The 91589-nt window shown below is 72.4% G+C and carries 81 protein-coding genes and 1 riboswitch (1 of these 82 cut by a window edge); of the genes, 65 read left to right on the top strand and 16 right to left on the bottom strand.

What is annotated here, in order from left to right; translation table 11 throughout:
* Positions 1–153 precede the first annotated feature (153 nt).
* From ruvC to ACFXGN_RS15995, 8 genes are all read left to right on the top strand, one after another.
* A complete protein-coding gene (gene ruvC, locus ACFXGN_RS16030) occupies positions 154–717 on the top strand; it encodes a crossover junction endodeoxyribonuclease RuvC (RefSeq protein WP_384858887.1) in 564 nt (187 codons plus the stop codon).
* The gene (gene ruvA / locus ACFXGN_RS16025; protein ID WP_384858884.1) at positions 714–1343 is read left to right on the top strand and encodes a Holliday junction branch migration protein RuvA; all 630 of its coding nucleotides are present in this window, start codon (positions 714–716) and stop codon (positions 1341–1343) included. Before ruvC ends, ruvA begins: the two co-directional genes overlap by 4 nt.
* A gap of 44 nt (positions 1344–1387) precedes the next feature.
* Positions 1388–2476 carry a Holliday junction branch migration DNA helicase RuvB gene (gene ruvB, locus ACFXGN_RS16020; RefSeq protein ID WP_384858882.1) on the top strand — a complete coding sequence of 363 codons (1089 nt, stop codon included), beginning with the start codon at positions 1388–1390 and terminating at the stop codon, positions 2474–2476.
* A gap of 164 nt (positions 2477–2640) precedes the next feature.
* On the top strand, positions 2641–3117 hold the full coding sequence (yajC, locus tag ACFXGN_RS16015) for a preprotein translocase subunit YajC (RefSeq protein ID WP_384858880.1): 477 nt from the start codon (positions 2641–2643) through the stop codon (positions 3115–3117).
* A gap of 147 nt (positions 3118–3264) precedes the next feature.
* Positions 3265–5019, top strand: a complete 1755-nt coding sequence (gene secD, locus ACFXGN_RS16010; RefSeq protein WP_384858877.1) for a protein translocase subunit SecD — start codon at positions 3265–3267, stop codon at positions 5017–5019.
* A 1-nt stretch (position 5020) separates the two neighbouring features.
* Entirely contained in the window at positions 5021–6091 is a 1071-nt protein-coding gene (secF, locus tag ACFXGN_RS16005; RefSeq protein WP_384858875.1) for a protein translocase subunit SecF, read from the top strand.
* Positions 6088–6639, top strand: coding sequence for an adenine phosphoribosyltransferase (locus ACFXGN_RS16000; RefSeq protein ID WP_366442470.1), 552 nt, complete (start codon positions 6088–6090; stop codon positions 6637–6639). Before secF ends, ACFXGN_RS16000 begins: the two co-directional genes overlap by 4 nt.
* Positions 6640–6852: 213 nt before the next feature.
* Positions 6853–9330, top strand: a complete 2478-nt coding sequence (locus tag ACFXGN_RS15995) for a bifunctional (p)ppGpp synthetase/guanosine-3',5'-bis(diphosphate) 3'-pyrophosphohydrolase (RefSeq protein ID WP_366442471.1) — start codon at positions 6853–6855, stop codon at positions 9328–9330.
* 172 nt (positions 9331–9502) lie between these two features.
* On the opposite strand, the gene ACFXGN_RS15990 is transcribed toward ACFXGN_RS15995, so the two are convergent.
* A complete protein-coding gene (locus ACFXGN_RS15990) occupies positions 9503–10732 on the bottom strand; it encodes a DUF349 domain-containing protein (RefSeq protein ID WP_384858872.1) in 1230 nt (409 codons plus the stop codon).
* Positions 10733–10932: 200 nt separating this feature from the next.
* Positions 10933–11733, bottom strand: coding sequence for a peptidylprolyl isomerase (locus ACFXGN_RS15985; RefSeq protein ID WP_384858869.1), 801 nt, complete (start codon positions 11731–11733; stop codon positions 10933–10935).
* Positions 11734–11895: 162 nt separating this feature from the next.
* Between ACFXGN_RS15985 and ACFXGN_RS15980 the strand changes: the two genes are divergently transcribed.
* From ACFXGN_RS15980 to rpsD, 5 genes are all read left to right on the top strand, one after another.
* Positions 11896–12612, top strand: a complete 717-nt coding sequence (locus ACFXGN_RS15980) for an MBL fold metallo-hydrolase (RefSeq protein ID WP_384858867.1) — start codon at positions 11896–11898, stop codon at positions 12610–12612.
* 8 nt (positions 12613–12620) lie between these two features.
* Complete coding sequence (hisS, locus tag ACFXGN_RS15975; RefSeq protein WP_384858865.1) at positions 12621–13883, top strand: histidine--tRNA ligase; 1263 nt, start codon at positions 12621–12623, stop codon at positions 13881–13883.
* A gap of 166 nt (positions 13884–14049) precedes the next feature.
* Entirely contained in the window at positions 14050–14676 is a 627-nt protein-coding gene (locus ACFXGN_RS15970; RefSeq protein WP_384858864.1) for a vitamin K epoxide reductase family protein, read from the top strand.
* A gap of 42 nt (positions 14677–14718) precedes the next feature.
* Positions 14719–16074: a replication-associated recombination protein A gene (locus ACFXGN_RS15965; RefSeq protein ID WP_384859180.1), complete on the top strand. Its 1356-nt coding sequence runs from the start codon at positions 14719–14721 to the stop codon at positions 16072–16074.
* Between the two features lie 413 nt (positions 16075–16487).
* Positions 16488–17102, top strand: a complete 615-nt coding sequence (gene rpsD, locus ACFXGN_RS15960) for a 30S ribosomal protein S4 (RefSeq protein ID WP_024758279.1) — start codon at positions 16488–16490, stop codon at positions 17100–17102.
* Positions 17103–17135: 33 nt separating this feature from the next.
* Here the strand turns inward: rpsD and ACFXGN_RS15955 are convergent, their stop codons facing one another.
* Entirely contained in the window at positions 17136–19334 is a 2199-nt protein-coding gene (locus ACFXGN_RS15955; protein ID WP_384858861.1) for an ATP-binding protein, read from the bottom strand.
* A 159-nt stretch (positions 19335–19493) separates the two neighbouring features.
* Here ACFXGN_RS15955 and ACFXGN_RS15950 point away from each other — a divergent pair, with 159 nt between their 5' ends.
* The 14 genes from ACFXGN_RS15950 (at position 19494) to nusB (ending at position 34450) form a co-directional block, all read left to right on the top strand.
* Positions 19494–19934 (top strand): DUF948 domain-containing protein, encoded by a 441-nt coding sequence (locus tag ACFXGN_RS15950; protein ID WP_366442478.1) that lies wholly within the window; start codon positions 19494–19496, stop codon positions 19932–19934.
* Between the two features lie 5 nt (positions 19935–19939).
* On the top strand, positions 19940–20284 hold the full coding sequence (locus tag ACFXGN_RS15945) for a DUF6167 family protein (RefSeq protein WP_384858858.1): 345 nt from the start codon (positions 19940–19942) through the stop codon (positions 20282–20284).
* The gene (gene alaS / locus ACFXGN_RS15940) at positions 20284–22953 is read left to right on the top strand and encodes an alanine--tRNA ligase (protein WP_384858855.1); all 2670 of its coding nucleotides are present in this window, start codon (positions 20284–20286) and stop codon (positions 22951–22953) included. Before ACFXGN_RS15945 ends, alaS begins: the two co-directional genes overlap by 1 nt.
* A gap of 2 nt (positions 22954–22955) precedes the next feature.
* Positions 22956–23420 (top strand): Holliday junction resolvase RuvX, encoded by a 465-nt coding sequence (ruvX, locus tag ACFXGN_RS15935; protein ID WP_384859178.1) that lies wholly within the window; start codon positions 22956–22958, stop codon positions 23418–23420.
* A gap of 103 nt (positions 23421–23523) precedes the next feature.
* Positions 23524–25401 (top strand): endolytic transglycosylase MltG, encoded by a 1878-nt coding sequence (gene mltG / locus ACFXGN_RS15930; RefSeq protein ID WP_384858852.1) that lies wholly within the window; start codon positions 23524–23526, stop codon positions 25399–25401.
* Positions 25401–26228, top strand: a complete 828-nt coding sequence (locus ACFXGN_RS15925) for a shikimate dehydrogenase (RefSeq protein WP_384858849.1) — start codon at positions 25401–25403, stop codon at positions 26226–26228. Before mltG ends, ACFXGN_RS15925 begins: the two co-directional genes overlap by 1 nt.
* 285 nt (positions 26229–26513) lie before the next feature.
* Positions 26514–27698 (top strand): chorismate synthase, encoded by a 1185-nt coding sequence (gene aroC / locus ACFXGN_RS15920; protein WP_384858846.1) that lies wholly within the window; start codon positions 26514–26516, stop codon positions 27696–27698.
* Positions 27695–28216 (top strand): shikimate kinase, encoded by a 522-nt coding sequence (locus tag ACFXGN_RS15915; protein WP_384858843.1) that lies wholly within the window; start codon positions 27695–27697, stop codon positions 28214–28216. Before aroC ends, ACFXGN_RS15915 begins: the two co-directional genes overlap by 4 nt.
* Positions 28213–29310, top strand: a complete 1098-nt coding sequence (aroB, locus tag ACFXGN_RS15910; protein WP_384858840.1) for a 3-dehydroquinate synthase — start codon at positions 28213–28215, stop codon at positions 29308–29310. Before ACFXGN_RS15915 ends, aroB begins: the two co-directional genes overlap by 4 nt.
* On the top strand, positions 29307–29753 hold the full coding sequence (gene aroQ / locus ACFXGN_RS15905) for a type II 3-dehydroquinate dehydratase (RefSeq protein ID WP_366442487.1): 447 nt from the start codon (positions 29307–29309) through the stop codon (positions 29751–29753). Before aroB ends, aroQ begins: the two co-directional genes overlap by 4 nt.
* Positions 29754–31149: 1396 nt before the next feature.
* Positions 31150–32214, top strand: coding sequence for an AAA family ATPase (locus ACFXGN_RS15900; protein WP_384858837.1), 1065 nt, complete (start codon positions 31150–31152; stop codon positions 32212–32214).
* Positions 32215–32281: 67 nt separating this feature from the next.
* Positions 32282–33394 carry an aminopeptidase P family protein gene (locus ACFXGN_RS15895; RefSeq protein ID WP_384858834.1) on the top strand — a complete coding sequence of 371 codons (1113 nt, stop codon included), beginning with the start codon at positions 32282–32284 and terminating at the stop codon, positions 33392–33394.
* A 49-nt stretch (positions 33395–33443) separates the two neighbouring features.
* On the top strand, positions 33444–34010 hold the full coding sequence (gene efp / locus ACFXGN_RS15890; protein WP_351787561.1) for an elongation factor P: 567 nt from the start codon (positions 33444–33446) through the stop codon (positions 34008–34010).
* A 2-nt stretch (positions 34011–34012) separates the two neighbouring features.
* Positions 34013–34450: a transcription antitermination factor NusB gene (gene nusB / locus ACFXGN_RS15885; RefSeq protein WP_384858831.1), complete on the top strand. Its 438-nt coding sequence runs from the start codon at positions 34013–34015 to the stop codon at positions 34448–34450.
* A 166-nt stretch (positions 34451–34616) separates the two neighbouring features.
* On the opposite strand, the gene bldD is transcribed toward nusB, so the two are convergent.
* Positions 34617–35117, bottom strand: a complete 501-nt coding sequence (bldD, locus tag ACFXGN_RS15880; protein ID WP_030214967.1) for a transcriptional regulator BldD — start codon at positions 35115–35117, stop codon at positions 34617–34619.
* A gap of 245 nt (positions 35118–35362) precedes the next feature.
* On the opposite strand from bldD, the gene pyrR reads away from it, so the two are divergent.
* The 14 genes from pyrR (at position 35363) to ACFXGN_RS15810 (ending at position 52022) form a co-directional block, all read left to right on the top strand.
* A complete protein-coding gene (gene pyrR / locus ACFXGN_RS15875; protein ID WP_384858828.1) occupies positions 35363–35926 on the top strand; it encodes a bifunctional pyr operon transcriptional regulator/uracil phosphoribosyltransferase PyrR in 564 nt (187 codons plus the stop codon).
* 86 nt (positions 35927–36012) lie between these two features.
* Complete coding sequence (locus ACFXGN_RS15870; protein WP_384858826.1) at positions 36013–36996, top strand: aspartate carbamoyltransferase catalytic subunit; 984 nt, start codon at positions 36013–36015, stop codon at positions 36994–36996.
* Between the two features lie 2 nt (positions 36997–36998).
* Positions 36999–38285, top strand: coding sequence for a dihydroorotase (locus tag ACFXGN_RS15865; RefSeq protein WP_384858823.1), 1287 nt, complete (start codon positions 36999–37001; stop codon positions 38283–38285).
* Positions 38282–38854: a hypothetical protein gene (locus ACFXGN_RS15860; protein WP_384858820.1), complete on the top strand. Its 573-nt coding sequence runs from the start codon at positions 38282–38284 to the stop codon at positions 38852–38854. The genes ACFXGN_RS15865 and ACFXGN_RS15860 overlap by 4 nt, the downstream gene beginning before the upstream one ends.
* Positions 38851–40020: a glutamine-hydrolyzing carbamoyl-phosphate synthase small subunit gene (carA, locus tag ACFXGN_RS15855; protein WP_384858817.1), complete on the top strand. Its 1170-nt coding sequence runs from the start codon at positions 38851–38853 to the stop codon at positions 40018–40020. The genes ACFXGN_RS15860 and carA overlap by 4 nt, the downstream gene beginning before the upstream one ends.
* Positions 40013–43321, top strand: a complete 3309-nt coding sequence (gene carB / locus ACFXGN_RS15850; RefSeq protein ID WP_384858814.1) for a carbamoyl-phosphate synthase large subunit — start codon at positions 40013–40015, stop codon at positions 43319–43321. The genes carA and carB overlap by 8 nt, the downstream gene beginning before the upstream one ends.
* A 74-nt stretch (positions 43322–43395) precedes the next feature.
* Entirely contained in the window at positions 43396–44505 is a 1110-nt protein-coding gene (locus ACFXGN_RS15845) for a quinone-dependent dihydroorotate dehydrogenase (protein WP_384859176.1), read from the top strand.
* Entirely contained in the window at positions 44502–45377 is an 876-nt protein-coding gene (gene pyrF, locus ACFXGN_RS15840; RefSeq protein ID WP_384858811.1) for an orotidine-5'-phosphate decarboxylase, read from the top strand. Before ACFXGN_RS15845 ends, pyrF begins: the two co-directional genes overlap by 4 nt.
* 299 nt (positions 45378–45676) lie before the next feature.
* Complete coding sequence (locus ACFXGN_RS15835) at positions 45677–46000, top strand: integration host factor (protein ID WP_030008746.1); 324 nt, start codon at positions 45677–45679, stop codon at positions 45998–46000.
* A 73-nt stretch (positions 46001–46073) separates the two neighbouring features.
* Positions 46074–46646 (top strand): guanylate kinase, encoded by a 573-nt coding sequence (gene gmk / locus ACFXGN_RS15830; protein ID WP_366442497.1) that lies wholly within the window; start codon positions 46074–46076, stop codon positions 46644–46646.
* Positions 46647–46732: 86 nt separating this feature from the next.
* Positions 46733–47005, top strand: coding sequence for a DNA-directed RNA polymerase subunit omega (rpoZ, locus tag ACFXGN_RS15825; RefSeq protein ID WP_005319902.1), 273 nt, complete (start codon positions 46733–46735; stop codon positions 47003–47005).
* Between the two features lie 118 nt (positions 47006–47123).
* Positions 47124–48335, top strand: a complete 1212-nt coding sequence (gene coaBC / locus ACFXGN_RS15820; RefSeq protein ID WP_384858808.1) for a bifunctional phosphopantothenoylcysteine decarboxylase/phosphopantothenate--cysteine ligase CoaBC — start codon at positions 47124–47126, stop codon at positions 48333–48335.
* 246 nt (positions 48336–48581) lie between these two features.
* Positions 48582–49790 (top strand): methionine adenosyltransferase, encoded by a 1209-nt coding sequence (gene metK, locus ACFXGN_RS15815; RefSeq protein ID WP_384858805.1) that lies wholly within the window; start codon positions 48582–48584, stop codon positions 49788–49790.
* A gap of 93 nt (positions 49791–49883) precedes the next feature.
* Positions 49884–52022, top strand: a complete 2139-nt coding sequence (locus ACFXGN_RS15810; RefSeq protein ID WP_384858802.1) for a primosomal protein N' — start codon at positions 49884–49886, stop codon at positions 52020–52022.
* Positions 52023–52163: 141 nt separating this feature from the next.
* Here the strand turns inward: ACFXGN_RS15810 and ACFXGN_RS15805 are convergent, their stop codons facing one another.
* Positions 52164–52682 carry a hypothetical protein gene (locus ACFXGN_RS15805; RefSeq protein ID WP_384858799.1) on the bottom strand — a complete coding sequence of 173 codons (519 nt, stop codon included), beginning with the start codon at positions 52680–52682 and terminating at the stop codon, positions 52164–52166.
* A 581-nt stretch (positions 52683–53263) separates the two neighbouring features.
* Between ACFXGN_RS15805 and fmt the strand changes: the two genes are divergently transcribed.
* From fmt to ACFXGN_RS15765, 8 genes are all read left to right on the top strand, one after another.
* The gene (gene fmt / locus ACFXGN_RS15800) at positions 53264–54196 is read left to right on the top strand and encodes a methionyl-tRNA formyltransferase (protein WP_384858796.1); all 933 of its coding nucleotides are present in this window, start codon (positions 53264–53266) and stop codon (positions 54194–54196) included.
* 348 nt (positions 54197–54544) lie between these two features.
* Positions 54545–55957 carry an RsmB/NOP family class I SAM-dependent RNA methyltransferase gene (locus ACFXGN_RS15795; protein WP_384858793.1) on the top strand — a complete coding sequence of 471 codons (1413 nt, stop codon included), beginning with the start codon at positions 54545–54547 and terminating at the stop codon, positions 55955–55957.
* Positions 55958–56181: 224 nt separating this feature from the next.
* Positions 56182–56865 carry a ribulose-phosphate 3-epimerase gene (rpe, locus tag ACFXGN_RS15790; protein WP_384858790.1) on the top strand — a complete coding sequence of 228 codons (684 nt, stop codon included), beginning with the start codon at positions 56182–56184 and terminating at the stop codon, positions 56863–56865.
* Positions 56866–56998: 133 nt separating this feature from the next.
* Complete coding sequence (locus ACFXGN_RS15785) at positions 56999–58048, top strand: sugar-binding domain-containing protein (RefSeq protein WP_351787610.1); 1050 nt, start codon at positions 56999–57001, stop codon at positions 58046–58048.
* Positions 58049–58245: 197 nt separating this feature from the next.
* The gene (locus ACFXGN_RS15780) at positions 58246–58686 is read left to right on the top strand and encodes a ribonuclease domain-containing protein (protein ID WP_384858787.1); all 441 of its coding nucleotides are present in this window, start codon (positions 58246–58248) and stop codon (positions 58684–58686) included.
* Positions 58676–59011: a barstar family protein gene (locus ACFXGN_RS15775; protein WP_384858784.1), complete on the top strand. Its 336-nt coding sequence runs from the start codon at positions 58676–58678 to the stop codon at positions 59009–59011. Before ACFXGN_RS15780 ends, ACFXGN_RS15775 begins: the two co-directional genes overlap by 11 nt.
* Positions 59012–59112: 101 nt before the next feature.
* Positions 59113–60555, top strand: coding sequence for a GuaB1 family IMP dehydrogenase-related protein (locus ACFXGN_RS15770; protein ID WP_384858781.1), 1443 nt, complete (start codon positions 59113–59115; stop codon positions 60553–60555).
* A gap of 95 nt (positions 60556–60650) precedes the next feature.
* Positions 60651–61175, top strand: a complete 525-nt coding sequence (locus tag ACFXGN_RS15765; RefSeq protein WP_384858778.1) for a GNAT family N-acetyltransferase — start codon at positions 60651–60653, stop codon at positions 61173–61175.
* 102 nt (positions 61176–61277) lie between these two features.
* Here ACFXGN_RS15765 and ACFXGN_RS15760 read toward each other — a convergent pair whose 3' ends face one another.
* Positions 61278–62315 carry a GDSL-type esterase/lipase family protein gene (locus ACFXGN_RS15760; RefSeq protein ID WP_384858776.1) on the bottom strand — a complete coding sequence of 346 codons (1038 nt, stop codon included), beginning with the start codon at positions 62313–62315 and terminating at the stop codon, positions 61278–61280.
* 250 nt (positions 62316–62565) lie between these two features.
* On the opposite strand from ACFXGN_RS15760, the gene ACFXGN_RS15755 reads away from it, so the two are divergent.
* The 3 genes from ACFXGN_RS15755 (at position 62566) to ACFXGN_RS15745 (ending at position 65976) form a co-directional block, all read left to right on the top strand.
* Positions 62566–63021 (top strand): Lrp/AsnC family transcriptional regulator, encoded by a 456-nt coding sequence (locus ACFXGN_RS15755; protein ID WP_351787626.1) that lies wholly within the window; start codon positions 62566–62568, stop codon positions 63019–63021.
* 391 nt (positions 63022–63412) lie between these two features.
* Entirely contained in the window at positions 63413–64219 is an 807-nt protein-coding gene (locus ACFXGN_RS15750) for a carbon-nitrogen hydrolase family protein (protein WP_384858772.1), read from the top strand.
* Between the two features lie 59 nt (positions 64220–64278).
* Positions 64279–65976, top strand: coding sequence for a flavin monoamine oxidase family protein (locus ACFXGN_RS15745; RefSeq protein WP_384858769.1), 1698 nt, complete (start codon positions 64279–64281; stop codon positions 65974–65976).
* Between the two features lie 88 nt (positions 65977–66064).
* On the opposite strand, the gene ACFXGN_RS15740 is transcribed toward ACFXGN_RS15745, so the two are convergent.
* The 3 genes from ACFXGN_RS15740 to ACFXGN_RS15730 form a co-directional block, all read right to left on the bottom strand.
* Complete coding sequence (locus tag ACFXGN_RS15740) at positions 66065–66853, bottom strand: DUF5995 family protein (RefSeq protein WP_384858766.1); 789 nt, start codon at positions 66851–66853, stop codon at positions 66065–66067.
* 72 nt (positions 66854–66925) lie between these two features.
* Positions 66926–68332 carry a uracil-xanthine permease family protein gene (locus ACFXGN_RS15735; RefSeq protein ID WP_384858764.1) on the bottom strand — a complete coding sequence of 469 codons (1407 nt, stop codon included), beginning with the start codon at positions 68330–68332 and terminating at the stop codon, positions 66926–66928.
* 113 nt (positions 68333–68445) lie between these two features.
* A complete protein-coding gene (locus ACFXGN_RS15730) occupies positions 68446–69660 on the bottom strand; it encodes an MFS transporter (protein ID WP_384858762.1) in 1215 nt (404 codons plus the stop codon).
* A 106-nt stretch (positions 69661–69766) separates the two neighbouring features.
* On the opposite strand from ACFXGN_RS15730, the gene ACFXGN_RS15725 reads away from it, so the two are divergent.
* The gene (locus tag ACFXGN_RS15725) at positions 69767–70891 is read left to right on the top strand and encodes an ROK family transcriptional regulator (RefSeq protein WP_384858759.1); all 1125 of its coding nucleotides are present in this window, start codon (positions 69767–69769) and stop codon (positions 70889–70891) included.
* A gap of 205 nt (positions 70892–71096) precedes the next feature.
* Here ACFXGN_RS15725 and ACFXGN_RS15720 read toward each other — a convergent pair whose 3' ends face one another.
* Positions 71097–73475, bottom strand: coding sequence for a chitinase C-terminal domain-containing protein (locus ACFXGN_RS15720; protein ID WP_384858756.1), 2379 nt, complete (start codon positions 73473–73475; stop codon positions 71097–71099).
* A gap of 274 nt (positions 73476–73749) precedes the next feature.
* Positions 73750–73880, top strand: a riboswitch (FMN riboswitch).
* Between the two features lie 203 nt (positions 73881–74083).
* Between ACFXGN_RS15720 and ribD the strand changes: the two genes are divergently transcribed.
* From ribD to ACFXGN_RS15670, 10 genes are all read left to right on the top strand, one after another.
* Positions 74084–75148: a bifunctional diaminohydroxyphosphoribosylaminopyrimidine deaminase/5-amino-6-(5-phosphoribosylamino)uracil reductase RibD gene (gene ribD / locus ACFXGN_RS15715; protein WP_384859174.1), complete on the top strand. Its 1065-nt coding sequence runs from the start codon at positions 74084–74086 to the stop codon at positions 75146–75148.
* 2 nt (positions 75149–75150) lie between these two features.
* Positions 75151–75759: a riboflavin synthase gene (locus tag ACFXGN_RS15710; RefSeq protein ID WP_384858754.1), complete on the top strand. Its 609-nt coding sequence runs from the start codon at positions 75151–75153 to the stop codon at positions 75757–75759.
* A 56-nt stretch (positions 75760–75815) separates the two neighbouring features.
* Positions 75816–76391: a nicotinamide riboside transporter PnuC gene (locus ACFXGN_RS15705; protein WP_384859172.1), complete on the top strand. Its 576-nt coding sequence runs from the start codon at positions 75816–75818 to the stop codon at positions 76389–76391.
* Positions 76388–77704 (top strand): bifunctional 3,4-dihydroxy-2-butanone-4-phosphate synthase/GTP cyclohydrolase II, encoded by a 1317-nt coding sequence (locus ACFXGN_RS15700; protein ID WP_384858751.1) that lies wholly within the window; start codon positions 76388–76390, stop codon positions 77702–77704. Before ACFXGN_RS15705 ends, ACFXGN_RS15700 begins: the two co-directional genes overlap by 4 nt.
* Positions 77705–77739: 35 nt before the next feature.
* Complete coding sequence (gene ribH / locus ACFXGN_RS15695) at positions 77740–78225, top strand: 6,7-dimethyl-8-ribityllumazine synthase (RefSeq protein WP_351787657.1); 486 nt, start codon at positions 77740–77742, stop codon at positions 78223–78225.
* Between the two features lie 33 nt (positions 78226–78258).
* Positions 78259–78531: a phosphoribosyl-ATP diphosphatase gene (locus tag ACFXGN_RS15690; protein WP_030551960.1), complete on the top strand. Its 273-nt coding sequence runs from the start codon at positions 78259–78261 to the stop codon at positions 78529–78531.
* A 54-nt stretch (positions 78532–78585) separates the two neighbouring features.
* Positions 78586–79434: an ATP phosphoribosyltransferase gene (gene hisG / locus ACFXGN_RS15685; protein WP_366442520.1), complete on the top strand. Its 849-nt coding sequence runs from the start codon at positions 78586–78588 to the stop codon at positions 79432–79434.
* Positions 79435–79473: 39 nt separating this feature from the next.
* Positions 79474–79926, top strand: a complete 453-nt coding sequence (locus ACFXGN_RS15680; RefSeq protein WP_384858748.1) for a PH domain-containing protein — start codon at positions 79474–79476, stop codon at positions 79924–79926.
* Between the two features lie 273 nt (positions 79927–80199).
* Entirely contained in the window at positions 80200–81588 is a 1389-nt protein-coding gene (locus ACFXGN_RS15675) for a hemolysin family protein (protein ID WP_384858745.1), read from the top strand.
* Entirely contained in the window at positions 81585–82634 is a 1050-nt protein-coding gene (locus ACFXGN_RS15670; protein ID WP_384858743.1) for a hemolysin family protein, read from the top strand. The genes ACFXGN_RS15675 and ACFXGN_RS15670 overlap by 4 nt, the downstream gene beginning before the upstream one ends.
* Before the next feature lie 64 nt (positions 82635–82698).
* On the opposite strand, the gene ACFXGN_RS15665 is transcribed toward ACFXGN_RS15670, so the two are convergent.
* The gene (locus ACFXGN_RS15665) at positions 82699–84618 is read right to left on the bottom strand and encodes an AAA family ATPase (RefSeq protein ID WP_384858740.1); all 1920 of its coding nucleotides are present in this window, start codon (positions 84616–84618) and stop codon (positions 82699–82701) included.
* Positions 84619–84926: 308 nt separating this feature from the next.
* On the bottom strand, positions 84927–85556 hold the full coding sequence (locus tag ACFXGN_RS15660) for a uridine kinase (protein WP_384858737.1): 630 nt from the start codon (positions 85554–85556) through the stop codon (positions 84927–84929).
* A 299-nt stretch (positions 85557–85855) separates the two neighbouring features.
* Between ACFXGN_RS15660 and ACFXGN_RS15655 the strand changes: the two genes are divergently transcribed.
* Entirely contained in the window at positions 85856–87271 is a 1416-nt protein-coding gene (locus ACFXGN_RS15655) for a peptidase C39 family protein (protein WP_384858734.1), read from the top strand.
* Positions 87272–87764: 493 nt separating this feature from the next.
* Here the strand turns inward: ACFXGN_RS15655 and ACFXGN_RS15650 are convergent, their stop codons facing one another.
* On the bottom strand, positions 87765–88040 hold the full coding sequence (locus tag ACFXGN_RS15650; RefSeq protein ID WP_384858731.1) for a hypothetical protein: 276 nt from the start codon (positions 88038–88040) through the stop codon (positions 87765–87767).
* Entirely contained in the window at positions 88037–88357 is a 321-nt protein-coding gene (locus ACFXGN_RS15645; RefSeq protein ID WP_384858729.1) for a hypothetical protein, read from the bottom strand. Before ACFXGN_RS15645 ends, ACFXGN_RS15650 begins: the two co-directional genes overlap by 4 nt.
* Positions 88358–88829: 472 nt before the next feature.
* On the opposite strand from ACFXGN_RS15645, the gene gltX reads away from it, so the two are divergent.
* On the top strand, positions 88830–90203 hold the full coding sequence (gltX, locus tag ACFXGN_RS15640; RefSeq protein ID WP_384859170.1) for a glutamate--tRNA ligase: 1374 nt from the start codon (positions 88830–88832) through the stop codon (positions 90201–90203).
* Positions 90204–90210: 7 nt separating this feature from the next.
* Here the strand turns inward: gltX and ACFXGN_RS15635 are convergent, their stop codons facing one another.
* Both ACFXGN_RS15635 and ACFXGN_RS15630 read right to left on the bottom strand, forming a co-directional pair.
* Complete coding sequence (locus ACFXGN_RS15635) at positions 90211–91197, bottom strand: glycosyltransferase (protein WP_384858726.1); 987 nt, start codon at positions 91195–91197, stop codon at positions 90211–90213.
* Positions 91194–91589 carry the 3' portion of an HD domain-containing protein gene (locus ACFXGN_RS15630; protein ID WP_384858723.1) on the bottom strand. 219 nt of this gene lie beyond the right edge of the window, so the window shows 396 of its 615 coding nt (coding positions 220–615); its start codon lies beyond the right edge, outside the window; its stop codon occupies positions 91194–91196. The genes ACFXGN_RS15635 and ACFXGN_RS15630 overlap by 4 nt, the downstream gene beginning before the upstream one ends.

Below are 91589 nucleotides of genomic sequence, written 5' to 3'. Positions count from 1 at the left end.
TTCCGCCTCCGGCGCGTTTCTCGCCCCGTCTCATATCTCCATCCCGGGGGGGCCCCCCGGGGGGGGGGGGGCCCCCCCCCCCCCCCCCCCCGCTGCGTTGTCGGTGGCAGCCGATAGCCTGCACAAACAGATGAGCGAAGAAAGGGGGACGACGTGCGCGTCCTCGGGGTGGACCCCGGGCTGACCCGGTGCGGCGTCGGCGTCGTCGAGGGCGTCGCCGGACGTCCCCTGACCATGCTCGGCGTGGGAGTGGTCCGCACGCCCCCCGGCGACGACATCGGCCCCCGGCTCGTCGCCGTCGAGCGCGGCATAGAGGAGTGGCTCGACCGCTTCTCGCCCGAACTCGTCGCCATGGAGCGGGTGTTCAGCCAGCACAACGTGCGTACGGTGATGGGCACGGCCCAGGCGAGCGCCGTCGCCATGCTCTGCGCCTCGCGCCGGGGCATCCCCGTCGCGCTGCACACCCCCAGCGAGGTCAAGGCCGCCGTCACCGGCAGCGGACGCGCCGACAAGGACCAGGTCGGAGCCATGGTGACCCGGCTGCTCCGGCTCTCCGCGCCCCCGAAGCCCGCCGACGCCGCCGACGCCCTCGCCCTCGCCATCTGCCACATCTGGCGCGCCCCCGCCCAGAACCGCCTCCAGCAGGCCGTCGCCCGCAGCCGCCTCCAGCAGACGGCCGCACCACAGCCCTCCGCCGTGAAAGGCCGAACCCGATGATCGCCTTCGTCAGCGGCCAGGTCGCCGCCCTCGCCCCCACCACCGCCGTGATCCAGGTCGGCGGTGTGGGGATGGCCGTGCAGTGCACCCCGGCCACCCTCGCCCGGCTGCGGATCGGCGAGGACGCCCGGCTCGCCACCTCCCTCGTCGTCCGTGAGGACTCCCTCACCCTGTACGGCTTCGCCGACGACGACGAGCGGCAGGTCTTCGAACTGCTCCAGACCGCCAGCGGCGTCGGCCCCCGCCTCGCCCAGGCCATGCTCGGGACGCACAGCCCCGACACCCTGCGCCTCGCCGTCTCCACCGGCGACGAGAAGACCCTCACCGCCGTCCCCGGCATCGGCAAGAGGGGCGCCCAGAAACTCCTCCTCGAACTGAAGGACAAGCTCGGCGCCCCCCTCGGCGGCAGCCTGGTCGGCGCCCAGCGCGCCGCCGCCACCAGACCCGCGCCCTGGACCGAGCAGCTCTCCGCCGCCCTCATCGGCCTGGGCTACGCCGGCCGCGAGGCCGACGAGGCCGTGAGCGCCGTCACGCCGCAGGCCGAGGCCGCCCTCGCCGAGACCGGCACCGCGCCCGTGCCGCAGCTGCTGCGCGCCGCCCTGCAGACCCTCAACCGGACCCGCTGAGCCACCCCGGCCCACCGGGCCGTACGAACGAGAAGGCATCCACCGTGAACTGGGACGACGACACCGCAGCCGAGGCCCCCGAGGACGGGGCACGGCTCGTCGGAGCCGCCGCCGAGGGCGACGACCAGGCCGTCGAGGCGGCCCTGCGCCCCAAGGACCTCAGCGAGTTCGTCGGCCAGGAGAAGGTCCGCCAGCAGCTCGACCTGGTCCTCAGGGCCGCCCGCCAGCGCGGTGCCACCGCCGACCACGTCCTGCTCTCCGGCGCCCCGGGCCTCGGCAAGACCACCCTCTCGATGATCATCGCCGCCGAGATGGGCGCCCCGATCCGCATCACCTCCGGCCCCGCCATCCAGCACGCCGGGGACCTCGCCGCGATCCTCTCCTCCCTCCAGGAGGGCGAGATCCTCTTCCTCGACGAGATCCACCGCATGTCCCGGCCCGCCGAGGAGATGCTCTACATGGCGATGGAGGACTTCCGGGTCGACGTCATCGTCGGCAAGGGCCCCGGCGCCACCGCCATCCCGCTGGAACTGCCGCCGTTCACCCTGGTCGGCGCCACCACCCGGGCCGGACTCCTGCCGCCCCCGCTGCGCGACCGCTTCGGCTTCACCGGCCACATGGAGTTCTACGACCCCCGGGAGCTCCGGCGGGTCGTCCACCGCTCCGCGGGCCTCCTCGACGTCGAGATCGACCCCGCGGGCGCCGCCGAGATCGCCGGCCGCTCCCGGGGCACCCCCCGCATCGCCAACCGCCTCCTGCGCCGGGTCCGCGACTACGCCCAGGTCAAGGCGGACGGCGTCATCACCCGGGAGATCTCCGAGGCCGCCCTCCGCGTCTACGAGGTCGACGCACGCGGCCTCGACCGGCTCGACCGGGCCGTCCTGGAGGCACTGCTCAAGCTCTTCGGCGGCGGCCCCGTCGGCCTCTCGACCCTCGCCGTCGCCGTGGGGGAGGAGCGCGAGACCGTCGAGGAGGTCGCCGAACCCTTCCTCGTACGGGAGGGTCTGCTGGCCCGTACGCCCCGTGGCCGGGTCGCCACTCCGGCGGCCTGGGCCCACCTCGGACTCGTTCCGCCGCAGGCAGCGGGCCCGGCGGTGCCAGGAAGCGGACAACAGGGGCTCTTCGGGGCGTGACGGTGCGGACACTCGCCCGCGCAGGAACCGGGGTGCGATGCTGGACGTTGTTCCATCGATGCGGACTCGCCTAGACTCCGCCGATGCCGCCCTTTCCGGTCGGCGCGCCCACCCCCGAAGATCAGGCCGCGGTTCTCCGCGACCATGCGAAGGAAACCCGTCCCGTGAACATCGTGACCCTCCTCCCCTTCATCGTCCTCATCGGGGCCATGTTCCTGATGACCCGCTCCGCCAAGAAGAAGCAGCAGGCGGCGGCGAAGATGCGTGACGACATGCAGCCCGGTACCGGCGTGCGGACGATCGGGGGGATGTACGCCACGGTCAAGGAGATCGGCGACGAGACCGTCCTCCTGGAGGTCGCCCCCGGCGTGCACGCGGTCTACGCCAAGAACTCCATCGGCGCGGTCCTCGACGACTCCGAGTACAACCGGATCGTCCACGGCGACGAGGAAGAGGACGAGGCGTCGGACACCGACACGGTCGTCCCGGACGACGCCTCCTCGCTGACCGAGGCCGCCGACGCCACGGAGACCGAGGACGCGGCGCCGAAGGCCGACCTGACGAAGAAGGCGGACGCGGCCGAGGCCGCGACCGAGGGGCAGAAGGACGGCAAGACCGACGGCGAGACCGACGCGAAGTAGTCGCGGCCGGGGACACCGCACCCGCCCACCGGGCGCGCGCGGTGTCCCCGGAACGGTTCCACGTCTGCGGGGGATGGTCCCCACACACACTTCGTGGCCGTCCCGCGCACACCCGGCGCGGGACGGTTGGACAGGGAGATACGACAGGTGGCAGCACCGAAGAAGGGCCGAAGGCCGGCGGGGGGACAGAGCCGGCCGGGCCGCGCCCTGGCACTCATCCTGATCGCCATGGTCGCGCTCACCGGCGGGATGTTCTGGTCGGGGCACACCACCCCGCGCCTGGGCATCGACCTCGCCGGTGGCACGTCGATCACGCTCAAGGCCAAGGCCGAGCCGGGCCAGGAGTCGGCGGTCAACGAGACCAACATGAACACCGCGGTCGACATCATCGAGCGCCGTGTCAACGGTCTGGGTGTCTCCGAGGCAGAGGTCCAGACCCAGGGCCGCGAGAACATCATCGTCAACATCCCTCGCGGGACGAACGAGAAGCAGGCCCGTGAGCAGGTCGGCACCACCGCCCAGCTCTACTTCCGGCCCGTTCTCGCGGTGACGAACGGCGCGCCCGTGCCCGCGCCGACCGCCGACTCCACCGGCTCCCCCTCGGCCAAGCCGACGCCGACCGCCTCCGGCGCGACCGTCGGCGGGAAGACGCCGTCGCCCGGCGCCACCCAGGGCCGCGCGCTCACCGAGGCCCTCAAGGCCCCGAGCCCCACCGCCACGGCCACGGCCACCGCCTCCGCGACGCCGAAGGCCACGGGCACCCCCACGGAGGCCCCGAAGCCCGACGCGGCCACCGCGGCGCTCCAGAAGAAGTTCACCGAGCTGAACTGCCTCGACCCCAAGCAGCGGACCTCCGCGGGCCAGGGCGTCAAGCCCGCCGAGCCCACCGTCGCCTGCGGTGAGGACGGCCCCGGCGTCTGGTCGAAGTACATCCTCGGCCCGGCCGAGGTCGAGGGCCGTGACGTCGACGACGCCAAGGGCGTCTTCGACCAGCAGCGCGGCATGTGGATCGTCACCATGGACTTCACGGGCTCCGGCTCGAAGAAGTTCCAGTCGATCACCGGCAAGCTGTCGACCCAGACCGACCCGCAGAACCGCTTCGCGATCGTCCTCGACGGCGAGGTCGTCTCGGCCCCCTCGGTGCGCCAGACCCTCAGCGCCAGCGCCGAGATCTCCGGCAGCTTCAACCAGCAGTCCGCCCAGGACCTCGGCAACATCCTGTCCTACGGCGCCCTGCCGCTGTCCTTCCAGACCCAGAGCGTCGACACCGTCACCGCCGCGCTCGGCGGCGACCAGCTGGAGGCCGGTCTGATCGCCGGCGCCATCGGCCTCGGTCTCGTGATCATCTACCTGGTGGCCTACTACCGCGGCCTGTCGATGATCGCCATCCTCAGCCTCGGCGTCTCCGCGCTGCTCACCTACGTGATCATGGCCCTGCTCGGCCCGGCCATCGGCTTCGCGCTGAACCTGCCGGCCGTCTGCGGCGCCATCGTCGCCATCGGCATCACCGCGGACTCGTTCATCGTGTACTTCGAACGCATCCGCGACGAACTCCGCGAGGGCCGTACGCTCCGCCCGGCCGTCGAGCGCGCCTGGCCGCGCGCCCGCCGCACCATCCTGGTCTCCGACTTCGTGTCGTTCCTGGCCGCGGCCGTGCTCTTCGTCGTCACCGTCGGCAAGGTCCAGGGCTTCGCGTTCACGCTCGGCCTGACCACCCTGCTCGACGTCGTCGTGGTGTTCTTCTTCACCAAGCCGGTCATGACGCTCCTCGCGCGGACCAAGTTCTTCGGCAACGGCCACGCCTGGTCCGGCCTGGACCCGAAGCGCCTGGGCGCCCAGCCGCCGCTGCGCCGTACCCGCCGTGCCACCGCCTCTGGCCCTGTCGACCCGAAGGAGGCGTGAGATGTCGAAGCTCGGAGATCTCGGTGCCCGGCTCCACCGCGGTGAAATCGGATACGACTTCATCGGCAACCGCAAGATCTGGTATGGCCTGTCCATCCTGATCACGATCACCGCCATCGCCGCCCTGGCCGTCCGCGGCGTCAACATGGGCATCGAGTTCCAGGGCGGCGCCGTCTTCACCACCCCGAAGTCGAACGTCAGCGTCACCCAGGCCCAGGAGTACGCGGAAGAGGCCTCCGGCCACGACGCGATCGTCCAGCAGCTCGGCAACGGCTCCCTGCGCATCCAGGTCGGCGGCCTCGACACCGCGCAGTCCGACCAGGTCCGCACGGAGCTGGCCAAGGACCTCGCCGTCCCCGAGGACAAGATCGCCGCCGAGCTGGTCGGTCCCAGCTGGGGAGAGCAGATCGCCAACAAGGCCTGGACCGGCCTGGCGGTCTTCATGATCCTCGTGGTGATCTACCTGGCCATCGCCTTCGAGTGGAGAATGGCGGTCGCGGCGCTCATCGCCCTGATCCACGACCTCACCATCACGGTCGGCATCTACTCGCTGGTCGGCTTCGAGGTCACCGTCGGTACGGTCATCGGTCTGCTGACGATCCTCGGATATTCGCTGTACGACACCGTGGTCGTCTTCGACTCCCTCAAGGAGTCGACGAAGGACGTCACCAAGCAGACCCGCTTCACCTACAGCGAGCTGGCCAACCGCTCGATCAACGGCACCCTGGTCCGTTCGATCAACACCACCGTCGTCGCGCTGCTGCCGGTCGCGGGCCTGCTCTTCATCGGTGGCGGTGTCCTCGGCGCGGGAATGCTCAACGACATCTCGCTGTCGCTGTTCGTCGGCCTCGCCGCCGGCGCGTACTCGTCGATCTTCATCGCCACCCCGCTCGTCGCGGACCTCAAGGAACGCGACCCGGCGATCAAGGCGATGAAGAAGCGCGTCCTCGCCAAGCGGGCCGCAGCCGCCGCCAAGGGCGAGTCCCTCGACGACGGCGACGAGCTGTCCGAGGCCGCCGTGGTCGGCTCGCAGGCCGGCCGCCGGGGCCGCGCCCAGGAGCACCGAGGATGACCGCCGAGGCCCCGGACGTCACCGGGCTCCTGCTCAGCCGCATCCGTGACGTCCCCGACTACCCGAAGCCGGGCGTGCTGTTCAAGGACATCACCCCGCTGCTCGCGGACCCGGAGGCGTTCACCGCCCTCACCGACGCCCTCGCCGCCCTGTGCTCCGCGCACGGCGCGACGAAGATCGTCGGCCTGGAGGCGCGCGGCTTCATCCTGGCCGCCCCGGTGGCCGTCCGCGCGGGCCTGGGCTTCATCCCGGTCCGCAAGGCCGGAAAGCTCCCCGGGGCGACGCTCCGCCAGGCGTACGAGCTGGAGTACGGCACCGCCGAGATCGAGGTGCACGCCGAGGACCTGGCCGCGGGCGACCGCGTGATGGTCATCGACGACGTCCTCGCCACCGGAGGGACGGCCGAGGCCTCGCTGGAGCTCATCCGGCGCGCGGGCGCCGAGGTCGCGGGCGTCGCGGTCCTCATGGAGCTCGGCTTCCTGCCGGGCCGCGCCCGGCTGGAGCCCGCCCTGAAGGGGGCGCCGCTCACCGCGCTGATCACCGTCTGACGCCGGGCCCAGGCCCGTGACGGGGGCGCTCCGGGGAATTCCCGGGGCGCCCCCCTCGTTTTCCGGAGTGCGCCGGTCCGGTACTCCGGGAGCGGAAGCGACGCGCGAGCGGGCACGTCCGCGCCCCGGGCGCGTGAGCAGCGCGCCCCCCGGCTCGATACCATGGGATCTCCGGGCCTGACCGGGGGACCCGGAACCGCACGAGGAGCGCTCTTGCCAGACGAGGCCCAGTCACTCTCCGCCGCGCAGCCCGACCCGAAGGCCGACCAGGCAGCGCAGGGGACGGGCACGCCCCAGAACAAGCCGGCGGAGACCGGGCCCACGCCTGCCGCACCGGCCCCCGGGACCCCGGCGCCCGCGCCCGTACGGCCCGCTCCGGCCGCGCCCGGCCGCTCCGGCGGCTCGTCCAACCGCGTCCGCGCCCGTCTCGCCCGGCTGGGCGTCCAGCGCTCCTCCCCGTACAACCCGGTCCTCGAACCGCTGCTGCGGATCGTCCGGTCCAACGACCCGAAGATCGAGACGGCCACGCTCCGCCAGGTCGAGCGGGCCTACCAGGTCGCCGAGCGCTGGCACCGGGGCCAGAAGCGCAAGAGCGGCGACCCGTACATCACGCACCCGCTCGCCGTCACCACCATCCTCGCCGAGCTGGGGATGGACCCGGCGACCCTGATGGCGGGACTCCTGCACGACACCGTCGAGGACACCGAGTACGGCCTCGACACCCTCCGCCGCGACTTCGGCGACCAGGTCGCCCTGCTCGTGGACGGTGTCACCAAGCTCGACAAGGTCAAGTTCGGCGAGGCGGCGCAGGCCGAGACCGTCCGCAAGATGGTCGTCGCCATGGCCAAGGACCCGCGCGTCCTGGTCATCAAGCTCGCCGACCGCCTGCACAACATGCGCACCATGCGCTACCTCAAGCGGGAGAAGCAGGAGAAGAAGGCCCGCGAGACCCTGGAGATCTACGCCCCGCTGGCGCACCGGCTGGGCATGAACACCATCAAGTGGGAGCTGGAGGACCTCGCCTTCGCGATCCTCTACCCCAAGATGTACGACGAGATCGTCCGGCTCGTCGCCGAGCGCGCCCCCAAGCGGGACGAGTACCTCGCCATAGTGACCGACGAGGTCCAGGCCGACCTCCGCGCCGCCCGCATCAAGGCCACCGTCACCGGCCGCCCCAAGCACTACTACAGCGTCTACCAGAAGATGATCGTCCGCGGCCGTGACTTCGCGGAGATCTACGACCTGGTCGGCATCCGCGTCCTCGTGGACACCGTCCGCGACTGCTACGCGGCGCTCGGCACCGTCCACGCGCGATGGAACCCGGTCCCCGGCCGGTTCAAGGACTACATCGCGATGCCGAAGTTCAACATGTACCAGTCGCTGCACACGACGGTCATCGGACCCAACGGCAAGCCCGTCGAGCTCCAGATCCGCACCTTCGACATGCACCGGCGCGCCGAGTACGGCATCGCCGCGCACTGGAAGTACAAGCAGGAGGCCGTCGCGGGCGCCTCCAAGGTCCGCGCCGACGTGCCGAAGAAGACCGGCAAGGACGACCACCTCAACGACATGGCGTGGCTGCGGCAGCTCCTCGACTGGCAGAAGGAGACCGAGGACCCCAGCGAGTTCCTGGAGTCGCTGCGCTTCGACCTCTCGCGCAACGAGGTCTTCGTCTTCACCCCCAAGGGCGATGTCATCGCCCTGCCCGCCGGAGCCACCCCCGTCGACTTCTCGTACGCGGTCCACACCGAGGTCGGCCACCGCACCATAGGGGCGCGGGTCAACGGACGCCTGGTGCCGCTGGAATCGACCCTCGACAACGGCGACCTGGTCGAGGTCTTCACCTCCAAGGCGGCGGGCGCCGGTCCCTCCCGCGACTGGCTGGGCTTCGTCAAGTCCCCGCGCGCCCGCAACAAGATCCGTGGCTGGTTCTCCAAGGAGCGCCGCGACGAGGCCATCGAGCAGGGCAAGGACGCCATCGCGCGGGCCATGCGCAAGCAGAACCTGCCGATCCAGCGGATCCTGACCGGCGACTCCCTCGTCACCCTCGCGCACGAGCTGCGCTACAGCGACATCTCCTCGCTGTACGCGGCGATCGGCGAGGGTCATGTCACCGCCCAGTCCATCGTGCAGAAGCTCGTCCAGGCCCTCGGCGGCGAGGAGGCCGCCACCGAGGACATCGACGAGACCGCGCCGCCCGTCCGGGGCCGCTCCAAGCGCCGCGCCAACTCCGACCCCGGCGTCGTCGTCAAGGGCGTCGAGGACGTCTGGGTCAAGCTGGCCCGCTGCTGCACCCCCGTGCCCGGCGACCCGATCATCGGATTCGTCACCCGGGGCAGCGGCGTGTCGGTCCACCGCAGCGACTGCGTCAACGTGGAGTCGCTCTCGCGGGAGCCCGAGCGGATCCTGGAGGTCGAGTGGGCCCCCACCCAGTCGTCCGTCTTCCTGGTCGCCATCCAGGTCGAGGCGCTGGACCGGTCCAGGCTCCTGTCGGACGTCACCCGGGTCCTCTCGGACCAGCACGTCAACATCCTCTCGGCGGCCGTCCAGACCTCCCGCGACCGGGTGGCCACCTCGCGCTTCACCTTCGAGATGGGCGACCCGAAGCACCTGGGGCACGTCCTGAAGGCCGTCCGGGGCGTCGAGGGCGTCTACGACGTGTACCGCGTCACCTCGGCCCGCAGGCCGTAGGCCCGGGCGTCTCGGACCGCTCCGCGAGCCCGGGGTCCGGCAGACCGGCACGGGGACCCGCCCGGAGACCTGTCCGGAGACCCGCCCGGCGGCCCCGCCGCCCACGGCACACCACGAGGAAGGCCCCCCGGCAGCACGCCGGGGGGCCTTCCTCGCACGGATCGCCGGGGCCTCAGCCGCCGAACTCCACCAGGCCCTTCAGCGCCTGGTCGAGCAGGGCCTGGCGGCCCTCCAGCTCACGGGAGAGCTTGTCGGCCTTCGCGTCGTTGCCCGCGGCACGGGCCGCGTCGATCTGCTTGCGCAGCTTCTCCACCGCGTCCTGGAGCTGACCGGTCAGACCCGCGGCACGCGCGCGCGCCTCCGGGTTCGTCCGGCGCCACTCGCCCTCCTCGGCCTCCTGGATCGCCCGCTCCACCGTGTGCATCCGGCCCTCGACCTTGGGACGTGCGTCCCGGGGCACGTGCCCGATGGCCTCCCAGCGCTCGTTGAGGGAGCGGAAGGCCGCACGGGCCGCCTTCAGGTCCGTCACCGGCACCAGCTTCTCGGCTTCGGCGGCGAGGTCCTCCTTCAGCTTCAGGTTCTCCGTCTGCTCCGAGTCCCGCTCGGCGAAGACCTCGCCGCGCGCCGCGAAGAACACGTCCTGGGCACCGCGGAAACGGTTCCACAGATCGTCCTCGTGCTCGCGCTGCGCCCGGCCCGCCGCCTTCCAGTCCGTCATCAGCTCGCGGTAGCGCGCCGCCGTGCCGCCCCAGTCGGTCGAACGGGACAGCGACTCCGCCTCGGTGACCAGACGCTCCTTGACCTTGCGAGCGTCCTCGCGCTGGGAGTCCAGCGCGGCGAAGTGGGCCTTGCGCCGCTTCGAGAACGCCGAGCGGGCGTGCGAGAAGCGGTGCCACAGCTCGTCGTCGGACTTCCGGTCGAGCCGGGGAAGGCCCTTCCAGGTGTCCACCAGGGCCCGCAGGTGCTCGCCCGCCGAGCGCCACTGCTCGCTCTGGGCCAGCTCCTCGGCCTCGACGACCAGCTTCTCCTTGGCGATGCGCGCCTCGTCGGTCTGCTTGGCCTTCTGGACCTTGCGCTCCTCGCGGCGCGAGTCGACCGTCCCGACGAGCTTGTCCAGCCGGGTGGCGAGCGCGGCCAGGTCACCGACGGCGTGGTGCTCGTCGACCTGCTGCCGGATGTGCTCGATCGCCGTCGTGGCGTCCTTCGCCGAGAGGTCGGTGGTCCTCACCCGCTTCTCGAGGAGGCCGATCTCGACCACCAGGCCCTCGTACTTGCGCTCGAAGTAGGCCAGGGCCTCCTCAGGGGTGCCGGCCTGCCACGATCCGACGACCTTCTCGCCCTCGGCCGTCCGCACGTACACGGTGCCCGTCTCGTCGACGCGGCCCCACGGGTCGCTGCTCACAGCGCCTCCTCACCATGATGCCGTCGTGGGGTGGTACCCCCCGGGCATCGTCCACAGTTTCCCGGCGGGCCTCGCCCGCCTTCCGCAGCGCGGCCTACGGCCCAACGCTGCACAACGCCAATCTAGGCGAACCGCGCCCCGGCTGTCCGCACTCAGCGCGACCGAGATTCGCCGGTCCCGCGCGGGTGCGGACCCCGGGCTCACTTCTTCGTCACGGACGCCTTCGCGACGGTGACGGCCTTCTTCGGGGCGCCGTCCGCGGCACCGCCCTCGACACCGGCCGCCGCCACCTTCTGCACGACCTTCAGCCCGGCGGCGTCGATCTTGCCGAACGGGGTGTACGTCGGCGGCAGCTTCGTGTCCTTGTAGACCAGGAAGAACTGCGAGCCGCCGGTGCCCGGCTGCCCGGTGTTGGCCATGGCCACCGTACCGGCGGGGAAGGTCACCGAGCCGTCCGCGCCCGCCTTGCCCAGCGCGGTCAGGTTCTCGTCCGGGATGTTGTAGCCGGGGCCGCCGGTGCCGTCGCCCTTGGGGTCGCCGCACTGGAGCACGAAGATGCCCTGCGTGGTGAGCCGGTGGCACTTGGTCCCGTCGAAGTACTTCTTGTCGGCGAGGTACTTGAACGAGTTCACCGTGCGCGGGGTCTTCGCCGCGTCCATGGTGAAGGTCACGGCACCCTCGTTCGTGTCGAGCGCCATGGCGTACGTGGCCTTGGCGTCGACCGCCATCTGCGGCTCCGGGGCCGCGGGCTCGCTCGCCGAGGGTCCCGGGGCCGAGGGCGTGCCCTCCGGCGCCGCCCCGGCGTCCGAACCCTTCTTGTCGTCGTCCGTCAGCGCCACGGACGCGTACACCGCGCCGCCTGCCGCGAGGACCACCGCGAGGGCCGCCGCGACGACGGCGTTGCGACGCTTCGCCTTGCGCTGGTGTTCCTCGCGCCGCTGCTGCTGCCGCGCGTACTTCTCCCTGGCAAGCTGCCGCCGCCGCTGATCGCTCGTGACCACCGGATCCGCTCCCTCGCTCGTCTGTTCCTGTCCTGGCCGGATGTGCCCGTACCGTATACGGGTTGGCTGTGGAACCGGCACCGCCGGTAGGCTCTGATCTGCTGGATCCCGCGTTCCACGGGATTTTTCGAGCCCACCGCCGGACGACAACTAAGGACGAACGTGCTGATTGCCGGGTTCCCGGCCGGGGCCTGGGGGACCAACTGCTACCTGGTCGCCCCCGCCGCGGGCGAGGAGTGCGTCATCATCGACCCGGGCCACCAGGCAGCCCAGGGAGTCGAGGAGACGCTGAAGAAGCATCGCCTCAAGCCCGTCGCCGTCGTCCTCACCCACGGACACATCGACCACGTCGCCTCCGTCGTCCCCGTCTGCGGCGCGCACGACGTCCCCGCGTGGATCCACCCGTCCGACCGCTACATGATGAGCGACCCGGAGAAGGCCCTCGGCCGCTCCATCGGGATGCCCCTCATGGGCGAGCTGACCGTGGGAGAGCCCGACGACGTGCGGGAGCTCACCGACGGCGCCGCGCTGCACCTCGCCGGTCTGGAGTTCTCCGTCGCCCACGCGCCCGGCCATACCAAGGGGTCGGTGGCCTTCAGGATGCCGGAGACCACGGAGATCCCCTCCGTGTTCTTCTCCGGGGACCTGCTGTTCGCCGGCTCCGTCGGACGCACCGACCTGCCCGGCGGTGACATGGACGAGATGCTCGCTTCGCTGGCCCGCGTGTGCCTGCCGCTCGACGACTCGACCGTGGTGCTGTCGGGACACGGTCCCCAGACGACCATCGGCCAGGAGCGCGCCACCAACCCCTATCTGCGGGACGTGGCCGCGAGCCGCCAAGGGAGCAACGGCACGAAGGCTCCCCGACGAGGAATGTGACGACCTACGTGAGCACCTTCAAGGCCCCCAAGGGCACGTACGACCTGATCCCGCCGCACTCGGCGACGTACCTCGCGGTCCGCGAGGCCATCTCCGCGCCGCTGCGCAGGTCCGGCTACGGCTACGTCGAGACCCCCGGCTTCGAGGACGTGAACCTCTTCGCCCGCGGTGTCGGCGAGTCCACGGACATCGTGAGCAAGGAGATGTACGCCTTCGAGACCAAGGGCGGCGACCGGCTCGCCCTGCGCCCCGAGGGCACCGCGTCCGTGCTCCGCGCCGCCCTGGAGGCCAACCTCCACAAGCAGGGCAACCTGCCCGTCAAGCTCTGGTACTCCGGCTCGTACTACCGCTACGAGCGCCCGCAGAAGGGCCGCTACCGTCACTTCTCGCAGGTCGGCGCCGAGGCGATCGGCGCCGAGGACCCGGCGCTCGACGCCGAGCTGATCATCCTGGCCGACGAGGCCTACCGCTCCCTCGGCCTGCGCGACTTCCGCATCCTGCTGAACTCGCTCGGCGACAAGGAGTGCCGCCCCGTCTACCGGGAGGTCCTCCAGACCTTCCTGCGCGGCCTCGACCTCGACGAGGAGACCCTGCGCCGCGCCGAGATCAACCCGCTGCGCGTCCTCGACGACAAGCGCGAGGCCGTACGGAAGCAGCTCGTCGACGCCCCGCTCCTCCGCGACCACCTGTGCGAGGCCTGCGCCGCCTACCACGAGGAGGTGCGCGCCCTGATCACCGCGGCGGGCGTGGTCTTCGAGGACGACCCCAGGCTGGTGCGCGGCCTGGACTACTACACCCGGACCACCTTCGAGTTCGTCCACGACGGCCTCGGCTCGCAGTCCGCGGTCGGCGGCGGCGGTCGCTACGACGGCCTCTCCGAGATGATCGGCGGCCCCGCGCTGCCGTCCGTGGGCTGGGCGCTCGGCGTCGACCGCACGGTCCTCGCCCTGGAGGCCGAGGGCGTCGAGCTCGACCTGCCGTCCGCCACCAGCGTCTTCGCCGTGGCCATCGGCGAGGAGGCGCGCCGGATCCTCTTCGGCAAGGTCACCGAGCTGCGCAGGGAGGGCGTCGCCGCGGACTTCTCCTTCGGCGGCAAGGGCCTCAAGGGTGCCATGAAGGACGCCAACCGCTCGGGCGCCCGCCTCGCCGTCGTCGCCGGTGAGCGCGACCTCGCCGAGGGCGTCGTCCAGCTCAAGGACATGGAGTCCGGCGAGCAGCGGGCCGTCGCCGTGGCGGACCTCCTCGACGCGGTCCGGGACCGGCTCGCCTGACACACCGCGAACGGCCGGAAGGGGCCGGGCCACGCGCACGCGTGGCCCGGCCCCTTCCGTTCGCCCTTACGCCCCCCTCACTTATCCCCCGCGAACGGTGCGGGCCGGGCCCCGTACGGCACAATGACCCCTGCCCAGCAGCCCGAGACCGAGGGAACAAGACGACATGACGAAGGCAGCGGTGGACGAGGCCGCGTCCGGCCGGAACGGCGGGGACACGATCGGGGCGGGCAAGGCCCTCGCGTGGCTCCTCGTGATCACCGGAGCGGCCGGCGTGCTCGCCGCCTGGGTCATCACCATCGACAAGTTCAAGCTCCTGGAGGACCCCTCCTTCACCCCGGGGTGCAGCCTGAACCCGATCGTCTCCTGCGGCAACATCATGAAGAGCGAGCAGGCCTCGGTCTTCGGCTTCCCCAACCCGCTGCTCGGCCTCGTGACGTACGCCATGGTCGTGGCCATCGGGGTGGGCCTCCTCGCCGGGGCCCGCTACCGCCGCTGGTACTGGCTCGGCCTCAACGCGGGCACGCTCTTCGGCGTCGGCTTCTGCACCTGGCTGATGTACCAGTCGCTGTACGAGATTAACTCGCTCTGCCTCTGGTGCTGCCTGGCCTGGGTCGCCACCATCGTCATGTTCTGGTACGTGACCTCGCACAACGTGCGCCGGGGCGCGATCCCCGCCCCCGCCGGCCTGCGGACCTTCTTCGACGAGTTCACCTGGGTGCTGCCCGTCCTGCACATCGGGATCATCGGGATGCTGATCCTGACCCGCTGGTGGGACTTCTGGACCAGCTGACGGCCGCCGGGCTGTCGGTGCCGTGACCTAGGCTTCATGACTGTGGAGCCCGACCTCTTTACCGCAGCGGCGGAAGACCGCCAGGAGAAGGACCCCGCCGGCAGCCCGCTGGCCGTCCGGATGCGCCCGCGCACCCTCGACGAGGTGGTGGGCCAGCAGCATCTGCTCAGGCCCGGCTCACCGCTGCGGCGGCTCGTCGGGGACGGCGCCGGAGGCCCCGCGGGAGCCTCCTCCGTGATCCTCTGGGGCCCGCCCGGCACCGGCAAGACCACCTTGGCGTACGTGGTGTCGAAGGCCACCGAGAAGCGGTTCGTGGAGCTGTCCGCGATCACCGCGGGCGTCAAGGAGGTCCGCGCCGTCATCGACGGGGCCCGCCGCGCGGTCGGGGGGTACGGCAAGGAGACCGTCCTCTTCCTCGACGAGATCCACCGCTTCTCCAAGGCCCAGCAGGACTCGCTCCTGCCCGCCGTGGAGAACCGCTGGGTGACGCTCATCGCCGCCACCACGGAGAACCCGTACTTCTCGGTGATCTCCCCGCTCCTCTCCCGGTCGCTGCTCCTCACCCTGGAGCCGCTGACCGACGACGACCTGCGCGCCCTGCTGGCCCGGGCGCTCACCGACGAGCGCGGGCTCGGCGGGGCGGTGACCCTCCCGCAGGACGCCGAGGCCCATCTGCTGCGGGTCGCGGGCGGCGACGCCCGGCGCGCCCTGACGGCCCTGGAGGCGGCGGCGGGCGCCGCCCTCGCCAAGGGGGAGCCGGAGATCACCCTCGGGACGGTCGAGGAGACCGTCGACCGGGCGGCGGTGAAGTACGACCGGGACGGCGACCAGCACTACGACGTGGCCAGCGCCCTCATCAAGTCGATCCGGGGCTCGGACGTGGACGCGGCCCTGCACTACCTGGCGCGGATGATCGAGGCGGGGGAGGACCCGAGGTTCATCGCCCGGCGCCTGATGATCTCCGCGAGCGAGGACATCGGTCTCGCGGACCCCGGCGCCCTGCCGATCGCCGTGGCGGCGGCCCAGGCCGTTGCCATGATCGGTTTCCCCGAGGCGGCGCTCACCCTGAGCCACGCGACCATCGCCCTGGCCCTGGCCCCGAAGTCGAACGCGGCGACGACCGCGATCGGAGCCGCCCTCGCCGATGTGCGGGGCGGTCTGGCGGGTTCCGTCCCGCCGCATCTGCGCGACGGGCACTACAAGGGCGCGGCCAAGCTGGGCCACGCCCAGGGGTACGTGTACCCGCACGACGTGCCGGGCGGCATCGCGGCCCAGCAGTACGCGCCGGACACCGTCCACGGCAAGCGGTACTACGAGCCCACCCGGTACGGGGCGGAGGCGCGGTACGCGGACGTGGTGGAGCGGGTGCGGGAGCGGCTGAGGGGCGAGAGCGGCTGACGGACGGGTGACGGGGGCCGGGCCCCGAGGGGGGCCGCCCACCCGCGCGGCCCGGCACCCGGCCCTCCGTGCGAGGGCGCCTTCCGGAACCGGTACACTGGTCCGGATCGCTGCGTCCCGTGTCCGGCTCCGGTCGGCACCACCAGAACGGGACAGTCAGCAGGAGACCCGGCCCCTCCGGGCGGGGTTTCCAGGAGCGTCGCGCACCTTCGAAGGTGTCGCGTGCCACCCATCACCCCCCGGACGCCCGGGAGTGGCGATGGGTCGTTCGCGTGCTGCACGTATGTGCCCAGACCTGGGGGCGGCTGCCCGGCAGGCCCGTCCCGTACGGACCCGCGGGTTTCCCCGGCTGCGGATGCGACCTCCCTGAACCCTGGTGAAGCCGTTTTCGTATCCATGAGAGAGGTTGGTTCATGCCGAACCAGTCCCGTCCCAAGGTCAAGAAGTCGCGTGCCCTCGGCATCGCGCTGACCCCCAAGGCCGTCAAGTACTTCGAGGCCCGCCCCTACCCGCCGGGCGAGCACGGCCGTGGCCGCAAGCAGAACTCGGACTACAAGGTCCGTCTGCTCGAGAAGCAGCGTCTGCGCGCCCAGTACGACATCAGCGAGCGCCAGATGGCCCGCGCCTACGACCGCGCCAAGAAGGCCGAAGGCAAGACGGGCGAGGCGCTGGTCGTCGAGCTCGAGCGTCGCCTCGACGCCCTGGTCCTGCGTTCGGGCATCGCCCGCACCATCTACCAGGCCCGCCAGATGGTCGTCCACGGCCACATCCAGGTCAACGGTGGCAAGGTCGACAAGCCGTCGTTCCGCGTCCGTCCCGACGACGTCGTGATGGTCCGCGAGCGCAGCCGCACCAAGCCGCTGTTCGAGGTCGCCCGTGAGGGTGGCTTCGCCGCCGACGGTGAGACCCCGCGCTACCTGCAGGTCAACCTGAAGGCCCTGGCCTTCCGCCTCGACCGCGACCCGAACCGCAAGGAAATCCCGGTCATCTGCGACGAGCAGCTGGTCGTCGAGTACTACGCCCGCTGATCCCAGCACGGCGTCGTACCACCCCCGCGGTGTTCAGCCCGCCGCTTCCCCGCCCTTGAAGGTGGGGGAGCCGGCGGGCTTCCGCGTTCCCGGGACCGCCCCCGGCCCCGCCGTACGGAAGGGACGCGGAGCCGACGCCGGAGCGCCGCCGCCCGGACCCCGGCCCGCCGCGAGCGCCCGCTCCACCGCCTCCGCCGCCGAGAGCCCCCGGCCCTCACCGCACGCCGCCTCGAAGGCCACCGGCCCCAGCGCCTCCGCCGCCCGCCGCTCGCACAGCGCCCGCGGCCCGTCGAACGCCGCCGAACCGAAGAACCGCACGCCCACCGCGTCCCACATCGCCGCCGCCGCCCCCTGAAGGACGGCCGCCTCCACCGGATCGCCCCCGCTCACCGTCACCAGCGCCAGCAGTTCCACCGCGAGGACGAGCCCCACCAGGTCCCGGAACGTGTGGTTGATCAGCACGCACTCGGTCAGCAGCTCCCGCGCCTCCGCCAGCGCGCCCCGCGTCCACGCCGCGTACCCCAGGACGTAGAGCGCGTACGCCCGGGTCCACAGCTCACCGCTCTCCCGGCAGATCTCCCGCACCTCGCGGCAGAGCGCGACCGCCCCCTCCAGATCGCCCCGGAAGGCCCGCGCCATGCCCAGTTCCACCTGCCCCATGAGCACATTGCTGTTCAGCTCGCCCAGCTCCCGGTAGGCGTCGAGGGCCCGGCCGATCAGCTCCTCGGCCTGGGGCAGGTCGTCCGTGAGCAGCGCCAGACAGCCCATCCGGTGCGTCGCGTACGCCTCCGCGAGCGCGTGCCCCGAGGCCCTGGCCCCCTCCCGGCACTCGTGGAGCGCCGCCACCGCCGCCGCCCGGTCGCCCTGCAGCACCGTCACGTACCCCAGCACCCACAGCGCCTTCAGCCGCGCCGCCCCGTGCTCCGACTCCGACTCCGGCGCCAGCGCCCGCTCCAGCCAGTGCCGCCCCTCCGACAGGCGCCCGCAGCCCGCCCACGCGAACCAGAGGGTGCCCGCCAGGTGCTGGGCCAGATGCGCGTCCTCCGGGAGTTCCAGACACAGGTCGAGCGCCGCCCGCAGATGGGGGAGCGCCGTCTCGACGCGGACCGCCACCTCCGGCTGGCGCGGGCTGAACCACTCCAGTTCGCACCAGGTGGCGAGGCCCACGTACCAGTCCCGGTGCCGCCGCCGCATCCGCTCGGTGTCGCCCAGTGCCGCCAGCCACTCCGCCCCGTACGCGGCGACCGTGTCGAGCATCCGGTACACCGGGCCCACGGGACTGTCCTCCCGGACCAGGAGCGACTGCGCGAGCAGCCCCCCGAGCACGTCGAACACCCGCTCGGGCGCCAGCTCCGGGCCCCCGCACACGTACTCCACCGCCTCCAGGTCGAAGGGCCCGGGGAAGACCGAGAGCCGCGCCCACAGCAGCCGCTCCTCCGGGGTGCACAGCTCGTGGCTCCAGCCGATCGCCGTGCGCAGCGTCCGGTGCCGGGGCAGGGCACCGGGAGCACCGTCCGAGAGGAGCCGGAACCGGTCGTCGAGGCGGTGCAGCACCTGCTCGACGGAGAGCAGCGGCAGCCGTCCCGCCGCCAGTTCCAGGGCCAGCGGAAGACCGTCGAGGCGTCGGCACAGCTCGGCCACCGCCGCCGCGCCCCCGGCCGGGCCCGGCCACCCGGCGGCCGGGGCGTCTCCCGGCAGCGCCGGGGCCCCCGCCTCCCGCGCCCGCTCGGCGAGCAGCGCCGCCGCGTCCGCCGCGTCCAGCGGAGCCAGCGGCAGGACCGCCTCGCCCGGCACCCGCAGCGCCCGGCGCCCGGCGGCGAGCACGGTGAGCCCGGGGGCGTGTTCGAGCAGCTCCCGCAGGAGCGCCGCGCAGGGCTCCGCCAGGTGCTCGAAGCCGTCCACCACCAGGAGCGTCTCGCCCTCCGCGAGCCGGTGGAGGAGCACCTCGCGGGCGGTGCGGGGGGTGTGGTCGGTGAGACCCAGCGCCTCGACCAGGGCGTGCGCGAGGAGAGCGGGGTCGCGCAGCGGTGCGAGCGCGGCGAGCCGGACCCCGGCGCCGTAGCGTTTCTGCATCTCGGTGGCGACGCGCAGGACGAGCCGGGTCTTGCCGACGCCCCCCACTCCCACGACCGTGACCAGCCGGGACGTGTCGAGGAGCGCCGTCAGCGCGGCCCGCTCGGCGGCCCGTCCGACGAACCGATTCAGCTCCGCCGGGAGATTGCTCCGTCGCATGGGACACGGAGCGTACCCACCCGCGCGCACTCCGTACAATCGGCTCGGTCGCTCCCCTCTTCCGCGTCCGGTAATGCGGTGCGGCGGGACAGTCGGGGCGCGATAGGCTCGGGAGACGTATTTTCGCAAGGGCCCGACGACAACAGGGAGCGGTGCAGAGTGACCGGTGGAGAGGTTGCCGGGATTCTGGTGGCCGTCTTCTGGGCGATCCTGGTCTCCTTCCTCGCCGTGGTGCTGGTGAGGCTGGCGCAGACGCTCAGGGCGACCACCAGGCTGGTGGCGGACGTGACCGAGCAGGCCGTTCCCCTGCTGGCCGACGCCTCCGCGACCGTGCGCTCGGCGCAGACCCAGCTCGACCGGGTCGACGCCATCGCCACCGACGTCCAGGAAGTCACCTCCAACGCCTCCGCGCTCTCCTCCACCGTCGCTTCCACCTTCGGCGGCCCGCTCGTCAAGGTCGCCGCCTTCGGCTACGGCGTGCGCAAGGCGCTCGGCCGGGACCGGGGCGCCGACGGGGGCGCGCCCGAGCCGCGCGGGCGGCGCACGGTGATCGTAGGCCGTACCGTGCCGTCCTCACGACGCCGGAAGCAGAAGGGCTGAACCCGATGTTCCGCCGTACGTTCTGGTTCACGGCCGGCGCAGCCGCCGGCGTGTGGGCCACCACCAAGGTCAACCGGAAGCTCAAGCAGCTGACCCCCGAGAGCCTCGCGGCCCAGGCGGCGAACAAGGCGGTCGAGACCGGCCACCGTCTCAAGGACTTCGCCCTCGACGTCAGGGCGGGCATGGTCCAGCGAGAGGCGGAGCTGGAGGAGGCACTCGGTCTGGACACGCCCGCCGAGCCGGGCCGGGAGCTTCCCGAGCCGCGCCGCAGGACCGCCCTCGGGCCCACCGCGCACCCCACCCCGCACGTAATTCCCACGATCTCGTACAACCGGAATGAGGACCACTGATGGAGTCGGCTGAAATCCGCCGCCGCTGGCTGAGCTTCTTCGAGGAGCGCGGGCACACCGTCGTCCCTTCGGCGTCGCTCATCGCGGACGACCCGACTCTGCTGCTCGTCCCCGCGGGCATGGTGCCCTTCAAGCCCTACTTCCTGGGTGAGGTCAAGCCGCCCTTCTCGCGCGCCTCCAGCGTGCAGAAGTGCGTGCGCACGCCCGACATCGAAGAGGTCGGCAAGACCACCCGCCACGGCACGTTCTTCCAGATGTGCGGCAACTTCTCCTTCGGCGACTACTTCAAGGAAGGCGCCATCAAGCTCGCCTGGGAGCTGCTGACCTCCCCGGTGGAGCACGGCGGCTACGGGCTGGAGCCGGAGAAGCTCTGGATCACGGTCTACCAGGAGGACGACGAGGCCGAGCAGATCTGGCGTGACGTCGTCGGCGTCCCCGCCGAGCGCATCCAGCGCCTCGGCAAGGCGGACAACTACTGGTCGATGGGCGTCCCCGGACCCTGCGGCCCGTGCTCCGAGATCAACTACGACCGCGGCCCCGAGTTCGGCGTCGAGGGCGGCCCGGCCGTCAACGACGAGCGGTACGTGGAGATCTGGAACCTGGTCTTCATGCAGTACGAGCGCGGCGAGGGCTCCGGCAAGGACGACTTCCCGATCCTCGGCGAGCTGCCCTCGAAGAACATCGACACGGGCCTCGGCCTGGAGCGCCTGGCGATGATCCTCCAGGGCGTCCAGAACATGTACGAGACGGACACCCTCCAGGTCGTCATCGACAAGGCCACCGAGCTGACCGGTGTCGCCTACGGCAAGGCCCACGACAGCGACGTCTCGCTGCGCGTGGTCGCCGACCACATGCGCACCTCCGTGATGCTCATCGGTGACGGCGTCACCCCGGGCAACGAGGGCCGCGGCTACGTGCTGCGCCGCATCATGCGCCGCGCCGTCCGCAACATGCGCCTGCTCGGCGCCACCGGGCCGGTCGTCCAGGAGCTCGTCGACACCGTGATCGACACGATGGGCGAGCAGTACCCGGAGCTGATCACCGACCGCAAGCGCATCGAGACCGTGGCGCTCGCCGAGGAGGTCGCCTTCCTCAAGGCCCTCAAGGGCGGCACCAACATCCTCGACACCGCCGTCACCGAGACCAAGGCCACCGGTGGCTCGGTCCTCTCCGGCGACAAGGCGTTCCTGCTCCACGACACCTGGGGCTTCCCGATCGACCTCACGCTGGAGATGGCCGCCGAGCAGGGCCTCTCCGTGGACGAGGACGGCTTCCGCCGCCTGATGAAGGAGCAGCGGGACCGGGCCAAGGCCGACGCCAGGGCCAAGAAGACCGGCCACGCCGACGTCACCGCCTACCGGGAGATCGCCGACACCAGCGGCGCCACCCAGTTCACCGGCTACACCAACACCGAGGGCGAGACCACGGTCGTCGGTCTCCTCGTCAACGGCGTCCCCTCGCCCGCCGCCTCCGAGGGCGACGAGGTCGAGGTCGTCCTCGACCGCACCCCCTTCTACGCCGAGGGCGGCGGCCAGATCGCCGACCAGGGCCGCATCAGGCTGCACTCGGGCGCGGTCATCGAGATCCGTGACGTCCAGCAGCCGGTCCCGGGCGTCTCCGTGCACAAGGGTTCCGTGCAGGTCGGCGAGGTGACGGTGGGCGCCACCGCCTACGCCGCCATCGACGTGCGCCGCCGCCGGGCCATCGCCCGCGCCCACTCGGCCACCCACCTCACCCACCAGGCGCTGCGCGACGCCCTCGGCCCGACGGCCGCCCAGGCCGGTTCCGAGAACCAGCCCGGCCGCTTCCGCTTCGACTTCGGTTCGCCGAACGCCGTCCCCGGCGCCGTCCTCACCGACGTCGAGCAGAAGATCAACGAGGTCCTCTCGCGCGAGCTGGAGGTCCACGCCGAGGTCATGCCGATCGACGAGGCCAAGCGCCAGGGCGCCATCGCCGAGTTCGGCGAGAAGTACGGCGAGCAGGTCCGGGTCGTCACCATCGGCGACTTCTCCAAGGAGCTGTGCGGTGGCACCCATGTGCACAACACCGCCCAGCTGGGTCTGGTGAAGCTGCTCGGCGAGTCCTCCATCGGTTCCGGCGTGCGCCGCATCGAGGCCCTCGTCGGCGTCGACGCGTACCACTTCCTCGCCCGGGAGCACACGGTCGTCGCCCAGCTCCAGGAGCTGGTCAAGGGACGTCCGGAGGAGCTGCCCGACAAGATCTCCGCGATGCTCGGCAAGCTGAAGGACGCCGAGAAGGAGATCGAGAAGTTCCGTGCGGAGAAGGTCCTCCAGGCCGCCGCCGGTCTGGTCGACTCCGCCCGGGACGTGCGCGGGGTGGCCCTCGTGACCGGTCAGGTCCCGGACGGCACCGGCGCCGACGACCTGCGCAAGCTGGTCCTCGACGTGCGCGGGCGCATCTCCGGCGGCCGTCCGGCCGTCGTCGCCCTCTTCACCACCGTGGGCGGCAAGCCGCTGACGGTCATCGCCACCAACGAGGCCGCCCGCGAGCGCGGTCTCAAGGCCGGTGAGCTGGTGCGCACCGCCGCCAAGACCCTCGGTGGCGGTGGCGGCGGCAAGCCGGACGTCGCCCAGGGCGGCGGTCAGGACCCGGCGGCCGTCGGCGACGCCATCGCCGCCGTCGAGCGCCTCGTGGGGGAGACGGCGTGACGATGCGCCGCGGCCGCCGTATCGCGGTGGACGTAGGGGACGCCCGGATCGGGGTCGCCTCGTGCGACCCCGACGGGGTCCTCGCCACGCCGGTGGAGACCGTGCCGGGGCGTGACGTCCCGGCCGCCCACCGGCGGCTCCGCCAGATCGTCGCGGAGTACGAGCCGATCGAGGTCGTCGTGGGCCTGCCCCGCTCGCTCAGCGGGCGGGAGGGCCCGGCCGCGGTCAAGGTCCGTGCCTTCGCGGGGGAGATGGCCAAGGGCATCGCCCCGGTGCCGGTCCGGCTGGTCGACGAGCGGATGACCACGGTCACCGCGACGCAGGGACTGCGGGCCTCCGGGGTGAAGGCGAAGAAGGGACGGTCCGTCATCGACCAGGCAGCCGCCGTGATCATCCTTCAGAACGCTCTTGAGTCCGAACGGGTATCAGGTAATCCTCCTGGCGAGGGCGTCGAAGTGGTCATCTGATCGCGATACGGTAACGTTCCGCGCGATGCGGCGGTTTTCGAACAGGTGCCGCACTACGTAGAGGCGGATCGTCCGGAAGCCTCGCGGCTGTGTTTGGGGATCGATGACTGAGTATGGCCGGAGCTCGGGCTCCGAACCGTGGAACCCAGGGGACCCGCTCTACGGGGACCAGGGGTGGGAGGGCCAGCAGCAGTACCCGCAGCCGCAGCAGGCGAACCAGTACGGGCAGACCGGTCAGGTCGATCAGACCGGTCACGGCTACGACCCCGCGTACGGCCAGGGCGGTCACCCCGGCCAGGGCGGTCATCCCGGTCATCCCGGTCAGGGCTACGAGGCCGATCCGTACCAGCAGCAGGGGCAGCAGTACCAGCAGCAGGGTTACGCCGATCCGCAGTACCAGCAGCAGGTCCCGCAGCATCAACAGGCCCAGCCGCAGCAGCTTCATGACCAGTCCCAGCAGCCGCAGCAGCTCCATGACCAGCAGCAGTACCAGCAGGCGTACGAGCAGCAGCAGGCGCAGCAGTACGCGACCGGATACCCGGGCGGTTACGACACGCCCGGGAACCCCGGACAGCAGTACGACGGCAACTGGGAGAGCGGCCAGGCGGCGATGGCCTACGGCACCCCCCCGGCCGACCCCTACGGGGGCCAGAACCCCGACCTCTACGGCACGCCCGAGGCCTATCCGCCGCCCCAGCCGCCCGGCCGCAGACAGAACCCGCCGGAGCCGGTGATCGACTGGGCGCCGGAGGAAGAGGAGCGCCCGGAGGCGGGGGAGGAGAAGGAGGAGCACCCCTTCTTCACCGGTGAGGACGGAGCGTCGGAGGACGAGCACGAGGAGGAGCCCGGGCGCGGCCGGGGCTCCCGCGGCGGTGATCGCGAGCGCCGGAGCAAGACGAAGAAGCGCAAGGGCAAGAACGGCGTGGCCTGTCTGGTCGTCGCCGTCGTCCTCGCGGGCGGTGCCGGTGGCGTCGCCTACTTCGGCTACCAGTTCTGGCAGGGCGAGTTCGGCGCGGTGCCCGACTACGTCGGCAACGGCACGGGAGAGGTCCAGGTCGAGATCCCGAAGGGGGCGCTCGGCTCCGCGATCGGCAACATCCTCAAGAGGGAGGGCGTCGTCAAGAGCGTCGACGCCTTCGTCGCCGCGCAGACGAAGCACCCCAAGGGGCTCTCCATCCAGGACGGCGTCTACACCCTCAAGAAGGGCATGTCGGCGGAGGCGGCGGTCGCGCTCATGCTGACCCCGGCGAGCCAGACCAACTTCATCATCCCCGAGGGCCGCCGGAACATCTGGGTCTACGGCGAGATCGACAAGAGGCTCGGCCTCGAAGCGGGCACCACCATGGACGTCGCCAAGAACAAGGCCGGCGATCTCGGACTGCCGGCGTGGGCGAAGAACCACAAGAACCTCAAGGACCCCCTGGAGGGCTTCCTCTTCCCGGCCAGCTACCCGGTGGCCAAGGGCACCAAGCCCGAGGACGTGCTCCGCAAGATGGTCAACCGGGCGAACGCCGAGTACCTCAAGCTCGGCCTGGAGTCCAAGGCCGACTCCCTCGGTGTCGAGGGGCCCTGGCAGCTGCTCACCATGGCCAGCCTCGTCCAGGCGGAGGGCACCTCGCACGAGGACTACCGGAAGATGGCCGAGGTCATCTACAACCGCCTCAAGCGGAACAACCCGCAGACCTACGGCGCGCTGGAGTTCGACTCCACGTACAACTACCTGAAGAACCAGAGCAAGATCGACCTCACCATCCCCGAGCTGCGAAGGCTCGACCACCCGTACAACACCTATTACGTCAAGGGCCTGCCCCCCGGCCCGATCGACAACCCCGGCCTGGAGGCGCTGGAAGGCGTGCTCAACCCGACGAAGGACGGCTGGTACTACTTCATCTCGCTCGACGGCAAGACCTCCGAGTTCACCAAGACGCTCGCGGAGCACGACAAGCTCGTCGAGAAGTTCAACGAGTCGAGGAAGAACTGATGGCGGCGGCACACCGGGCGGCGGTCCTGGGGTCGCCCATCGCCCACTCCCTCTCCCCGGTCCTGCACCGGGCCGCGTACGCCGAACTGGGCCTCGACGACTGGTCGTACGAGCGGTTCGAGGTGGACGAGGCGGCGCTGCCCGGCTTCTTCGGCGCGCTCGGCGAGGGCTGGGCCGGGCTGTCGCTGACCATGCCGCTCAAGCGGGCCGTCATCCCGCTGCTCGACGAGGTCAGCGACACGGCCGCCGCCGTGGAGGCGGTCAACACCGTCGTCCTCCACGAGGACGGCCGCAGGACGGGCGACAACACCGACATCCCCGGCATGATCGCGGCCCTGCGCGAGCGGGGCGTCGAGAAGGTGGAGGCCGCGGCGGTCCTCGGTGCCGGAGCCACCGCCTCCTCCGCGCTCGCCGCGCTCGCCCGGATCTGCGCCGGACCGGTGACCGCGTACGTGCGCAGCGAGGCGCGCGCCGAGGAGATGCGCGGCTGGGGCGAACGGCTCGGCGTGGACGTGCGGACCGCCGCCTGGGACGACGCGGCGCGGGCGTTCGACGCGCCGCTGGTGATCGCGACCACCCCCGCCGGTACCACCAACGCCCTCGCGACCGCCGTGCCGGACCGGGTCGGCACCCTGTTCGACGTGCTGTACGACCCCTGGCCGACCGCCCTCGCGGCCACCTGGTCCGAGCACGGCGGCAAGGTCGTCGGGGGCCTCGACCTCCTCGTCCACCAGGCGGTGCTCCAGGTGGAACAGATGACGGGCGTGCCCCGCGCGCCACTGGCGGCGATGCGCGCCGCGGGCGAACGGGCCCTGGCGGCCCGCTAGACCGTGCCCGGCGGGTCCCGCCCTTGGTGGGGACCCGCCGGGATCTCCTGTGCCGGGATCTCCTGTGCCGGGATCTCCTGTGCCGGGATCTCCTGTGTCAGGGGTGCCACCTCCTCCGTGTCCTCCCCGGCCTTTCCGGCCCGGGGGCGGAGAAGGGGCGAAGTCCGACAAGTGGACCGGATGACCGTTTCACCCTCAGGACATGGGAGGATCGGGGGCGGCGGGCCAGGGCCACGCACCCGGTCGCGCCGTCTCAGCACCCCGTCGCGAGCATGAGGAGCATCGTTGAGCAGGTTGCGTTGGCTGACCGCCGGGGAATCTCACGGACCCGCGCTGGTCGCGACACTCGAGGGCCTTCCCGCCGGTGTCCCGGTCACCACCGAACTGGTGGCGGACCACCTGGCGCGGCGACGCCTCGGTTACGGGCGCGGTGCCCGGATGAAGTTCGAGCAGGACGAGATCACCTTCCTCGGCGGCGTCCGCCACGGTCTCTCCCTCGGTTCCCCGATCGCCGTCATGATCGGCAACACCGAGTGGCCCAAGTGGGAGAAGGTCATGTCGGCCGACCCGGTCGACCCCGCGGAGCTCAAGGAGACGGGCCGCAACGCCCCCCTGACCCGCCCCCGCCCCGGCCACGCCGACCTCGCGGGGATGCAGAAGTACGGCTTCGACGAGGCCCGGCCGATCCTGGAACGCGCCAGCGCCCGTGAGACCGCCGCCCGGGTCGCCCTCGGCGCCGTCGCCCGCTCCTTCATCAAGGAGGCCGCGGGCATCGAGATCGTCTCCCACGTCGTCGAACTGGCCGCCGCCAAGGCGCCGTACGGCGTCTACCCGGCCCCCGCCGACGTCGAGAAGCTCGACGCCGACCCGGTCCGCTGCCTCGACGCCGACGCGTCGAAGAAGATGGTCGCCGAGATCGACCAGGCCCACAAGGACGGCGACACCCTCGGCGGAGTCGTCGAGGTCCTCGCGTACGGCGTGCCCGTCGGCCTCGGTTCGCACGTCCACTGGGACCGGCGTCTCGACGCCCGCCTCGCCGCCGCCCTCATGGGCATCCAGGCCATCAAGGGCGTCGAGGTCGGCGACGGCTTCGAGCTGGCCCGCGTGCCCGGCTCCCAGGCCCACGACGAGATCGTCCGCACCGAGGACGGCCTCCGGCGCGCCTCCGGCCGCTCCGGCGGCACCGAGGGCGGTCTGACCACCGGCGAGCTGCTCCGCGTCCGCGCCGCGATGAAGCCCATCGCGACCGTGCCGCGCGCCCTCGCCACCGTGGACGTCGTCACCGGCGAGGTCGCCCAGGCCCACCACCAGCGCTCCGACGTCTGCGCGGTCCCCGCCGCGGGCATCGTCGCCGAGGCCATGGTCGCCCTGGTCCTCGCGGACGCCGTCGTCGAGAAGTTCGGCGGCGACAGCGTCCCCGAGACGCGCCGCAACGTGCGGTCGTACCTCGACAACCTGCACATCCGGTGACGGCCGGACCCCTGGTCGTCCTCGTCGGGCCGATGGGCTCCGGCAAGTCCACGGTGGGCGCGCTCCTGGCCGAACGGCTCGGCGCGCCCTACCGGGACACCGACGCCGACATCGTCGCCGCCGAGGGACGAGAGATCTCCGACATCTTCGTCGAGGACGGCGAGGAGCACTTCCGCGCCCTGGAGCGGGACGCGGTCGCCTCGGCCGTCGCCGGGCACGAGGGCGTCCTCGCCCTCGGCGGCGGCGCGGTCCTCGACGCGGGGACCCGCGCCCTGCTCGCCGGGCGCCCCGTCGCGTACCTCTCGATGGACGTCGACGAGGCGGTCCGGCGGGTCGGGCTCAACACCGCGCGACCGCTGCTCGCCGTCAACCCGCGCCGCCAGTGGCGCGAGCTGATGGAGGCGCGCCGCCATCTGTACACCGAAGTCGCCCGGGTCGTCGTCAGCACCGACGACCGCACCCCCGAAGAGGTCGCGGACGCGGTCCTCGCGGCACTGGATCTGAAGAAGGACGCATGACGACGGAGCAGGAAGTGACCCGCATCCAGGTCGAGGGCAGCGCGGGCACCGATCCGTACGAGGTGCTCGTCGGCCGTCAGCTGCTGGGCGAACTGCCCGCGCTCATCGGCACCCAGGCCAAGCGGGTCGCCGTGATCCACCCGGAGGCGCTCGCCGGAACCGGCGAGGCGCTCCGCGCCGACCTCGCCGAGCAGGGCTACGAGGCGGTCGCCATCCAGGTGCCGAACGCCGAGGAGGCGAAGACCGCCGAGGTCGCCGCCTACTGCTGGAAGGCGCTGGGCCAGACCGGCTTCACCCGCAGCGACGTCATCGTCGGGGTCGGCGGCGGCGCCACCACCGACCTGGCCGGTTTCGTCGCCGCGACCTGGCTGCGGGGCGTGCGCTGGATCGCCGTGCCCACCACGGTCCTCGCCATGGTCGACGCGGCCGTGGGCGGCAAGACCGGCATCAACACCGCCGAGGGCAAGAACCTCGTCGGAGCCTTCCACCCGCCCGCCGGGGTCCTCTGCGACCTCGCCGCCCTCGACTCGCTGCCGGTGCACGACTACGTCAGCGGGCTCGCGGAGATCATCAAGGCCGGTTTCATCGTCGACCCGGTGATCCTCGACCTCGTCGAGGCCGACCCGGAGGGCGCCCGCACCCCGGCCGGTCCGCACACCGCCGAGCTGCTCGTCCGCTCGATCCGGGTGAAGGCGGAGGTCGTCTCCGGCGACCTCAAGGAGTCCGGCCGCCGGGAGATCCTCAACTACGGCCACACCCTCGCCCACGCCATCGAGAAGAACGAGCGGTACAAGTGGCGGCACGGCGCCGCCGTCTCCGTCGGCATGGTCTTCGCCGCCGAGCTGGGCCGTCTCGCCGGACGCCTCGACGACGCCACCGCCGACCGGCACCGCGCGATCCTGGAGTCCGTCGGGCTGCCGCTCACCTATCGGGGCGACCAGTGGCCCAAGCTCCTGGAGACCATGCGGGTGGACAAGAAGTCCCGGGGCGACCTGCTGCGCTTCATCGTGCTGGACGGGATCGGCAGGCCCACCGTCCTGGAGGGCCCCGACCCGGCGGTGCTGGTCGCGGCCTACGGCGAGGTGTCCGCGTGAGCGGGCCGCGCCCGGTCCTGGTGCTCAACGGCCCCAACCTCGGGCGGCTGGGCTCCCGCGAGCCCGACATCTACGGCGCCACCTCCTACCGGGGGCTCGTGGAGACCTGCCGGACGCTCGGCGCGGAGCTCGGCTTCGACGTCGACGTGCGGGAGACGAACGACGAGGGCGAGATGATCCGCTGGCTCCACGAGGCGGCGGACGCCTCGATCCCGGTGGTGATCAACCCCGGGGCGTTCACGCACTACTCGTACGGGATGAGGGACGCTGCCGCGCAGCGGACCGCCCCCCTCATCGAGGTGCACATCTCCAACCCGTACTCCCGGGAGGAGTTCCGGCACACCTCGGTCGTCGCGGCCGTGGCGTCCGGGACGGTCGCCGGGTTCGGGATCGGCTCCTACCGGCTGGCGCTGCGGGCGCTCGCCGAGGAACTGACCGGCTGAGAGCGTTCCGGGGTGCCCCGTGGGACGGGGCACCCCGGAACGCTTCCGGACGTTCTCCCGGTGGGGGACCGGGGGCGGTGACGTTCCGGCGCATCGGACACATCAGGCGTACGAGACGGAGTGGGACCGGATGCAGCACGCAGTGGGGGGTCCGCTGCCACCGCCCGAGCGATCGGGCCCGCCGACCGCCCCCGTGACGGGAGACGCCCGGAGCGCCCCCGACGAAGGCGGTGCGCCGGGCACCCCCGCCGGGCACGCGCCCCCGCCCCCGCCGGGCGCGCCCCACCAGGACCCGGCCTTCGTGCCGCCGCCTTCGCCGGGCGCGCTCCACCAGGACCTGGCCTTCGCGCCGCCGCCGTCCTCGCTCCACCAGGACCCGGCCTTCGTGCCGCTGCCGCCCTCGCCGGGCGCGCTCCACCAGGGCCCGGCCCCCTCGCCGGGCCCTGCCGTGCCCACCACACACTCCGTCGCGCCCACCGCACCCCCCGGTGCGCCCGTGCCGCCGTACGGGGCCCCGCCCGCCTGGGGTGCGCCCGGAGCCGCACCACAGCCCCCGACGGTCCCTCCGCACCCGGGCATCCCACGGACTTCCACGCCCGCCCAGCGTCCGGCCGCGCCGACGCACGTCGGAGAGGACCAGCGCCTGTCCGCCGGACCAGGCTCCGACGGTGCCCGGCCTCCGGCCGCTCCGGCGTTCTCCGGTGGTCCCCACTCCGGCGCCGCTCAGCCTCCGGCCATGCCTGGGCCCTCGGGCGGTCCGCGCGCCGGTCATCCCCACCCTCCGGCCACTCCGCCGTCTCCGGGCGGCGCCCACTCCGGCCTCGCGCAGCCCCCGGCCGGGCCGCCCGGCTCGGGCGGCCCCCAGTACCCGGCCGCCGCTCCGGGGCCCGGCGCTGCCCAGCCTCAGGCCGCTCCGGCGTCTTCCGGTGGGCCCAACTCGGCCCCGGCTCAGCCTCCGGCCATGCCGTCCCACTCCGGTGGCTCTTACCCCGGCCCTGCTCAGTCTCCGGCTGCCCCGCAGCACTCTGGGGGCTCCCCGCTTTCGGCCGTCGCGCAGGGTCCGGGTCCTGCCCAGCCCCCGGCTGCCCTGCCTCACTCCGGTGGCCCCCACTCGGCCCCGGCTCAGCCTCCGGCTGCGCCGTCCCACTCCGGTGGCTCTCACCCCGGCCTCGCCCAGCCTTCGGCTGCCCCGCAGCACTCCGGGGGCTCCCCGCTCCCGGCCGTCGCGCAGGGTCCTGGTCCCGCTCAGCCCTCGGCCGCTCCGGCGTCTTCCGGTGGCCCCCACTCGGGCCCGGCTCAGCCTCCGGCCGTCCCATCCCACTCTGGTGGCTCTCACCCCGGCCTCGCTCAGTCTCCGGCTGCCCTGCAGCACTCTGGGGGCTCTCCGCTTTCGGCCGTGGCGCAAGGTCCTGGTCCCGCTCAGCCTCCGGCTGCGCCGTCCCACTCCGGTGGCTCTCACCCCGGCCTCGCTCAGTCTCCGGCTGCCCCGCCCCACTCCCTCGGCCCCCGCTCCGGCGGGCCCCAGGCCCCGGCAGGGCCGCCGCCCGGGGCCGCCCCGTACCCGGCCGGGCCCCCGCACCCGGCCGCCGCGTCGCACCCGGGCCCCGTTCCGTACCCCGGCGGCCCCCCGTACCCGGGCGCGCTCCCGTACCCCTCCGCCCCCTCGCACCTCGGCGGCCCCCAGCCCACCGGCGGGCCCTCAGGCCCCGGACGCCCCCGACAGCCGGGCGGCCCGGCGCACTCCACGGGGACCCCGCACTCCACAGGGACCCCGCACCTCGCGGGGGTGGCGCACTCCCCGTCCGCAGGGGTTCCGCAGGGGGGTGAGTTCACCGGGCAGGTGCCGCTGCCGCCCGTGGGCGTTCCGCTCCCCGGTGCCGGGGGGCAGGTCCCGGGCACCGGCGCCGCCACCCTCGCCGTGCTGCTCATCGGCCCCGCCGGGGCGGGCAAGACGACCGTCGCCCGGCACTGGGCGCGCAGCCGCCGGGTGCCCACCGCGCACATCAGCCTCGACGACGTCCGCGAGTGGGTCTGCTCCGGCTTCGCCGACCCCCAGTCCGGCTGGAACGAGCACTCCGAGGCGCAGTACCGCCTGGCCCGCCGCACCTGCGGCTTCGCCGCGCGCAACTTCCTCGCCAACGGCATCTCCTGCATCGTGGACGACGCCGTCTTCCCCGACCGTCCCGTCGTCGGTCTCGGCGGCTGGAAGCGGCACGTCGGCCCCGGTCTGCTGCCCGTGGTGCTGCTGCCGGGCCTTGAGATCGTCCTGGAGCGCAACGCCGAGCGCAGCGGCAACCGGCGCCTCTCCGACGAGGAGGTCGCCGCCATCCACGGCCGGATGGCCGGCTGGTACGGCTCCGGCCTGCCGATCATCGACAACTCCGCGTACGACGTCGAGACCACCGCCCGGGTCCTCGACGACGTCCTCGCCCGAGCGATCGCCAGCCCGCCCGCCTGGTGACCGCGCGGGCGGCCCGGTCGGCGGTCCCCAACAGGCCGCCGTCGCGCCCGGCTCGTACGCTCGGAGCATGTCCGAGGTGTATGCGGACCGCCGGGTGAGGCTGCGCGACCGCTGTGCGGCCGCCGGCAGCCCGGCGGCCCTGGTCTCCCGCCCCGCCAACGTCCGGTACCTCGCGGGCGGCTCGCCCCCGGGCGCCGTCCTCCTCGTCGGGGCGGAACCGGACGGGGACGTCCTGCTCTGCCCCGTCGCCCCCGGTGCGGAACCGGCCGACGGGCGGCTGGACGAACTGCTCCGCAGACAGGTCCTGCCCGTCGGCGGCGGAGACCCGGCGGTCGCCGCCGCCGACCTGGCCCGCCGGGCCGGGGCCGACGCCCTCGCCGTGGAGGAGCACCACCTGACCGTGGCCCGGCACCGGGCCATGGGCTCCGTCGCGCCCGGACTGCGCCTCGCGGACCTCACCTGCGCCGTCGAGCAGCTGAGGATCGTCAAGGACGAGGACGAGATCGGCTGTCTCCGGATCGCCGCGGAGATCGCCGACCAGGCACTCGGCGAACTCCTGGAGTCGATCCTCGTGGGGCGGACCGAGCGCCACCTCGCACTGGAACTGGAACGGCGGCTCGTGGACCACGGCGCCGACGGAGCGGCCTTCCCCACCTCGGTGGCGACCGGCCCGCACTCCGGCCGCCGGGGCCACCGGCCCACCGACCGCCGGGTCGAGGAGGGCGATTTCCTCACCGTCGGCCTGGGCGCCGACTACCGGGGCTACCGGTGCGAGATCGGTCGCACCTTCGTCATCGGCACCGCCCCCGCCGACTGGCAGATCGAGCTGTACGAGCTCGTCTTCGCCGCTCAGCGGGCCGGACGGGAGTCCCTTCTGCCGGGCGCCGCCTACCGGGACGTGGACCGGGCGGCCCGTCAGATCCTGGACGCCGCGGGGTACGCGGAGGCCGCCGTACCCCTCACCGGGCACGGGGTGGGGCTCGAAATCGACGAGGACCCGCAGTTGTCACCCTCGGCCATGGGTAAACTGGACGCTTGTGTGCCGGTCACCGTCGAACCGGGGGTCCACCTCCCGGGCCGGGGCGGAGTCCGGATCGATGACACGCTCGTCGTGCGCCAGGAGGCGGACGGCGGACCCGAGCTACTCACCATCACGACCAAGGAGCTGCTCGCGCTGTAGGGCGCGCAGGTATCCACGGTCCCACGTCAGTGCAGGAGATTTCGCAACCGTGGCTTCCACGAACGACCTCAAGAACGGCATGGTGCTCAAGCTCGACGGGGGCCAGCTCTGGTCCGTCGTCGAGTTCCAGCACGTCAAGCCCGGCAAGGGCCCGGCCTTCGTGCGCACCAAGCTCAAGAGCGTGCTGTCCGGCAAGGTCGTCGACAAGACGTTCAACGCCGGTACCAAGGTCGAGACGGCCACCATCGACCGCCGCGACATGCAGTTCTCGTACATGGACGGCGACTACTTCGTCTTCATGGACATGCAGACGTACGACCAGCTGATGGTCGACCGCAAGTCGGTCGGCGACGCGGCCAACTTCCTGATCGAGGGCTTCACCGCCTCGGTGGCCCAGCACGAGGGCGAGGTGCTCTACGTCGAGCTCCCGGCCGCCGTCGAGCTGGTCATCCAGCACACCGACCCGGGCGTCCAGGGCGACCGCTCCACCGGCGGCACCAAGCCGGCCACCCTGGAGACGGGCCACGAGATCCAGGTCCCGCTCTTCGTCTCCACCGGCGAGAAGGTCAAGGTCGACACCCGCACCAGCGACTACCTCGGCCGGGTGAACAGCTAACCGTGGCCGCCCGGAGCAAGGCCCGCAAGCGCGCCTTCCAGATCCTCTTCGAGGCCGACCAGCGGGGCACCTCCGTCCAGGAGGTCCTCGCGGACCAGGTCAGGCTCTCGCGGGGCGACGTCCACCAGCCGCCGGTGAGCGACTTCACCATGCAGCTGGTCGAGGGGTACGCCTCGTACGTGGTGCGGATCGACGAGCTCATCGCCACCTACGCGGTGGACTGGGACCTCGACCGGATGCCCGTCGCCGACCGGAACATCGTGCGCCTCGGCGCGTACGAACTGATCTGGGAGGACGGGACGCCGGACGCCGTCGCGATCGACGAGGCGGTGCAGCTCGCCAAGGAGTTCTCCACGGACGAGTCCCCGGCCTTCGTCAACGGTCTGCTGGCGCGCTTCAAGGACCTGAAGCCGCGTCTGCGCCGGGACGCGGACGCCTGACAGGCGGACGACACCGGCAGTCGAAGGGGCCCGCCGCACTCAGGTGCGGCGGGCCCCTTCGGCGTCCCGGGAAGCTTCCGTCGGAGCCCGGAAAAACACCGGGCCCGTGGACGTCGGATGACGTCCACGGGCCCGGTGTTACGTTTCTGCTGTGCCCCGGCAGGGGTCAGCTGTCCTCGTGGGCGACCGCGCGGCGCGCGTCCGCGTCGAGCACGCCCCAGCTGATCAGCTGCTCGGTGAGGACCGAGGGGGACTGGTCGTAGATGACGGCCAGGGTGCGCAGGTCGTCCTGACGGATCGACAGCACCTTGCCGTTGTAGTCGCCGCGCTGCGACTGGATCGTCGCCGCGTAGCGCTGGAGCGGGCCCGCCTTCTCCTGCGGGACGTGCGCCAGGCGCTCCAGGTCGAGGACCAGCTTCGGCGGCGGCTCGGCGGCCCCGCCCGGGGTCGTGCCCGGCAGCAGTTCCTGCACCGGCACCCCGTAGAAGTCGGCCAGCTCGGCGAGGCGCTGCACGGTCACCGCGCGGTCGCCACGCTCGTACGACCCGACGACCACGGCCTTCCAGCGGCCCTGCGACTTCTCCTCCACTCCGTGGAGGGAGAGCCCCTGCTGGGTGCGGATGGCGCGGAGTTTGGCCCCGAGCTGCTTTGCGTATTCGCTGGACATAACGCTCCCGGACGCTGTGACGACATGCGGCTGCGCCGCGCGGCTGGTAACTCACTGTGAGGTTACGCAGAGTTACTCTTTCCCGTCAAGCCGAAAGGTCCGTACCGGTTCCCCGCCGGGGGCGGCGCCCGGTGCGCCGCCCGGGGGCGAGGGGAGACCGCGCCCGCCCCCTGGTATCGTTGACGGCGCATATCCGACGTCCTTTAAGAGCCGTCCCGTGAGGCGGAGAAGGAGGTCCGTTTCACATGGACACTCAGCAGCACGGCGACGACCCCAGGCCCGTCCTCGAGGCCCCGGACATCGCGCGGGTCCTGACCCGCATCGCCCACGAGATCGTCGAGCGCGCCAAGGGCGCAGACGACGTGGTTCTCCTCGGCATCCCCACCCGTGGCGTCTTCCTCGCCCGCAGGCTCGCCGAGAAGCTCGCCTCCATCACCGGCACCAAGATTCCGGTCGGATCCCTCGACATCACCATGTACCGGGACGACCTCCGGATGAAGCCGGCCCGCGCCATCGGCCGCACCGAGATCCCCGGTGACGGCATCGACGGCCGCCTCGTCGTCCTCGTCGACGACGTCCTCTTCTCCGGCCGCACCATCCGGGCCGCCCTCGACGCCCTCGGCGACATCGGCCGCCCCCGCGCGGTCCAGCTCGCCGTCCTCGTCGACCGCGGCCACCGCGAGCTGCCGATCCGCGCCGACTACGTCGGGAAGAACCTCCCCACGTCATTGCGGGAGACGGTCAAGGTCCAGCTCGCCGAGGAGGACGGCCGCGACACCGTCCTGCTCGGCACCAGGCCCACCGCCTAGCCCGACCGGCCTTCCCCCTGCGGGGCCGGGGCACCCCCCTGCGCCCCCGCACGCCCTCACACCTCCCACCACGGAGCGACACACCGATGATGCGTCACCTCATCTCGGCCGCCGACCTCACCCGCGACGACGCCGTCCTGATCCTCGACACCGCCGAGGAGATGGCCCGGGTGGCCGACCGGCCCATCAAGAAGCTGCCCACCCTGCGCGGCCGGACCATCTGCAACCTCTTCTTCGAGGACTCCACCCGCACCCGGATCTCCTTCGAAGCCGCCGAGAAGCGCCTCTCCGCCGACGTCATCAACTTCGCGGCCAAGGGCTCCAGCGTCTCCAAGGGCGAGTCCCTCAAGGACACCGCGCAGACCCTGGAGGCCATGGGCGTCGACGCCGTCGTCATCCGGCACGGCGCCTCCGGAGCCCCCTACCGCCTCGCCACCTCCGGCTGGATCGACGCCCCCGTCGTGAACGCGGGCGACGGCACCCACCAGCACCCCACCCAGGCCCTGCTGGACGCCTTCACCATGCGCCGCCGCCTGGTCGGCCGCGACACCGGACTCGGCCAGGACCTCGCGGGCAAGCGGATCACCCTCGTCGGCGACGTCCTGCACAGCCGGGTCGCCCGCTCCAACGTCGACCTGCTGCACACCCTCGGCGCCGAGGTCACCCTGGTGGCCCCGCCCACCCTGCTCCCCGTCGGCGTCGAGACCTGGCCCTGCGAGGTCTCCTACGGCCTCGACCGGGTGCTGCCGAAGTCCGACGCGGTCATGATGCTGCGTGTGCAGCGCGAACGGATGAACGACGCCTTCTTCCCCACCGAGCGGGAGTACTCGCGCCGGTACGGGCTCGACGGCCACCGGATGGGCAAGATGCCCGAGCACGCCATCGTCATGCACCCCGGCCCCATGGTCCGCGGCATGGAGATCACCGCCGAGGTCGCCGACTCCGACCGCTGCACGGTCGTCGAGCAGGTCGCCAACGGCGTCTCCGTCCGGATGGCGGTCCTCTACCTGCTCCTGGGCGGCAACGACTCCGCCACCCCCAGCACCCCCCGTACCGAGGAGAACAAGTAACCATGAGCAAGATCCTTATTCGCGGTGCGCGGGTGCTGGGCGGCGAGGTCCAGGACGTCCTGATCGACGGCGAGACCATCGCGGAGACCGGCACCGGCCTGTCCGCCGAGGGCGCCACCGTCGTCGAGGCCGACGGCCAGATCCTGCTGCCCGGCCTGGTCGACCTCCACACCCATCTGCGCGAGCCCGGCCGCGAGGACTCCGAGACCGTCCTCACCGGCACCCGCGCCGCCGCCTCCGGCGGCTACACCGCCGTTTTCGCCATGGCCAACACCCACCCGGTCGCCGACACCGCCGGTGTCGTCGAGCAGGTCTACCGGCTCGGCAAGGAGCACGGCTACTGCGACGTGCAGCCCATCGGCGCCGTCACCGTCGGCCTGGAGGGCAAGAAGCTCGCCGAGCTCGGCGCCATGCACGACTCCGCCGCCGGCGTCACGGTCTTCTCCGACGACGGCAAGTGCGTCGACGACGCCGTCATCATGCGCCGCGCCCTGGAGTACGTGAAGGCCTTCGGCGGCGTCGTCGCCCAGCACGCCCAGGAGCCCCGCCTCACCGAGGGCGCCCAGATGAACGAGGGCGTCGTCTCCGCCGAACTGGGCCTCGGCGGCTGGCCCGCCGTCGCCGAGGAGTCGATCATCGCCCGCGACGTCCTCCTCGCCGAGCACGTCGGCTCCCGCGTCCACATCTGCCACCTCTCCACCGCGGGCTCCGTCGAGATCGTCCGCTGGGCCAAGTCCCGCGGCATCGACGTCACCGCCGAGGTCACCCCCCACCACCTCCTCCTCACGGACGAGCTGGTCCGCTCGTACGACCCGGTCTACAAGGTCAACCCGCCGCTGCGCACCGAGAAGGACGTCCTCGCGCTCCGCGAGGCGCTGGCCGACGGCACGATCGACATCGTCGCCACCGACCACGCCCCGCACCCGCACGAGGACAAGGACTGCGAGTGGGCCGCCGCCGCCATGGGCATGGTCGGCCTGGAGACCGCGCTCTCCGTGGTCCAGCAGACGATGGTCGAGACCGGCCTCCTCGACTGGGCCGGAGTCGCCGACCGGATGTCCCTCGCGCCCGCCCGCATCGGACGGGCCACCGGCCACGGCCGCCCCGTCTCGGCGGGCGAGCCCGCCAACCTGACCCTCGTCGATCCGGATTACCGTGGTGTGGTGGACCCCGCGGACTTCGCCTCCCGCAGCCGCAACACCCCGTACGAGGGCCGTGAGCTGCCGGGACGCGTCACCCACACCTTCCTGCGGGGCCGGGCAACGGTCGTGGACGGGAAGCTGGCGTGACACCACTCATCGCAATCGCAGCAGAGGCAGTCGAGCAGAAGTCGGCGGAGGTGACCGACTGGGCCGGACGGATCGGCTGGGTCGCCGGACTGCTGATCTTCATCGCCCTCGTGTACTGGCTGATGCGCCAGGGCTGGAAGTGGCGCGGCAGCCTCCAGTCGGACCTCCCCGAGCTGCCCACCGCACCGGCCGGGACCGGCCCGGCGACCCTGACCCTCAGCGGGCGCTACCACGGGTCCACCACCGCCGGACAGTGGCTCGACCGGATCGTCGCCCACGGGCTCGGCACCCGCAGCCGCGCCGAGCTGACGCTCACCGAGGCCGGGATCACGGTCGGGCGCCCCGGCGCGAACGACTTCTTCCTCCCCGTCGGAGCCCTGCGCGAGGCCCGCCTCGACAAGGGCATCGCGGGCAAGGTCCTCGCCGAGGGCGGCCTGCTGGTCGTCACCTGGGCGCACGGCGACAAGCTGCTCGACTCCGGCTTCCGCTCCGACCGGGCGGCCGAGCACACCGCCTGGGTCGAAGCCATCAACTCCATGATCAACACGACGGAAGGCATCGCACGATGACGACCTCCACCAGGGGAGCTGCCAAGACTCCCGCCGTACTCGTCCTGGAGGACGGCCGCACCTTCCGCGGCCGTGCCTACGGGGCCGTGGGGGAGACCTTCGGCGAGGCCGTGTTCTCCACCGGCATGACCGGCTACCAGGAGACCCTCACCGACCCGTCGTACCACCGCCAGGTCGTCGTCATGACCGCCCCGCACGTCGGCAACACCGGCGTCAACGACGAGGACCCCGAGTCCGGCCGCATCTGGGTCTCCGGCTACGTGGTCCGCGACCCCGCACGCGTCTCCTCCAACTGGCGCTCCCGGCGCTCCCTGGACGAGGAGCTGGAGCGCCAGGGCGTCGTCGGCATCGCCGGCATCGACACCCGGGCCCTCACCCGCCACCTGCGCGAGCGCGGCGCCATGCGCGTCGGCATCTTCTCCGGCGACGCCGTCGCCGACGAGACCGCCCTGCTCGCCAAGGTCACGGCACAGCCCGAGATGACCGGTGCGAACCTCTCCGCCGAGGTCGCCACCAAGGAGAGCTACGTCGTCCCCGCGATCGGCCCCGACGGCGAAGCCCTCCCGCTCGGCACCGCCAGGTTCACCGTCGCCGCCGTCGACCTCGGCATCAAGGGCATGACCCCGCGCCGGATGGCCGAGCGCGGCATCGAGGTCCACGTGCTGCCCGCCACCGCCACCGCCGAGGACGTCTACGCGGTCGCCCCCGACGGCGTGTTCTTCTCCAACGGCCCCGGCGACCCGGCCACCGCGGACGGCCCCGTCGCCGTCATGCGCGAAGTCCTGAGCCGCAGGACGCCCCTCTTCGGCATCTGCTTCGGCAACCAGATCCTCGGCCGCGCCCTCGGCTTCGGCACCTACAAGCTGAAGTACGGCCACCGGGGCATCAACCAGCCCGTCCAGGACCGCACCACCGGCAAGGTCGAGGTCACCGCGCACAACCACGGCTTCGCCGTCGACGCCCCCCTCGACAAGGTCTCCGACACGCCCTACGGGCGCGCCGAGGTCTCCCACGTCTGTCTGAACGACCAGGTCGTCGAAGGCCTCCAGCTGCTCGACCAGCCGGCCTTCTCCGTCCAGTACCACCCCGAGGCGGCCGCGGGCCCGCACGACGCCGCGTACCTCTTCGACCGCTTCGTATCCCTGATGGAGGCCGAGCGTGCCTAAGCGCACCGATATCCAGTCCGTCCTGGTCATCGGCTCCGGCCCGATCGTCATCGGCCAGGCCGCCGAGTTCGACTACTCCGGAACCCAGGCCTGCCGCGTCCTCAAGGCCGAGGGCCTGCGGGTCATCCTGGTCAACTCCAACCCGGCCACGATCATGACCGACCCGGAGATCGCCGACGCCACCTACGTCGAGCCGATCACCCCCGAGTTCGTCGAGAAGATCATCGCCAAGGAGCGCCCCGACGCCCTCCTGCCCACCCTCGGCGGCCAGACCGCGCTCAACACCGCGATCTCCATGCACGAGCAGGGCGTCCTGGAGAAGTACGGCGTCGAGCTCATCGGCGCCAACGTCGAGGCCATCAACAAGGGCGAGGACCGCGACCTCTTCAAGGGCGTCGTCGAGGCCGTCAAGGCCAAGATCGGATACGGCGAGTCCGCCCGCTCGGTGATCTGCCACACCATGGACGACGTCATCAAGGGCGTCGACACCCTCGGCGGCTACCCCGTCGTCGTCCGCCCCTCCTTCACCATGGGCGGCGCCGGTTCCGGCTTCGCCCACGACGAGGACGAGCTGCGCCGCATCGCCGGTCAGGGCCTCACGCTCTCGCCCACCACCGAGGTGCTCCTGGAGGAGTCCATCCTCGGCTGGAAGGAGTACGAGCTGGAGCTGATGCGCGACAGGAACGACAACGTCGTGGTCGTCTGCTCCATCGAGAACTTCGACCCGATGGGCGTCCACACCGGCGACTCGATCACCGTCGCCCCGGCGATGACGCTGACCGACCGCGAGTACCAGCGCCTCCGCGACATCGGCATCGCGATCATCCGCGAGGTCGGCGTCGACACCGGCGGCTGCAACATCCAGTTCGCGATCGACCCGGTCGACGGCCGCGTCATCGTCATCGAGATGAACCCGCGCGTCTCCCGCTCCTCGGCGCTCGCCTCCAAGGCGACCGGCTTCCCGATCGCCAAGATCGCGGCCCGTCTCGCCGTCGGCTACACGCTCGACGAGATCCCGAACGACATCACGGAGAAGACCCCGGCGTCCTTCGAGCCCACGCTCGACTACGTCGTCGTCAAGGCCCCCCGCTTCGCCTTCGAGAAGTTCCCCTCCGCCGACTCCACGCTGACCACGACCATGAAGTCGGTCGGCGAGGCCATGGCGATCGGCCGCAACTTCACCGAGGCGCTCCAGAAGGCCCTGCGCTCCCTGGAGAAGAAGGGCTCCCAGTTCGCCTTCACCGGCGAGCCCGGCGACAAGGACGAGCTGCTGCGCGAGGCGGTCCGCCCGACCGACGGCCGCATCAACACCGTCATGCGGGCGATCCGCGCCGGAGCCACCCCCGAGGAGGTCTTCGACGCCACGAAGATCGACCCGTGGTTCGTCGACCAGCTCTTCCTGATCAAGGAGATCGCCGACGAGCTGGCCGAGGCCGAGCGCCTGGAGCCCGAGCTGCTCTCCGAGGCCAAGCGCCACGGCTTCTCCGACGCCCAGATCGCCGAGATCCGGGGCCTGCGCGAGGACGTCGTCCGCGAGGTCCGGCACGCCCTCGGCGTCCGCCCGGTCTACAAGACGGTCGACACCTGCGCCGCCGAGTTCGCCGCGAAGACCCCGTACTTCTACTCCTCCTACGACGAGGAGAGCGAGGTCGCCCCGCGCGAGAAGCCCGCGGTGATCATCCTGGGCTCCGGCCCGAACCGCATCGGCCAGGGCATCGAGTTCGACTACTCCTGCGTCCACGCCTCCTTCGCGCTGAGCGACGCCGGGTACGAGACCGTGATGGTCAACTGCAACCCGGAGACCGTCTCCACCGACTACGACACCTCCGACCGGCTCTACTTCGAGCCGCTCACCCTGGAGGACGTCCTGGAGATCGTCCACGCCGAGACCCTCGCGGGCCCCGTCGCGGGCGTCGTCGTCCAGCTCGGCGGCCAGACCCCGCTGGGCCTGGCACAGGCCCTCAAGGACAACGGCGTGCCCGTCGTCGGCACCTCCCCCGAGGCCATCCACGCCGCCGAGGACCGCGGCGCCTTCGGCCAGGTCCTCGCCGAGGCCGGACTGCCCGCCCCCAAGCACGGCACCGCGACCACCTTCGCCGGAGCCAAGGCCATCGCCGACGAGATCGGCTACCCCGTCCTCGTACGCCCCTCGTACGTGCTCGGCGGCCGGGGCATGGAGATCGTGTACGACGAGACCCGCCTGGAGTCGTACATCGCCGAGTCCACCGAGATCAGCCCCACCCGGCCGGTCCTGGTCGACCGCTTCCTCGACGACGCCATCGAGATCGACGTCGACGCCCTCTACGACGGCCAGGAGCTCTACCTCGGCGGCGTCATGGAGCACATCGAGGAAGCGGGGATCCACTCCGGCGACTCGGCCTGCGCCCTGCCCCCGATCACCCTCGGCGGCTACGACATCAAGCGCCTGCGCGCCTCCACCGAGGCCATCGCCAAGGGCGTCGGCGTGCGCGGTCTGATCAACATCCAGTTCGCGATGGCCGGTGACATCCTCTACGTCCTGGAGGCCAACCCGCGCGCCTCCCGGACCGTCCCCTTCACCTCGAAGGCGACCGCCGTCCCGCTCGCCAAGGCCGCCGCGCGCATCTCGCTCGGCGCCACCGTCGCCGAGCTGCGCGCCGAGGGCCTGCTGCCGAAGACCGGCGACGGCGGCACCCTGCCGCTCGACGCGCCGATCTCCGTCAAGGAGGCCGTGATGCCGTGGTCGCGCTTCCGCGACGTGCACGGCCGTGGCGTGGACACCGTCCTGGGCCCGGAGATGCGCTCCACCGGCGAGGTCATGGGCATCGACGCGGTCTTCGGCACGGCGTACGCCAAGTCGCAGGCCGGGGCGTACGGCCCGCTGCCCACCGGGGGCCGCGCGTTCATCTCGGTCGCCAACCGCGACAAGCGCTCGATGATCTTCCCGGCCCGCGAGCTCGTCGCCCACGGCTTCGAGCTGCTCGCCACCTCCGGCACCGCCGAGGTCCTCAAGCGCAACGGCATCAACGCCACCATCGTGCGCAAGCTGAGCGAGGGCGAGGGCCCGAACGGCGAGAAGACGATCGTGCAGCTCATCCACGACGGCCAGGTCGACCTGATCGTCAACACCCCGTACGGCACCGGTGGCCGCCTCGACGGCTACGAGATCCGTACGGCCGCGGTCGCCCGTGGCGTCCCCTGCCTCACCACGGTCCAGGCGCTCGCCGCGGCCGTCCAGGGCATCGACGCGCTCAACGGCGGCGACGTCGGCGTCCGCTCGCTCCAGGAGCACGCGGAGATCCTGACCGCGGCCCGCGACTAGCAGCCCGTACGAACGAGGGGGGACACCGGCGACACCGCGGTGTCCCCCTCGTCATGAGCACACCTGGACCCCGCATGTACAAGTTCTTCTTCCGGCTCGTCTTCACGCGCATGGACCCCGAGCAGGCCCACCACCTGGCCTTCCGCTGGATCCGGCTGGCCGCCCGCGTCCCCGTCCTGCGGACCTTCGTCGCCGCCGTCCTCGCGCCCCGCCACCCGGCCCTGCGCACCGAGGCCCTCGGCCTGCGGATGCACGGCCCCTTCGGGCTCGCCGCTGGCTTCGACAAGAACGCCGTCGCCATCGACGGCATGTCGATGCTCGGCTTCGACCACATCGAGATCGGCACGGTCACCGGCGAGGCCCAGCCCGGCAACCCCAAGAAGCGCCTCTTCCGGCTGATCCCGGACCGCGCCCTGATCAACCGCATGGGCTTCAACAACGAGGGCTCCGCCGCCGTCGCCGCCCGCCTCGCCGCCCGCGAGCCCGTCTTCCGCACGGTCGTCGGCGTCAACATCGGCAAGACCAAGCTCGTCCCCGAGGCCGAGGCCGCCGACGACTACGTGAAGTCCACCGAGCGCCTCGCCGCGCACGCCGACTACCTCGTCGTCAACGTCTCCTCGCCGAACACCCCCGGCCTGCGGAACCTCCAGGCCACCGAGTCGCTCCGGCCGCTCCTGACCGCCGTCCGGGAGGCCGCCGACCGCACGGTCACCGACCGCCGGGTCCCGCTGCTCGTCAAGATCGCGCCCGACCTGGCCGACGAGGACGTCGACGCGGTCGCCGACCTCGCCCTCGAACTGGGTCTCGACGGCATCATCGCCACCAACACCACCATCGCCCGCGAGGGCCTCGGCCTGAAGTCGGACCCGGCGCTCGTCGAGGAGACCGGCGGCCTCTCCGGCGCCCCCGTCAAGGAACGCTCCCTCGCCGTCCTCAGGCGCCTCCACGCGCGCGTGGGCGACCGCCTGGTCCTGGTGGGCGTCGGCGGCATCGAGAACGCCGAGGACGCCTGGCAGCGCGTCCTCGCGGGCGCCACCCTGATCCAGGGCTACAGCGCCTTCATCTACGAGGGCCCGTTCTACGCCCGCGCGATCCACCGGGGCCTCGCCGCGCGCCTCGCCGCCTCCCCGTACGCCACCCTCGCCGAGGCCGTCGGCGCCGACAACCGAAAGGCCGCCCAGTGACCTCCCCGACGCCCGCCCCGCACCCCGCCCCGACGCCCTTCGGCGCCCGGCTGCGCACCGCCATGGACGAGCGCGGTCCGCTCTGCGTCGGCATCGACCCGCACGCCGCCCTGCTCGACTCCTGGGGCCTGACCGACGACATCGCGGGCCTGGAGCGGTTCACGTTCACGGTCGTCGAGGCCCTCGCCGGAACGGTCGCCGTCTTCAAGCCGCAGTCGGCCTTCTTCGAGCGCTTCGGCTCGCGCGGCGTCGCCGTCCTGGAGCGGGCCGTCGCCGAGCTGCGCGCGGCGGGCGGCCTGGTCGTCATGGACGCCAAGCGCGGCGACATCGGCTCCACGATGGCCGCCTACGCGGAGACCTACCTGCGGGTGGACTCCCCGCTGTTCTCCGACGCGCTCACGGTCTCCCCGTACCTCGGCTACGGCTCCCTGCGGCCCGCCGTCGACCTGGCCCGCGAGTCCGGCGCCGGGCTCTTCGTGCTCGCCCTGACCTCCAACCCGGAGGGGGCCGAGGTGCAGCGCGCGGTGCGCGCCGACGACCCGGCCGGGCGGACCGTCGGCGCGCTCATGCTGGGCCACCTCGCCGAGGAGAACGCGGGGGAGAGCCCGATGGGCTCCTTCGGGGCCGTGGTGGGCGCCACGCTCGGCGACCTGTCCTCGTTCGACCTGGACATCAACGGGCCGCTCCTGGCCCCCGGCATCGGCGCGCAGGGCGCGACCCCGGCCGACCTCCCGGCCGTCTTCGGCGCGGCGGTGCGCAACGTCGTGCCGAACGTGAGCCGGGGCGTCCTGCGGCACGGTCCGGACGCGACCGCTCTGAGGGGCGCGGCCGACCGGTACGCGGACGAGATCCGCGCGGCCGTCGGGGGGTAGCGGGACGCGCGGCCAATCCGCAGGTGGGACGGTGCTGACGGGCCGTCTCACCGGGTCGCCCCGCTCCTTGACGAAAACTTGGCTCAAAACCGAGTCGTTTTGTCGGGAAAGTCCTGGTCGGTCGATGCTGACCAGGACTTTTCCGCTGTTCTCGCTGACTGGAGCGGGATCGGCCGCTAGTCTCCGGGGCAGAGCAGGCGTTCAACGGCCACAGCGTTGATCGTTGCTCCACTGGTGTGGGGCGACTAGGTTCCTCACCGGTCCGTATCCGACAGATCGACATCCGAGGTGACGTAGGCGTGGCTCTTCCGCCCCTTACCCCTGAACAGCGCGCAGCCGCGCTCGAGAAGGCCGCCGCGGCTCGCCGGGAGCGGGCCGAGGTCAAGAATCGACTCAAGCACTCCGGCGCCTCCCTCCAGGAGGTCATCAAGACCGGCCAGGAGAACGACGTCATCGGCAAGATGAAGGTCTCCGCGCTGCTCGAATCGCTCCCCGGCGTCGGCAAGGTCCGCGCCAAGCAGATCATGGAGCGTCTCGGCATCTCCGAGAGCCGCCGGGTGCGCGGTCTGGGCTCCAACCAGATCGCCTCCCTGGAGCGCGAGTTCGGCAGCACCGGCGCCTGAACGGGTGACCGGTCCGGCGCCCGGTCCGGGACTCGCGTCCCGGGCACCCCGGTGATGCTGGAATAATCGCTGCATGGCAGCAGAGGTACGTCCGCGGCTGACCGTGCTCTCCGGCCCCTCAGGGGTCGGCAAGAGCACGGTCGTCGCGCATATGCGCAAGGTCCACCCCGAGGTCTGGCTCTCGGTGTCCGCGACGACACGGAAGCCCCGCCCCGGCGAGAAGCACGGCGTCCACTACTTCTTCGTGACGGACGACGAGTTCGACAAGCTGATCGCCAACGGCGAGCTCCTCGAATGGGCCGAGTTCGCGGGCAACCGCTACGGCACCCCGCGCGGCGCGGTCCTCGCCCGGCTCGACTCCGGGGAGCCCGTGCTCCTGGAGATCGACCTCCAGGGCGCCCGCCAGGTCAAGGACTCGATGCCCGAGTCCCAGCTGGTCTTCCTGGCCCCGCCGAGCTGGGACGAACTGGTCCGCCGGCTCACCGGCCGGGGCACCGAGTCGCCCGAGGTCATCGAGCGCCGCCTCGCCGCGGCCAAGGTCGAACTCGCCGCCGAGTCGGAGTTCGACAGCACGCTCGTCAACACCTCCGTCGAAGACGTCGCACGCGAGCTGCTAACGTTGACGCTGGTGTCTTCTGGGGAGTGACTCCCGGATCGCCGCAGTACACAGCAGCACAGAGCACTGCAGAAGCAGTGCAGAACAAATCTTTTTCCATCTTCGGAAGGTAGAGCGTGTCCTCTTCCATCACCGCGCCCGAGGGCATCATCAACCCGCCGATCGACGAGCTGCTCGAGGCCACGGACTCGAAGTACAGCCTCGTGATCTACGCGGCCAAGCGGGCGCGTCAGATCAACGCGTACTACTCCCAGCTCGGCGAGGGCCTGCTGGAGTACGTGGGTCCGCTGGTCGACACCCACGTCCACGAGAAGCCGCTCTCGATCGCGCTGCGCGAGATCAACGCGGGTCTGCTGACCTCCGAGGCCATCGAGGGCCCGGCCCAGTAACCACGCGTCGCGTGTAACGCTTGTCACCACAGGCCCGGCGGACTTCCGCCGGGCCTGTGGTGTTCTCATGGAGTCCTAACGCGTCCGAGTGCGCGTCCGAGCGCGGGGAGTGACAGTCGTGGCCGAGCCGAAGGTCGTTCTGGGGGTCAGCGGCGGCATCGCCGCCTACAAGGCGTGCGAGCTGCTGCGCCGGTTCACCGAGTCGGGCCACGACGTCCGGGTCGTCCCGACCGGGTCCGCCCTCCACTTCGTCGGCGCCGCCACCTGGTCAGCCCTCTCCGGCCACCCCGTCTCCACCGAGGTCTGGGACTCCGTCCACGAGGTGCCCCACGTGCGGATCGGACAGGGCGCCGACCTCGTCGTCGTCGCCCCCGCCACCGCCGACCTGCTCGCCAAGGCGGCCCACGGCCTCGCCGACGACCTGCTCACCAACACGCTGCTCACCGCGCGCTGCCCCGTCGTCTTCGCCCCCGCCATGCACACCGAGATGTGGGAGCACCCGGCCACCCAGGAGAACGTGGCCACCCTGCGCCGCCGGGGCGCCGTCGTCCTCGAACCGGCCGTCGGGCGTCTCACCGGCGCCGACACGGGCAAGGGACGACTGCCCGACCCGACGGAGATCTTCGAGGCCTGCCGACGGGTCCTCAGCCGCGGCGCCACCGCCCCCGACCTCGCCGGACGCCATGTCGTGGTCAGCGCGGGCGGCACCCGCGAGCCCCTCGACCCCGTCCGCTACCTCGGCAACCGCTCCTCCGGCAAGCAGGGCTACGCCCTCGCCAGGGCCGCCGCCGCCCGGGGCGCCCGGGTCACCCTCGTCGAGGCCAACACCGGCATCCCCGACCCGGCGGGCGTCGACGTCGTCCACGTCGGCACCGCGCTGCAGCTCCGCGAGGCCGTGCTCAAGGCCGTCGCCGACGCCGACGCGGTCGTCATGGCCGCCGCCGTCGCCGACTTCCGCCCCGCCGCCTACGCGACCGGGAAGATCAAGAAGAAGGACGACGGCGGGGCGCCCACCGTCGAGCTGGTCCGCAATCCGGACATCCTCGCGGAGCTGTCCACCGGCCGCGCGCTGCCCGGACAGGTCGTCGTCGGCTTCGCCGCCGAGACCGACGACGTCCTCGCCAACGGACGCGAGAAGCTCCGCCGCAAGGGCTGCGACCTCCTCGTGGTGAACGAGGTCGGAGAGCGCAAGACCTTCGGTTCCGAGGAGAACGAAGCCGTGGTCATCGCCTCGGACGGCACCGAGACCCCGGTCCCGTACGGCCCGAAGGAAGCGCTCGCCGAGACCGTCTGGGACCTCGTCCTGCCCCGGCTGCGCCCGGCGCCCTGATCCGTCGCGCCCCTCGCCGTCCGCGCCCGCGCGGACGGCGGCGGAAGACCCGGCCCGGACCTCCGGGCGGTGTCCTGAACCGCTTCGTACGGCCGGATTCACCCTCTCGGGGTATTCACTGTTCGAGACACCTGGACCATTGCGCGACCACGACCGATAGACTGTCCGTGGAACGTCTTGGGGCGCAGCCCCCTGCCGGTCCGCTTCAAAGAAGAGCCAGCAGCCGCTGCAACCCCAGGGAGCGTTGTGTCCCGTCGTCTGTTCACCTCGGAGTCCGTCACCGAGGGACACCCCGACAAGATCGCTGACCAGATCAGCGACACCATCCTCGACGCACTGCTCCGGGAGGACCCCACCTCCCGCGTCGCCGTCGAGACGCTGATCACCACCGGCCTGGTGCACGTCGCCGGTGAGGTGACCACCAAGGCGTGGGCGGACATCCCGACCCTCGTCCGGAACAAGATCCTCGAGATCGGCTACGACTCCTCCAAGAAGGGCTTCGACGGCGCCTCCTGCGGCGTGTCGGTGTCCATCGGGTCGCAGTCCCCGGACATCGCCCAGGGCGTGGACACCGCGTACGAGAAGCGGGTCGAGGGTGACGAGGACGAGCTCGACAAGCAGGGCGCCGGTGACCAGGGCCTGATGTTCGGCTATGCCTCGGACGAGACGCCCGAGCTGATGCCGCTGCCGATCCACATCGCGCACCGCCTCTCCCGCCGCCTCACCGAGGTCCGCAAGAACGGGACCATCCCGTACCTGCGCCCCGACGGCAAGACCCAGGTCACCATCGAGTACGACGGCGACAAGGCCGTCCGCCTCGACACGGTCGTCGTCTCCTCGCAGCACGCCTCCGACATCGACCTGGAGTCGCTGCTCGCGCCCGACATCCGCGAGTTCGTCGTCGAGCACGTGCTCAAGCAGCTCGTCGAGGACGGCATCAAGCTCGACACCGACGGCTACCGCCTCCTGGTGAACCCGACCGGCCGCTTCGAGATCGGCGGCCCGATGGGCGACGCCGGACTCACCGGCCGCAAGATCATCATCGACACGTACGGCGGCATGGCCCGGCACGGCGGCGGCGCCTTCTCCGGCAAGGACCCGTCGAAGGTCGACCGCTCGGCCGCCTACGCCATGCGCTGGGTCGCCAAGAACGTCGTCGCCGCGGGCCTCGCCTCGCGCTGCGAGGTCCAGGTCGCCTACGCGATCGGCAAGGCCGAGCCCGTCGGTCTCTTCGTCGAGACCTTCGGCACCCACACGATCGAGACCGAGAAGATCGAGAACGCCATCGGCGAGGTCTTCGACCTGCGCCCGGCCGCGATCATCCGCGACCTCGACCTGCTCCGCCCGATCTACTCCCAGACCGCCGCCTACGGCCACTTCGGCCGTGAGCTGCCCGACTTCACCTGGGAGCGCACGGACCGCGTGGAGGCCCTGCGCCGGGCCGCCGGTCTGTAGTCCCACCCGCGCCCGCCCGGAGCCCGGCCCCCCTTAGGGGGCGCCGGGCTCCGGCATGTCCGGCTGTCGGTGCCGTCTGGTAGGTATGGGGCTGTGAGCAGCGAGAAGGAGCGGTCAGGGGAGACGGCGGAGCCCGAGCAGCTCGCGCTCATCCGGGAGACCGTGCGGAAGGCGAAGGTGCCCAAGGCCAAGCCCCGGACCTGGCGGGGCGCGGCCCTGGCCAAGGAGCTGCCCGTGGCCAGGGTCGTCGTGAACAAGGGCGTCCTCCACCTCGACCAGTTCTTCGACTACGCGGTCCCCGAGGAACTCGACGCGATCGCCCGGCCCGGCGTACGGGTACGGGTGCGGTTCGGCGCCGGATCCGGCCAGGTCCGGGGCGGGCGGCGGGAGGGCGGCCGGCTCATCGACGGCTTCCTCGTCGAGCGCCGGGCCACTTCCGACTACTCCGGGCCGCTCGCCGCCCTCGCCGGTGTCGTCTCGCCCGAACCCGTCCTCGGACCCGAACTCCTCGGCCTCGCCCGCGCCGTCGCCGACCGGTACGCGGGCAGCCTCGCCGATGTGCTCCAGCTCGCCGTGCCCCCGCGCAGCGCCCGCGCCGAGGGCCGCCCCTCGCCGGAGCCGTCGCCGCCGCCGACCGCCCCCGAACCGGGCAGCTGGACGCGGTACGAGCGCGGGCCCGCGTTCCTGGACTCCCTCGCGCGCGGCGGCACGCCCCGCGCGGTGTGGAACGCGCTGCCAGGACCGCACTGGGCCGAGGAGATCGCCCGAGCCGTCCGGGCGACCCTGGCCTCCGGCCGGGGAGCCCTCGTCGTCGTCCCCGACGGGCGGGCGGCGGACCGCGTCGACACCGCCCTCACCACCGTGCTCGGCGAGGGCCGGCACACCCTGCTCACCGCCGAGGCGGGTCCCGAGCAGCGGTACGCGCGCTGGCTCGCGGTCCGGCGCGGCGCCGTCCGGGCCGTCGTCGGCACCCGGGCGGCCATGTTCGCGCCCGTCCGCGACCTCGGCCTCGTCGTCGTCTGGGACGACGGCGACGGCAGCCACAGCGAGCCGCACGCCCCGCAGCCCCACACCCGCGAGGTCCTGCTGCTGCGCGCCGCCCACGACCGCTGCGCCTTCCTCCTCGGGAGCACCAGCTGCACCGTCGAGGCCGCCCAGCTCATGGAGTCCGGCTGGGCCGGGGCGCTGGTCGCGGGCCGTGAGCAGGTCCGCGCCGCCGCGCCCCTGATCCGGACCGTCGGCGACGGCGAACTCGCCCGTGACGAGGCCGCGCGGGCCGCCCGGCTGCCCTCGCTGGCCTGGCGGACCGTACGGGAGGGGCTCAGGAACGGACCGGTGCTCGTCCAGGTCCCGCGCCGGGGATACGTGCCCCGGCTGGCCTGCGAGCGCTGCCGGACACCCGCCCGCTGCCGCCACTGCGCGGGGCCCCTGGAGGCCCCCGAGCAGCGGGAGCTGTGCTGCGGCTGGTGCGGGCGCGGCGCCCCCGACTGGCACTGCCTGGAGTGCGGCTCCACCCGGCTGCGGGCCCAGGTGGTCGGTGCCCGGCGGACCGCCGAGGAACTGGGCCGGGCGTTCCCCGCGGTGCCGGTCCGCACCTCGGGCCGGGACCACGTCCTGGACCGGGTGCCGGACCGCCCCGCCCTCGTCGTCTCCACCCCCGGCGCGGAACCCGTCGCCGACGGCGGCTACGCGGCGGCCCTCCTCCTCGACGGCTGGGCCATGCTCGGCAGGCCCGATCTGCGGGCGGGGGAGGAGGCGCTGCGCCGCTGGATCGACGCCGCCTCCCTGGTACGGGGCCAGGCCGAGGGGGGCACGGTCGTCGTGGTCGCCGAGCCGACGCTGCGGCCGGTGCAGGCCCTCGTCCGCTGGGACCCGGTCGGGCACGCCCAGCGGGAGCTGGCCGAGCGGGCCGAGCTGGGTTTCCCGCCGGTCTCCCGGATGGCGGCCGTCTCCGGTCCCCCGGAGGCCGTCGAGGGCTTCCTGGCCGCCGCCGGGCTCCCCGGTGACGCCGAGATCCTGGGCCCGGTGCCGCTGCCGGTCGTCCGGCCGGGCGGGCCGCGCCGCCCCGGCGACCCACCGCCGGGCGAGCGGTGGGACCGGGCCCTGGTCCGGGTCCCGCCGGGCAGCGGCGCGGCCCTGGCGGCGGCGCTGAAGCAGGCCAGGGCGGGCCGGCTGGCCCGGGGCGGCGGGGACCCGGTGCGCATCCGCGTGGACCCGCCGGACATCGGCTGAACCCGCGCGGGGCCGCCGGGCGCTCGGCGGGACCTCCGGGCGAGGGGTCCGCCGGGCCCGTACGGCCGGGGGCATCCGGCCCGGACGCGCGAAGGCCGTCCGCCCCCGGAGGGACGGACGGCCTCGGGAGGCGGGGAGGGGTCAGCCGCCGCGCGGGCCCGGGAAGGCCGTCGGGCGGGGCTCCTCGCGGAGGGTGGCACTGCCCGAGGTCGGCTGCGGGGGCATCGAACGGGCGGCGGGCACCGCGGGGAGCGTGCGGGTGGCCCCCGGCTCCATGATCGGTTCCTGCTCGACGGGGACGCCCGGCTGGGGCGCGCGCCGGGAACCGTAACGGCGGTGGACGGCCTGCTTGGTGACGCCGAGCGCGGAGCCCACGGCGTCCCAGGAGAAGCCGAGCGAACGGTCGAAGTCGACCGCGGCGGTCACCAGGGTCTCGACGCTGTCCCGCAGCTCCTGGGCCAGACGGACGGTCGGGGCGGGGGCCCGCCCGTAGACGACGAAGCCCGTCGAGGGGCCGGAGCGGCGAGGACGGTAGACATTGCCCAGCTGGGCCGTGAGCGTGCGCAGTGCGTCCACCTGCCGCCGGACCCGCTCGATGTCCCGCACCAGCAGGTGCAGACTCGCCCGAGCCTGGGCGTCGTGGGTTGCGTGGTCGGCCATGTGAAAGCCTCTCGAACCGGCGTATGAAGGGAAGGGCCGCCGGGGGGAGGCGGCGACCCGAATCGGTCAATCTCTCTTGACCAACGCGTCATCGGGAGTTGGGTCACGCTGCGGGGGCGTACACGTAGACGCGCGGGGGCGCTCGTCCTTCCGTACGCCCCCTCCCGGCCCCGGCGTCCGGCGTGTCCCCGCCGGTCGGGGCGGGGAGGGCCGACGGAGCGCGTCCGGGCCTTCCCTTCCGGTTCCCGCCCGGCCCGGGGCGGCTCGCGGTGCCGTCGGAGCGGCCGGGCGCGTCCCTTAGGACCTGTCGTCACATTCCCGTCTGCCCCGCGACGCCTGGCACGCGCTCTCGCCGCACCGGGCGAAAGCCTGAGTACGTCCAGTACGAGGGCTTCCACCCGGCACACCGAGAGCACGCACCAGACGCCGCGGGGCCGCCCTTCGGGCGACGACGGGAGTGTGACGACAGGCCCTAGGGCCACCGCGTCGGACGCCGTGGGCTCGACCGGCGCGCCCGGGAGGGGACGACCTAGACTGATGGGCCGCCCGCAAAGCCCCCGGACAGACAGGCACCGCCACCCATGAAGCTCGTCTTCGCAGGCACCCCCGAGGTCGCCGTACCCGCCCTGGACGCCCTGCTCGCCTCCGGGCGGCACGAGGTGGCCGCCGTGGTCACCCGGCCGGACGCCCCGGCGGGGCGGGGCCGACGGCTCGTCGCGAGCCCGGTGGCGCAGCGCGCGGAGGAGGCCGGGATCGAGATCCTGCGGCCGGTGAAGCCCCGTGACGAGGACTTCCTCGCCCGGCTGCGGGAGATCGCGCCGGACTGCTGCCCGGTCGTCGCCTACGGCGCGCTGCTGCCGAAGGCGGCCCTCGCCGTCCCGGCCCACGGCTGGGTCAACCTGCACTTCTCGCTGCTGCCCGCCTGGCGCGGCGCCGCACCCGTGCAGCACGCGCTGATGGCGGGCGACCAGGTGACGGGCGCGTCCACCTTCCAGATCGAGGAGGGGCTCGACTCGGGTCCGGTCTACGGCGTGGTCACCGAGGACGTCCGGCCCACGGACACCAGCGGCGACCTGCTCACCCGGCTCGCCTTCGCGGGCGCCGGACTGCTCGCGGCGACGATGGACGGCATCGAGGACGGCACCCTCAAGGCCGTGCCGCAGCCCGCCGAGGGCATCACCCTCGCCCCGAAGATCCAGGTCGAGGACGCCCATGTCGACTTCGCCGCCCCCGCCCTGCGGGTGGACCGGGTCGTCCGGGGCTGCACCCCGGCGCCCGGCGCCTGGACGCTCTTCCGGGGCGAGCGCCTGAAGCTGATCCAGGTCACCCCGCTGCCGGACCGGGTGGACCTGGCCCCGGGCGAGCTGGCGGTGGGCAAGAACAACGTGTACGCGGGCACCGGTTCGTACGCCGTGGAGCTGGTCTGGGTCCAGCCCCAGGGCAAGAAGCCGATGAAGGCCGCCGACTGGGCGCGGGGCGTGCGGATCGCGGCGGGGGAGCGGCTGGGGGCGTAGGCCCTCTCCTCCTCCGGGTCCCGCCGCATTCCGCCGTTCGGGTCCGCGGGGCCCGGCGCGGTGCGTCGCGGGACGGAGGAGCGGCCGTGAGCGGCCGGGAAGCGCGGGGAGCGGCCCGGGCAGCCGGGTCCCCGGACGTGCCCGGCTGTTCCGGCGGCACCGCGGGGAACGGTGCCGGGCGTCGCGGGCCGGGCGGGATCCGGAAGGGACGACCCGGCCCCGCCCGGTGGACCCGCGCGGGGCCGGACACGGTCCGGGCGGGCCGCCCGGTGCCCCGGGAGCCGGTGGCGGCGCGGCGGACGTACGCTTGGGGGGTTCGACCTCTTCATATCGTCACCCGGAGCACCTTTGAGCGAGCAGGCACGTCGCCGTCCCCCCAAGCCCTACCGGCGGCCCCAGAAGGACCCCGTCCGGATGCTCGCCTTCGAGGCGCTGAGGGCGGTGGACGAGCGGGACGCCTACGCGAACCTGGTGCTGCCGCCGCTGCTCCGCAAGGCCCGGGAGGGCGGGACGTTCGACGCCCGGGACGCGGCCCTCGCGACCGAGCTGGTCTACGGGACGCTGCGCCGCCAGGGCACGTACGACGCGATCATCGCCGCCTGCATCGACCGGCCGCTGCGCGAGGTCGACCCGCCCGTGCTCGACGTGCTCGCGCTCGGCGCCCACCAGCTCCTGGGGACGCGCATCCCCACCCACGCCGCCGTCTCCGCCAGCGTCGAGCTGGCGCGCGTGGTGCTCGGCGACGGGCGGGCCAAGTTCGTCAACGCCGTCCTGCGGAAGATCTCGCGGCAGGACCTGGACGCCTGGGTGGCGCAGGTCGCCCCGCCGTACGACCAGGACCCCGAGGACCACCTCGCCGTCGTCCACTCGCACCCCCGCTGGATCGTCTCGGCCCTCTGGGACGCCCTCGGCGGCGGCCGTGCGGGCATCGAGGACCTCCTGGAGGCGGACAACGAGCGCCCCGAGGTCACGCTGGTGGCCCGGCCCGGCCGCGCCACCACCGAGGAGCTCGCCGGGGCCACCGAGTCCCTGCCGGGCCGCTGGTCCCCGTACGCCGTGCGGATGGCCGAGGGCGGCGAGCCCGGCGCCATCGAGGCGGTGAAGGAGGGGCGCGCGGGCGTCCAGGACGAGGGCAGTCAGCTCGTCGCCCTGGCCCTGGCCAACGCGCCGGTCGAAGGCGCCGACACCCGCTGGCTCGACGGCTGCGCGGGCCCCGGCGGCAAGGCCGCGCTGCTCGCCGCCCTCGCCGCCCAGCGCGGTGCCGCCCTGCTCGCCTCGGAGAAGCAGCCGCACCGGGCGCGGCTGGTGGAGCGGGCGCTCGCCGGGAACCCGGGCCCGTACCAGGTCATCGCCGCCGACGGCACCCGCCCGCCGTGGCGCCCCGGCTCCTTCGACCGGGTCCTGATGGACGTGCCGTGCTCCGGGCTCGGCGCGCTGCGCCGTCGCCCCGAGGCCCGCTGGCGCCGCCGTCCCGAGGACCTGGACGGTTTCGCCCCGCTCCAGCGCGCCCTGCTCACCGAGGCGCTGAGCGCGGTGCGCGTCGGCGGGGTCGTCGGCTACGCGACCTGCTCGCCGCACCTGGCCGAGACCCGGGTCGTGGTGGACGACGTCCTGAAGCGGACCGGTGGCGCCGAACTGATCGACGCCCGCCCGCTGCTGCCGGGCGTCCCGGCGCTCGGCGACGGACCGGACGTCCAGCTCTGGCCGCACGTGCACGGTACGGACGCCATGTACCTGGCGCTGATCCGCCGGACGGCGTGACGCCGGGGGGCCCGGACGGTGACGCCGGGGGCTCCCGGACGGTGTGACGGCGGCTCCCCGGGCGCGGCACGGTGTCCGGGGACCCCGCCCCCTTCGATCGCCTGACCGCAATCTCCCGGTCTGTACGGGTCCCGGCCTCGTCGGTTCGTACCGAAATCGGTCTGGACCGGATTCGAAACCGTCCAGCGGCAAAGAAGCACCCAAGAACGTGGGAGGCTTGGCGCATGGCGCAGATCAACCCCAGCATCCTGTCCGCGGACTTCGCCCGGCTCGCCGATGAGGCGAAGGCCGTCGACGGCGCCGACTGGCTGCACGTCGATGTGATGGACAACCACTTCGTGCCCAACCTCACGCTGGGCGTGCCGATCGTGGAGTCGCTCGCGCGCGCGACCGACACCCCTCTCGACTGCCATCTGATGATCGAGGACCCCGACCGCTGGGCGCCCCGGTACGTCGAGGCGGGCGCCGGTTCGGTGACCTTCCACGCCGAGGCCGCCGCGGCGCCCGTGCGTCTCGCCCGGGAGATCCGCGCCAAGGGGGCGAGGGCCTCGATGGCCCTCAAGCCCGCCACGCCCGTCGAGCCGTTCGAGGACCTGCTCCCCGAACTGGACATGCTGCTGATCATGACCGTCGAGCCCGGCTTCGGCGGCCAGGCCTTCCTCGACATCATGCTGCCCAAGATCCGCCGGACCCGTGAGCTGATCGCCAAGCACGGTCTGGAGCTCTGGCTCCAGGTCGACGGCGGGGTCACCGAGTCCACGATCGAGCGGTGCGCCGAGGCGGGCGCCGACGTCTTCGTCGCGGGCTCCGCCGTCTACGGAGCGGCCGACCCGGCCGCCGCCGTGGCCTCGCTCCGGGCCCGCGCGGAAGCCGTCACCGCCACCGCCCCGTGGGCGTGTGGCCACTGAGCCGCCACGAGATGAACGCGGTCCGTCGGGCCACCGGCAGGACTGATCAGGGCCCCCCGGATCTGACAGGATGGACGGCGGGTCCACCGGGTGAACGACATCGGTACGGACATCGCTAGGTGAACAGCGGTACGTGAACAGCAGTGAGGAGATCGCGGTGGCGGGTATGTCGGCGGGACGGGCTGCCCTGCGGATGGGCCCCGCGGAGCTGGTGCAGGCGGCGGCCATGGCCCGCCGCTTCTACCTGGAGGGCAAGTCCAAGATCCAGATCGCCGAGGAGTTCGGCGTGAGCCGCTTCAAGGTGGCCCGGGTCCTGGAGACGGCCCTGGAGCGCGATCTCGTACGGATCGAGATCCGCGTACCGGCCGAGCTGGACGCCGAACGCTCCGACGCGCTCCGCGCCCGTTACGGACTCCGGCACGCGGTCGTCGTCGAGTCCCCCTCGGAGGGCGAGGACGAGTCACCCGACCCGGAGAACCTCGGCGAGGTCGCGGCCGACCTGCTCGGCGAACTGGTCGCCGAGGGAGACGTCCTGGGCCTGGCCTGGGGCCGCTCCACCATCCACATGGCGGCGGCCCTGGACCGGCTGCCCCCGTGCACCGTCGTCCAGCTCACCGGGGTGTACGACGCCGGGACCGCCGAGCGCGGCTCCGTCGAGGCGGTCCGCCGCGCCGCCCAGGTCTCCGGCGGCGAGGCCCACCCCATCTACGCGCCGATGCTGCTCCCGGACCCGGCGACGGCGGCGGCCCTGCGCAGCCAGACCGGTATCGCGCGCGCCTTCGAGTACTTCGACAAGGTCACCGTCGCCTGTGTCTCCATCGGCTCCTGGGAGCCGGGCATCTCCACCGTCCACGACATGCTCTCGGACGAGGAGCGCGCCCACTACGCCTCGCTCGGCGTCGCCGCCGAGATGTCCGCGCACCTCTTCGACTCCGAGGGACGCCGGGTCGGCCGTGACCTGGGAGAGCGCTGCATCACCGTCGAGGCGGACCGGCTGCGCCGCATCCCCGAGGTCGTCGCCATCGCGGGCGGCCAGCGCAAGGCGGCGGCGATCGGGGCGGTCCTGCGCTCCGGGCTCGTCACCAGCCTGGTGACCGACCGCGCCGCCGCGGACTACCTGCTGACCGCGACGAACCCGGGGACGCACCCGGCGCTCGACCGGGCGGACCCGGACGGCGGCTGAGTCCTCGCCCCACCGTGACGCCCCCGCCGGCCCTCGGCGGGGGCGTCGTCGTCCCCGGGGCGCACCGGACGCGTCCGTACGGGCGGGAGGCAGGCACCCGGCACGGACCCCGTGGTCGGATCCGAAGGGCGTACCCGGGCCGCTCCGGGCGGGGGACCGGAGGGACGGAACCGTTGCGTGGCGATATGTTCGGGATCATGTTGCTCCGGCCCCTGCGCGTCCTCCTCGCGCTCGTCCTCTGCGTCCTCCTCGCGGGCTGCTCCGGCGCGGGCGGCGGCGGGGACACCACGTCCTCCCGCGCCGCTCCGACCGCCTCCTCCGCGCCCGCCCCCGCGTCCACCGGCACCTCGGGACTGCCCACGGTACGGGCCGCCGACCTGCCCCCGGAGGCACGGAGGACCCTCGCGCTGATCGCGCGCGGCGGGCCCTACCCGTACGCCAAGGACGGCACCGTCTTCTCGAACTTCGAGAAGGTCCTGCCGCGCGAGAAGCGCGGCTACTACCACGAGTACACCGTGAAGACGCCCGGCTCGCGCGACCGGGGCGCACGCCGGATCGTCACCGGGCAGGGCGGCGAGACCTACTGGACCGACGACCACTACGAGACCTTCCGGGAGGTGGTCCCCGATGCCCGCTGACGGCACCGTCGTCCTCGATCTGACCGGCGTCACGGACAAGGCGGCCCTGATGGACCGCTGCGCCGCCGCCCTCGCCCTGCCCGAGTGGTTCGGCCGCAACTGGGACGCCCTCGCGGACTGCCTCACCGATCTGCCGGAACCGGTCGCGCTCGTGGTGACGGGCTGGCAGGAGTACGCCAGGACCCGGCCGCGAGAGTGGGGGACCGCCCAGGAGGTCTTCGCCACGGCCGTCGACCAGTGCCCCACCCGCCTCGCCGTCCTCCTCTCCCTCGGCGCATCCTCGGAGGATCCTACGAAGCGACTCTCGCAAGCCTCGGAGGATTAGCCCGGGACCGGTATTCGTACACACGTGGGAGAATGAACTACGTGCTTTTTCCCCTGGCTGAAATGCCTAGGGGCCGATCCGAACGACTGGGATGTCAGCACGTGCGTTTCCTCAATGACGTCAAGCCGCCCTACGACCTGACGTACGACGATGTGTTCATGGTGCCGAGCCGCTCGGCCGTCGGTTCCCGCCAGGCGGTGGACCTCTCCTCACCGGACGGGACCGGGACCACGATCCCGCTGGTCGTCGCCAACATGACCGCCATCGCCGGCCGCCGGATGGCCGAGACCATCGCCCGGCGCGGCGGACTGGTCGTCATCCCGCAGGACATCCCGATCGAGGTCGTCACCGACGTGATCTCGTGGGTCAAGAGCCGCCACCACGTGCTCGACACCCCGATCGTCCTGGAGCCGCACCAGACCGTCGCCGACGCGCTCTCCCTGCTGCCGAAGCGGGCCCACGGCGCCGGAGTCGTGGTCGACGAGAACCGCCGCCCGGTCGGTGTCGTCACCGACGCGGACCTCTCCGGCGTGGACCGCTTCACCCAGCTCTCCGAGGTCATGTCCAGGGACCTGCTGCTCCTGGACGCGGACATCGACCCGCGCGAGGCCTTCAACACCCTCGACGCAGCCAACCGCCGCTACGCCCCGGCGGTCGACGCCGACGGCAAGCTGGCCGGCATCCTCACCCGCAAGGGCGCGCTGCGCGCGACCCTCTACACCCCCGCCGTGGACGCGAACGGCGGACTGCGCGTCGCCGCCGCCGTCGGCATCAACGGCGATGTGGCGGGCAAGGCCAAGCAGCTGCTCGACGCGGGCGTCGACACGCTCGTCATCGACACCGCGCACGGTCACCAGGAGTCGATGATCAGCGCGATCAGGACCGTCCGGGCGCTCGACCCGCGGGTCCCGATCGTCGCGGGCAACATCGTCGCCGCCGAGGGCGTCAAGGACCTGATCGAGGCGGGCGCCGACATCATCAAGGTCGGCGTGGGCCCCGGCGCCATGTGCACCACCCGCATGATGACCGGCGTCGGCCGCCCGCAGTTCTCGGCCGTCATGGAGTGCGCCGCCGAGGCGAAGAAGTACGGCAAGCACGTCTGGGCCGACGGCGGCGTCCGCCACCCGCGCGACGTGGCCATGGCCCTCGCCGCCGGAGCATCCAACGTGATGATCGGCTCCTGGTTCGCCGGTACGTACGAGTCGCCGGGCGACCTCCAGCAGGACGCCAAGGGCCGCTTCTACAAGGAGTCCTTCGGCATGGCCTCCGCGCGCGCGGTCAAGAACCGCACCAGCGACGAGTCCTCCTACGACCGCGCCCGCAAGGCCCTGTTCGAGGAGGGCATCTCCACCTCGCGGATGTTCCTCGACCCGGCCCGTCCGGGCGTCGAGGACCTGATCGACTCGATCATCGCGGGCGTCCGCTCCTCCTGCACCTACGCCGGTGCCGGCTCGCTCGCCGAGTTCGAGGAGAAGGCCGTGGTCGGCATCCAGTCCGCCGCGGGCTACGCCGAGGGCAAGCCGCTGCACGCCAGCTGGAGCTAGTCCCTTCCGGAGGAACGCCCCTCCGCCACCGCTCCCTCCGAGGGCCCCCGGGAAACTCCTCCCGGGGGCCCTCGGCGTTCCCGTACGGTCGGCGCATGGACCGAGGAGACCTCACGGACATCAGGCCCTGCCGGGCCGCCGACGTGCCCCTGCTCGACCGCCACCTCCCCGCGCCCGGGGCGCCGACCCGGCACGCCGACCGCTTCGCCCGCCAGCAGACCGGCGCGGGCGCCTACCTCGTCGCCTGGCGCGCCGGGGTGCCGGTCGGGTACGGACAGCTCCGCCGGGACGGCTGCGCGGCGCCCGAGGTACGGGCCGCCGTGCCCGGCTGCCCCGAGTTCAACGGCCTCGACGTACGGGCGGACCTGCGGGGCCTGGGCATCGGCACGGCCCTGATCCGCGCCGCGGAGGAGCGGTCCCTGGCCCGGGGCCACGCCTTTCTCGGGCTCGGCGTGGGGCACGACAACCCGCGCGCGGCGGCCCTGTACGCACGGCTCGGCTACACCCCGGTCGTGGAGTACACCGACCGCTGGCGCCGTACCGACGCGGCGGGACGCGTGCACGAGCACGCCGACCCCTGCACGTTCCTGGTCAGGAGACTGACGGCGCCCGACGGCTGACGGTCCGCGCACCGCCCGCGCCCCCCGCCCGCGCACCGTTCCCGCTCGGGCCCCGCCCGCGCCCCCCCCGCCCGGCCCCGCCCCGTCCGTGTGCCCGTCCGGTCAGGACGGCCCGGCGGCGGTCCCGGCGGGCACGTACGGCCGCAGGGCCTCCGCGACCGCCGCCGCGATCGTCGCGTGCCCCCGGTCGTCCGGGTGCAGCCCGTCCACCAGGTGCTCCGGGCCCAGCAGCGGCAGACCGGACAGCAGGAGGAGGTGCCCGTCGCCCTCGGCGGCCAGATCGCGGGCCGCCCGCTCCATGGCCCCGCGCAGCCCCGCCAGGGTCGCGCCGAGGGCGTTGGGACGGTCCTCGGCCTCCGGGCGCAGGACCGGCGAGACGACGAGCAGCGGGGTGTCCGGATGGCCCCGGCGGACCAGACCGACGAAGGCCCGCACCGTGGCGTACAGCCACTCGGCCGTCGCGGGCACCCGGGACCAGCAGTTGGTGCCGAAGGCGAGGGTGATCAGCTCGCCGGGGAGCCGTGCCAGCTGCTCGGCGAGCGGGAGTTCGCCGCGCGCCCCGCCCGCGTACCCCAGATTGACCGGGTCGAGGCCGAGGAGCCGCCCGGTCGTCGCGGGCCAGGAGCGGGCCGGCCGGGTCGCCCACCAGCCCTCGGTGATCGAGTCGCCGTGGACCAGCCAGCGCGGCCGGACCGGAGCGGGCGACAGCTCCCCGCCGAGGGCCCGCAGCCCCAGCGGGACGGGTGCCTGCCCCTCCGGGAGATGGACGCTGAACACCCCGCCGCCCGGCGGCAGCGGCAGGGTGACGGTGGCCTCCGCCGCCGGGGCGGCGCAGGTCTCGCCGACGAGCCGGGTGCCGTGCCACAGGGCGAAGCAGTGGCGCAGCCCGGCCAGCGGATCGGTCCGCTCGGGCACGGTGGCCCGGTAGTGGACCTGCACCGCGCGCGTGCCCGGCCCGGCCGTGAACTCGATCCGCACCCCGATGGGCAGGGCGGCCCGCTCGGCGATGTCCCACGGCAGCCGTTCGAGGTCGGCGGGATCGGCGCGCACCGGCCGGTCCCCGTCCAGCCAGGCCGTACCGCGCAGGAAGCGTGCCGGGTCGAGCCAGCCCACGGGGGCCTCCGATCGCGGGGTCGGCAAGGGATCGCAGCGTCGGTCATGGGCCATGAGGAGTCCATACGCGTGCGCGCCCCGGTCCACAACCCCGGCGCGCCGACGCACACGCGGTGGGCGCGAGGTCTCCCCGGGGCCTCCGCCGCTCGCCCGGACGGCCCTCGGTCGCCGGACGGGCGCCGGGACCGTGTTCTACTTCCTGTGCGGCCCGCGCCGCTCCCGACCGGTCGGCCACCGAGGCGCCGACGGCCCCCAGCAGAGAAGTGATCCACCCGTAGTGCGACTCAACGACCTCGACGAACGCATCGTCCACGCCCTCGCGGAGGACGCCCGCCGCAGCTACGCCGACATCGGCTCGCTCGTCGGCCTCTCGGCCCCCGCCGTGAAACGGCGCGTGGACCGGCTCCGCGCCGAGGGCGCCATCACCGGCTTCACCGTACGGGTGGACCCGGCGGCGCTCGGCTGGGAGACCGAGGGCTTCGTCGAGATCTACTGCCGCCACAACACCTCGCCCGACGACATCCGGCGCGGTCTGGAGCGGTACCCCGAGGTGGTGTCCGCGTCGACCGTCACCGGGGACGCGGACGCCGTCGTCCAGGTCTTCACCTCGGACATGCGCCACTTCGAGCGGGTCCTGGAGCGGATCGCGGGCGAGCCGTTCGTGGAGCGCACCAAGTCGGTCCTGGTGCTCTCCCCCCTGCTGAGGCGGTTCTCCTCGGGCTCGCCCGCGTGACCCCCACCCCGTCCGGGTGATCCAGCCGTAGCCCAGCCGGTGCGGACCGGCCGGTCGCGCTTCCCGTCGTCGCGGGCCGGGATCCGACGCGCTTGTTCCGGCGGAGCGCCGTGCGGTTCACGCCCTCCGGGTCCTTCGGCGGGGGCGGCCCGGACGAGCACCGCGCCGACCGCGCCGGAACGTCGGGCCGCGGGACGGTACCCCTCCGGCCGCGCGGCGGAGGACCCGTACGGCCCCGGGCGGAGCCGTACGCAACGAATCACCGCCGCACCCGCCGATCGCGCAACGGTTCGGCGGTCGGTCCGCAACGCTGCCGCCTTGTCCCGGCGGAGTCCGGAACCGTACCGTTTCTGACGTCTCCCCCCATACTCCGAACCCCCGAGGACCCCGCATGTCCGCGCTGCGCACCGCCCTGCTCCAGAGCTCCGGCGAGCCCGGTGACGTGGCCGCCAACCTCAAGCTCCTCGACGAGGCCGCGGCCCGCGCCGCCGCCGCCGGAGCGGGCCTGCTGCTCGCCCCCGAGCTGTTCCTCACCGGATACGCCATCGGCGCCGACATGGGACGCCTCGCCGAGCCCGCCGACGGGCCCTCCGCCCGTGCCGTCGCCGCCGTCGCCGTGCGCCACGGCCTGGCGGTGGCCTACGGCTACCCGGAGCGGTCCACCGAGCGCCACGGCGTCCTCCACAACGCGGCCCAGCTCATCGGCGCCGACGGCGAGCCGCTCGCGCACTACCGCAAGACCCATCTGTACGGCGACTTCGAGCACCACTGGTTCACGCCCGGCGACGAGGGCGTCGTCCAGGCCCGGCTCGGCGGGCTCACCGTCGGCCTGATGATCTGCTACGACGTCGAGTTCCCGGAGAACGTCCGGGCGCAGGCGCTGGCCGGGACCGACCTCCTCCTCGTCCCCACCGCGCTCATGCACCCCGCCGAGATCGTCGCCGAGTCCGTCGTCCCGGTGCGCGCCTTCGAGAACCAGCTCTACATCGCGTACGCCAACAGGACCGGCCCCGAGGGCGACTTCGAGTTCGTCGGCCTCTCCGCCCTCGCCGCCCCCGACGGCACCGCCCGCGCCCGCGCGGGACGGGGCGAGGACCTGGTCCTCGGCGATGTCGACCCCGGCTTCCTGGCGGTCTCCCGGGCGGCCAACCCGTACCTCGCCGACCGGCGCCCCGGGCTCTACGGCCCCCTCGTCTGACCGGCCACCCCCGCCGCCCGTCTCCGCTCTTCCCCATCCGCGCAAGGAGTCCGTACCCCATGACGTCCACGGTGCCCACGACAGCCGTCCCGCACAGCGACGGCCAGCCGCCGATCACCATGTTCGGTCCGGACTTCCCGTACGCCTACGACGACTTCCTGGCCCACCCGGCCGGACTCGGCCAGATACCGGCCACCGGGCACGGCACCGAGGTCGCGGTCATCGGCGGCGGGCTCTCCGGCGTCATCGCCGCGTACGAGCTGATGAAGATGGGGCTGCGGCCCGTCGTCTACGAGGCCGACCAGATCGGCGGCCGACTGCGCACGGTCGGCTTCGAGGGCACCGCCACCGAGGGCCTCACCGCCGAGATGGGCGCCATGCGCTTCCCGCCCTCCTCGACCGCGCTCCAGCACTACATCGACCTGGTGGGCCTGGAGACCACGCCGTTCCCGAACCCGCTCGCCGAGGCGACCCCGTCGACCGTCGTCGACCTCAAGGGCGAGTCCCACTACGCCACCACCGTCGACGACCTGCCGCAGGTCTACCGCGATGTGATGAACGCCTGGAACGCCTGTCTCGAAGAGGGCGCCGACTTCTCCGACATGAACCGCGCCATGCGGGAGCGGGACGTCCCGCGCATCCGGGAGATCTGGTCCCGGCTCGTCGAGAAGCTCGACAACCAGACCTTCTACGGCTTCCTGTGCGACGCGGAGTCCTTCAAGTCCTTCCGGCACCGCGAGATCTTCGGGCAGGTCGGCTTCGGCACCGGTGGCTGGGACACCGACTTCCCCAACTCCATCCTGGAGATCCTCCGCGTCGTCTACACCGAGGCCGACGACCACCACCGGGGCATCGTCGGCGGCTCGCAGCAGCTGCCCCTGCGCCTGTGGGACCGCGCTCCGGAGAAGATCGTGCACTGGGCGCAGGGCACTTCGCTCAGCTCCCTCCACGGGGGCGCCCCGAGGCCGGCCGTGACCCGGCTGAACCGCACGGCGGGGAACCGGATCACCGTCACGGACGCCTCCGGCGACATCCGCACCTACCCGGCGGCGGTCTTCACCGCCCAGTCCTGGATGCTGCTGTCCAAGATCGCCTGCGACGACTCGCTCTTCCCGATCGACCACTGGACGGCGATCGAGCGCACCCACTACATGGAGTCGTCGAAGCTGTTCGTCCCGGTCGACCGGCCGTTCTGGCTGGACAAGGACGAGCGGACGGGCCGGGACGTCATGTCGATGACGCTGACCGACCGGATGACCCGGGGCACCTACCTCCTGGACGACGGCCCGGACAAGCCGGCCGTGATCTGCCTCTCGTACACCTGGTGCGACGACAGCCTGAAGTGGCTGCCGCTCTCGGCGAACGAGCGGATGGAGGTCATGCTGAAGTCGCTCGGCGAGATCTACCCGGACGTCGACATCCGCAAGCACGTCATCGGCAACCCGGTGACCGTGTCCTGGGAGAACGAGCCCTACTTCATGGGCGCCTTCAAGGCGAACCTGCCGGGGCACTACCGCTACCAGCGCCGTCTCTTCACCCACTTCATGCAGGACCGGCTGCCCGAGGACAAGCGGGGCATCTTCCTCGCGGGCGACGACATCTCCTGGACGGCGGGCTGGGCCGAGGGCGCGGTGCAGACGGCGCTCAACGCGGTGTGGGGCGTGATGCACCACTTCGGCGGCGGCACGGACGCGACCAACCCCGGTCCGGGCGACGTGTACGACGAGATCGCCCCGGTCGAGCTGCCGGAGGACTGAGCCGCCCGCGCCGCGGGTGTGAGCGGGGCGTGCGCGGGGAGCGAGTCGCCCCCGATCCCGGGTCCGTACGGGGAGCGGGCCGTCCGGTTCAGGGCCTGTCCAGGGGCGTGAGCAGCATCCGTCCCACCAGGCCCACCGACCGGTCGAGCCGCTCGGTGAACTCCTCCGCGAGACCGGGCAGGGCGCGCAGCTGCCACAGCGAGCGGGCCGCGAGCCAGGCCCCGTCCCTGGCCCGGTCCAGGCTCCAGCAGCCGAGCAGATGGGTGAGCGGGTCCGCGATCTCCAGGAGGTCGGGGCCCGGCATCAGCTCCTCCCGGATGCGCTCCTCCAGGAGGACCAGGACGTCCCCGACCCGGTCGTACTCGTCCTCCAGATCGGCGGGCGCGCACTCCAGGTCCTGACAGGCGTCGACCACCGCGAGGGCCAGGTCGTGGCCGATGTGGGCGTTGATCCCGGCCAGCGCGAACTGGAGCGGCCGTACCCCGGGATGGCGGCGGAAGTGGAAGAGGGGCCGCCAGCAGGCGGGGGCGGGGGTGCCGTCCGTGACGGCGTCGACCGCCGCGAGATAGCGCTCGGCGAACCGTATGCCGAGGGTGCCGGCGGCCCGCCGGTCGGGGAAGCCGCCCGCCTCGACGACGTGCCCGATCTCCTCGGTCACGGTCAGATAGACCCGGTTGAAGACGGCGACGCCGTCGGTCGGGTGCCAGGCGGCGCGCAGCGCCCGCATCCGCTCCAGGACCGGGTCGACCGCGAGGAACGGGCCGAGCGGCCGCCCGTCCCGCTCCGTCGTCCGGTCGTCCGCGTCGTCCCGGTCGCTCGTGCCGCTCGGCTCGCTCGGGTCGGCCGGTACGTGCCGCCGCCGCTGGGTCCGCTCCATGGGGGCAGGTTCCCAGCAGCCGGGCCCGGAGGGAACTCCCCGGGACCGGCTTACCCAGAACGGGCGAACCCCTCAGTCCTTCGCCGGGCTCCCGGTCCCGTCGCCCGGAGCGCCCTCGTACGAGCTGGTGCCGGAGTCGAGGAGCGGCTCCTGCTCCTTGAGGTGGGCCGGGGCGAAGGCGCGCAGGACGTGGTAGCCGGTGATGACGACGATCGTGCCGAGCGCGATGCCGCCCAGCTCGAAGGTGTCGGTGAAGGTCAGCTTCACCCCGCCGACGCCGATGATGATGCCCGCGGCGGCGGGGACCAGGTTGAGCGGGTTGCGCAGGTCGACCTTGGCGTTGATCCAGATCTGGGCGCCGAGCAGGCCGATCATGCCGTACAGGATCACGGTGATGCCGCCGAGGACACCGCCGGGGATGGCGGCGACGATCGCGCCGAACTTCGGGCAGAGGCCGAAGAGCAGGGCGAAACCGGCGGCGGCCCAGTAGGCGGCGGTCGAGTAGACCCGGGTGGCGGCCATGACGCCGATGTTCTCGGAGTACGTGGTGTTCGGCGGACCGCCCACCGCGGTCGACAGCATCGAGGCGGCGCCGTCGGCGGCGATGGCCGTGCCGAGCTGGTCGTCCAGCGGCTTGCCGGTCATCTCGCCGACGGCCTTGACGTGACCGGCGTTCTCGGCGATCAGGGCGATGACGACGGGCAGCGCGACCAGGATCGCGGACCACTCGAAGCTGGGGCCGTGGAACGACGGCAGACCGATCCAGTCGGCCTTGCCGACGCCCGACAGGTCGAGCCGCCAGTGGTCGGCGACCTGACCGGACGGGGACATCGAGTGGATCTTGCCGAAGACGAGGTCGAAGACCCAGGAGATGCCGTAGCCGAAGAGCAGACCGAGGAAGATCGCGATCCGGGACCAGAAGCCCCGCAGACACACCACGGCCAGCCCGGTGAACAGCATCACCAGGAGCGCCGTCCACTGGTCCTGCGGCCAGTAGGTGGAGGCGGTGACCGGCGCCAGGTTGAAGCCGATCAGCATGACCACGGCGCCCGTCACCACCGGCGGCATCGCCGCGTGGATGATCCGCGCCCCGAACTTGCGGACCGCGAGCCCGGCGAGGAAGAGCACCGCGCCGACCACGAGCACCGCGCCGGTCACGGTGGCGCTGCTGCCGCCCGAGGCGCGGATCGCGGCGGCGACCCCGACGAAGGAGAGCGAGCAGCCCAGGTACGAGGGGACCGTGCCGCGCGTGGCGAGCAGGAAGATCACGGTCGCCACGCCCGACATCATGATCGCCAGGTTCGGGTCCAGGCCCATGAGGACCGGAGCCACGAACGACGCCCCGAACATGGCGACCACGTGCTGGGCGCCGAGACCGGCCGTACGGGGCCAGGAGAGGCGCTCGTCCGGGCGGACGACGGCGCCGGGAGCGGGTGTTCGCCCGTCGCCGTGCAGGGTCCAGCGCACGCCGAGGTTCATGAGGTCGCTCCCGTTCTCCGGTTCCGGCGGCCGTGTCGTGACCGCAAAAGATCAGCCACATGGTATGCGCCATCGGGACTCCGGACGTGCGGGCGCCGCCCGGGGCGGCGGACCTATCCGACGGGACCCGGGGCCCGCTCCGCGGCGGAGGGCTTCGAGGCAGCCCTGCGGCCGTCGGCCCTGAGCACCCCCGCGCCCAGGACGAGCCCCAGGGAGAGCAGGGTGACCAGGCCGAACGAGAAGACCAGGGAGGTCGCGTTCGCGATGCCGCCGATCGCCGAGGGGGCGATGAGACCGGAGGTGTACGTGATGGTGGCGACACCCGCGATGGCCTGGCTGGGGTTCGGGCCGCTGCGCCCGGCGGCGGCGAAGGCGAGCGGGACGACGACCGCGACCCCGAGCCCGATCAGACCGAAACCGGCCATGGCGACGGCGGCGTGCGGGGCGACGACGACCATGACCCCGCCGAGGGTGGCGGCGGCGCCCCCGACCCGTACCGTGCGGACCGCGCCGAAGCGGTCCACGACCCGGTCGCCGGCGAGCCGGGCGACGGCCATCATCAGCGCGAAGGCGGTGGTGGAGGCGGCGGCGAGCCCGGCGGAGCCGCCCAGCTCGTCACGGAGGTAGACGGCCGACCAGTCCAGGCTGGCGCCCTCCGCGAAGACCGCGCAGAAGCCGACCGCGCCGATGACCAGCGCGGACTTCGGCGGCAGCGAGAAGCGCGGCGGCGCCTCCTCCTCCGGGGTGCTGCGGACGTCGAGCACCCCCTGGCAGAAGACGAGGCCGAGGGCGGTCAGGACGAGCGCGGCGATCAGATGGTGGACCCGGGCGTCGCCGCCGAGGTGCGCGGCGACCGTGCCCGCGGCGGAGCCGATGAGGGCGCCCACGCTCCACATGCCGTGCAGGCTCGACATGATGGACCGGCCGAGCCGGTTCTCGGTCTCGACGCCCAGCGCGTTCATCGCCACGTCGGACATTCCGGCGGTGGCGCCGTACACGAAGAGCGCGCCGCACAGTCCCCAGACGTTCGGGGCGAGCGAGGGCAGGATCAGGGCGAGCGTCCAGAGCGCGAGCAGTCCGCGCAGCGCCGGGCGGGCGCCGAAGCGGTGCGAGACGGACCCGGCGAGCGGCATGGCGACGGAGGCGCCGAGGGCGGGGAAGGCGAGCGCCAGCCCGAGCTGTCCCGCGCTGACCCCCGCGTGCTCCTGGATCCAGGGGATGCGGGTGGCGAAACTGCCGGTGACCGCGCCGTGGACGCAGAAGACGGCGGCGACGGCGAAGCGCGCCCGCCGCAGGCGTTCGGTGCTGGTGACGTTCTGCGCCGCCATGGGCCCTCCCTCGGGTCGTGGTGGCCGGTAAACTATCAGGAACCCTGCCTGATAAATAGCTCGCGGACGACACCGACGACCGGGACGCTTCTGAGAGGATCGCCGCATGGCCGCATCCCCGAGCACCGCACGAGCCATCAACGACCGGTTCGCCCTGCGACTGCTCCAGGACGAAGGCCCGTTGACGGCCACTCAGCTCAAGACCCTCACCGGTCTCTCCCGCCCCACCGTCGCCGATCTCGTCGAGCGGCTCCGGGGCTCCGGCCTCGTCCATGTCGTGGGGGAGTCCGGAGCCGAGCGCCGGGGGCCCAACGCCAAGCTGTACGGACTCGTCGCCGACCGCGCGCACCTCGCCGCCCTCGACGTCCGCACCCGCTCGGTCACCGTCACCGTCACCGACCTGCTCGGCTCCGCCCTCGCCGAGGCGTCCGTGCCCGTCGGCGACGACCACGGCACCGGACCGGCCGTCGAGAAGGCGGTCGCCCTGCTGGAACGGGCCGTCGCGGAGGCGGGCGCCGACCGGCTGCACAGCGTGGCCGTCGGCGCTCCCGGACTCATCGACCCGGCCAGCGGCGAGCTCCGCGACTCCTCCGGTCTGCCCGCCTGGCACCGCAGGCTCGTCGGGGTCCTCCAGGAGCGGCTCGCGGCCCGGGTCCTCGTCGAGAACGAGACCAATCTCGCCGCCGTCGCGGAACTGCGCGAGGGCGCGGCCCGCGGCCGGGAGGACTTCGTGCTGCTCTGGCTCGGCCAGGGCGTCGGCGCCGCCGTCGTCCTCGACGGGCGGCTGCGCCGGGGGGCCTCGGGCGGTGCGGGAGAGATCGGCTTCCTGCCGGTCCCCGGCACCTCCGGGCTCCCCTCGGCGACCGGCTGCGACGGCGGCTTCCACGAGCTGGCCTGCACGGCGGCCGTCGCGGCCCTGGCCGCCTCCCACGGACTCGACCCGGCCGCCGCGCTCGGCTCGGGCCACGGCCCCTTCCTGGACGCCCTCGCCCGCCGTCTGGCCGTCGGGGCGGCGGCGGTGGTCTCCGTGCTCGACCCCGGCTGTCTGGTCCTCGCGGGGGAGACCGGCCACGCGGGCGGTCCGGAGCTGGCCGCTCGCGTCGAGTCGGAGCTGGCCGCCCTCTCCCCCCTCCGTACGGAGGTCCGCGCGACGACCCTGGGCGACGCGGCGGTCCTCAGGGGCGCCCTGCTGAGGGCCAGGGACGCGGCCCAGGAGGAGCTGTTCCCGTAGGGGCTACCGGTGGGCGCGGGCGGGGTCTCCGAGGGGACGTGTCCCCTGCGGGGGAGTCCCCCACCGGGGCCTCCCGGTGAACACCACCGCGCCGCGCCCCGGACAGGGGGGCGCGGCGCGGTGGGCGTCCGGCGGGGGCAAGGGCCGTGTGTCCCCGCCGGAGTCCTAAGAGTGGTGCGTCATGAGCGTGCTGGCGGGAGGGTCCTCAGCAGGGGCCGAGGTCCTTCCAGACGCCCCAGGACCCGGTCGTGCCCGGCTCCTCGTTCTGGGTCCACCACTGGGCCTTGTACTTGCGGCCCTTGTGGGAGATCTCGACGCCCGCGTTGTAGACCGTGCCGGCCACGTACGCCGGGCCGGTGCAGCCCGTGGGCGGCGTCGTCGGAGGCGTGGTGGGGGGAGTGGTCGGCGGGGTCGTGGGCGGGGTCGTCGGAGGCGTGGTCGGCGGGGTCGTCGGCGGGGTCGTGGAGCCGGGCTCCACCACCGTCGTACCGCGCGCCAGGTCACCGGCGAGGGCGTACGTCGTGCCGTTGATGTTCACCGTCCAGTTGGACGGGGTGGTCACCGGCAGGTAGTAGTTGAACGCCAGGTCGATCGTCGCGCCCGGGGCCAGCGACTGCCAGGCCGGGAGCTTCAGGGAGACGCGGTGGAAGTCGCCCTTCAGACCGCCCACGTTGCCGCCCGTGTGGTCGCTGCTGATGACCTTCGTGCCGAAGCCCGACTGGTCGGAGGCGTTGGCCGGGGCCGAGGTCCCGTAGTCGAACTGGAACTCCGTGCCGCCCGGGAGCGCCGTCGCCGTGTTGTTGGTGATCTTGATCTTCGGGGTGATCGGGTAGTTCGAGTCGCCCAGCTTGAACTCGGTGAACTGGGTGTCGATCTTCACCGCCTGGGTCGGCAGCGCCTTGTTCGACTTCTTGGAGCCGTACGGGGTGGCCGCCTTGAACTTGTCGTACATCAGCGAGGTGAGCGTCGAGCCCATCTCGTACTGGCCCTTGGCGGCGTTCCAGGCGTAGTCACCGGCCATCTCCCAGACCATGGTGCCGCCGATGCCCTTGCTGACCACGTAGTCGGCCTTGGCGGCCACCGACTGCTCGTCCTCGGTGGAGAGGAAGACCTTCTTCTGCGCGTTCCACAGCCACGGGGCGACCAGGGTCGCGTCGTACTTGCGGGCGTAGGTGCCGGTCAGGGTGGTGTTCGCCGGGAAGCCGTACTGCGTGACGTAGTCGCCGACGATCCCCTTCTCCAGGTTCTTGGCGTGCCACATCGGGTTGGAGCCCGCGGGGGACTCCTTGCCCGCGGTGTCCTTGTCGTGCCACAGGTTGTCGATGCCGACGGCACCGTCACCGCACTTGGTCAGGCCCGCTCCGGCCGGGCAGGTGGCCGCGCTGGCCTTGCCCCAGAGGCCGTCGGTGCCGCCCTGCACGTTCTTGTGGCCGCGGGTGTAGTAGGGCAGGCCGATGTTGATGCGGCCGGCCGGCATGGAGCCGCGGAAGTAGTGGTAGGCCCAGTCGGTGTTGAGGTACCCGATGTTGCCGTACTGCGCCGAGCCGTAGACGTTGGCGGCGGCGAGTTCGCCGTCCTTGCCGTCGTCGAAGAGGGAGGCGTTGGGGCCGACGTGCTCGTTCCAGGCGCCGTGCAGGTCGTAGGACATGATGTTGACGTAGTCCAGGTACTTCTGCATCTGGAACGTCTCCATGCCCCGCAGCAGGTAGCCGGAGGAGGGGGCGGCGACGGTCAGCAGGTAGTGCTTGCCGTCGGCGGCGCCCGCAGTGTCCAGCTTCTCGCGCAGGGACTTCATGAGGGCCGCGTAGCCCTGCACGAGTCCGGCGCGGCGCGCGTTGGCGAGCTGCCAGTCGAGCGGGTTGCCCGCGTCCTTCATGGTCGTCGGGTACTCGTAGTCGATGTCGACGCCGTTGAACCCGTACTTCCGGATGAAGTCGACGGCCGAGGTGGCGAAGGTGTTGATCCCGGCCTGGTTGACCGAACCGTCGGCGTTGGTGGCCATCGAGTAGAAGCCGCCGGAGTTGACCCGGTCGCCGTTGTCCGCGAAGTAGCCGCCGGTCTCGGCCCAGCCGCCGACGGAGATCAGCGTCTTCACGTCCGGGTACTGCTTCTTGAACTTGTTCAGCAGGTTGAAATGGCCCTTGTAGGGGAGTGCGGGGTCCATCTCGGCGCCGACGACACCGGGCCAGGTCATCCCGGTGGCGGCGTTGTTCGGGCCGTCCGTGCCCACGGACAGCTTGTTGTCACCGCCGACGTGCGCGAAGGCGTAGTTGATGTGGGTGATCTTCTGCCACGGGATGTCCTTGGCGAGGTACGCGGGCTCGCCGTTCTTCCCGGTGCGCCAGCCGGTGAAGTAGCCGATGACGCGGCGCTGGTGGTCGGCGCCCATCTTCTCGCGGCCCTCGGTGTCGTACACCGAGCAGTACGGGACGTCGACGCCCGGGGTCTTGTAGAGCCCGTCGGGGCGACAGGACTCGTTGTCGGCGGCGTACGAGACGCCGCCGGACAGGGAGCTGAGCAGCAGCCCGGCGACGGCCGCGCCGGACGCGAGCAGCGAGGCTCTTTTCGCGGTGGGGGACAACACGATCGGGTCCTCCTGGAGTGGGGGTTCCCCCGCGCCTCGCGGCGTGGGGGGAAGTTCAGGACAACGAGCAAGGGGGTGGGTCGTGTTGGGCCCGTGGAGTGCGCACGCCGTCGGACCGGTTACCTCGGAGGTGACACGGACATTAAGAGGACTAGACCAGTGCGTCAATAGGTCTGTACCAACAGAGAATTCTGTGAGAGCGTGTGAGCCAGCCCACAGGGTCGGGACCGTATGGCCCCTTGCGGGGCGTGGCACACTGGCCCTGTATCAGCAGCAGCGCACTCCGGGGTCGGTGTAATTCCGAACCGGCGGTTATAGTCCGCGACCCGTCCGCAGCCAGCGGCCGGTTGACCAGGTGAGATTCCTGGACCGACGGTGAAAGTCCGGATGGGAGGCAGTGCGCGGCGGGTGACCCCTCTCTTCGGGGCGCACCGGCCGTACGTCCGCTGGTCGCCGTGTCGTGTCCGACGCGGCGTACCCGTGCGACGCGGCCTCGGCGCACCCGTACGAGGAAGTCGTTCCCGCTCTCTGTCGTCATCGACAGGCCCCGGAGTCCGTGCCCGAAGAGGCAGGAGGACCCGGTGGCACGGCAGACCGACACCACCGCCATGCGACGCGCCGTCGAACTCGCCGCCCGCGGTCTCGGCGCCACCAGCCCCAACCCGGTCGTCGGCTGTGTCGTCACCGACGCCTCCGGCCACCGCGTCGGCGAAGGCTTCCACCAGCGCGCGGGCGGCCCCCACGCCGAGGTCCACGCCCTGCGCACGGCCGGTGACCTCGCCCGCGGCGGCACCGCCTACGTCACCCTCGAACCCTGCGACCACACCGGCCGCACCGGCCCCTGCGCCCAGGCCCTGATCGAAGCCGGGATCAGCCGGGTCGTGTACGCGGTCGGCGACCCGGACCCCCGGGCCACCGGCGGCGCCGACACCCTGCGCGCGGCGGGCGTCACCGTGGAACAAGGACTCCTGGAGACCGAGGCCGAAGCGGTCAACACCGCCTGGCTCACCTCCGTCCGCAAGGGCCGCCCCTTCGTCCGCTGGAAGTACGCCGCCACCCTCGACGGCCGGACCGCCGCCGCCGACGGCACCTCCCGCTGGATCAGCTCCGCCGCGTCCCGCGCCGACGTCCACCGGCTCCGCGCCGAGTCCGACGCCGTCGTCGTCGGCTCCGGCACCGCCCGCGCCGACGACCCCCACCTGGCCGTCCGGGGCGTCGAAGGGGCCGTACAGCCGCTCCGTGTCGTCGTCGACACCGAGGCGAAGGCCGTACGCCCCGGCGCCCGGGTCCTCGACGACGCCGCGCCCACCCTGATCGCGGTCGCCGAGGACGCCGACACCGACCTCCCCGACGTCCTCCGCCTCCCCAGGGCCGGACGCGGTCTGTCCGTCCCCGCCCTCCTGGACGCCCTCCACGCGCGCGGCGTCCGCTCCGTCCTCCTCGAAGGCGGCCCCACCCTCGCGGGCTCCTTCGTCGCCGCGGGCGCCGTCGACCAGGTCGTCGGCTACCTCGCCCCGGTCCTCCTCGGCGCGGGCCCCGCCGCCCTCGCCGACGCCGGAATCGGCACCCTCTCGCAAGCGTTGCGGCTCGACGTCACCGAGACCGTCCGGATCGGCCCCGACCTCCGCGTCACCGCCACCCCGCAGACCACCGCCACCCCCAAGGGAGCCTGACCGTGTTCACCGGAATCGTCGAAGAACTGGGCGAGGTCGTCGCCGTCGAGCAGCTCACGGACGCCTCCCGCTTCCGGCTGCGCGGCCCCCTGGTGACGGAGGGCGCCCGGCACGGCGACTCCATCGCCGTCAACGGCGTCTGCCTCACCGTCGTCGAGTGCGGCGACGGCACCTTCACCGCCGACGTCATGGCCGAGACCCTCAAGAGGTCCTCCCTCGGCGCCCTGGGGACCGGCTCCCGCGTCAACCTGGAACGGCCCATGGCCGTCGGCGGACGCCTCGGCGGCCACATCGTCCAGGGCCATGTGGACGGCACCGGCACGATCCTGGAGCGGACCCCCTCCGAGCACTGGGAACTCGTGAAGGTCGGGCTCCCCGCGCACCTCTCCCGGTACGTCGTCGAGAAGGGCTCGATCACCGTCGACGGCGTCAGCCTCACCGTCGTCGAGGTCACCGACGACTGGTTCACCATCAGCCTCATCCCCACCACCCTCGACCTGACCACGCTCGGCATCAAGCAGCCCGGCGACCCCGTCAACCTCGAAGTGGACGTCATCGCCAAGTACGTCGAGCGGCTGCTCGGCCCGAACGCCCGGGAGAACGTCAAGTGAACTGGCTCAACTCCGAGGCGTTCACCGTCCTCGACCAGCACATCCTGTGGTCCGACATGATCGGCAACACGGTCGGTCTGGCAGCCCTCGCCCTCGGCTGGCGCCGCTCCATCCTCACCTGGCCCGCCCAGCTCCTCTCCGGCCTGATCCTCGTCGGCGCCTACGCCTCCGCCCACCTCTCCGGCGGCGTCGGCAAGCAGCTGCTCGTCATCGGCGTCGCCGCCTGGGGCTGGTGGCAGTGGAACCGGGGCAGACGGCACGCCCAGGACGGCTCCATCGCCGTCCGCTTCGCCAGCTGGAAGGAGCGCGGGCTGCTCCTCGGCGGCGCCGTCCTCGGCACCCTCGCCGTCGGCGGCCTCTTCACCCTCTACCCGTCGCTCTCCTGGAGCCCCTGGGCCGACGCGTACATCTTCGTCGGCACCCTCGTCGCGATGATCGCCCAGGCCCGCGGCCTGGTCGAGTTCTGGTTCGCCTGGCTCCTCGTTGACCTCGTCGGCGTCCCGCTCGCCTTCCACAGCGGTCTCGCCTTCTCCGGTCTGGTCTACGTCATCTACTTCGCCCTGGTCCTCTGGGGTATGCGCGACTGGTGGCTCAGGACGCGCACCCCGGCTCTGAAGGGAGCCCACGCATGAGCGCCCGCCCCTCCCGCGCCCCCGAAGGCAAGCAGTCCCCGGGGACCGCCCTCTGGGACGTCACCGACCTCGCCCTCGACCCCGTCGAACAGGCCGTCCGCGACATCGCCGCCGGACGCCCGGTGGTCGTCGTCGACGACGAGGACCGCGAGAACGAGGGCGACCTCGTCATCGCCGCCGAGATGGCCACCCCCGAGGTCGTCGCCTTCATGATGAGCGAGTGCCGCGGCCTGATCTGCGCCCCCATGGAGGCGGAGGAGCTCGACCGCCTCCAGCTCCCGCAGATGGTCGACCGGAACACCGAGTCGATGCGCACGGCCTTCACCGTCTCCGTCGACGCGTCCCCCGCGCACGGCGTCACCACCGGCATCTCCGCCGCCGACCGCGCCACCACCCTGCGGATGCTGGCGAGCGGCCACCACGAACCGTCCGACTTCGTCCGCCCCGGCCATGTCTTCCCGCTGCGCGCCAGGTCCGGCGGCGTCCTCGCCCGCAACGGGCACACCGAGGCCGCCGTCGACCTCGCCCGGCTCGCGGGCCTCCGCCCGGCGGGCGCGATCGTCGAGATCGCGGGCGAGGACGGCGTCATGCTCCGCCTCCCCGAGCTGGTCCCCTTCGCCCGTAAGCACGGCCTCACGATCATCTCCATCGAGGACCTGATCGCCTACCGCCGCTCCGCCGAACCCGCCGTCCGGCGCGAGGCCGAGGTCAGCCTGCCCACCGCGCACGGCGACTTCACCGCCTACGGCTACCGCTCCACCGTGGACGGCGTCGAACACGTCGCCCTCGTCCACGGCGAGATCGGCGACGGCGAGGACGTCCTGGTCCGCCTCCACTCCGAGTGCCTGACCGGCGACGTCTTCCACTCGCTGCGCTGCGACTGCGGCCCCCAGCTCCACGCCTCCCTCGACCGCGTCACCGAGGCGGGCCGCGGAGTCGTCGTCTACCTCCGGGGCCACGAGGGCCGGGGCATCGGCCTGCTGTCCAAGCTGCGCGCGTACGAGCTCCAGGAACGCGGCCGGGACACCCTCGACGCCAACCTGGAACTGGGACTGCCCGCCGACGCCCGCGACTACGCGGCGGGCGCGCGCATCCTCACCGACCTCGGCGTCCGCAGCCTCCGGCTGATGACCAACAACCCCGACAAGATCGACGCGCTCACCCGGCACGGCCTCACCGTCGAGGGCCGCGAGCCCATGCCGGTCACGGCCGGCGAGCACAACGTCCGCTACCTCACCACCAAGCGGGACCGGATGGGCCACGACCTGCCCTGGCTGGACGGCTCCCCGGCCGCCACCTGCGGCAACCAGTAACGAAGCACATCACCGACAAACCGGCAGGGAGAGACATGAGCGGCAAGGGCGCACCCGTCCTCAGCGTGAAGAACTGCGGCGACCTCCGGGTCGCGGTCATCGCGGCCCAGTGGCACGAGAAGGTCATGGACGGCCTGGTCGACGGCGCCCTGCGGGCCCTGAGCGAACTCGGCATCGACGAGCCCACCCTGCTCCGCGTCCCCGGCAGCTTCGAACTCCCGGTCGTGGCCAAGGTCCTCGCCGGGCGCGGCTACGATGCCGTCGTGGCGCTCGGCGTGGTCATCCGGGGCGGAACACCGCACTTCGAGTACGTGTGCCAGGGCGTCACCCAGGGCCTCACCCAGGTCTCGGTCGACACCGGCGTACCCGTCGGATTCGGCGTCCTCACCGTCGACACCGAGGAGCAGGCCCTCGACCGGGCCGGGCTCGAAGGCTCCTCCGAGGACAAGGGCCACGAGGCCGTCACCGCCGCCGTCGCGACCGCGACCATCCTCCGTACGGTCAGTGAACCCTGGCGCTGACCCGCGACCCCCACCCCGTACCCTAGGACCATCATGGCGAACAAAACCTTCGAAGAGCTCTTCGCGGAGCTCAAGCTCAAGGCCGAGACCGGCGACCCGGCCACCTCCCGCACCGCGGAACTGGTGGACAAGGGCGTCCATGCCATCGGCAAGAAGGTCGTCGAAGAGGCCGCCGAGGTCTGGATGGCCGCCGAGTACGAGGGCAAGGAAGCCGCCGCCGAGGAGATCTCGCAGCTGCTGTACCACGTCCAGGTGATGATGGTCGCCCGCGGGATCTCGCTCGACGACGTCTACGCCCACCTCTGAGCACGCGTTTCCCGACTCCCCACCCTCCCGTCCCAGGCAAAGGAAGCTCACCCCATGCTGCGCATCGCCGTTCCCAACAAGGGTTCCCTCTCCGGACCTGCGTCGGCAATGCTCCATGAGGCCGGCTACCGCCAGCGCAAGGAGTCCAAGGAGCTGGTGGTCATCGACCCCGGCAACGAGGTCGAGTTCTTCTACCTGCGCCCCAAGGACATCGCGATCTACGTCGCCTCCGGGAAGCTGGACATCGGCATCACCGGCCGTGACCTGCTCCTGGACTCCGGTGCCAGCGCCGAGGAGATCCTCCCGCTGAACTTCGGCCGCTCCACCTTCCGTTACGCCACCCGGCCCGGCACCGCGAGCGGCCCCCAGGACTTCGGCGGCATGACGATCGCCACCTCCTACGAGGGCATCGTCGCCAAGCACCTCGCCGACCAGGGCATCGACGCCTCCGTCGTGCACCTCGACGGCGCCGTCGAGACCGCGATCCAGCTGGGCGTCGCCCAGGTCATCGCGGACGTCGTCGAGACCGGCACCAGCCTGCGCAACGCCGGTCTGGAGGTCATCGGAGACCCGATCCTCACCTCCGAGGCGGTCGTCGTCCGCCGTCAGGGCGCCGACGCCGACCACCCGCAGGCGCAGCAGTTCCTCCGCCGCCTCCAGGGCGTCCTCGTCGCCCGCTCGTACGTGATGATGGACTACGACTGCCGGGCCGAGCACCTGGAGCAGGCCGTCGCCCTCACCCCGGGCCTGGAGTCGCCGACCGTCTCCCCGCTGCACAACGAGGGCTGGGTCGCCGTCCGCGCGATGGTCCCCGCCAAGGAGTCGCAGCGGATCATGGACGACCTGTACGAGATCGGCGCCCGCGCCATCCTCACCACCGCCATCCACGCCTGCCGTCTCTGACGGCACGGCCCGCACTCCCCGAGGCCCGAGGAAACCCTGATGTCCCAGTCGTCCGCGCCCGCCCTGCCGGTCACCTTCCGTCCCGGGCGCACCCGGGCGATCCTGCTGACGATGGGGACCGCGATGTTCGTCGTGATCACCGCCGTGGCACTGATGCTGGACCGCCTCGGGCCGGGGGAACGCGTCAGCTTCGTCTTCACCGCCGCGATGCTCGCCGGGGTCCTGGTGCTGCTGAGCCGCCCCAAGGTCGTCGCCGACGCCGAGGGCATCACGGTCGTCAACATCACCCGGACCCGGCGACTCGCCTGGGCGGAGATCCTCAAGGTCAATCTGCGCCCCGGCGACCCGTGGGTCTTCCTCGACCTCAGCGACGGCACCAGCCTCCCGGCACTCGGCATCCAGCCGGGGATCGCCAAGGAGTCGGCGATCCGCGACGCCCGCGCCCTGCGGGCCCTGGCGGACAGCCACGGGACGGGCGGGGCCGCGGCCTGACGGCCGGCCGGGTCCGGGACCCCTCGGGGGAGGAAGCTCCTCCCCCGTACGGGACGACCCCGGTCCGTCCCCCGTCCGGGGCCGACCCTCTGCCCCTCGGGGCCTTCGCGTGACTACTCTGGAGGCGGTGGTGCCGAGCGCACCACCGCCTCGCGTGTGCAGGGCCGCGGTCGCGGCCCGCGGGGCCGCCCTTCTACCCGAGGAGTGACTCCCTCCAGCAATGGACGGATCGTCCGGTAGTACCCGCGCCGCCCCCTCCCGGGAGGCGGCGACATGATCGTCCCTCTTCTGCCGCTCGTCGCGGCCTTCGTCCTCGTCCTCGCCAACGGCTTCTTCGTGGCCGCCGAGTTCGGTCTCGTGACCGTGGAGCGCGCCGAGGCCGAGCGGGCCGCGGCGGCCGGTGACCGGCGCGCCCGCACCGTCGTCACCGCCCTGCGCGAGCTGTCCTTCCAGCTCTCCGGCACCCAGCTCGGCATCACGATCACCTCCCTCGTCGTCGGTATGCTCGCCGAGCCCGCGCTCGCCGGACTGCTGCGCGGACCGCTCACCGCCACCGGACTGCCCGGGGGCGTCGTCTCCTGGACCGCGGTGGTGACCGGGATGCTGCTCGCCGCCGCCGTCCAGATGGTGGTCGGGGAACTGGTGCCCAAGAACTGGGCGGTCTCCCGGCCGCTCCAGGTGGCCCGCTTCGTCGCCACCCCGCAGCGCTGTTTCTCCGCCGTCTTCCGGCCGGTGATCTCCCTGCTCAACCGGGTCGCGAACCGGCTGGTCCGGCTCCTGGGCGTCGAGCCCACCGAGGAGCTGGACTCGGTCCGCACCCCCGGCGAGCTGGTCTCCCTGGCCCGGCACTCGGCGCGGGCCGGTGCCCTCGAACAGGACACCGCCGACCTCTTCGTACGGACCCTGTCCCTCGGCGGTCTCACCGCGGAGCAGCTCATGACCCCGCGGGTGAAGGTCAGCGCCCTCCAGTGGGACGCGACCGCCGCGGACGTCCTCAACCTCACCCGGGCCACCGGTCTCTCGCGCTTCCCGGTCTACCGGGACCGCATCGACGAGATCGTCGGCATGGTCCACCTCAAGGACGCGCTCGCCGTCACCCCGCACGCCCGGCTGCGGACCCCCGTCGGCCGGATCGCCGTCCCCCCGCTCCTGGTCCCCGAATCGCTGCCCGCCCAGGCCCTCCTGGAGCGGCTGCGCAGGGAGCAGCCCATCGCGGTCGTCGTCGACGAGTACGGCGGTACGGCCGGGGTCGTCACCCTGGAGGACATCGTCGAGGAACTCGTCGGCGAGGTCCGCGACGAGCACGACACCCCGGCCGACGGGCGGCCCGAGCTGGCCGCCGCGCCCGCCGAGGACGGCCGCCCCGCCTGGGACGCCGACGGCTCCTGCCGGGTCCACGCCCTGCGCCGGATAGGCCTCGACGTGCCCGAAGGGCCGTACGAGACCGTCGCCGGGCTCGTCGCCGATCTCCTCGGGCGCATCCCCGCCCCCGGCGACCGGGCCGAACTCCCGGGCTGGCGGCTCTCGGTGCGGCAGGTCGACCGCTACCGCGCCGAGCGCGTCCGGATCGTCCGGACGGGCCCGGCGCCCGGCTCAGCGCCCGGCGGGGAGACCGGCGGGGCCGCGCGCCGGGTCCCGGTGGCGGCGGAGGCGGTCCGATGAGCACCCTTCCCCTGCTGTTCGCCGTCCTCCTGGTCCTGGCCAACGGCTTCTTCGTCGGGGCCGAGTTCGCGCTCGTCTCCGTCCGCCGCAGCCAGATCGAGCCGCTCGGCGGCGCCCGTGCCCAGCAGGTCCTGTACGGGCTGGAGAACCTGCCGCGGATGATGGCGGCCGCGCAGTTCGGCATCACCGTCTGCTCGCTGACGCTCGGCGCGGTCGCCGAGCCGTCCGTCGCCCGTCTCCTCGAACCGGTCTTCCACGCGGTCGGGGTCCCGGACGCGCTGATCCACCCGCTCGGCTACGTCGTCGCCCTCGCCGCCGTCGTCTTCCTCCATCTCGTCATCGGCGAGATGGTCCCGAAGAACCTGGCGATGGCCGCGCCCGAGCGGACCGCGCTCTGGCTCGCGCCCGGTCTGGTCGGCTTCGCCCGGCTCTGCCGACCCGTGACGGCCACGCTGGGAGCCTGCGCCCGACTGGTCCTGCGGGCGTTCAGGGTGGAGCCGAAGGACGAGGTGGAGGCGGTCTTCACCAGTGTCCAGCTGGGCAGGCTCGTCGAGGACGCCGGTCAGGCCGGACTGCTCGACCCGGCCGAGCAGGAGCGTCTGGAGGACGCCCTCGAACTGGGGACGCGCCCGGTGACGGAGGTCCTCATCGCCTCCGCTTCCCTGGTCACGGTCCCGCCGACGGTCACCCCCCGGGAGATCGAGGAGCTGACCGTCCGCACCGGGTACTCGCGCTTCCCGGTACGGGCCGAGGCCCGGGGCACCTTCATGGGCTTCGTGCACGTGAAGGACGTCCTCGACCTGGAGGAGCGGGAGCGGGCGGTGCCCCAGCGGCTGTGGCGGCCGATGGCGACGGTCCGCGCCGAACTGCCCCTCGACGACGCCCTCACCGTGATGCGCCGGGCCGCCACCCATCTGGCGCAGGTGGCGGACGGTTCGGGCCGGATCCTCGGCCTGGTCGCCCTGGAGGACGTCCTGGAGAAACTGGTGGGCGAGGTCCGCGACCCGGCCCACCGGCTCCTCCCGGACCGGGTGCCCGCCCCGTAGCGAACCGTGGGCCCGGACCTCCGGGCCCACGGCCCCCCGGACACCGCCCGTCGCGCGCGGGCCGTCAGTAGCCCGGCGGTTCCTGCTGGGGACCCCGGTCGACCGGGCCCCGGCCGGAGAGCACCTCGCCGTACGCCTGCATGAGGTCGGCGAGCCGCAGGGTCGCCAGATCGTCCCGGGTGGGCGTGTGCGGATAGCCGGACAGCCGCAGGTCGCGGTAGGCGCAGGACTTCTCGTACAGGGTGCGCAGGAAGCGTCCGTTGCCCAGTTCGTCGATCCAGCCCTGCTCGACGACGTGCGCGTTGATGGAGCGCAGCTCGTCGCGGGCCTCGTCGTCCCAGCCGTCCCCGTTGGCCGCCGCGAGGACCTCGCCGATGGCGGTGAGTTCCAGCGGCCGGTACGAGGGGAAGTCGACGCGGGTGGTGAACCGGGAGGAGAGACCGGGGTTGGCGCCGAGGAGCCGGTCCATGCCCTCGGGATATCCGGCCAGGATCACCACCAGGTGGTCGCGGTTGTCCTCGGCCCGTTTGAGCAGGACCTGGAGGGCCTCGTCGCCGTAGGCGTCGCCCTTGCTGTAACCGGTGTTGGAGAGCGCGTACGCCTCGTCGACGAAGAGCACCCCGCCCACCGCCGAGTCGATCAGCTCGTTCGCCTTCACCGCCGTCTGGCCGAGGAACTCGCCCACCAGATCGGCCCGCTGGGCCTCCACGAGATGGTCGCCGCCGAGCAGCCCGAGGGCGTAGAACACCCGGCCGAGGATGCGGGCGACCGTGGTCTTGCCGGTGCCGGAGGGCCCGGAGAAGACGAAGTGGCGTTTGGGCGGCTGGACCGGCAGGCCCTGTCCGGCCCGCAGCCGTGCCATCTCCAGCTGCGCCGACAACGCCTTGACCTGGCGCTTCACCGGCTCCATCCCGACCATGCCCTCCAGCTCGGCGAGCGCCTCGGCGAGCAGGGCGGGATCGGTGGGCCCGGCAGGGAAGCGCGGGGGAGCGGGCTGCGACGGCAGTGGGCCCTTCCGCCGCGCGGTCTCGGGCGGGGTGACCGCGGGGGCCGGGGGCACCGGTTCGGGCGCGAACCGCAGCCCGTCCCCGAGGGGGCCGGGGTCGGGCTCGGTGCCCGGCGCGACCTCCCCCGCGTCCTGCCCGAGCCCCCCGCCGACGGTGCCCAGGGCGACCGTGGCGAGCCCGGTCGGGTCGTCCAGGCCGTCGTACCCCTCGAAGCCGTCGTACTCCGCGATGGCCGCGAGCCGGGCGGCGGTGTCCATGAACGTCGGGTCGATCCGGTGCACGGCCCGGTAGAGGGGGAGCGCGGCGGCGCTGCGTCCGGTGCCCTCGTGGGCGCGGGCGAGCCAGTAGCGCAGCTCCTTGCGCTGGGGCTGCTCGCTGCGGCACCGCATCAGGGAGGCGGAGAGCAGCGGCTCGGCCTGCCCGTACATCTCCAGGCGGACCCGGGCCATCCCGCCGAAGAGCCCCGCCTCGATGCCGAGGAGCGGGTCGTCGACGAGGGTCTCGGTGTGCCGGACGAGCTGGTCCCAGTCCTTCACGAGATAGGCGCGGCAGGCGTGCAGGAAACGCACCTGGGGGTCGGTGTCGACCGGGGGGAGCCCGGCGAGGGCCCGGTCGAGCTCGGGCACGTGACGGCCGTCGAGCCAGTGGGAGGCGTGCGCGAGCAGCAGGTCGCGCGGGCTCTCCAGGACCGGCTGCACCCACCACCCGAGCCAGTACCAGGAGTTCAGGGGGCGCCGGTACCGGGACCGCTGCTCGCCGAAGCGCTCGCGGTTGCGGTACATGCGCAGCAGCGCCGTCGTGGTGTCGACCCTCAGGGCGTGCAGCCCGAGCCAGGCGTCCGCCATTCCGGGGTCGACGCGTACCGCCGTCCGGAACTCGTCCTCCGCCTGCGGGTAGGCGCCCATCGTGTAGGCGTCGACGCCGCGCAGCCAGGCGAGTTCGGCCGGGGCCTGCGCGCCCTGCGTGCCGATGTCCATCGGGTCCCCCACAACCGTCTTCGCATGGACGGGATTTGACCGCACCTGGGGGCATCGTACCTGCGCAGGGTGCGTGTGATTAAGGAGAAGCGCATGATCCGGAAGTGGTGACCCTGGGTGAGCGGCAGGGGTCACGGAGGGGTCGGGGGAGGGTTCCCGGGGCAGAACGAAGCCCCCGATCACGGGGGAACAACCGGGGGCTTCGCGTCCGCGGCGGCTTCGGAAAGCCGCACATTCAGAACGTAAGACCTGTACGCCCCTTGGGTCAAGCAGAGTTGAGGCACTTGCGGAAGCGGATGAGGTGACCCTCAGTTCACGGACATGAAGCCGTCACGGTGGGTGATGATCTGGTCCGCGACCGCTGTCACGGAGGGCCCAGTGAGCCATTCGTAACCCTTCTGACACTCGCGTACCAGGGTCCCGGCGAAGGGACGGGAGGGGTCCTGGGCGAAATGGCGAGTCTCCGCCACGGTCCATCCGTCCCAGAACGCGGCCTGCTCCGGACCGTCCCGCCGCCGCCCCCGCGCCCAGGAGTCCTCCGCCCCGCGCTCCATCCACAGCAGCCACGCCAGGAACGGGCGCACCTCCCTCCGGCCCGCCCCGACCCCCTCGACGAGGACCACCGGAGCGGGGGGCAGCGTCCGGGGCTCGCCGAAGCGCCGCAGCCGCCAGTCGTACGGACGGAAGGAGGCGGCCTCGCCCCGGGCGAGGGGTCCGAGGACCTGCTCCCGGAGCCTGCCGGTCCAGCCGAACAGCTCCTCGTGCGTGGCGAGGTCGTCGAGGCGGAGCACGGGGGCGCCGCCGAGCGCGGTGGAGAGACGGGTGGCGAGGGTGGACTTGCCGGAGCCCGCGTGGCCGTCGACCGCGACCAGCCGGACCGGTCCGCAGGAGGGCGGCAGCCGGAGCAGCGCCCGTGCCGCGCGGTCGAGGTCGTTCATGGACCCAGGGTAGGGGAGCGGGGGACCGCCGCAGGTCAACGAGGTACCACTGTCATCGGCCGGGACCCGCATTGGTGCGGCGACGCGGGGCGAAGTGCTGGCGGAGGCCCGCCGGGAGCCGCGATAGTGGGCCCGGCGGACCGCTCGTGTCCGGGTCCGTGCCGTGCCCTTCCGCGCCCCGCACCACCGGTGTCCGGGCCGTGTCCCCGCCGTCCGCCCGCGCGGGGCCGGGGTCCCGGTCCCGGACCGTCCGACCACGAGTCCGTACACCCGCCGTTCCCGACTGGGGGTCACCGCCCATGACCGGTTCCACTCCGCGCAGGACCGTCCTCACCGCCGCCCTCGCCGCCGTGGCGGGAACGGCGGTCGCGTCCGCCACGGCGTCGGCCGCCCCTCCCTCCTCCCCCTCCTCCGGCTCCGCCCCGTCCTCCGGCCCGACCGGCGCGGCGGACGGCACCGGGAGGCACGGCCACGCCCCCGCCGCCGGGCTCGTCGCCCACCGGTTCTGGTCCTCGTACCAGGACTGGCGGCGCGGTACGGACGCCGGGACCAGGGCGGTCCCGGGCGACCGCCCCGCCCTGGTCCTCGACACCCCCGTCGGCCGCACCGACCACACCGACCCGCACACCGGCCGCACCGCCACCTGGGAGTACGCGACCTGGACCTCGCCCCGGCACGTCCCGGCCGTGCCCGCCACCGAGGTCATCGCCTCCTGGAACGCCCACACCCCGCCCGGCACCTGGCTCCGGATCGAACTGTCCGGGGAGTACGGCGACGGCGCCGCCACCCCCTGGTACGTCCTGGGCCACTGGGCCTCGGGCGACGGCGACGTCCGGCGCGCCTCCGTCGACGGCCAGAGCGACGGCCGGAGCACGGTCTGGACCGACACCCTCGCCGTCGACGACCCGGCGAGCGGGCTGCGGCTGACCGCGTACCGGCTACGCCTCACCCTTCTGCGCGCCCCGGGCAGCGGCCTCACGCCCACGGTGTGGCGGATCGGCGCGATGGCCTCGGACGTCCCGGACCGCTTCACGGTCCCGGCCTCGAAGCCGGGCCCGGGCCATGAGCTGATCGTGCCGCGCTACTCGCAGAACACCCACGTCGGGCAGTACCCCGAGTACGACAACGGCGGCGAGGCCTGGTGCAGCCCGACCTCCTCCCAGATGATCGTCGAGTACTGGGGGCGGCGGCCCTCCGGGGAGGAACTGGCCTGGGTGAACCCCGCCTTCGAGGACCCCCAGGTCTGCCACGCGGCCCGCTCCACCTACGACCACCAGTACGAGGGCTGCGGCAACTGGCCGTTCAACGCCGCCTACGCGGCCTCCTACCCCGACATGAACGCCGTCGTCACCCGGCTCCGCTCGCTCACCGAACTGGAGTCCCTGGTCCGGGCCGGAATCCCGGTCATCACCTCCCAGTCGTTCCGCGAGGAGGAGCTGACCGGGGCCGGATACGGCACCTCGGGCCATCTGATGACGGTCATCGGCTTCACGGCGGCCGGAGACATCGTCGCCAACGACCCGGCCTCCCCCAGCAACGAGACCGTCCGCCGGGTCTACCGGCGGCGCGAATGGGAGAACATCTGGCTCCGCACGAAGCGCTACGACGCGAACGGGAAGGTCAGGAGCGGTACGGGTGGGGTCTGTTATGTCTACTGGCCCGAGCGGCCGACCTCGGAGCGGCATCGGGCGCTGCGGGAGCTGGGGCTGGTGTGAGCATCTACGGCCCGACGGTCGTCTCGACGACCTGACGGCACCGCTCCTGGCTGTCCCGCGTGAGGCGGCGTACCGGTCCACCGTGACCTTGATCGAACCATGTCCGAGCCAGCGAGGCATATCGTGAATGGACACGCCGTTTGTCAAGGCCGCGGTGGTCCATTTGTGGTGCAAGTCGTGCGGGTTTTATGCAGGAAGTCTCGAGCCGCTTGATGGCTCGGTCCCGCGACTTGCGGAGAAGATCGAGATACGGCATTCCGTCGATTGCATGGGGGATCGGAATCGGGTCGATGAGTGGCCTAAGGGAAGTAGGCGCGAATATGTTGCGCCACTCGCCTTCTTTTCGATGCTTCAGCGGAGCGTATCTCGGCGGGTGCTTTCCGGAAATATCCTTGTGGTGAATCACCTGCCGGATGCGCAGGGTGCCGTCGCGCATGTCTTCCGGGAAGAATCCCGGAGATTCCTCTATACGAAGTCCGCAACATGTCATCGGCTATATCACCGGAGACAGGCAAGGTCTGATCTCCTTGGTGATGGCGATTATCTCGTCGAAGCCGGGAAGTTTCCTGCCGTCGACAGGAATGACAGGGTTCTCCAGCTTCTCGGCCTGTGTCATGGGATTCACAGGAATCCGCCTGTGGCGCACAGCGTGGGAGAACAGCGCCGAGAGGGCTATGTGCCGGGACTCGATGGTGTTGAGGGTCGCCCCATCCCGGCGCCAATGTGCGTACAGGCCCTCGATGTCCGCTGCGGTGACCTGCGAGATCATCTTGCTCTCCAGGTGGGGGCCACGTGGAGGCGGACGATGCGCTCGTACGACTCGAGGGTGCCGGCGGAAGCGGTCTTCTTCGCGAGCCAGTCGTCCACGTACCGGCGGAGCGACACCTCGCCGGCATCGGGGTCGACGTTGATGGTCTCGCGTCTGTCGCCTTCCATCTTGGTGACGAAGTCGACCGCGTCCTTCTTCCGGGCGAACGACTTCTCCCGCTGACGCCCGGTGCGCCCGCCCGTCCCCCAGTAGTGGACTTTCCATTGTTCGCCGGAGGCGGTAGGGTCATTTTCGATGATCTGAGTCAACCTACTCACCCATTTCTGCTCACGCGACTTTGTGCCCGTGTTTCTCGGTTTGGGTGGTGTTGTGGTCGATCTTTCTGGCCGTGCCAAATTCCTGAGCACGAGAAGACCTGACGACCTGCGCTTTCAAGGTCCTAAGGCCGAGATGGTGCCAGCATAACGGTGCACCGTTCAAGGCCGTCCGGGCAGAGCGGCGGAGAAAGTCGATTCCCTGGTCGACGCCTCGGATCCTGCACCCGGCATCGATGATGAGTGCGGCAAGAGGTAAGGGCCTCGCCGCTGTCAGTTGGTGTGGTGAACGGTCCTGGGGCAAGGGCCCCCTGCGAGAGGTGGACGGAGGTGCCTGGAGCAGGAGGCGAGGAAAGCCGGAAAATGACGGTGCATGGGCACGCGAGGTGGTCTAGAGAGGGTGCCCGGCATCGGTACCCTGGAGGGCATGTCTACTGCCCCGGTTCGCGTTCGTTTCGCCCCGTCCCCGACCGGCATGTTTCATGTCGGTGGTGCACGGTCCGCTCTCTATAACTGGGCTGTGGCGCGACAGTCCGGCGGCACGTTCGTCCTGCGGATCGAGGACACCGACGCGGCCCGGAACAAGCCGGAGTGGATCGACGGGATCATCAGCGCGCTCGCGGCGATCGGTATCCACGGCGAGGACGCGGCCTTCGAGGGGCCGTACTTCCAGTCACACAACGCTGACCGGCACCGTGAGGCGGGGCTGCGGCTTTTCGCGGCTGGGCGGGCGTACTACTGCGACTGCACCCGGGAGCAGCTGAAGGAGCGCACCGGGTCGGACCACCTCGGGTACGACGGGTTCTGCCGGGAGCGGGGGCTTGCCTTCGAAGAGGGGCGGGCGCTGCGGTTCCGGACGCCGGACGAGGGTGAGACCGTCGTCGTGGACCTGATTCGTGGGGAGCCGGCGTTTCCGAACAGCGCCATCGAGGACTTCGTGATCGCCCGTGGTGACGGGTCCCCGGTCTTCCTGATCGCGAACGTGGTCGACGACCTGGACGAGGGCATCACCCAGGTCATCCGGGGCGAGGAGCATCTGTCGAACACGCCGAAGCAGCAGCTGCTGTGGGAGGCGCTCGGCTCGAAGCCGCCGGTGTGGGCGCACCTGCCGGTGATCGTGAACGAGAAGCGCCAGAAGCTGTCCAAGCGCCGTGACAAGGTCGCGCTGGAGGACTACCTCGCCGAGGGCTTCCTGCCCGAGGCGGTGGTGAACTACCTCATGCTTCTCGGCTGGGGTCCGGGCGACGACCGGGAGATCATGCCGTACGAGGAGCTGGAGCAGCTCTTCCGGATCGAGGACGTCAACACGGCCCCGGCCTTCTTCGACGTGAAGAAGCTGACTGCGTTCAACGGTGACTACATCCGCGCCCTGGCGCCGGAGCAGTTCGCCGCCGCCTGCGCCCCGTGGCTCGTCGCCCCGTACGCGCCGTGGACGCCGGAGGCGTTCGACAAGGACGTCTTCGAGGTGGCGGCGGCGCTGGCTCAGACCCGGATTGCGCTGTTGTCGGAGATCACTGGCTACGTTGACTTCCTGTTCCTTGACGAGCCCGTCGAGGACGAGGCGTCGTGGAGCAAGGCGATGAAGGCGGGCGCGATCGACATCCTGTCGGACACCCGCGCCGAGCTGGTCACCGTCGCGGACTGGAAGGCGGACGACCTCAAGGCTGTCCTCCTCGCCGTCGGCGAGAAGCACGGCCTCAAGCTGGGCAAGGCTCAGGCGCCCATCCGGGTCGCGGTCACCGGCCGGACGATCGGACTTCCGCTGTTCGAGTCCATGGAACTGCTGGGCCGGGACCGCGTGCTGGCCCGTCTGGACGCCGCAGCCAAGAAGCTGGCCGCTCAGGCGTAGCCGCTGGTCAGGCGACCTTCGTGAGGAGGTCGCCCCAGGCGTTGCCGAAGTAATTCAGATCGAACCCGGCCAGGGCCTCGTACGCGGCCTTGGCCTCGGTCTGGCGCGCCGTCGCGCGTTCCCGGACCTGCGTCGGCAGGCGGCCGAGGTCCGGGGTCGGCTGGCCGGTCAGCGCGGCGAGGTCGCCCAGGCCGGCCACCGGGCGGATAAGGCAGGGCAGGCCGAGCAGTAGGACCTCGGCCGCGCAGCGGCTCCAGCCCTCCCGCATCCGGGGGACGAAGACACCGACGTCACAGGCGCACAGCAGCCGCAGGTACCGCTCGCGCTCCACGTCGTAGTGCGTGCCGTCGAAGCCGATGGTGTTGCTGCCGCTGGTGATCACCCGCAGCCCGGGAGCGTTCGCCAGCGCTGTCGAGACCTTCTCGATGCCCTTCCAGTGCACGGCCTTGCCTGCGTAGACGCCGATCACGTCCGAGGGCAGCCCGAACTCCGCACGGCACTCGGCTCGGTCGAAGCCACGTGCTCGCTCGACCTCTGCCATATCGAAGGCGTTGTAGATCACCCGTACGTCGCGGACGCCTCGGGCCCGGAGGAAGTCGGCCCAGTACGGGGCGACGCACACCACGGCGGCGCACTGCGGCAGCACCCGAAACAGGTGCTCCCAGAGCATGGCCTCCACCGGGGCGGAGTCGTGCTGCAGCGGCTCGTAGTGGTGCAGGAGGAACACCGTGCGGGCCCGCATCCCCGGTGTGAAGAGCAACAGGCTCAGGTCGTCCCACACGAAGGTGCCGGTGGTGCTGTCGAGTGCCCGGATGGTCGGGGCCAGGCGGGCGAGGTGGCGGAGCTTGCGCCAGCGGCGGACGCGGTAGGTGCGCTTGTGGTCCGGGACCGTGCGCCACTCCACATCGTCGGCCGTCGCCTCGTGGAGCATCCGCAGGTAGACCCGGCCGCCGGTCCGGCCGACCGGCTCCATCGAGTAGACGACCCGCTTCACGGACGTACCTCCTCTTGCTGTTGGACGTACTCGGCGTGGAGCAGCCCGTGCATGGCCTCCAGCTGGGGGCTGAGGCCGCGGGCGACTTCGGCGAGCGGGAGGTAGAAGTCCTCCAGGCTCTGGAGGAACCGCCGACGCCTGTCGACGTTGGGCGAGGCGGCGAGATCGCGCAGGTTGTGGAGGCGGTCGGCGAGCCGGACGAGGAGGTCTTCGGGCGGGAGCGCGGCCTGCTTGAAGTGCCAGCGGGTCTCGTCGCCGACGGCCTTGGGGCGCTGTTCGAGGCGGTGGTCGGCTGTCATCGCACGTAGGCGGTAGGTGAACGGGCCGCCGAGATGCCGGACGAGCAGCGCCTCCGATTCGGGAGTCACCTCCAGAGCGTCGTGGAGAAGAGC

Origin of the sequence: Streptomyces sp. NPDC059247, from assembly GCF_042754005.1 — a bacterium.
In the GTDB taxonomy this organism is placed as follows: Bacteria; Actinomycetota; Actinomycetes; order Streptomycetales; family Streptomycetaceae; genus Streptomyces.
Note: the sequence above shows the minus strand (reverse complement) of the source record. Positions and strands in the feature narration are given on the sequence as shown.

Coding starts and splice junctions, on each gene's coding strand:
- ruvA (WP_384858884.1), top strand. CDS start 714: ATGATCGCCTTCGTCAGCGGCCAGGTCGCCGCCCTCGCCCCCACCACC.
- secF (WP_384858875.1), top strand. CDS start 5,021: ATGTCGAAGCTCGGAGATCTCGGTGCCCGGCTCCACCGCGGTGAAATC.
- ACFXGN_RS16000 (WP_366442470.1), top strand. CDS start 6,088: ATGACCGCCGAGGCCCCGGACGTCACCGGGCTCCTGCTCAGCCGCATC.
- ACFXGN_RS15970 (WP_384858864.1), top strand. CDS start 14,050: ATGACGAAGGCAGCGGTGGACGAGGCCGCGTCCGGCCGGAACGGCGGG.
- rpsD (WP_024758279.1), top strand. CDS start 16,488: ATGCCGAACCAGTCCCGTCCCAAGGTCAAGAAGTCGCGTGCCCTCGGC.
- ACFXGN_RS15955 (WP_384858861.1), bottom strand. CDS start 19,334: ATGCGACGGAGCAATCTCCCGGCGGAGCTGAATCGGTTCGTCGGACGG.
- ACFXGN_RS15945 (WP_384858858.1), top strand. CDS start 19,940: ATGTTCCGCCGTACGTTCTGGTTCACGGCCGGCGCAGCCGCCGGCGTG.
- alaS (WP_384858855.1), top strand. CDS start 20,284: ATGGAGTCGGCTGAAATCCGCCGCCGCTGGCTGAGCTTCTTCGAGGAG.
- ruvX (WP_384859178.1), top strand. CDS start 22,956: ATGCGCCGCGGCCGCCGTATCGCGGTGGACGTAGGGGACGCCCGGATC.
- mltG (WP_384858852.1), top strand. CDS start 23,524: ATGACTGAGTATGGCCGGAGCTCGGGCTCCGAACCGTGGAACCCAGGG.
- ACFXGN_RS15925 (WP_384858849.1), top strand. CDS start 25,401: ATGGCGGCGGCACACCGGGCGGCGGTCCTGGGGTCGCCCATCGCCCAC.
- aroB (WP_384858840.1), top strand. CDS start 28,213: ATGACGACGGAGCAGGAAGTGACCCGCATCCAGGTCGAGGGCAGCGCG.
- ACFXGN_RS15895 (WP_384858834.1), top strand. CDS start 32,282: ATGTCCGAGGTGTATGCGGACCGCCGGGTGAGGCTGCGCGACCGCTGT.
- bldD (WP_030214967.1), bottom strand. CDS start 35,117: ATGTCCAGCGAATACGCAAAGCAGCTCGGGGCCAAACTCCGCGCCATC.
- pyrR (WP_384858828.1), top strand. CDS start 35,363: ATGGACACTCAGCAGCACGGCGACGACCCCAGGCCCGTCCTCGAGGCC.
- ACFXGN_RS15870 (WP_384858826.1), top strand. CDS start 36,013: ATGATGCGTCACCTCATCTCGGCCGCCGACCTCACCCGCGACGACGCC.
- ACFXGN_RS15865 (WP_384858823.1), top strand. CDS start 36,999: ATGAGCAAGATCCTTATTCGCGGTGCGCGGGTGCTGGGCGGCGAGGTC.
- carA (WP_384858817.1), top strand. CDS start 38,851: ATGACGACCTCCACCAGGGGAGCTGCCAAGACTCCCGCCGTACTCGTC.
- ACFXGN_RS15845 (WP_384859176.1), top strand. CDS start 43,396: ATGTACAAGTTCTTCTTCCGGCTCGTCTTCACGCGCATGGACCCCGAG.
- gmk (WP_366442497.1), top strand. CDS start 46,074: ATGGCAGCAGAGGTACGTCCGCGGCTGACCGTGCTCTCCGGCCCCTCA.
- ACFXGN_RS15805 (WP_384858799.1), bottom strand. CDS start 52,682: ATGGCCGACCACGCAACCCACGACGCCCAGGCTCGGGCGAGTCTGCAC.
- fmt (WP_384858796.1), top strand. CDS start 53,264: ATGAAGCTCGTCTTCGCAGGCACCCCCGAGGTCGCCGTACCCGCCCTG.
- rpe (WP_384858790.1), top strand. CDS start 56,182: ATGGCGCAGATCAACCCCAGCATCCTGTCCGCGGACTTCGCCCGGCTC.
- ACFXGN_RS15780 (WP_384858787.1), top strand. CDS start 58,246: ATGTTGCTCCGGCCCCTGCGCGTCCTCCTCGCGCTCGTCCTCTGCGTC.
- ACFXGN_RS15775 (WP_384858784.1), top strand. CDS start 58,676: ATGCCCGCTGACGGCACCGTCGTCCTCGATCTGACCGGCGTCACGGAC.
- ACFXGN_RS15765 (WP_384858778.1), top strand. CDS start 60,651: ATGGACCGAGGAGACCTCACGGACATCAGGCCCTGCCGGGCCGCCGAC.
- ACFXGN_RS15750 (WP_384858772.1), top strand. CDS start 63,413: ATGTCCGCGCTGCGCACCGCCCTGCTCCAGAGCTCCGGCGAGCCCGGT.
- ACFXGN_RS15745 (WP_384858769.1), top strand. CDS start 64,279: ATGACGTCCACGGTGCCCACGACAGCCGTCCCGCACAGCGACGGCCAG.
- ACFXGN_RS15740 (WP_384858766.1), bottom strand. CDS start 66,853: ATGGAGCGGACCCAGCGGCGGCGGCACGTACCGGCCGACCCGAGCGAG.
- ACFXGN_RS15735 (WP_384858764.1), bottom strand. CDS start 68,332: ATGAACCTCGGCGTGCGCTGGACCCTGCACGGCGACGGGCGAACACCC.
- ACFXGN_RS15730 (WP_384858762.1), bottom strand. CDS start 69,660: ATGGCGGCGCAGAACGTCACCAGCACCGAACGCCTGCGGCGGGCGCGC.
- ACFXGN_RS15725 (WP_384858759.1), top strand. CDS start 69,767: ATGGCCGCATCCCCGAGCACCGCACGAGCCATCAACGACCGGTTCGCC.
- ribD (WP_384859174.1), top strand. CDS start 74,084: ATGCGACGCGCCGTCGAACTCGCCGCCCGCGGTCTCGGCGCCACCAGC.
- ACFXGN_RS15705 (WP_384859172.1), top strand. CDS start 75,816: ATGATCGGCAACACGGTCGGTCTGGCAGCCCTCGCCCTCGGCTGGCGC.
- ACFXGN_RS15700 (WP_384858751.1), top strand. CDS start 76,388: ATGAGCGCCCGCCCCTCCCGCGCCCCCGAAGGCAAGCAGTCCCCGGGG.
- ribH (WP_351787657.1), top strand. CDS start 77,740: ATGAGCGGCAAGGGCGCACCCGTCCTCAGCGTGAAGAACTGCGGCGAC.
- ACFXGN_RS15690 (WP_030551960.1), top strand. CDS start 78,259: ATGGCGAACAAAACCTTCGAAGAGCTCTTCGCGGAGCTCAAGCTCAAG.
- hisG (WP_366442520.1), top strand. CDS start 78,586: ATGCTGCGCATCGCCGTTCCCAACAAGGGTTCCCTCTCCGGACCTGCG.
- ACFXGN_RS15680 (WP_384858748.1), top strand. CDS start 79,474: ATGTCCCAGTCGTCCGCGCCCGCCCTGCCGGTCACCTTCCGTCCCGGG.
- ACFXGN_RS15675 (WP_384858745.1), top strand. CDS start 80,200: ATGATCGTCCCTCTTCTGCCGCTCGTCGCGGCCTTCGTCCTCGTCCTC.
- ACFXGN_RS15670 (WP_384858743.1), top strand. CDS start 81,585: ATGAGCACCCTTCCCCTGCTGTTCGCCGTCCTCCTGGTCCTGGCCAAC.
- ACFXGN_RS15665 (WP_384858740.1), bottom strand. CDS start 84,618: ATGGACATCGGCACGCAGGGCGCGCAGGCCCCGGCCGAACTCGCCTGG.
- ACFXGN_RS15660 (WP_384858737.1), bottom strand. CDS start 85,556: ATGAACGACCTCGACCGCGCGGCACGGGCGCTGCTCCGGCTGCCGCCC.
- ACFXGN_RS15655 (WP_384858734.1), top strand. CDS start 85,856: ATGACCGGTTCCACTCCGCGCAGGACCGTCCTCACCGCCGCCCTCGCC.
- ACFXGN_RS15650 (WP_384858731.1), bottom strand. CDS start 88,040: ATGATCTCGCAGGTCACCGCAGCGGACATCGAGGGCCTGTACGCACAT.
- gltX (WP_384859170.1), top strand. CDS start 88,830: ATGTTTCATGTCGGTGGTGCACGGTCCGCTCTCTATAACTGGGCTGTG.